A 105,810-nucleotide genomic window follows, 5' to 3' on the forward strand; every position below is an offset into this window, starting at 1 on the left:
CCCCGCTGGGGGGGGGGGGGGGGGGGCCGGGGGGGGGCGGGGGGGGGGGGGGGCGGGGGGGGGGGGGGGGGGGGGGGGGGGGGGGGGGGGGGGGGGGGGGGCTTAACCCCCCCCCCCCCCGGGGGGGGGGGGTGGGGGGGGGGGGGATGCGCGGCGGGACCTTTGGGGGAATCATGCGATGCGTCCCCCTCACCCCGACCCTCTCCCCGGGGGGGAGAGGGGGATACAGCCTTCCACCCCTCGACCAACCGCTTCCCCGCCTCCGTCTCCGGCGCATACAGCAGCGAACCCACCCCCTCCCGCGACAGGAATTCGCGCAGCACCGCCGGCCAATCGGCCTCGGTCGCGTCGAGGAACTCCGTATGCACGGCTTCCATCAGGCGGCGGATGCGGGGTAGGCGCTCCTCGGGCGGCCAGTGCTTCGCCTCGATCGGCGCGAAATCCGACGCGGGCGGGGTCAGCGGGTGGGCGTCGCGGGTGGCGCGCAGCTTCGTCAGGATCGAGTTGCGGGCGTCAGACATCGGGAATCCCCTTGGCGCGGGCCAGGTCGTGCAGGGTGCGGCCGGCGAAGCGCGGCTTGGTGCGGACGTTCGTCCACTCCTTCAGCATGGGCAGCGACGAGGGCGCCGCGTTGCCGAGCCTGCTCATCGCCGCGGTCGCGATGCGGTAGGCGGTGGGGGAGGCGTTCATCGCCGCCCAGCCGCTCCACACCATCGATTCCGTCCGGCTGGCCTTGGCGCCGCCGTCCTTCACCGCACCGCCGGGCTTCACCGCCTCGACCCGAAGACGCCCCATAATCTCGACGATGGGGATCTTCACCGGGCAGATCTCGACGCAGGCGTTGCACATGGTGCAGGCGTGGGGCATGGCGCCGCGCTTGGCCAACCCCTCGATCTGCGGCACCAGGATCTTGCCGATCGGGCCGGGATAGGGCGCCTCGTAGGCATGGCCGCCGACCTTGGTGTAGACCGGGCAATGGTTCATGCAGGCGCCGCAGCGGATGCAGCGCAGCGTGTCGCGCAGTTCCGGGTCGGCGTAGATGCCGGAGCGGCCATTGTCGAGGATGACCAGATGCACCTCGCGCGGGCCGTCCTTCTCGCCGTCCTTGCGCGGACCGGAGATCATGTTGACGTAGGTGGTGATCGGCTGGCCGGTGGCGGAGCGCGGCAGCAGGCTGATGACCGGCGGCACGTCCTCCAGCTTCTCCACCACCTTCTCAAGACCCATGAAGGCGATGTGGACCGGCGGCACCGTGGTGCACATGCGGCCGTTGCCCTCATTCTCGATCAGGCAGAGCGTGCCGGTCTCCGCCACCGCGGCGTTGACGCCGGACATGCCGACGTCGGCGGCCTGGAACTTGGCGCGCAGCACCCGGCGGGCGAGGTCGGTCAGATAGGCCGCATCCTCCCGGCTTTCGGCATCCTTGATCTTGCGCTTGAACAGATGGGCGATCTGTTTGGTGTTCAGGTGGATCGCCGGCATGATGATGTGCGACGGCATGGTGCCGTCCAGCTGCACGATGTATTCGCCGAGGTCGCTTTCCAGCACCTCGATACCGTCCTTTTCCAGAACGGCGTTCAGGTGCATCTCCTCCGTCACCATCGACTTGCCCTTGACCACCAGCTTGGCGTTTGCCTTGTGCAGGATGTCGAGCGCGATGGAGTTGGCTTCCTCCGTGGTGGCGGCCCAATGGACGGTGATGCCGTTGCGGGTGCAGTTCTCCTCCAGCTTTTCCAGCAGCTCCGGCAGCTTCGACAGGGCGCGCAGCCGGACGGAGGCGGCGAGCGCCCGCACGCCCTGCCATTCGCCGGCATCGGCGAACTGGGCGGCGCGCTTGGTCATCAGCCCGTCCATGGCGCGGCGGAAATTGCCGCGCAGCTGCGGGTCGGCCAGCGCCGCGCGGGAGGCGGCGGCGAAATCCGGTGCGTTACCGTCCATGGATGCGCTCCTTCAGGAACTGGGCGATGTGCTGGCCGCGTGCGGGCTTGGCGCCGGCCTCCAGCGCGCCGCCGATGTTCAGCAGGCAGCCGCAGTCGCCCGACACCACGCGGGCGCCGCCGGTGCCCTCGATGTCCGCCACCTTGTCGCCGACCATCGCGGCGGAAATCTCCGGATGGCGCACGGCGAAGGTGCCGCCGAAGCCGCAGCATTCCTTCTCCCGCTTCAGTTCCACCAGCTCGACATTGGCGAGCTGGCGCAGAAGCGATTTCGGCTCCACCACCACGCCCATCTCGCGCTGGGCATGGCAGGAGGCGTGCCAGGTGATGCGCACCGGTTCCCCCTTGTCGGTGAGGCGGACGTCCAGCACATGGACCAGGAACTGCGTCAGCTCCCAGACGCGGGACGCGACCTGCACCGCCTTGGCCTCGTCCGGTTCGCCGCGGAACAGGTCCGGCCAATGCTTCTTCATCATGCCGGCGCAGGAGCCCGATGGCACGACGATGGGATCGTCGCCGGGGAACAGGTCCAGCTGGGCGCGGGCGACCTTCAGCGCCTCGGCGCGATAGCCGGAATTGTAGGCGGGCTGGCCGCAGCAGCTTTGGCCCTGCGGGAAGACGACGGTCAGGCCCTGCGATTGCAACAGCTCGATCCCCGCCATCCCGGCGTCGGGGAAGAACAGGTCGACAAGGCACGTGCCGAAGTAATAGACGCGGGTGGGTTTGGGAGTGGAGGGCATTGGGGTTTCCTCGCTGGGCGTCTTCTTATGGCTGGGCTTCGGAGCTTTTACAGATCATCGCTCAAAAGGCCGTCTCCGCCACCCGCGCCGATTCCTCCACCTTCGCGGTGGCGCAGGCGTCGACCAGATAGACGATCGACCGGTAGGGCACACCCGCCTTGTCGGACAGCCCGATCTCACAGGTGCGGCTGGTGGAATAGCCGGACGCACAGCCTTCCGGCACCACAGCCGGCAGGTGGCGCAACGCATGGGCGTTCAGTTCCGGCGTGGTGAAGCCCTTGTCGCCGGCGAAGCCGCAGCAGCCGACGTCGGGCGGGATCACCACCGTTTCGGCACAGGCCTTCGCCACCGCGGTCAGCGCGCCGTCCAGCCCCATGCGGCGGGTGGAGCAGGTCAGGTGCAGCATCACCGGCTCCGCCGTCCTGGCGATATCGAGGCGGGGCAAGGCGAACTCGTTCAGGAACTCCGCCACATCGAGGATGCGCAGGCCCGCGTCGGTCAGTCGCTTCTTCAGGCGCAGGGCGCAGGGGCTGGTGTCCATCACCACCGGATAACGGCCGTCCCGGCTTGCTTTCGACAATGCGGCCAGCATGGCGTCGGCCTTGGCGTCAGCGGCCTCGGTCAGCCCCTTGCTCTCCAGCGGCATGCCACAGCATTGACCATCCGCCGCCTCCGGATAGAGGATGCGGAAGCCGGCCTTGCGCATCACTGATTCCACCACCTGCGGCAGCGGGCGCTGCTGCGGATCGGTTGCCGCGGGCCCCATGGTCCGGCTGACGCAGCTGGGGGCGTAGACCACGGTCGGCAGGTCTTCGCTGGTGAGAATGTCCGCCTTCGGCGAGAAGGTCGCCGCGGTCGGCATGTTGCGGGGCAGACCCGGCAGGCTGCCGCCGGTCAGAACACGGGCCGCCGCCTGGGTGACTCCGTGCCCGACCGTGCGGCGGGCGAAGTCGGCCAGACGCAGGCCGGTGCGGGCGAGACCCAGCGTGCCTTCCATATGGTCGGCGACCAGCGCCCCCGCCTTGCGGGCCATGGCGCCCCGCCGCTCGCCGCGCATGGACTTGATCAGAAGCCCGGTTTCGATTCCCACCGGGCAGGCCGTGGCGCACAGGCCGCAGGCCGCGCAGGTGTCGATACCCTGGTAGTCGTAGGCGGCGCTGATTTCCGCCAACCGCCCGGCATCGTCGCCGGCGGCGACCAGCCTTGCCATCTCGCGCCGGCCGACGATGCGCTGGCGCGGCGACAGGGTGAAGCGGTGGGACGGGCAGGTCGGTTCGCAGAATCCGCACTCGATGCAGGTGTCGACCAGCGGGTCGGCCGGCGGCAGCGGCTTCAGGTTCTTCAGATGGGCCTGCGGGTCGCCGTTCAGGATGACGCCGGGGTTCAAGAGGCCGTCGGGGTCGAACAGCTGCTTGATCTCCTTCATCAGGCCATAGGCCTGCGGTCCCCATTCCATCTCGACGAAGGGGGCCATGTTGCGGCCGGTTCCGTGCTCCGCCTTCAGCGAACCGTCATAACGGGTGACCACGAGCACGGCGACATCGTCCATGAAGCGGCGGTAGCGGTCGATCTCCTCCTGGCTGTCGAAGGCCTGGGTGAAGACGAAGTGCAGGTTTCCTTCCAGCGCGTGGCCGAAGATGATCGCCTCGTGATAGCCGTGGCGGAGGAACAGCGCCTGCAGCTCGCGCGTCGCCTCGGCCAGCCGGGGCAGGGGGAAGGCGACATCCTCGATGATGACGGTGGTGCCGGTCTGGCGGATGGCGCCGACCGCCGGGAACAGGCCCTTGCGGATCTTCCAGAAGCCCTCGCAGGCCTTGGCGTCGGTGGTGAAGCGGGTGTCGCCGATGGTGACGCAGTCGGCCAGCACCGCGGCGATCTCCGCCACGTTGGCCTCCAGCGCCGCCGCACTCTCGGCACGGGTCTCCACCAGCAACGCCGCCACCTCGGGGCCGAAGCCGCGGATCTGCGGCGGCATGCCCGGCTTGTCCTGGATGGAGCGGAGGGAGGCGCGATCCATCAGCTCCGCCGCATCGACGGGGGCGGCCTTCAGCAAGGACACCGCATGGCAGGCCTCGCCGATGTCGGGGAAGAACAGCAGGGCGCTGGCCTTGTGCGGATGCTCCGGCACGGTGCGCAGCGTGATGGCGGAGATGAAACCCAGCGTCCCCTCCGACCCGATCATCAGGTGCTGGAGAATGTCGACCGGGTCCTCATAGTCCACCAGCGCGTTCAGGCTGTAGCCGGTGGTGTTCTTGATGCGGAATTTGTCGCGGATGCGGCCGGCCAGCGCCTCGTCCGCCCGGGTGCGGGCGCCGAGATCGGCCAGCCGGCCGAGCAGCGCGCCGTGGCTGTCGCGGAAACGGCTGCGGCTGGCCGGATCTCCGGTATCCAGCACCGTCCCGTCGGCCAGAACCAGCCGCATCGACTCCAGCGTGCGGTAGCTGTTCTGCGCGGTGCCGCAGCACATGCCGCTGGCATTGTTGGCGGCGATGCCGCCGATCTTGGCGGTGGCGATGGAGGCCGGATCGGGGCCGATCTTGCGCCCCAGCGGGGCCAATCGCCGGTTCGCCTCCGCCCCGATCACGCCGGGCTGCAGCGTGACGGTGGCCGCCCCCGGACCGATGCTGCAGCCGCGCCAGCCGTCCCCCAGCACCACCAGCACGCTGTCGCTGACCGCCTGCCCCGAAAGGCTGGTGCCGGCAGCGCGGAAGGTCACCGGCACCTTGTGGCCGCGGGTGATGCGCAGCAACCGCACCACCTCCTCCTCCGTCTCCACCAGCGCGACGATCTTCGGGATCAGCCGGTAGAAGCTGGCGTCGGTGCCATAGGCCAGCGTGCGCAGCGGGTCGGTCACCAGCCGGGCGTCGGGAATGACGGCCTGAAGCTCGGCCAGCACGCGGTCGTAGGGGGCGGCCAGGGGGAGGGACGGCATCGGCAGCGGTTCCTGCTGGTGGTGGAGGAGGTGGCGGGAGGAGCCGGCCTTAGCGGCCGATCACCATCAGGGTAAAGGGCCACAGATAGGCCTGGGCCATGACCAGCAGGCCGACCAGCGCCGTCAGCGCCAGCGAGTGCCAGATGACGAAGCGCAGGATCTTGCCCTCATGCCCATGCCACTTGGTGGCGACGGCGGCGACGACGATGCTCTGGGCGTCGATCATCTTGCCCATCACGCCGCCCGAGCTGTTGGCGGCGGCCATCAGCGTCGGCGGCAGGCCGAGCTGTTCCGACGACACCTTCTGCAGGCTGCCGAACAGCACGTTGGACGCCGTGTCCGACCCGGTCAACGCCACGCCCAGCCAGCCCAGGAAGGTGCCGAAGAAGGGATAGAGGAAGCCGGAGTTGGCGAAGGCGAGGCCCAGCGTGGTGTCCAGGCCCGAATAACGGGTGGTGTAGCCCAGCGCCAGCATCGCCGAGATGGTCAGCAGCGAGTTGCGGATGGCGTAGAGGGTGCGGCCGTAGGTCTTTACCATCTCGACCGGCGAATAGCCCATCAGCAGGCCGGAGAGGACGGCGGCGATGAAGATGCCGGTGCCGGTGGCCGACAGCCAGTTCAGGGTGAAGACGGCCGCCTCCGGATGGGCCTTCGCCACCACCGGGGGAACGCGCATCACCATGTTGTGCAGGCCGTCGATCGGGAACTTGAAGATCGACACGCCGTCGAGGAAGGCCTTGACCTCCGGAATGCCCCACAGGAAGACCAGGATGCTGAGGATCGCCCAGGGCATCCAGGCACGGCGGACCTCCGCGGCGCTGTAGCCGTGGCTCCGGCGCGCCTCGCCCTCGACCACCGCGGCGCCGACACCCTGGGTCAGGGCGGACGCCCCGCCGGCGGTGTGCCAGATCGCCTTGGGATGCCAGACCTTCAGGAACAGGGTGACGCAGACCAGCGAGACGATGGCGGCGGCGACATCCACCAGCCAGGGGCCGTGATAGTTCGACACCAGATACTGCGGGACGGCGAAGGACACGCCGGCAACCAGGATGGCCGGCCAGATCTGGAGCATGCCGCGCCAGCCGGCGAAGGCGACGATCAGCCAGAAGGGCACCAGCACCGAGAAGAAGGGCAGCTGCCGGCCGATCATCGCCGACAGATCCAGCAGCGGCAGGCCGGTGACCGCCGCCAGCGCCAGCACCGGCGTGCCGAGCGCGCCATAGGCGACCGGGGCGGTGTTGGCGATCAGCGACAGGCCCGACGCTGCCAGCGGGGTGAAGCCCAGGCCGATCAGCATGGCGCCGGTCACGGCAACCGGCGTGCCGAAGCCGGCCGCTCCTTCGAAGAAGGCGCCGAAGCAGAAGGCGATCAGCAGAAGCTGGAGCCGGCGGTCGTTGGTGATGCCGGTGATGCTTTCCTGCAGGATCTTGAACTGCCCGCGCTGCTCGGTCAGGTGATAGAGGAAGATGATGTTGACGACGATCCAGCCGATCGGCAGCAGGCCGTAAGCCGCACCCAGCAGCGCGGTCTTTCCCGCCATCGCCACCGGCATGCCGAACACGGCGACGGCCACCGCCAGCGCGGTCGCCAAGCCTGCCAAGGCCGCGCGGTGCGCCTTCATGTGGAAGATGCCGAGACCGCCCAGCATCACCAGGACCGGCAGCGACGCGAACAGCGTCGACAGCCAGATATTGTTCATTGGGTCGTAGACTTGCGACCAGCTCATCCTCGGGGGTCTCCTTCTCGGGGAGTGATGTCGGTCCGAACGGTGTCCCGGGAGAAGGCTGGCCGCATTTGGCAGCACCCGGCCTGCCCACATCCCGAAGGGAGACGCGGGTGGAAGGCCGGACGTTCGGCAAAGCGGAAGCGTTCACCGCCGCCGGGGTCTTGCGGCCCCGATGCCTGCGGTGCGGATGCGCCCTTGTGGGGGCTGGTCCGTCCTGTCCCGGTCCCTTGTGGATGCACTTTCCGCCCTGACGTGCCTGAGGAAGACCTCTTGCCATCCAGGAAGCGGTGGACATCTCTTATCCATACGGTGGAGCTTGGATAAAATATTTTACCAGACTGTGCAATGGCTGAATCGTTTGCCAAGCGGCCCACTTTGGTAGGGGGGTGCGACGTTGGCGGTCAGCCACTGCTCTGGACGCCTGTTCCATCCATCGGTATTGAAGAGGATCAAGACGTGCAGGGAGAGGCCGCCCACCCAATGCAGGGGACGATCAAACCGGCCAAGCTGGCCGACGCCATTGCCGAGCATCTGGAACGGCTGATCCTGGAGGGCGCTCTGCGTCCGGGGGAAAAGCTGCTGGCCGAACGGGAACTGGCGGTGAAGCTGGACGTATCGCGCCCGTCGCTGCGCGACGCCATCGCCAAGCTGGAGGAGCGCGGCCTGCTGGTCACCGGGCGCAGCGGCACCCATGTCGCCAGTTTTCTGTCGCAGATCGCCGATCCGCTGATGACGCTGATGCGCAACAAGCCGGATGCGTCCTTCGACTATCTGGAGTTCCGCCGCTCCATCGAGGCGGCGGCGGCGGGCTTGGCCGCCCAGCGGGCGACCGACCTCGACCGCGACGGCATCCGCGCCATCGTCGCCCGGATGCAGGCCGCCCATGGCAAGGACGACAGCTCGGAGGAGGCGGACTCGGACGCCGACCTGCATCTGGCGATCTACGAGGCGGCGCACAACGTCGTCATGCTGCACATCATGCGGACGCTGTCGGACCTGCTGCGCAACGACGTGTTCTACAACCGCGCCGACCTCTATTCCCGGCCGGGGGTGCGCGACCTGCTGCTGCAGCAGCATCTCGCCATCGCCGATGCGGTGCTGGCCGGCGATGCGGATGCTGCGAGTGCTGCGGCCGATGCCCATGTCGAATTCACGTTGCAGACCCTGCGCGAAATCCGCGACCACAATGCCCGCGTCCAAGTCTCGTTGCGGCGGATCGGGCGGACCGACCTGATCGACAGCGGGGTATGAAAGGGGCGGCGCCCTCCTGCCGACGCTCTGCGTCAAAAGTCATATGCAGGTAGGCGCGGCCCGACTGGCGGCGGGAAATTGGTCGGGTTACACTGGGGCCGAGTTTCACTGTGCGGGCAGTCTTGCCCGATCGACGCCCCTTCACCGACCATCAGAGTGCCGCCCCGTGTCCTCTCCCAAGAAGCGCCGCATCCTGCTGATCGAGGATACGGTCCCGCTCGCCAAGCTCTACATCGAGTTCCTGCGCGCGGACGCCCATGAGGTCGTGCATTGCACCCGCGGGGGGGAGGCGCTGGACGCCGCGGCGGCATCGCCGCCCGATGCGGTGATCCTGGACCTGAAGCTGCCGGACATGGACGGTCTGGAGGTGCTGCAGGCGCTCCAGGCCCGCGACGCCAGCGTTTCGGTGGTCATCATCACCGCCCACGGCTCCATCGATCTGGCGGTGGAGGCGATGAAGCTCGGTGCCTTCGACTTCATCGTGAAGCCCTTCAACGCCGACCGCCTGAACCTGACCCTGCGCAACGCGCTGGAACGGCGGACGCTGGCGCGCATGGTGGAAGGATACCGCAAGGACCTGGACCGCGGGCGCTTCCATGGCTTCATCGGCAGCTCGCCGGAAATGCAGGCGGTCTACCGCACCATCGAAAGCGTGGCCGCCAGCCGCGCCAACGTCTTCATCACCGGAGAGAGCGGGACCGGCAAGGAGGTCGCGGCCCAGGCTATCCACCGCGCCAGCCCGCGGCGCGACGGCGCCTTCGTGGCGCTGAACTGCGCGGCCATCCCGAAGGATTTGCTCGAATCGGAGATTTTCGGTCATGTGAAGGGCGCCTTCACCGGGGCGGCGGGCGACCGGCCGGGGGCGGCGCTGCTGGCCGACGGCGGCACGCTGTTCCTGGACGAAATCTGCGAGATGCCGTTCGACCTGCAGAGCAAGCTCCTGCGTTTCGTCCAGACCGGCACGGTCAGCCCGGTCGGCAGCGGACGGGAGGAGCGGGTGGACGTGCGCTTCGTCGCCGCCACCAACCGCGATCCGCTGGCGGAGGTGCAGGCCGGCCGGTTCCGCGAGGACCTCTATTACCGTCTGCATGTCATCCCGCTGGCCTTGCCGCCGCTGCGCGACCGCGGTGACGACGTGATCGAGATCGCGCGCTCCTTCCTGATCGATTATGCGCGGGAGGAGGGCAAGGCGCTGTCGGCCTTCGCCCCGGAAGTGGAAGCGCGGCTGCGCGCCCATGACTGGCCCGGCAATGTGCGGCAATTGCAGAATGTCGTCCGCAACGTCGTGGTGCTGAACGACGGGCCGCAGGTCACCCTGGACATGCTGCCGCCGATGGGTGGTCCGGCGATCGGCAATCCTGACGCCGGCGCCTCCCCGTGCGCCGCCTGCGGTTCGCCGGCCGCCGATGCGGCGGAGGAGGATGGCGCCGTGCAGCCGCTGTGGCGGGTCGAGAAGGACATGATCCGCAAGGCGCTGCGGCTGACCGGCGACGATGTGCCGCGCGCCGCCCTGATGCTGGAGATCAGCCCGTCCACCATCTACCGCAAGCTTCAGCAATGGCGCGTCGCCGAGGCCCGCGGCGCCGGGGAGGGTGCCGCTTGAGCGCGGGGGCGGTGCCGGCTGCTCCGCCGCCTGACGAGAGCCGGCGGCAGGCCGTTCTGGATTCCTACTGCATCCTCGACACCGCGCCGGAACCGGGCTTCGACAACATCACCCGGCTGGCCCGGCATTTCTTCGGCACGCGCATCGCGCTGGTCTCGCTGATCGACCGCGAGCGCCAGTGGTTCAAGAGCCGGGTCGGGCTGGAGGCGACGGAGACCCACCGCGATCTGGCCTTCTGCGCCCACGCCATCCTGGACGATGGCGTGCTGGTCGTGCAGGACGCGACCAAGGACCCGCGCTTCGCCGGCAATCCGCTGGTCACCGGCGCGCCGAACATCCGCTTCTATGCCGGCGCGCCGCTGGTGGCGGATGGGCAGAAGCTGGGAACGCTCTGCGTCATCGACGACGTGCCCCGCACCGGTTTCGACGAGCGCGAGGCGGAGACGCTGGCCCAGCTCGCCCGGCTGGTGGTGGACGAGATGACGCTGCACCGCGAGGTGGCCCGGCGCGAGCGGGCGGAAGCGGAGTTGCGCGACCGTTCGCGCCTGCTGAATCTTGCCGAGGAGATCGGCCAGTTCGGCCATTGGTACATCGATTTCGTCACCGATGCCCGCCGCTGGTCGGACGAGGTCTACCGCATCCTGGGGCTGCCACCGCAGGGTCAAACGCCGACGGTCGAGCTGTCGCGTTCCTGCTACCACCCCGACGACCGGCCGCTTCTGGCCGATCTGGTCGAGCGGGCCCGCACCACTGGTGAAGGGTTCTCGGTCGAGGCGCGCGTCATCCGGCCGGATGGGTCGCTGCGCCATGTCTTCATTCGCGGCATGGCCGAATGCGGGGCCGACGGCCGGCCGGTCGGCCTGCTTGGCGTCGTCCAGGACATCACCGATGCCAAGCGGGAAGAGGCGGAGCTGCGGTCGAACCGCGAGCTTCTGGACCTGACCGTCCAGGCGACGCGGGACGGCATCTGGGACTGGAACCTGGAAAGCGGCGGGATCTGGTTCTCCCCAACCTGGAAGGAACAGCTCGGCTATGGCGACGGCGAGCTGGAGAACAGCCTGGACATGTGGGCCGGCCTGATCTTCGAGGAAGACCGGATCGCGGCGCTGGAGATGGTCCGCGCCTACAATGCCGGGTTGATCCCGAAATTCGAGGCGGTGCAGCGTTTCCGCCACAAGCAGGGGCACACCGTCTATATCCTCAGCCGCGCCATCCACATCCGCGATGCCGACGGCCGGGTCGTGCGCATGGTCGGCGCCCACACCGACATCACGCGCGAGAAGCTGACGGAAGAGGAACTGCGGCTTGCCAAGCAGACGCTGGACGACGCGATCGAGGCGGTGCCGGAGGGGCTGGCCTATTTCGACGCCGACGACCGGCTGATCCTTTGCAACGAGCGCTACCGCGAAGCCCATCCGCTGACGGCGCCGCTGCTGACCGCCGGCCGTCCGTTCGAGGACATCCTGCGCGCCGCCATCGCCAATGGCGAGTTCGCGGGCAACCCGGACGGCCCGAGCGACGAAGCCTGGATCCGGGCCGAGCTGGCCCAGCACCGCAACCCCGGCGCGCCGTTCGAGCGGGAGTTGCCCGACGGCCGCTGGATCGTGGTGGCGGAGAACCGGACCAGCAACGGCTCGCTGGTCTGCACCCGCACCGACATCACCGAACGCAAGCGCTTCGAGGCGGAATTGCAGCGTCAGGCCGCCGACATGTGCGCTCTGGCCGAAGGGCTCGACGCCGCCCGCGAGGAAGCCGATGCGCTCCGTGCCCGCGCCGAGGCGGCGACGCAGGCGAAGTCGGAATTCCTGGCGGCGATGAGCCACGAGATCCGCACGCCGATGAACGGCATCATGGGCATGACGGAACTGCTGTTCGACACCGCCCTGACCCCCGAGCAGCACCAGTTCGCCCAGGCCATCCGCAGCTCGTCCAACGCGCTGCTGACCATCATCAACGACATCCTCGACATTTCCAAGCTGGAGGCCGGCCGCGTCACCATCGAGACGCTGCCCTTCGACGCCGCCGATCTGGTGGAAGGGGTGGTGGAGCTGCTGACCCCGCGCGCGCACGAGAAGGGGATCGAGATCGGCTTCTACATCGATCCGTTGCTGCGCCGCACGCTGCTGGGCGATCCGACGCGCATCCGGCAGATTCTGGTCAATCTGGTCGGCAACGCGGTCAAATTCACCGACGAGGGGTCTGTCGCGGTTGAGATGGAGGCGCTGGACGCCACCGAGTCCCATCTGGTGCTGCGCATCACCGTGACCGACACCGGCATCGGCATCCCGGCCGAAGCGCTGCCAACCCTGTTCAACAAGTTCCAGCAGGTCGACGGGTCGATCACCCGCAAGTTCGGCGGTACCGGCCTGGGGCTGGCGATCTGCCGCCAGCTGTCGGAACTGATGGGCGGCAGCATCGCGGTGGAGAGCAGCCTGGGCACGGGCAGCCGCTTCCTGGTCGATCTGCCGCTGGCCCTGTCGGACGAGGCGCTGCCGCCGGCCGAACGGCCGCTGGCCGGGCGCCGCGCGCTGGTGGTGGACGATCTCGCGGTGAACCGCCGGGTGCTGGCTTCGATGCTCGACAGTCTGGGCGCCATGCCGGCCACGGTGGAAAACGGATCGGACGCGCTGGAGGCTTTGCGGCGCGCGGCGGCCGGCGGCCGGCCCTTCGACGTGGTGCTCGCCGATCAGACGATGCCCGGCATGGGCGGTGACGCGTTGCTGGCGGCGGTCGCCGGCGACCCGGCTCTGGCGGCGACGCGGCGCGTTCTGATCGTCACGCTGTCGCCGGCCGCGCGCTCCGACGGCGTGCCCCAGGGGCTGGCCCACGCCACGCTGAACCGGCCGCTGCGCCAGAGTTCGCTGGCCGGCTGCCTGACCGGACTGTTGGCGGCGACGGCCCCGGCATCCGTTCCCGCCGCTCTGGTCACGGATGCCGGGGTGGAGGAGGCGCCGCGCCGCGGTCGCATCCTGCTGGCGGAGGACAACCGCACCAACCAGCTGTTCGCCACCACCCTGCTGCGCAAGCTGGGCTATACGGTCGAGGTTGCGGAGGATGGGGAACAGGCGGTCGCGGCGGCCTGCCGCGGCGGCCTCGATCTGGTGCTGATGGACGTTCAGATGCCGGGGATGGACGGGCTGGAAGCGGCGCAGGCGATCCGGGCGCGCGGCGGCGCCCTGGCCAGCCTGCCGATCATCGCCCTGACCGCCGACGCCATGCCGGGCACGCGCGAACTTTGCCTGCGCGCGGGCATGAGCGATTATCTGACCAAGCCGATCAGCCGCGCCGGCCTGCTGGCTGCGCTGGATTGCTGGATCGGAGCGTCGGATACCCGGGCCGGATCCGCCGGAGTCCCGGCGGATCCGGGTGACGGGAGCGGCGACGACGAGGGTGGCGAGGCGTTGGACGAGGCGGTGCTGGCGGATCTGGTGGAGACGGTGGGCGCCGACAACCTGGCGCTGATCGTCGACAGCTTCCTCGACGACGTGTCGCGCCGGCTGGAACGGCTGTCGGCAATGGCGGAGTCCGTCCTGGCCGGCACCGCCGACCTGCGGGCACTGGCGGGGGAGGCGCACGACCTGTCCAGCCTCGCCGGCAGTTTCGGCGGGATGACGGTCATGCACCATGCCTGGCGCATGGAAGTCCTCTGCCGAAACGGCGACAGGGATCAGGCGGGCCGACTCCTGCCGGTGCTGCTGCACGAGTCCGCCCGGCTGGAGCGATCCTTGCGCGAGCGCACCGGCGTGCAGCGGCCGGCGGCCTGACCCTCCTTCGGACCGATGTCAGCCGGTGCCCGGCTGGGTCGAGCCGTCGGCGTCCTCCGCCCGTTCCCGCAGTTCTTTGGACGACAGGCCGGCCGGCGTGGCGTCCTGCAACGTGCCGTCGCCCGGCGTCTTGGTCATGTCCTCCCGCGGGGAACGTTCGCCGGCCGGTGACTGGTCGTGGGTGTCAGCGCCGGATTTCCGCGGCTGGGCCATTCCTTCGGAGGGGGTGCGTGTTTGAGGCGTGTCGGTCATGATGTCCTCTGCTATCTTCTGGAGGAGTCAACGACCAGGAAGGGTGGGGGTTCCGCTCCCGGCCCATCCTTGCGTCAGACCGGGAGAAGACGGCGCGGCGCCGCACGGGGCGAACGCGCGCGCGATAACAAGCGCGCCGCCCATGCGCGCCGAAGACGGGCCAACCACCAAGGTCCGGCAGCGGAGGCCGCGAGCCGCCGCCCGGCCGGCCAGCAAGGAGTGTGAGAAGGTCATGGAATCGAGCAAGCACACGCCGCACGGCGATGTGAACCAGGTCGGCACCGTCACGCTGACAGATGACGCCACCGGCAAGACCTTGAAGCTGCCGGTGCTCAGCGGGTCGACCGGTCCCAACGTGATCGACATCCGCAAGCTCTACGCCGAGACCGGCTATTTCACCTACGATCCGGGCTTCACCTCCACCGCCGCCTGCGATTCGGCCATCACCTACATCGACGGTGACGAGGGCGTCCTGCTGCACCGCGGCTATGCCATCGCCGATCTGGCCGAGAATTGCGATTTCCTGGAGGTCTGCCACCTGCTGCTGAACGGCGAACTGCCCGACCCGCAGCAGAAGGCCGATTTCGAGCGCACCATCACCTATCACACGATGGTGCACGAACAGTTGGCCAAGTTCTACAGCGGCTTCCGCCGTGACGCCCACCCGATGGCGATCATGTGCGGCGTCGTCGGCGCGCTGTCGGCCTTCTATCACGACTCCACCGACATCTTCGATCCGGTGCAGCGCAAGATCGCCGCGCACCGGCTGATCGCCAAGATGCCGACCATGGCCGCCATGGCCTACAAGTACACGGTCGGCGAACCCTTCATGTATCCGCGCAACGACCTGTCCTTCGCGGAAAACTTCCTCTACATGACCTTCGGCACGCCGTGCGAGGAATGGAAGGTCGATCCGGTCCTGTCCGAGGCGATGGAGAAGATCTTCATCCTGCATGCCGATCACGAGCAGAACGCCTCGACCTCCACCGTCCGCCTTGCCGGTTCGTCGCACGCCAACCCGTTCGCCTGCATCGCCTCGGGCATCGCTGCGCTGTGGGGTCCGGCCCATGGCGGCGCCAACGAAGCCGTGTTGAAGATGCTGGAGGAGATCGGCTCGGTGGATCGCATCCCCGAGTTCGTCCGCCGCGCCAAGGACAAGAACGACAGCTTCCGCCTGATGGGCTTCGGCCATCGGGTCTACAAGAATTACGACCCGCGCGCCAAGATCATGCGCGAGACCTGCTATCAGGTTCTCGACCGCCTTGGCATCCAGGACGAGCCGCATCTGGCCATCGCGATGGAGCTGGAGAAGATCGCCCTGTCGGACGAGTATTTCGTCGAGAAGAAGCTCTATCCGAACGTCGACTTCTATTCCGGCATCATCCTGAAGGCGATGGGCTTCCCGACCAGCATGTTCACCGTGCTGTTCGCCGTGGCCCGCACCGTCGGCTGGATCAGCCAGTGGAAGGAGATGATCGAGGACCCGGCCCAGAAGATCGGCCGCCCGCGTCAGCTCTTCACCGGCTACGCCGCCCGTCCCTTCGTCCCGCTGGACAAGCGTTGATCGGTCGAATTACGGCGTCCCCTCTCCAAAAGGAGAGGGGCGCCCCGTGACCCAGCCTCTCCAACTCGGCCTGTCGGTCGCCATCGTCGCGGTGACCGGCGGGACGCCGCGAGTCGTGACGGTGCGCAGCGGCTTTTCCGTGCCGGAAGACCACCGGCGCGGCGACGAGCCGCTGCCGCATCGCGACGCGCTGCCCGGCGCCCCCTTCGAACCCGATCGTTTCCGCACCCTGCAGGATGGCGTCCGCGCGGTGGCGGAGGGGCTTTCGGGACTGGCGCTGCGCTATGTCGAGCAGCTCTATACCTTCGGCGACCGCTATCGCGATCCGCACGAGCTGTTCGGCGGCCCGCGGTCCGTCGTTGTCGGCTATCTGGCGCTGGTCCGCGATGGCCCGCTGGGCGGCGACGCCTCGGCCGAATGGCGCGGCCTCTACGACCATTTCCCGTGGGAGGACTGGCGCGACCAGCGCCCGCCGCTGCTGGATGCCGTGATCGCCCCGGCGCTCGGCGGCTGGATCGCCTCGGCGCCCGACGAGGGCACCCGCCTGCGCCGGGCGGAGCGTGCCCAGATGGCCTTCGGTCTGGACGGCGCCGACTGGGACATGGAGCGCGTGCTGGAGCGGTTCGAACTGCTCTACGAGGCCGGGCTGGTGGTGGAGGCCTTCCGCGACCGCGACCTCGCCGCACGGGTCGACCCGTCGGTGCGGGCCGGCGGGCCGATGCCGCGGGCGCTCGGCCGGCCGATGGCGCGCGACGGGCGGCGCATTCTGGCGACCGCGCTGGAGCGGCTGCGCGGCAAGCTGCGCTACCGCCCCATCGTCTTCGAATTGCTGCCGCCCACCTTCACCCTGCATCAACTGCAACTGGTGGTCGAGGCGCTGTCCGGCGAGCGGGTGCACAAGCAGAATTTCCGCCGCCTTATGATCTCCGGCGGCTTCGTCGAGCCCACCGGCCAGTTTGAAAGCCAGACGGGTGGCCGGCCCGCCGAGTTGTACCGCTTCCGCCGCCAGGCCATCCACGAACGCACCAGTGCCGGTGCCATCCCATCCGCGGACGGGTAAGGGTAAAATCCATCGGAAACTTCGACGCGCGGCATTGGGCGCAGTTGTCAACGGGCGGCTGCAAGCCGATACTGGTGGAACGGTTTTAAACCCGGAATGTCCATAGCCGGAAAGTCTCAAGAAGGCCGATGTCGCACCGCATCCTGATCGCCGACGACCACCCGCTGATGCGCACCGCCTTGACCCAGACCATCGGTCAGGCGATCCCCGGCGCCGTGATCCTGGAAGCGTCGCGGTTCGACCACATCAAGCCGCTGCTCGACACCGGGGAACCGCCGGACATCATCCTGCTGGACCTGCACATGCCCGGCATGAGCGGCCTGATCGGCCTGATGATGCTGCGCTCCGAACATCCGGCGATCCCGGTGATCGTGGTGTCCGCATCGGAGGATCCGGTGACGATCCAGCGCTCCATCGACTATGGCGCCTCCGGCTTCGTCCCGAAATCGGCCCCCAACACCCAGATCGTCGAGGCGATCCACGCGGTGCTGGACGGCGAGCTTTGGCTGCCGGAGATCAACGGCGGCCCCGAAACCGACGCTCCCGACCCGGCCCAGCGCGCCGCCACCCTGACCCCGCAGCAGCTCCGCGTCTTGGCCGGCATCGCCGAAGGCAAGCTGAACAAGCAGATCGCCTACGAGATGAACGTCGCCGAGACGACGGTGAAGGCCCACGTCACCACGATCCTGCGCAAGCTGGGCGTGCTGACCCGCACCCAGGCCGCGGTGCTGGCGAGCCAGCTTGCACTGTCCTCGGCACCGCCGCCGCCGGTGGAGTAGAGACAGATATTGCCCCCTCCCCAACCGTCCCCCGCGTTCCGCGGGAGAGGGAGTAAGTACAAGAGCGGCGGCAGTCCCCTCTCCCACCAAAGGTGGGGGAGGGTTAGGGAGGGGGCACCGCGCGTCAGTCGCTTGCCATCCGCTGCCCTTCCGCGAGCAACTGCCCCAGCAGTGCACGCAGCGCACCCGGACGCACCGGCTTGTAGAGCAGCCGGCAGCCCGCCGCCTCGATGTCCTCGCGCACGGCGGCGTCGCGGTCGGCGGTGACGACCGCCGCGGGGATGTCGCTGCCCAACCGGGCGCGCAACGTCCGCAAGGCCTCCACGCCGGTCAGGCTGCGGTCGAGGTGGTAATCGGTCAGGATCACGTCGGGAGTCCGCCCTTCCAGCTTCTCCAGGGCAAGCTCGGGGGCGACCGCGGTGACGACGCGGCAGGACCAGCTTGACAGCAGATCCTCGGTGGCGCGGGCGATGGCCGGCTCGTTCTCCAGGCACAGCACCAGGACGCCGCGCAGGTCGCGACCGCGCGGACGGACCACCACGGCGCGGGCGGCGACCGGTTCGTCGGTCAGCGGCACCAGGACGGAGAAGGCGCTGCCCCGCCCGACCTTGGAGCGCACCTGGACGGTATGGCCGAGGATGCCGGCCAGACGTTCGACGATGGCGAGGCCGAGGCCCAGCCCCTTGCCGCGGTCGTCGCTGTCATTGTCGAGCTGCCGGAACTCCATGAAGATTTCCGGCACCTTGTGTTCGGGGATGCCCGGCCCGGTGTCCCACACCTCGATCGACAAGAAATTCCCACGCCTGCGGCAGCCCAGCAGGATGCGGCCGGTGCGGGTGTAGCGCACCGCGTTCGCCAGATAATTTTGCAGGATGCGCCGCAGAAGCGTCGGGTCGCTGCGCACCGTGGCCGAACAGTCGACCACCCGCAGCCCCAGCCCGTGGCGGCTGGCCAGCACCGTGAATTCCTCGCCCAGCGGCTTCAGCAGCTCTTCGATGCGCATCGGCACCGGGTTCGGTTTCACCACGCCGCTGTCGATCTTGGAAACGTCCAGCAGGTCGCCCAGGATCTGCTCCACCGACCGCAGCGAGGCGTCGATCTGGCGGATGGCGCTGTCGCCGTTGCGTTCCGACAGGGCCGACAGGAACAGCCGGGCGGCATGCAGCGGTTGCAGCAGGTCGTGGCTGGCGGCGGCCAGGAAGCGGGTCTTGCCGCGGTTGGCGCGCTCGGCCTCCGCCTTGGCTTCCGACAGGGCGTGTGTGCGCTCCTCGATGCGGCGTTCCAGCGTTTCGTTTGCTTCGCGCAGGGCGGCGGCTGCGCGGTGGCGTTCGGTGACGTCGGTGTAGACGGCGACGAAGCCGCCGCCGCCGGGCCTTTGACCCGGCATCGGGTTGGTGGCGATCTCCAGCACCGTGCCGTCGGGCCGCACGCGCTCATAGACGTCGGGCTTGTTGCGGCGGCGTGGGTCGGAACGGCGCTCCAGCAGGGTCTCGATCTCGCCGTTGCGGCCATATTCGCCGCGCCGCGCGATCAGCCCGACGATGTCCTGCAGCGAGGTGCCGACCTGGACGAAACCGTCCGGCAGTTCCAGCAGGACGACGAACTGGTTGTTCCAGGTGGCGACACGCCAGTCCTCGTCGAACACCGCGATGCCCTGGGGCACATTCTCCACGGTGGCGCGCAGAAGCTCGTGCTGCTTCAGAATGGCGCGCGACGCTTCATCGATGATCGACCGCGCGTCGGTGCGAGACAGCCGGCGGTCAGAGAGCAGCCCGGCCACCACCACGCGGGCCGACGCCGAACCGACGGCGCCGGCCAGCAGCCGCTCGGTCAGCTGGATCGCCTCCCCGTCGGTGCGGGTCAGCAAGGCGGTGCGCAGATCACCGTCCGCCACCCCGGTGAAACGGCGGAAGGCGGCATCGGCGCGCGGCTGGCCGACATAGCGCATGGCGAGGTCGTGCAGGTCGGCCAGCGTGGCGCCGCGCGGTCCGTGCGGCTCGCCGTCGGAGGCGCGGCGCAGGCTCATGAAACGGGCGGCCTGCTGGCGTTCCAGCGTCGATGGGCGGGTCAGCAGCGACACCACGACGAACAGCAGGATGTTCGGCCCCAGGCTCCACAGGGCGGCGTTGGTCAGCGGGTCGATGCCGGTGATGCCGGCCAGCGCCACCGGGCTGAGACCGGTCAGGCCGAACGGCCCCTCGCGCAGTGCGCTGGAGGCCAGCCATCCGGCATCGGCGAAGGACGGCAGCAGCATGGTGTAGGCCCAGCCCAGGAAGCCCGCGCAGATGCCGGCGAAGGCGCCGCTGCGGCTGGCCCGGCTCCAGACCAGTCCGCCCAGCAGGGCGGGGGCGAACTGCGCCACCGCGGTGAAGCTCATCATGCCGATGGTCGCCAGCGGGAAGGCCGGGCCGATCAGCCGGTAGCAGCCATAGGACAGCAGCACCAGCACGATCACCGCCGACCGGCGCACCAGCAGCAGGATCCCCGCCGGATCGTCGCGCAGCCGCCGGTCGTCGGGGCGCAGCGCCATCAGCAGCGGAACGGCGATGTCGTTGCAGATCATGGTGCTGAGCGCCACCATCTCCACCAGGATCATGCTGGTGGCGGCCGAGAGCCCGCCGATGAAGGCGGCGAGCGCCAGCCACGGCCAGCCCTGGCTCAAGGGGATGGACACCATGAAGGTGTCGGCGTTGGTGGTGCCGTCGGGGAACAGCATCAGCCCGGCCAGCGCCACCGGCAGGACGAACAGGTTGATGGCGACCAGATAGGCCGGGAACAGCTTCGCCGACGACCGCACGTCGCCGCCATGGGTGTTCTCCACCACCGCGACGTGGAACTGGCGCGGCAGGCAGAGGATCGCCAGTCCCGACAACAGGCAGGCCACCCACCAGTCTGTGCCGATGTTTTCCAGCCGGATCAGTTCCAGAAAGCCCGGATGGCGCACCGCGGCGTCGACGAAGGTCGCCGGATCGCCGAAGACGGAAAAGGCGATGGCCCCGCCCACGCCCAGCGCCGCCGCCAGCTTCACCACCGATTCGGCGGCGATGGCCATCATCAGCCCGCGGTGATGTTCGTTGGCCGACACGCTGCGCACGCCGAACAGGATGGCGAAGGCCGCCATCAGCAGCGCCGCCATCAGCGCCGTTCCGCCCGGCATCTGGCTGAGGTCGGTGCCCAGCGAGGCCCCCGCCAGGATTTCGAAGCTGACGCTGATCGCCTTCAGCTGCAGCGCGATGTAGGGCAGAAGCCCAATGACCGCGGCGATGGTGACCAGCGCCGCCAGGCTGCGGCTCTTGCCGTAGCGGGCCGACAGGAAGTCGGAGATGGAGACGACGTTCTCCGACTTCGCCACCCGGACGATGCGGGCCAGAATCGGCCAGCCCAGCCCGATCATCAGGATCGGCCCGATATAGATCGGCAGGAAATAGAAGCCGCCGGTCGCCGCCCGCCCGACCGCGCCGTAGAAGGTCCAGGAGGTGCAATAGACGCCGAAGCTCAGCGCATAGAGCCAAGGCGTGCGCCGGTCGCTGCCATGGTTGCCGGTGCGGTCGCCGTACCACGCGATGGCGAACAGCGACAACAGATAGGCCAGCGACGCGGCCAGGATGAACCAGCTTTCCATGGGGCTTTGCGCATCCCGTTCTTGATTTTCACTCCCTATGGGGCGGCAGCCTATCATAAAGGCGACATTGGTGCCGTGTCGATCAGGGGGGAGACGTTTAACATTTTAATCAACCCATGGCGTCATTTTTCCGCTCGATAAATCCTTTTTGAATGCTATATATATTATTAGGCAACCTTTAATATATTTTGGAGATTGTGTAATGAGAGGGGTTGAATGTTCTGAGAATGTCAGGTTCCTACGGCCGGCTTTCGAGGTTTTTCTGAACAACCTTGAAAGATTCGGGCATTCAATGGAATGGGGAACTCTGGCTTACCATTATAATGAGCGTGCTACGGTTTCGCTATTTTCAGCTGCTTGCTGGCAAACAGGAATGGTTGCATTGGAGGAGTATATTTCCTCAAAGAAGAATGGCGATGACCGGTATCATGGACGTGCCGATATGTGGGCATATTGTCCCGTTACGGGCCAGGATATCGCCATAGAGGCAAAGCAGGCATGGGTCGGTTTGGGAACGGGTCTCTCGACAATAACGAAAAAGATTGAAGAGGCCGACAGGGAGGCGGACAAGAACGAGGAAGCAAAAATATACGCAAGCCTGACGTTTCTGGTCCCGTCTCTCGATGCGGATATTTCCAGAAATGATGTAGTTGAACTTTTCAGAAGAATCCACGATCACGTATTGGAACTAAATATCGATGCTCTAGCATGGTGGCTTCCAGAAGAGGCGAGTGGGCATAGGAGTAGAAACAGGAAAAACGAGAAGATGACGATATGGCCGGGTGTTTTGGCTGTGATGAGAGTTGTCCGTATGCGCGGGCGTGGTAACAGGATTTCATCAAAGAAAAGGCTGCATGCGACCGCATGGTCGTTGGTGCCCAGCGACTGACTATCCCCCTGCGCCAGTCGATCGAGAGCGGCAAATGACGCAGCGGACGGAGGGAAATCCTCCGTCCGCCCGGTCAGCAAGGGGCGAGTGTGCGTTCAGTCGTGCTGGTAGATGTCCACGTCCTTGGTCTCGCGGACGAACAGCAGGCCGATCACCAGGGTCGCGGCGGCGATGACGATCGGGTACCAAAGGCCGGAATAGATGTCGCCGGTGGCCGCCACGATGGCGAAGGAGGTGGTCGGCAGGAAGCCGCCGAACCAGCCGTTGCCGATGTGGTAGGGCAGCGACATCGAGGTGTAGCGGATGCGGGTCGGGAACATCTCCACCAGCATGGCGGCGATCGGGCCGTAGACCATGGTCACATAGATGACCAGCACCGTCAGCAGGGCGACGACCATCACCGTGTCGATGCGGGCCGGGTCGGCCTTCGGCGGATAGTTGGCGGCCTTCAGCGCATCGCCCAGCCCCTTGTCGAAGGCGGCGCCAGCGGCCTTGGCGTCGGCCGGGGTGGCGGCGGTGGCCGGACCGTGGCTCAGCGACACGGTGGTGTTGGCCTGCGGCAGGGCTGAATAGCTGGGGATGACCGTGCTGCCGACCTTGATCGAGGCGACGGTGCCGGCCGGCGCCGCTTCGTTGGTGTAGGGGATGCCGCGCTTGACCAGCGCACTCTTGGCGATGTCGCAGGAGCTGGTGAACTGGCTGGTGCCGACCGGATTGAACTGGAACGAGCATTCGTTGGGATCGGCGACCACGACGACCGGCGCGGTCGCGATGGCTTCCTCCAGCGCCGGGTTGGCGTAGTGGGTGATGCCCTTGAACAGCGGGAAATAGGTCAGGCAGGCCAGCAGCAGCCCGGCCATGATGATCGGCTTGCGGCCGATCCTGTCGGCCAGCGAGCCGAAGATCACGAAGAAGGGCGTGCCGATCAGCAGGGCCGCCGCGATCATCAGGTTGGCCGCCTGGGCATCGACCTTCAGCGTCTGGGTCAGGAAGAACAGGGCATAGAATTGGCCGGTGTACCAGACCACCGCCTGACCGGCGACGAGGCCGAACAGGGCGAGCAGCACGATCTTCAGGTTCTTCCACTGGCCGAAGGACTCTGTCAGCGGCGCCTTCGAATGCTTGCCTTCGTCCTTCATCTTCTTGAAGGCGGGCGATTCGTTCAGCATCAGCCGGATCCACACCGAGATGCCGAGCAGCACGATGGAGATCAAGAACGGGATGCGCCAGCCCCAGGCGTTGAAGTCCTCCGGCGACATGGCGAGGCGGCAGCCCAGGATGACCAGCAGCGACAGGAACAGGCCGAGCGTCGCAGTGGTCTGGATCCAAGAGGTGTAGTTGCCGCGGCGGCCATGCGGCGCATGTTCGGCCACATAGGTGGCGGCACCGCCATACTCGCCACCCAGCGCCAGCCCTTGCAGCAGGCGCAGTCCGATCAGGATGATCGGGGCGGCGATGCCGATGGAGGCGTAGTTGGGCAGGATGCCGACGATGAAGGTCGACAGGCCCATGATGAGGATGGTGACCAGGAACGTGTATTTGCGGCCGATCATGTCGCCGAGACGGCCGAAGACCAGGGCACCGAAGGGCCGGACCGCGAAGCCCGCGGCGAACGCCATCAGGGCGAAGATGAAGGCCGCGGTCGGGTTCACGCCCGAAAAGAACTGTGCGGCGATGACCGCGCTGAGCGATCCGTAGAGATAGAAGTCGTACCACTCGAAAACGGTCCCGAGCGAGGACGCGAAGATGACCTTCTTCTCCTCGCCCGTCATCGGTCGGACGGCATCAGCCGTCGAAGCCGCATAGGCCATGGTCTTCACCCTCCCAAGTGAATAATCTAGAACTTTGGTTGGTTTTTGGCGAGCAGCGCATTGTGGTCATGCCGTTGAATGACCGAGCGTGCCTCTTGGTTGATTAAGAGATAGTTGCGTATACGAACTATCGGCGTCACCCCCGACCATGGTCGGGGGGCAACGGAGCGCGGTATTGGGTTACACTATCCTATTGTGCGAATTCAGCTGCTTGCCGGAACGCCCCTTACTGAAAAACCGGGGCGTAGAGCAGCCCGCCCAGCGTCCAGGGCCGGTTCATGCCGCGGTCCAGCTTGAAGGGGGAGCGGCTGCCGAGATTGCGGTCGAAGATCTCGCCGTAATTCCCGACCTGCACCACCGCCTGATAGGCCCAGTCAGGGCGCAGGCCCGCCTTCGCCGCCACCTCCGGCATGCCGGACAGCAGGCGCCGCATCTCGCTGCTGCCGGTGATGCGCTGGAAATTGGCGTTGGCGCCGGTAACGCCGGCATCGTCGGTCAGGAACAGCGCGAACATGACCCAGCGCACCGCCGCCATCCACATGCGGTCGCTGTTGGGCGTCAGCGGGGCCAGCGGCTCGCGGGAGGCAACGGGAGAGATCACGGGGGTGTCGGCGATTTCCAGCGCATCCTGCGGCGCGTCCAGCATATGCAGCGCCGTGGTCAGCAATGCCCGGTCGGCGCTGACCGCCGCGCAGTCACGGCTGAGGAAGGCCTCCAGCGCGTCGGGCCAACCCGGAAAGCTGCGGACTTTCCAAGGCCGCTTGCCGCCGGCGATCAGCGACTCCAGCTCGGCCTGGGTGGTGGTGCCGGCCGGGACGCAGACGGTCAGCTCGCCGTCCAGCGCCGACCGGCCATCGGGCAGCCGCCACGCGGCGATCCCCTGCACGTCGTAGAAGATCGGCGGCCCGAAATCGACGGCATAGGTCGCATCGCGGGTCAGCGTCCAAGAGGTCTGGGCGAAGGAGACGTCGACCTCGCCGGCGGCGACGGCGTCGAACTCCTGCAGCTTCGACAGCCGGCGGATCTCGATGGCGTCGGCCTTGCCCAGCACCGCGGCGGCCAGCGCCCGGCACAGATCGACCATGAAGCCGACCGGACGGCCGCCGTCGTCGTTGGCGGCGAAGCCGGGATTGAAGGACACCCCGCAGCGCACGACCCCACGCCGCTCGATCTCCGCCAGTACCGGCCGGTCGCCGTTGCGTGCGGCGGAAGCGTCCGGCTGCGCCGCGGCGGCACCGGCGAAGAGCTGAAGCGCCAGCAGCAGGCCGAACGCGACGGCAACAGGCTTCAACCCCATCCTTCTCCCCTTATCCGACGGATTGGCTATGATACGCTGCGTTCGTTCTCGCGCAAACGATGCGGGGCCAGGGAAGCAGGGACAGGAATGGCGGACGGCAGCGGGTCGGGGTCTGGCGGTTCTGAACCGGGCAAGGCCGGGATGGTCAGGATCGGCGTCGGGGCGCGGCTGTTCGGCGCGCTCGCCTTCAACGGGCTGGTCGCGTTCCTGATCGGGCTGGGCGCCTACATCGCCTTCGACGGGCTGCATGCCGGCATCACCAAGGTCACGTCGGAGCAGTTCCCGGCCGTCGTCGCCTCCGCCAAGCTGGAGCGCCAGCACCAGCGGATCATGCGGACCCTGGAACAATTGGCTCTCTCGGAAGAGAATTTCGGACGCGAAACGATCAAGCAGGGGCTGGCCGACCAGTTGGACGGCTATGACCGGCTGCTGGCGGAGTTGGATTCGGCCGACGGCCGGCAGGCCCAGCGGATCGCCGGGCTGAAGCTTCAGCGCGACGAGATCCTGCGGCTGCGCGACTCCATCGACCGCGGCGTCGCCGCCCGCATCACCGCCCGCCGCGCCCTGGCCGACCGCACCCGCGACGTGCGGCGGATGGCCGACGCCCTGGCCGAACCGGCTCTGCGCGGGGTGGAGGATGCCGGCGTGCAGCGCTGGCTGGCGATGGCGGAGCGGCTGCTGTTCCTGATCGCCTCGGTCCATCAGGCGGAGAACAGCTTCGCGCTTGCCCGGCTGGCCGACAGCGCGGCGGCGCAATTGGCGGCGCTGGACGGCTCGGTTCCGGCGGGGGACGTGTCGGAACGGCTTGCCCGGCTGGCCGAAGGCATGCGGTCGGTGGTGGAAGGCGACCGCTCCGTCTTCCGCCAGCGGCAGGCGGAATTGCAGGCGTCGGAGATGCTGAACGGCCTGGTCGACCGCGCCAATCAGGTGTCGCTGGTCAACACCGGGCTGAACACCGGCATCTTCGTGGAGCAGACCAAGGCGGCGGAGGAAAGCCGCCAGCAGATCATCGAGGTGTCGACCACCTACACCCGCCTGTTCTTCGCCTCGGTCGGTGTGGTCGTGTTGGGGATGGTGCTGTCGGTGCTGTATGTGCGGCGCAAGGTGCTGGCCCGGCTGTGGGCGGTCAGCGAGGCGATCCGCGACCGCACCGGCGGCGGCCGGGCCGAAGTGCCGGTGACCGGCGCCGACGAGATCGGCCAGCTTGCCCGCGCCTTGCGCTTCTACATCCAGGAGACGGAGGACAAGAGCGCGGCGCTCCGCCGCAACGAGCAGTGGCTGCGCACGGTGCTGGAGGCGGCACCCGTCCCGCTGGTGATCTCCGGCCGCGCCGACGGCCAGATCCGCTTCGTCAACCGCCGCGCCGCCGACCTGTTCGAAGTGGACGAGGCCGGCGACCTGCTGGGCCGTCCGGCCGCCAGCGTCTGGTACGTTCCGCAGGTGCGCGACGAGTTCGTCCGCGACGTCTTTTCCAGCGGCCTCGCGCTCGATGTGGAAACGGAACTGGTGACCCAGTCCGGTCGCCGGCTGTGGGGGCTGCTGTCCGGCATCGCCTTCGAATTCCAGGGCGAGGAGGTGCTGCTCAGTTCGGTTGTCGACATCACCCGCCGCCGCGAGGCGGAGGAGCTGTTGCGGCGGACCCAGGCCTTCCTGGATGCGGTGATCGACAATGTGCCGAGCGTCCTCTACGTGCTGGACGGCGACAGCGGTCGTGTCTTGCTGTGGAACCGGGCGGCGGAGGATTGTTTCGGCACCCGCCGCGCCGACATCGAGAACCGTACTCTCGCCGAGGTTCTGGGGCCGGAGACCGGCAGGGCGCTTGCCGGCGGCGATCCCGGTTCGATGCGCTCGCTGGGGGTGGAGGAGCTGGTGCTTCCCCGCAACGGCGAGAACGCCGTCTTCGCCCTGCAGCGCCATCCCTTCGAATGGTCGGGCGACGGACGCTGCCGGATCATCTGCGTCGCCAACGACATCACCGCCTCGCGCCGGGCGCGCGAGGAATTGCGGCAGGCCAAGGAACGGGCGGAGCGGGCCGACGCCGCCAAGACCGAATTCCTCGCCACCGTCAGCCACGAGATGCGTACGCCGCTGAACGGCATCCTCGGCCTGTGCCGGCTTCTGCTGACCGGGCAACTGCACGCCGGGGAACGGCGCTATGCCATGTCGATCATGCGCTGCGGCCATGGACTGCTCGATCAGGTCAACGACATCCTGGATCTGCGCAAGATCGAGGACGGCAAGCTGGACCTCGACCCGGCTCCCTGCGCCCTGCTGCCGGTGCTGGAGGAGGTCGTTGCGACGGTGGAAGGACTGGCCAACGAGAAGGGGATCGACCTCGACCTCGACATCGCGCCGGAGGTCCCGGAATTGGTGATTGTCGATCGCCAGCGGCTGCGCCAGATCCTGGTGAACCTCGTCGGCAACGCGGTGAAGTTCACCGAACGCGGCGGGGTGGACCTGCGCGTCGAAATCGAACCGGCGCCGGAACGTTCCGGGTCCGGAGAGATGCTGCGTCTGGCCGTGCGCGACACCGGCATCGGTGTGCCGGCGGACCGGCGCGCCGCTATTTTCGAAAAGCTGGAGCAGGCCGATCCCACCATTGCCCGGCGTTTCGGCGGCAGCGGGCTGGGACTGGCCATCGTCCGCCACTTGCTGGATGCCATGCAGGGCAGCATCCGCGTCGACAGCGCGGAGGGGCTGGGCAGCGTCTTCACCGTCACGATTCCATTGCAGCGGGTGATCGAGCCGGCGCTTCCCGCCCGGCCCGGCCGGCTTCTGCCGATCAGCCGGGTGCGCTCGCTGGCCCTGCTGCTGGTGGAGGACGACGCGATCAACCGCGAGGTGGCGCTGGGCCTGCTGTCCGACGCCGGCCACCGCATCACCGTTGCGGAGACCGGCGAAAAGGCGCTGGAATTGGCGACCCGGCGGCGCTTCGACGCCATCCTGCTGGACATTCGCCTGCCCGACATCGACGGGCCGGAGGTGGCGCGCCGCATCCGCGCCCTGGAGGACGCCGACCGCGCGGCGGTGCCGATCGTGGCGGTGACTGCCAACGTCTTTGCCGCCGACCGCGCCCGCTACATCGCCGCCGGCATCGATGCGGTGATCGAGAAGCCGATCTTCCCGGAACGGCTGATGCACCTGCTGTCGAACGCCGTCGCCGCGCGGTCCGACGATGACGAGGAACCGGCGATCGGGATGGATCCGGCCGAGCCGCCGCCCCGTCCGCCGGTGGTGGAGGACGATGTGAACGAGGAGATTCTGGAGCGCTACATCCGCTCCCTCGGCCCCGCTCGCTTCGCCACCATCCGCGGCCTGCTGCTGGAATCGGCGCAGGACGGGTTGCCGCGCCTGACCGCCGCCGACAGCTCCGACGACGAGATCGAGGACATCGCCCACCGGCTTGCCGGCGCCGCCAGCCATTTCGGCCTGACCGCTTTCGTCGGCCTGATGCGCGCGGTGGAGGACGGCATGCGCGAAGGCCGCCGGGCCGAGGCGCAGGAGTTGGCCGCCACCGCGGAGTCGGCGTTCAGCCGCGGCCTTGCGGCGATGGATGCGGTGCGGGGTGTGCTGGAGGGGGTTTGAGGCGGGAGTTTGGCGTCCCGCCTCAATCATGAATCCTCAGGCCCCCTTGGCGGCGCGATAGGCTTCCATCAACTGGCGTCCGGCGGCGAGGATCCCCTCGCGGTCACCGTTCTTGACCAGGGTTTCATCGACCAGCTTGCCGCCGGCGCCGACGCAGGCCACGCCGGCCGCGACATAGGACGCCACGGTGGTGGCGTCGATGCCGCCGGTGGGGACGAAGCGGACGCCGGGGAAAACCGACTTCAGCGCCTTGATGTGCGCCGGGCCGACGGTGGAGGCCGGGAAGATCTTGATGGCATCGGCACCGGCGGAAATCGCGGCATGCACCTCGGTCGGGGTCAGGGCGCCCATCAGGCAGGCCACGCCATGGTCGCGGCAGGCGGCGGCCACCTTCGGCACGACGCAGGGCGAGACCACGTACTTGGCGCCGGCCTTCACCACGTCGGCGACGGCGGCGGGGGTCAGGACGGTGCCGGCGCCGATCAGGGCGCCGCCCTCGGCCGACAGCTCCTCGATCAGGCCGACGGCGCCGGGGGTGGTCATGGTGATCTCGAAGGTGCCGTACCCGGCCTCGCGCAGCCAGGTGACGGCGGTGCGCGCCAGATCGGCGGAGCTGTTGCGGATGACCGGGACGACGCCGTAGGCGACGAGTTGGTCCAGGATTTCGACGGGGTTTTGAGTGGTGGACATCAGGATTCCTCGGATTTCTTCTGGATGATTTGGGATATGGGGTTTGACGGGGAAGCCGGCCGCTCCGGCACGCGGTGGTGCCCGGCCAGGACCGCCTTGATGCGGGCCAGACGGCGGTCGAGACCCGGCGGGGCCTGCAAGCCGACCGCGACGGTCAGCACGTCGATCAGCGCCAATTGCGCCAGCCGCGAGGCCATCGGGGTGTGGACGGCGGTATCCTCGTCGACGTCGACGGTCAGGCGGATGTCCGCGCGTTCGGCCAGCGGAGTCGCGGACGCGGTGATGGCGATCACCGTGGCGCCGCCGTCGCGGGCGATGGCGGCGACGTCGAAGATCTCGTCGCTGGTGCCGGTCTTTGAAATCGCCAGCAGGGCGTCGCCGGGGCCGAGAGTCGCCGCCGCCATCGCCTGAAGATGGGCGTCGGTGCTGGCGGTGACCTGCGGCAGCAGGCGGAACAGCTTGTGATGGGCGTCCAGCGCCACCGCGCCCGACGCGCCGACGCCGACGATCTGCACCCGCCGCGCCCGCGCCAGCACACCGGCCGCCTTTTCGAGCGCGATGCTGTCGAGCCGGCCGCGCAGACGGACCAGCGCGTCGATGGAGCGGTTCAGAACCTTTTCCGCCGCACTGGCGACGCTGTCTCCAGGGGTGAGGTCGCGCACCAGCGGGGTCGGTCGGTCGCCGACCTCCTCCCGCACGGCGGAGGCCGCCAGATGCTGGGCCAGCGAGATCTTGAATTCCTGGAAGCCGCCGAAGCCGGCGGAGCGGCAGAAGCGCAGGACCGACGGTTCGCTGACCCCCGCCTTCCCGGCCAGCTGTGCCAGACTGTCGCGGACCGCGGCCTCCGGATCGGCCAGAACGGTGCGGGCCACCGCGGCTTCCGCGCGGCGCAGGCTGTCGAGGGACGAGGCGATGGTGTCGAGCATGGGAGGGCCAGCGTGGCTGCCGAGAGACAAATGTAGTTTTACTACAGAAGCGCGGCTTTGTCGACCCGCCTGTGAAGCAACGCTACATTTTGTCCGCGCACCCAGCGCCGGAAGATGTCCCGGGAGGATGGGCGCGAAGCGTCCTCTCCCGGGGCTCTCTGCGGATTTTCGATTCGCCTTACGCCGACCGCACCTGACTGAGGAAGCGGTCGATCTGCTGCTGGAGACGGCCGGTCTGGGTCGAGACCTCCTGGGCGACCGACAGGACCTCCTGCGCCGACTGGCCGGTCTGGCCGGCGGCGGTGCGGACCTGACCGATGTTCTGGGAGGCCTGGGCGGTGCCGCCCGCCGCCTGCTGAACGTTGCGGGCGATCTCCGACGTGGCGGCGCCCTGCTCCTCCACCGCCGCGGCGATGCTGGCAGCGATGTCGTTCAGGCGGCCGATGGTCAGGCCGATGCTGCGGATGGCGTTCACCGCCTCGCCGGTCGCCTGCTGCATGGCGCCAATCTGGCCGGCGATCTGCTCGGTGGCCTTGGCCGTCTGGCTGGCCAACTGCTTGACCTCCTGCGCCACGACGGCGAAGCCCTTGCCGGCCTCGCCAGCCCGCGCCGCCTCGATGGTCGCGTTCAGCGCCAGCAGGTTGGTTTGGCCGGCGATGTCGGAGATCAGGTCGAGCACCGCGCCGATGCGGCTGGCGGCCTCGTTCAGTTCGCGCATGGTGCTGTCGGTGCGGTCGGCCTCGTTTGCCGCCTTGGCGGCGATGGTCGCCGATTCGGTCACCTGCCGGGCGATCTCGCTGATCGACTGCGACAGCTCATGCGCGGCCGACGCGGCGCCATCGACGTTGACCGACGCGGTCTCCGCCGCCTCGGCGGCGCTGCCGGCCTGACGGGAGGTGTCGTCGGCGGTCGCCACCATGCCGGCGGCGGTCTGATGCATCTGGGTCGCGGCGGCCGATACGGTTTCCACCACCGTCTTCACGCCGTTCTCGAACTGGTCGGCCAGCGACAGCATGGTCTGGCGGCGTTCACCGGCGGCCCGCTGGCGTTCGGCCTCGGCGGCGGCGCGGGTGGTCTCCACCTCGCGCGCGGTGTCGCGGAAGACGAGCAGCGCCGCCCCCATCTCCGCGATCTCGTCATGGCCGCTCAGCTTGATCTCGGCGTCCAGGTCGCCGGCGGCGATCCGGCCCATTCCGGTCTTCAGGTCCATCATCCGGCGGATGACGATGCGGCCGATGTAGAGCCAGACGACCAGGATCGACACCAGGATGCTGGCGACGGCGACGGCGATCTGCATCAGCCGGCTGTTGTCCAGCATCCGGGTGGTGGCGCCGCTGGCCTCGGCGATGCTGTGCTTCTGGCCCTCGACCAGGGTGGCGATCCCCTTGGACAGGGTGGTGGTCAGGGCGTGGTTGCTCTCCAGCAGCTGGACGAAATAGCCCTGGATCAGCAGTTCCTTCTGCCTGATGGTGACCAGCGAGTTCTCGCCGATCGAATAGCCGTTCAGCAGGTCCGCCTGCTTGGAGGCGACGGCGGCCAACCGCTCCGGCAGTCCCTGGGCACCGTTGGACAGGCCGGCGAGCGACACGCCGACCCGCGTCTCGATGATCGCCAGCCGCTGGTCGTCGCTGGTCGTCGCAGCTTCCATCAGCATGTTGCGGATGTTGGCCGCCTCCGTCGTGGCGGCCATCAACGGCTTTTTCTGGGCCGTGATCTTGGACAGGGTGGCCGCCGCTTCGCGCATCGCGGCAGCATCGGCATCCGGCTCCGCCAGGGTCGAGCGGGCCTGTTCCTCGTCATTGTTCAGGACGGAGGTCCAGGGGGCGGCGAATTTCTGGATCTCCGCTTCGGCCGCCATCACCTTCGGCAGCATCGCCGTACGCTCGGCGGCGAGCGCCACCCGTTCGGCCGCCGCCTGGTCGAGCTGCACGAGGTTGTTGAGCAGCCCCTGCGACGCCTCCTCGATGGCGGCGAGCTGGTCTCCGGCGGAGCCGGTGGCGCGCAGACGGGACAGCCGGGCGTTGAATTCCTCCTTCGCCGCGGCGATGCGGGCGGAGACCGCTTCCCGCGCGGAGGCGTCGGCGGCGGAGGTCAGGGCCGGGGCCAGCGCCACCAGCCGTTCGGCCTGCTGCGCCACCGCCATGCCCTCGGTCATCGCCGGCACCGCTTCGCCGACGATGGCGTCGATGGTGGTGCGCACGTTCGCATAGCCGATCAGCGCCACGGCGGCGGCGACCAGCGTGCCGGACAGCACCACGCCGATCGCGATCATCAGCTTGGCGCGCAGCCCGGAATACCACGCGCCGCCTTTCGCGGGCGTGCCCTGGAGCATCATGCTCCGGCTATCGTTCGACATACCGTCCTCCCCCCTCGGTGCTCTCGGGCACCAGCGCTCCACACGTCACTGCGGCCGGCCGTTCCGGCTCTCGCCGCATCACCGTTTCCTCCGTCCCCATCCAGCGACTGCCGGCGGCGATGTCACGGGAAAGGAACAATTGCAAATAATTTGACCGTTCCGTGACTAGGAAAGCGCCAAAATCGCTAAGAAAGAAATAAGGAGAATCCACGATTCTTCCGCATTTCGTTGCGGATCATGCCGCATCGCAATGGACGGCAAGCCGTGCCACACGAGGATTTCACCGAAAAGGAGCACACTCTGTCGGACGCAAGTCGGAATGGTGGCGTATGTCGCGGGAAATCACATCTGATTTAGGTGATATAACAGATTTACTCGCAACCACCGGACGCACCGGCAATGAGCGGGCGGACATCGGCCAAAAAAAGGGCCGGCCTTGGGAAAGGCCGGCTCCTGCAGTCGGAGGCACTGTTGTTCCGGTGCCGCGTCAGGCGAGCGCTTCCCGCGGACCGAAGAACTCGTGGACGATCGACGACTCCGGCAGACCAAGCGCGGTCAGCGCCTTGACCACCGCGGCCATGAAGGGCTTCGGGCCGACGACATAGGCGGCCACGCCCGGCTCCTTCGGCAGCAGGTTGGCCAGACGCTCCTGGTCGAGCAGGCCGACCATGTGCGGCTTGTCGCCCGGCTGCGGCTCCGCATAGCAATAGACCGGCTTCAGCGCCTCATGCAGGGCGGCCAGCTCGTCGATCTGCTGCCGGAAGGCGTGGACCGAGCCGTTGAGCGCGGCATGCACGTAGATGACCTTGCGGCCGGCCGCCAGCGCCTGTTCGGCCAGCGGCAGGGCGGGGGTCTGGCCGACGCCGCCGGTGATCAGCAGCAGCGGGCCGGCGCCCTCGCGCAGCACGAACTCGCCGGCCGGCGGATAGACGTCGATCTCGTCACCGACCTGCACGCGGTCATGCAGGAAGCCGGACACCAGACCCTGCGGCTCGCGCTTCACCGAGATGCGGTAGTCCCGGCCGTTCGGCGAGGCCGAGAGGCTGTAGTTGCGGTGGACGGTGTCGCCGTCGACGGTCAGGCGCAAGCCGAGATACTGGCCGGGATGGAAGTCCATCACCCGCCCGCCATCGACCGGAGCCAGCCGGAACGAGGTGATGACGGCGCTTTCCGGCGTCTTCTCGACGATCCGGAAGCGCCGGGCGCCGCGCCAGCCGCCGGTCAGCGCCGCCTTGCGGGCATATTCCGTCTCCTCCGCCGCGATCAGCAGGTCGGCCAACTGCCAGTAGGCCGCGCCCCAGGCGTCGGCGACCTCGGCCGTCACCGCGTCGCCCAGCACCTTGCCGATGGCCTCCATCAGGCAGGTGCCGACGATCTTGTACTGGTCGGGGGTGATGTTGAGCGAAACATGCTTCTGCACGATGGCCTCCACCGCCGGACCCAGAACCTCGAGCCGGTCGATGTTGGAGGCGTAGGCGATGATGGCGTTGGCCAGCGCTTCCGGCTGGGCACTGCTGCGCTGGTGGCTCTGGTTGAAGACGGCGCGCACCTCGGGGAAGCGTTCGAACATCAGCGGATAGAAGGTTCCGGTGATCTTGTTGGCGTTGGCGGCAACGACGGGGGCGGTGGCCTTGATGACGGCGATCTGGGCAGGCGTCAGCATGAAGAGGGCAATCCTTTTGCGCGTCACGATGTCGCAACGGAATGGCAAACCCTGTGCCAAAGCGACGCAGCCCGGGATTCCGCACCGCACAGAAGGTGCGTTGTCAAAGCGACCGCGCACGCTATGATGTCGAATGGACAACGGAGCGGTCATTTCGACAACATCTCTTCCCCTGGAGCAAGTCGGGGCGCTGCTGCTTGCGCTGGACGATCCGGCACGGCTGTGGCCCCTGCTGCTCGACCTGATGTCCCGCCATCTGCCCTGCGACGCCTGCGCGCTGCTGCGCCATGACGGCCGCTCCGATGGCGGTAGGGCGGGGGTGGGGCTGCTGGTTCCGCTCGCCACGCGCGGGCTCAGTCCGGACACGCTCGGCCGCCGTTTCGAACTGGGCGAGCATCCCCGCCTGCAGGCGATCGCCGAAGCCGATGGCGGGCCGCTGCGCTTCCCCGCCGGCTGCGAGTTGCCGGACCCCTATGACGGGCTGATCCCCGACCTTAGCCAGCGGCTGCACGTCCATGACTGCGTCGGGGCACCGTTGAGCGTCGACGGGCGGTCCTGGGGTGTGCTGACGCTGGACGCGCTGAACGAGGGGCGTTTCGACGGCTGGGACGGGGCGATTGCCGCCTGGGCGCAGCTGACGGCCGACCTCGCGACCGCGGTGGAGCGGCGGGCGGCAGAGGACGCGGCCATGGCAGCGGATGGCGGAACGGCCTTGCGAATCCTCGACGATCCGCCGCAGGGGCTCGATTTCGCTCCCGTCGGCAGCAGTCCGGCGATGGCGGCCCTGCTGGCGGAGGTCGACAGCGTGGCGGCCAGCGACCTCGTCGTGCTGGTGCTGGGCGAGACCGGGGTGGGAAAGGAGCTGGTGGCCCGCCGGCTGCACAGCCGCTCCCCCCGCGCCGCCGGGGCGCTCGTCCATGTCAACTGCGCCGCCCTGCCGGACGCGCTGGTGGAAAGCGAGCTGTTCGGCCATATGCGCGGCGCCTTCTCCGGTGCGGTCGCCGACCGGCGCGGCAAGTTCGAACTGGCCGACGGCGGCACCCTGTTCCTGGACGAGGTCGGCGAACTGCCGCTGGCGGCGCAGGCCAAGATGCTGCGGGCGCTGCAGAACGGCGAGATCCAGCGCGTCGGCTCCGATCGCCACATCACCGTCGACGTGCGGGTGATCGCCGCCACCAACCGCGACTTGGCTGCTGAGGTGCGGGAGGGCCGCTTCCGCGCCGACGTCTATCACCGGCTCAGCGTCTATCCGCTGCGGGTGCCGCCGCTGCGCGACCGCGGCACCGACATCCTGCGGCTGGCCGGCCTGTTCCTGGAGCGCAACCGGGCGCGGCTCGGCCTGCGCAACCTGCGCCTGTCGTCGGCGGCGGAACGGCGCATGCTGGCCTATCCCTGGCCCGGCAACGTGCGCGAGTTGGAGCACGCCATCGGCAGAGGCGCCATCCGCGCCCGCGTCGCCCGTCCGCCGGACGGCGGCGTGCTGACCCTGACACCGGCGGATCTCGGGCTGGAAGTGGGGGAGGGGAGTGCGGTAGCGACAACGGCGCAGCGGCCCCGCCCGCCGGAACCGCCGGACCTGCCCGAACTGCCGTTGCGCGATGCGGTGGAGGACCTCGAACGCCGGATGATCCGCGAGCATCTGGCCCGCCACGACGGAAACTGGGCGCAGGCGGCACGGTCGCTCGGGCTGGACCGCAGCAACCTGTTCCGTCTCGCCCGGCGGCTGGGGCTGCGCGAATGAGCGCGGAGGGGCTGTCCTGGCGGGCGGAGATCGACGCGCTGGTCTTCCGCCCGACCGGCCATGGCGGCTGGTGCGCCGTCCACCGTCTGGCCTTCCGCGCCCTGCTCGATAATCGGAACCCGGCGCCGGAGGACTGCCTCGCCTACGCAGGCGCAAACCGTAGAGCGTTCGAGGCCGCGGCGGCTGACAAGATCGCAAGGCGCGGCTACGACGCCGCGGCCAGCCTGCATCTGACCAGCCGCGATGTCGCCCGCTTCCTCTAGAACCCCATCTGCCGCGGCATCCACAGCGCCAGATCCGGCCACAGGATCACCGCCACCACCACCAGCAGCATGGTGACCAGCGGCCACATCACCCAACGCAGGGTGCTTTCCATCGAACAGCCGGTCATGCGGCAGGCCACCATCAGGTTGACCGCCATCGGCGGGGTGAATTGACCGACGGCGATCATCAGGGTCAGGATGACGCCGAACCAGGTCAGGTCCCACTTGTAGGCGGTGGCGATCGGGATCAGCAGCGGCAGCAGGATGATGAAGATCGAGATGCCGTCCAGGAAGGTGCCGATGATGGTCAGCATCACCACCAGCAGCGCCATCACGCCATATTCGCCAAGGCCCGAGTGGATGATGGCGTCGGCGATGGGGTCGATCACCGACAGGGTGCTCAGCGCCCAGCCGAACACGCTGGCCAGCGCGATCACCGTCAGGATGATGGCGGAGATCTCCGCCGCCTCCACCAGCATGGAATAGAGGTCGCGGAAACGGATGGTGCGGTAGACCACCATGCCGAGCAGCAGGCCGTAGGCCACCGCGATCACCGCCGCCTCGGTCGGGGTGAAGATGCCGAGCCGCAGGCCGCCCAGGATGATGACCTTGGCGAACAGGCCCAGCGATGCGTCCCACAGGCTGCGCCAGAAGGGCGGGCGCGGCTCGTGCGACAGCTTGGCGCCCAGGTTGTGTTTCCGCGCCAGCCAGAAGACCGGGATGATCAGGGCGAGGCCGGCCAGCGTGCCGGGGATGATGCCGGCGGCGAACATCGAGGTGGTCGGGGCGGCCGGCACCAGCACGCTGTAGATGATCAGCGCGACCGACGGCGGGATCAGGATGTCGGTGGCCGCCGCCGCGGCGATGACGCTGGCGATGTAGGGGCGGGGATAGCCGGCGCGGATCATGCTCGGCGCCATCACGCCGCACACCGCCGCGGCGATGGCCGGGCCGGATCCGGAGATGCCGCCCATCATCATCGCCACCACCACCGCGATGATCGCCAGCGCGCCCTTGCCCTGGCCGACGATGGCGGTGGCGAAGCGCACCAGCTTCTGCGCAACGCCCGAGCGGTCGAAGATGGTGCCGGCCAGGACGAACATCGGGATGGTCAGCAGCGGATATTTGGCGATGCCGGTATAGACGCTGGTGGGGACCGAGATGACGCCCAGATGGGCGAAGGCGATTGCGGCGGTGCCGGCCAGCCCCAGGGCGGCGGCGATCGGCACGCCCGCCAACATCATGACCAGGAAGGAGCCGAAGAGGAGGGTGGTGATCACGGCTCACCCTCCGGGATATGTCCGGTTTCCAGCGGTTCGGTGCCGCGATGGATGCGGATCATGCGGCCGATGGTGCGGGCCAGCACCACCAGCGACAGCACCGGCAGCCAGATCGTGTAGATCCATTGCGGCAGCCCCAGTGCCGGCGAAGTCACCTCGAACCGGTAGTCGTCCCAGGTCGTCCAGGTGCCGTAGACCACCAGCAGCCCGTACATCAGCGCGACGCAGGCCATGGCGAACTGCTCCGTCCGGCGGCGGTTGGTGGGCGACAGCTTGTCGGTGATGAAGGTGATGCGGATGTGCCGATCCTTCACCACCGCGGCCGACGCGCCGAGGAAGGTCAGGATAACCATCAGCGCGATCGAATATTCCTCGGTGAAGGCGAAGGAAACGTCGGTCAGATAGCGCACCACGACGTTGGCGAAGGTGATCAGCGCCACCACCCCCATGGTGATGGCGACCAGCACCTCTTCGATGCCCAGGGGGACGCGGGGTTTCGGCACCGGCCGGACGACGGTGGGGTCGTGATCGCTCATATTGCCAGGGTCCAGATGGAGGGAGCGGGATTATTCCCTTCACCTGTCAATCAATGCAAGAAACGATCTCTCCGACGGATTAATCCGCCGGCATGCCGGCCATCCGATCTTCGCAGGGCGTCTCTTCATACAGCGGGATCCGCAGGGTGAAGACGCTGCCCCCGCCCAGCCGGCTGTCCACTGTTACTGTTCCGCCGTGCAGGGCGGCGATGCGGCGGACCATGTTCAGCCCGACGCCGCTGCCCGCCGCCGTGCCTGTGTTGGACGCGCGGAAGAAGCGGTCGAACACCCGCTCCCGCTCGCTGTCCGGAATGCCGATGCCCTGGTCGGCCACGGACAACGCCAGATGCGATTGCGCCAGATGCGATTGCCCGTCCGGCCCTTGTTCGCTCCAGGCGCGCAGCCGGACCGGCGTGCCGGCAGGCGAATATTTCAGCGCGTTGTTCAGCAGGTTGTGGACGCAAAGCTCCAGCATCGGGCCGTCGCCGGTCATCCGCTCCGGACAGCCGTCCAGCTCCAGCTCGATCCGCCGGCCGGGCGCGGCGTCGCCCTGGGCCGAGGCGGCGGCGCGCAGCAGGGCCGGCAACTCCAGCGGATCGCGGCGGAGCGCGAAGGCGGGGTCGTTCAGCCGGTCGTCGGCAAGGCAGGTCTCCAGGATATTGACCTGCCGGCGCACGGCCCGGCGGATCTTCTCCAGCCGCGGCAGCATGCCGGGAGCCTTCACCTCCGCATCCATCAGCAGAAGCTGGGCGGCGCCGTCGATGATGGCGAGCGGGGTCTTGAACTCGTGCGCTGCCATCGACAGGAAGCCGTTCAGCGCCCGCTTGGCCTCCTGCTCCGCCATCAGCCGCTCCTCCGCCTCCAGCCGGGCGAGGTCGAGGCGCCGCACGGTGTCCTCCAGCCGCATCTCGGCCCGGCGGCGGTGGGTGACGTCGCGCAGCATCAGCAGGCAGCCGACCTTGCGCGCCGCAACCCGCCCGCCGGCGTTGCCGGAGGTGAGCGGGACGCGCGTCGCCTCGAAACTGCGCAGGGTGCCGTCGCTCTCCAGGGTCAGCGGCGCCGGCAGGGCGATGTCCCGCGGCGACAGCGCCGACAGGCCGGGGAGGTCGGCCAGCCGGCGGCCGATCGGCGTGCCGTCGGGCACCAGTGCCAGGGCGGCCGGGTTCGCCTCCACCACGGTGCCGTCGGCATCGAGCACCAGCACCGGATCGGGCACCGCATCCAGCAGGGCGTCGCGGGCGACCGGCAGCAGGACGAACAGGCGCCGCCGGGTGATCAGCCAGTAGAACACCGCGCCCATCAGCAGGAAGCTGAAGGGAGTGGGGTCGAAGTCGAACAGGGTCAGGTTGCCGGTGACATAGCCGACATTCGCCACCCACGGCACCGCCATAGCCACCAGGAAGCCCAGGTAATGGGTGCGGTAGGCCGGCGTGGCCCGGTGGATGCCGCTGGCGGTGACGACGATGCTCATCACCATGAAGGCATAGAGATAGATGGTGACGGCGAAGAACAGCAGGCCGTGGCTGTAGACCAGCGCGGCGCCCGGCGCCTCGCTGATCGGTTGGATCGCCGTATAGATCAGTCGATGGGCATCGTTGGTCAGCGCCGCCGCCCAGGTGAGCAGTCCCACCACGACCGGCACCAGCCGCCAGCGCGCCGCCAGCTCCTCCCGCGTGTACGACCACAGGAACAGCGCCCAGAAGCTGGGGGTGCAGACGATGCCGAACCAGGCCATCTCGGCCCAGAACAGCTTGTCCGTCGGGGCCGGGACGATGGTTTCGACGGCGGCGGCCGTCGCCCACCAGGAAGCGGACAGCTGCATCGCCACGAAGTTGAATCGTCCGGGAAAGGGCGGCAGAGCCCAGCTGCGCCACGCCGTCCACAGGGTCGCCAGCACCGCGGCAAGCAGGAGAAGGGCCGGCAGGGTCAGCATGGCTGAACGGAGGGGACGGGCAAGATGACTCCGGAAAGCGCTACGGGCCGCAGCATGGACCGGCCGGCTGCGACTCCGCAAGAGCCTGCGGCAACGTGATCGGCATTGTCCCAAGGGGCTCTCGGCCATTGCGGAATCCGGGCGCGGTCCCGATAACACGGGATGTGCGAGGATCAGGGGAGCGGCCAGGGTGACGGAACGGGCGGAAGGCGGCCGGCGAGGCGGAGCGGACATGGCGGCGGTTCCCCTGGAGGGCGACGCCTTCGCCGGGAACGCGGCGCTGCTGCGCAGCCGCGCCATCCCGTCGCTGTTCGAGGCGCTGGAAACCCAGTCCGAGGGCACGGTGGCGGTCGACCGCGACGCGCGGGTGGTGTGGATCAACGAGAAATACGCCCGCATGCTCGGCATCTCCGACCCCGCCGAGGCCATCGGCCGCGAAGTGGAGGAGATCATCCCCCATTCGCAGATGCGTCAGGTGCTGGCGACCGGCCAGCCGATCCTGCTCGACCTGATGCTGTTCGGCACCCAACGGCTGGTGGTGACGCGCTTCCCGCTGACCGACGACGCGGGCAAGGTGATCGGCGCCGTCGGCTTCGTCCTCTATGACAGCCTGCACCGGCTGAAACCTCTGCTGGCCGAGCTGTCGCGGCTGGAGGCCGAACTGGCGGCGACCCGGCGCCGGCTCGACGAGGGGCGGCAGCCGCGCTACACGCTGCAAAGCTATGTCGGCGACAGCCCGGTCTGCCTGGAGGTCAAACGCAAGGCCCGCCTCGCCGCCCGCACCGATGCGCCGATCCTGCTGCTGGGCGAGACCGGGACCGGCAAGGAGCTGATCGCCCAGGCCATCCATGGCCTGTCGGCGCGCAGCGGCCGGTCCTTCGTCGGCGTCAACGTGGCGGCGATCCCGGAAACGCTGCTGGAGGCGGAGTTCTTCGGCGCGGTGCCCGGCGCCTATACCGGGATGGACCGCCGGGGCCGGGAAGGCCGCTTCAAGACCGCCGACGGCGGCACCCTGTTCCTGGACGAAATCGGCGACATGCCGCTGGGGCTGCAGGCCAAGCTGCTGCGGGCATTGCAGGAGCAGGAGATCGAACCGCTGGGCTCCGACCGTCCGGTGAAGGTGGATGTCCGGGTGATCGCGGCGACGAACGTCGATCTGGAGCAGCGGATCCGCGACGGCCGTTTCCGCTCCGACCTTTATTATCGGCTGAACGTGCTGCCGATCCGCCTGCCGGCCCTGGCGGAGATGGGCGGCGGGCTGGAAGCCATCGCAGAATCTATTCTTCAAGAGATCGCCGCCCGCAGCGGCCTTTCCCTGCGCGGCCTGACCCCGGAAGCGGTGGAGGCGCTGGGCCGTCACCGCTGGCCCGGCAATGTGCGCGAACTGCGCAACGTGCTGGAGCGCACCTGTCTGCTGACCGACAACCGCCGCCTGACCGCTGCCGACCTCGCCGAGGCGCTGCCGGATCTTGGCGACGTCCAAACAGCAGAGGCGGCGCGTCCGGCGCCGGTCCGGGCGCTGGTTCATGCGACGCCGCAGCCCGTGCCGGGCTATGACGAGGCTTTCGACGAGTTCGAGCGCGGGCTTCTCGGCCGTGCGCTCGCGGCCAGCGGCGGCCGGGCGACGGAGGCGGCACGGGTGCTCGGCATCTCCCGCGCCGCCTTCTACAAGAAACTCGCCCGTTTGGGGATGCGGGGAGAAGGCAAAATCCCCCTCTCCCCCCCGGGGAGAGGGTCGGGGTGAGGGGGATGCACGGCGTGGCTTTCCCGAGAATCCTCGCGGTGCGCCCCCCTCACCCTAACCCTCTCCCCGCTTTCGGCGGACCAAAGGTCCGCCTGTCGCGTCAGCGCAAACGAAGTTTGCGCGTGAGCGGGGGGAGAGGGGATCTTGCCGACGTTGAAACGCGTCCGCCTCACATCGGCAGTTGCTTCACCGCCGCGACGGCGGTCATCACGCCGCGGATTTCCGCCAGACCGCGCAGGCGGCCGATCATCGGATAGCCGGGGTGGGTCGGCTTGCCCACATCGTCCAGCAGTTCGTGACCGTGGTCGGGGCGGAAGGGCAGGCGCCAGTTGTCGTTGCCGGCGTCCTGGCGGCGCTTCTGTTCCTCCAGCAGGGTGGTGACGACCGACACCATGTCGACGTCGCCGCCCAGATGGTCGGCTTCCTCGAAGGACCCGTCCGGCTCCTTGGCGACGTTGCGCAGATGGACGAAGTGGATGTCCTCGACGAAGCGCTTGGCCATCGCCGGCACGTCGTTGGTCTGGCCGGCGCCCAGCGAGCCGGTGCAGAAGGTCAGGCCGTTGTTCGGCGACTTCACCGCGTTGATCAGGTGGGCGAGGTCGTCCTCGGTGCTGACGATGCGGGGCAGGCCGAACAACGGGCGGGGCGGGTCGTCGGGATGGATCGCCATGCGGATGCCGACCTCCTCCGCAGTCGGAATGACCTCGCGCAGGAAGCGGGCCAGCGTCTCGCGCAGGCCGTCGGCGGTCATGCCGTTGAAGCGCGCGATCATCTTGCGCAGACCGGGAATGTCGTAGCGGTCATAGGCGCCCGGCAGGCCGGCCATGATGTTGGTCAGCAGCTTCGCCCGGTCGCTTTCGGAAGAGCGGTCGAACCACTCTTTGGCCTTGGCGAGAACCTCCGGCGCATGGTCCTCCTCGGCGCCCGGACGCTCCAGCATGTAGACATCGAAGGCGGCATGTTCATGGGCGTTGAAGCGCAGCGAGGTGCCGCCGCCCGGCAGCGCCGCCGCCAGCTCCGTCCGCGTCCAGTCCAGCACCGGCATGAAGTTGTAGCAGATGGTGGTCACGCCGCAGGCTGCGAGGTTGCGCATCGACTGGCGGTAGTTGTCGAACAGCTCGGTCAGGTCGCCCTCGCCGATCTTGATCGCCTCGTGCACCGGCAGGCTCTCGGTCACGGTCCAGCTGAGGCCGAGTTCCTTGTCGGACTCGATCATCGCCTTGCGCTTCTGGATTTCCTCAACCGACCAGACGACGCCGTAGGGGATGTGGTGCAGGGCGGTGACCACGCCGGTGGCGCCGGCTTGGCGGATGTGGTTCAGCTTGATCGCGTCTTCGGGACCGAACCAGCGCCAGGATTGTTCCATGGCTGCGAACTCCTTCGAAAGAGGGGGCTTTGGAATTTGGAAAATCAGCGGAAAAGCAGGCTCGGCAGCCACAGCGACAAGGCCGGGATGTAGGAGACCAGGAACAGGATCAGGATGTTGCAGAGCAGGAAGGGCCAGATTGCCTTGGTGATCGCACCCAGCGAGATCTTCGCGATGTTGGCCGCGACGAACAGGCAGACGCCGACCGGCGGTGTGGTCAGGCCGATCATCAGGTTCAGCACGGCGAAGGTGGCGAAATGGATCGGGTCGATGCCGACCTGGGTCGCCACCGCCAGCAGCGGCGGGAACAGGATGATCAGCGCGGCAATCGTCTCCATGAAGGTGCCGACGATCAGCAGCAGGATGTTGATCAGCAGAATGATCAGGTACTTGTTGGTGGTCAGCGCCAGCATCGAGGCGGCGATGGCCTGCGGGATCTGTTCGCTGGTCAGGATCCAGCCGAAGACGTTGGCGAGGCCCACCAGCAGGATCAGCCCGCCGGCTCCGATTGCGCTTTCCAGCAGGATCGCCGGCAGCTGGCGCAGTTTGAAGCCCTTGTAGACGAACAACCCGATGACGAAGGCATAGAGCGCCGCCACCACCGACGCCTCGGTCGGGGTGAAATAGCCGCCGACGATGCCGAACAGGATGATCGCCGTCATCAGCAGCGCCCAGAAGGCGCCGCGGCTGGCGCGCAGCAGTGCGCCGAAGCCCTGCCAGGGTTCCTTCGGATAGTTGCGCGCCCGCGCCAGGATCCAGACCGTCAACATCATGCCGATGCCCAGCAACAGGCCCGGAATGGCGCCGGCCATGAACATCTTGCCGACCGACAGACCGGTCAGGGTGCCGACGATGATCATCGGCACGCTGGGCGGGATGATCGGTCCGACGGTGGAGGCGGCGGCGGTGACGGCGGCGGCGAAGGGCGCGTCGTAGCCGGACTTGCGCATCGCCGGGATCATCACCGCGCCGATGGAGGCGGTCTCCGCCACCGCGGTGCCGGAGATGCCGGCGAACACCATCGACCCCGTCACGTTGGCAAGGCCGAGGCCGCCGCGGATATGGCCGACCAGCCGGTTGCTGAACAGCACGATCTGGTCGGTGATGCCGCCGCCGTTCATCAGATTGCCGGCCAGCACGAAGCCGGGGATGCAGAGCAGGACGAAGCTGTCCATGCCCGCATACATGAACTGCGGAACCACCGCGAGGTCGATGTCGCTGCCGACCAGATAGACCGCCGAGGCGCCGCCCAGCGCGATGCCGACCGGCGCGCCCAGGATCAGCAGGATGGCGAAGGTGAGGAACAGTGCGGTGACCATCAGACGGTTTCCCCATGGCTGGGCGGCGCGGAATCGCGCCCGAGCCCGGCCAGCCGGGCTATCGAGAAGAAGGCGAGCGACACCGGGATGATCAGCGTCACGACATAGACCCAGATCATCGGAACGTTGATGGAGCGCGCCCGCTCGCCGACGCTGCCGACGACATAGTCCCAGGCGCCGGGGATGATGGCGACGGCGAAGACCAGGATCGCCACATCGACCAGCCGGGCGACGGCCCATTGCAGCGGCCTGGGCAGCAGCAGGATGAACATGTCGACGTTCACCAGTTCGCCGCGCAGCAGGGCCAGCCCGCAGGAGAAGGCGACGAGATGGACAAGCGCGAAGCGGGCCACCTCTTCCGTCCAGGGCGGCGAGGGGAAACCGGGGACGCGGCCCAGCACCTGGATGGTCACGACGACGATGAGGACGCCGATGGCCGCCAGGGTTCCCCAGCGGCAAAGAGCGGATACAGCCGCCACCGCGGCGGAAAAGGCGTTGCGCATCGGACAGGCTCATGCGGTTGGGGGAGGGCGAACCCTAGATATCCCCCTCTCCCCCCTGGGGAGAGGGTCGGGGTGAGGGGGATGCATTGCGTGCCTTCCCAAGAGTCCTCGCCGCGCGACCCCCTCACCCTAACCCTCTCCCCGGGGGGGAGAGGGGATCTTCCCGGGACGGGAGAGGACTTCGGTTCCCGCTCACTTCACCGCGAGGATTTCGTCGTAGATCGGCTTGATCTCCGGCGACAGCGCCGCGACGACGGCCGGGCGGCCCTTCTCGGCGAAGGCGGCCTTGTCGACGGTGATGAACTCCATGCCCTTGGCCTTCAGGTCGGCCGCCAGCTTGGTCTCGTCCTCGATGAACAGCTTGCGCTCGGCGGCCTGGGCGGCCTTGGCGGCTTCCATGATGGCGGCGCGCTGTTCGGCCGGCATCTTGTTCAGCTTCTTCGAGCCGCCGACCAGATAGATCCAGCTGATGACGTGCTCCGTCAGGTTCACGTATTTCTGGACTTCGTAGAAGCTCGCCGACTTGATCAGGGCCAGCGGGTTCTCCTGCGCCTCGATGGTGTCGTTCTGCAGGCCGGTGAAGACCTCCGAGAAGGCCATCGGCGTCGGCTTGGCGCCCAGCCCCTGCCAGAAGGACACGAACAGCGGCACGTTCGGCACGCGCATCTTCAGGCCGTTCAGCTCGTCCGGCGACTTGATCGGGCGCTTGCTGGTCAGGTTGCGCGGGCCGCGGGCGAAGTAGGTCAGCGGGACCAGCTGGGTCTTCTGCTCGATGGCGTCCGCGATCTTCTTGCCCGGCTCGCCGGTGACGACCTTGTCGAGATGGTCGAGGTCGCGGATGGCGTAGGGAACCGCCAGCAACGCCGCGGCCGGCGCCCAGTTCTGCAGCGATTCACCGGTGATGGTGAAGTCGATGGTGCCGAGCTGGATACCCTTGATCAGGTCGGTTTCCTTGCCGAGCTGCTCGTTGGGGAACACCTTGACCTCGACCGCGCCGTTGGTGCGCTTGGCAACTTCCTCGGCGAAGACCAGCGAGGCCTTGTGCCAGACATTGTCCTCGTTGGCGAGGTGGCCGAGCTTCAGCGTCGTCTTGGCCTGGGCGCGGACGATGGCCGGCGCGGTGATGCCGCCCAGCAGCGTCGCACCGGCGGCGATGCCGGCGCCGAGACCGATGGTCTTGGCCAGCGTGCGGCGCGAGATCGGGGTCTTGCTGTTCATCCTGGTGTCCCTCCGTTATGGGCGGATCAGGTCCGCCATTGTTTGACGTGTGGCTGCGGTTCGGCGGTCAGAGGTATTGGGCCTTGCGGCCCTTCCGTCGGGCGTCATCCCCGCGAAGGCGGGGATCCAGGCTTCGCCGGCAGAGCCGCCTTTCGGAAGGTCTGGATTCCCGCCTTCGCGGGAATGACGGCCGAGAAAAGCTCACGAACTCTCAGCCTTCGAAGTCGAGCTGGACCTTGATGGTGCTGGACGGGTCGTTTTCGATCAGGGCGAAGGCGCTCGCCGCATCGGCGATCGGGAAGACCTGGGTGATCATCGCCGCAGGATTCAGCTTGCCGCTCTCCAGCCAGTCGATGACCTGCGGCAGCAGGCGGCGGTTCAGGCGGGAACCGACCAGGGTCAGCTCCTTCTTCACGATCTCCTGCTGGCTGATGTTGCAGGGGGCGGGGGAGAAGCCCAGCAGGCCGATGCGCGCCGCCGGGCTGGCGAGGCGGCAGGCCTCCTCCAGCAGGGCCGGCACGCCGGCGCCGTCGATCACCACCGTCGGACCCAGCCCGTCATTCTCGTCGCGCACCGCGTCGGGCACCGACACGCGCGCGGAGTTGAGGACGACATCGGCGCCGAACTCCTTCGCCCGTTCCAGCCGTTTGTCGTCCAGGTCGGCGACGATGCAGCGGGCGCCGTGCAGCTTGGCGACCTGCACCACCGTCAGCCCGACCGTCCCGGCGCCATAGACCAGCACCGTGTCGTCGGGCCCGATGCCTGTGCGCGACAGCACGTTGGCGGCGATCGACAGCGGCTCCGCCAGTGCGGCAAGCGAGATGGGCAGGTCGGAGCGCACCTTGATGGCGTTGGCCGCCGGCACCACGACATGGTTGCGGAAGCCGCCGTCGCGATGGACGCCGAACACCTCCAGATTGGCGCAGACATTGGTGCGCCCGGCGCGGCAGGCATAGCAGCGGCCGCAAGACACCACCGGATCGACCACGACATGGTCGCCGACCGCGACGTTGCCCACGCTGTCGCCGACCGCCTCGACCGTGCCGGCGAACTCGTGGCCGATGACTCGGGGATAGACCGCGAAGGGGTTGGAGCCGTGGTAGATGTGCAGGTCCGACCCGCAGATCCCGGCGCGCTGGACGCGGACCAGCACCTCGCCGGCCTTGACCGGCCCGGAGTCGGGGGCGCTTTCGGGGCGGAGCGCCAGCACATGCGGCTTTTCGACGGTCAGGGCAACCACGGGAACACTCCCTATAGAAGATGATGCTGTGAAGCGGGATCAGGCGGTCGCGGCGACCACGGCGCGGGCGCCCTCGGCGAACAGACGCTTGAGCGCGGCGGTGACCGGTTCGGTGAAGCGCGGGTCGCGCGGCAGGTCGTCACCGAACACCGCTGACAGGCCGAACAGCGCCTCGGCCAGCCGGTCGGGGTTGCCGGCGGTTGATGCGGCGATCTCCGCCAGTTTGGCGGCCATCGGGTCGCGCACGTCGATGGGCTTACCCGCCTCGTCGGTGCCGGCGACGTAGCGCATCCAGGCGGCGACGGCCAGGACCAGCCGGTCGATGGTTTCGCCGGCGGCCAGCCGGTCGCGGATCGGGTTCAGCAGACGCTGCGGCAGCTTCTGCGTGCCATCCATGGCGATCTGCCAGGTGCGGTGGCGAAGCGCCGGATTGCGGAAGCGGGCGATCAGCGCGTCCTTGTACTGCTCCAGATCGGCACCGGGCGGCATGTGCAGCGTCGGCCCGGTCTCGCGGTCCATCAGGTTGCGGACCAGCGTGGCGAAGGCGGGATCGGCCATCGTGTCCGACACCGTCTCGTAGCCCGCCAGATATCCCAGATAGGCAATGGTGGAATGGCTGCCGTTCAGCAGCCGCAGCTTCATCGTCTCATAGGGATGGACGTCGGCGACCAGTTCCACCCCCACCGTCTCCCAGGCCGGGCGGCCGGCGGGGAAGCGGTCCTCGACCACCCATTGCGTGAAGGGCTCCGTCACCACCGGCCAGGCATCCTGCACGCCGAGCGACTGGGATACGCGGGCGCGGTCGGCCTCGGTGGTGGCGGGGACGATGCGGTCGACCATGCTGTTGGGGCAGGCGACCGTCTCCGCCACCCAGGCGCCGAAATCGGCACCGCGCAATTCGGCGAAGCGGCGCAGGATGCGGGCGACTGTGTCGCCGTTGCTCGGCAGGTTGTCGCAGCTCAGCACGGTGAAGGGCGGCAACCCGGCGGCGCGGCGGCGGGCCAGCGCCTCGATCAGGAAGCCGATGGCGGTGCGCGGCTTGGCGGGGTTGTCCAGGTCGTGGCGGATGTCGGGATGGCCCTCGTTCAGCGCGCCGGTCGCCGGATCGTGGCAATAGCCCTTCTCCGTCACCGTCAGGGTGACGATGCGCACCGACGGGCGGCACATCCGCTCCAGCACCGCTTCCGGATCCTCATGCGCCACCAGCAGTTCCAGCAGGCAGCCGATCACCCGCAGCCGCTCCCCCTCCGCGTCGCGCACGGCGACGGTGTAGAGCCCGTCCTGCGGTTCCAGGGCGTCGCGGGTGTCGGGGCTGCGCAGGCTGACCCCGGCGATGCCCCACGCCCCGAACTGCGTCTCCAGCAGCGCGTCGGTGTAGGCCGCCTGATGGGCGCGCTGGAAGGCGCCGACGCCGAGATGGACGATGCCGATCTCCAGATCCCTGCGGTCATAACCGGGCCGCGCGACCGCCGCCGGCAGGGTCGACAGGACGGAATCGCCAAGGCGCCGGGACGGGGTGCCGGAAGGGGAAGAGGACGATGCGGGCGTTTGCATGGGAGCGGTTTCCTTCCTGGCGAGCCGCAAGCTCACATTCTTGTATGGTAGTATGTCACGAGTATCGGAGAAGGGCAACCCGGATTGTTCCCTGGACGAACTGATCTCTCCGACCATGCCGTCGATGGAGGCTGATGAACCACGCCGGACCGTCCCTCACCGTCCCCCTGAAAGCTGTGCCGCTCAGCGCGCTCCGGCAACCCTCGCGCGGCCCGCATTTCGGGAGGTCGCCCTCTGGGGCGGCGGAGGGGCGGCGTCATCGAGGGTGAACAGGTCGGGGAATTTGCTCTCCAACTCGGGCAGGGAGGTCAGGATCTCGCGCAGGTGCAGGCCCATCGCCGCCTCCGCCTTCACGGGGTCGCGGGCGACGATGGCCTCGACCACCGCCTGATGCTGCGAGATCAGCCGGCGGATCGGCGTGGCGTACGGGACGCTGAGATAGCGGACGCGGTCCATCTGGGCCTTCGTCTCCTCGACGATACGCCATGCATAGTCGCACTCCGCCCCGATGGCGATGGTCCGGTGGAAGGCCTCGTCCAGCTCCAGGAAACGCACCGGGACCGCCTCGTCGGCGATGTCCCACTGGGCCTTGAGGTTGTCGCGCAGTTCGGCGATGCCGGCCGGCGTGATGGTTTCGCAGGCCTTGCGCACCACGGCGGTCTCCACCGCCTCGCGCACGAAGCGGGCGTCGAGCACCTGCTTGACCGAGATCTTGACGACGAAAGTCCCACGCTGCGGCCGGATGGTCAGCAGTCCCGACTCGCTCAGCTTGATGAAGGCTTCGCGCACCGGCTGGCGGCTGACGCCGAGCTGGTCGGCGATCTCCTGCTCGGACAGGGCTTGACCTGGGCGGAACTGCATCGTCACGATGGCTTGGCGAAGCACCCGGTACACGCGCCGCGCGATCGGCTCGCTGGAGTCCACGTCGATCTTGCTCAGCATCGCTTTTCCACCCCTAAGCCCGCCCGATCCGGTCGAGGGACCATCGGCTGGCGGCAACAACAATTCAAGGATACTACCATACTAGTTAACAAGCAAGCCCCTCGGTTCCGAAGGGCCCTATGCGACGTCGCATTTCTCAGCGCTGCGAATTATGGAAATCATTTCGCACCAGCACACGGACGGTTGAAACTTCTGACAGAATGGGCATGCTGTCGCCGATGGTCTGACCACTTCGCGTGCAGGGGGATTCTCCTGCCCGGACTTTGATCATCCCCATTCAGTATCCGGCGTTCGCGCATCGACCCGTATCCGTCCATCCTCGACCAGGAAACCGTCGCCCATGTCCGCCATCCTGCTGCAGGAAAGTTCCGAGACGAAGGACCAGCCGCTCCGCGAAGACATCCGCCTGCTGGGGCGCATCCTGGGCGACACCGTCCGCAGCCAGGAGGGGGAGGCGGTGTTCGACATCGTCGAGCGGATCCGCCAGACCTCCATCCGCTTCCACCGCGAAGAGGACCAGGGCGCCCGCAAGGAGCTGGAGGCGATCCTGAACAGCCTGTCGCCACCGCAGACGGCGCGGGTGGTGCGGGCCTACAGCTTCTTCTCGCACCTCGCCAACATCGCCGAGGACCAGCACCACATCCGCCGCACCCGTGCCCATGCGCTCGCCGGGTCGGCCCCGCGCGAGGGCACCATGGCCCATGCGCTGGACGAGGCGGCGAAGGCCGGCGTCACCACCCAGCAGCTGAAGGAGTTCTTCGACGGCGCGCTGGTCAGCCCGGTGCTGACCGCCCACCCGACCGAGGTGCAGCGCAAGAGCATCCTGACCGTGCAGATGGCGGTCGCCAAGCTGCTGGCCGAGCGCGACCACGGGCCGATGACGCCGGAGGAGGAGGACACCAACCTCGAATCGCTCCAGCGCGCCGTGCTGACGCTGTGGCAGACCGCGATCCTGCGCGCCACCAAGCTGGCGGTGACGGACGAGGTGGCGAACGGCCTGACCTTCTACGACTACACCTTCCTGCGCGAGATGCCGCGCTTCTACGCCCAGCTTGAAGACCATCTGCGCAAGACCGACCCGTCCTGGGCGACGACGGAGCTGCCGTCCTTCCTACGCATGGGCAGCTGGATCGGCGGCGACCGCGACGGCAACCCCTTCGTCACCGCGCCGGTGCTGCGCCAGGCGATGCGGATGCAGAGCACCCGTGCCCTGCAGTTCTACCTGGACGAACTGCACACGCTGGGGTCGGAGCTTTCGCTGAGCACCCGCGTCATCGACGTGTCGGAGCCGTTGCGCCAGCTGGCCGAACGCTCGCCCGATCCTTCGCCGCACCGCAAGATGGAACCGTACCGCCGCGCCATCTCCGGCCTCTATGCGCGGGTCGCCGCGACGCTGCGGACGCTGGACGGGCTGGAGGCGCCGCGCCACGCCGTGGGCGAAGCGCCGCCCTACCTGTCCCCGGCGGAATTCGGCGCCGACCTCGACATCATCGACCGTTCGCTGACCGTCAACGGCTCGGCGGCACTTGCCAAGGGCCGGCTGCGCCACCTGCGGCGCGCCGTCGACCTGTTCGGCTTCCATCTGGCCAGCATCGACCTGCGCCAGAACTCCGACGTGCATGAGCGCACGGTGGCGGAGCTGCTGTCCTTCGCCGACGCCGACGTCGATTACAAGGCGCTGTCGGAGGACGAGCGGATCGAACTGCTGGTCCGCGAACTGGAGACCAACCGCCCGCTGGCCTCGCGCTACGCCGATTATTCGGAAGAGACGAACTCCGAACTGGACATCCTGCGCACCGCCGCCGATGCCCGCGCCCGTTTCGGCGCCGATGCGGTGGTGAACTGCGTCATCTCCAAGACCGACGGCGTGTCGGACATCCTGGAGGTCGCCGTCCTGCTGAAGGAAGCCGGGCTGCTGCGGCCGAAGGAAAAGGCGCTGGACCTGAACATCGCGCCGCTGTTCGAGACCATCGGCGACCTGCGCAACTGTGCGGCCACCATGGACCGGCTGCTGTCGATCCCGACCTACCGGCGCTTCCTGGAAAGCCGCGGCAACCTGCAGGAGGTGATGCTCGGCTATTCGGACAGCAACAAGGACGGCGGCTTCCTCACCTCCGGCTGGGAACTGTACAAGGCCGAAATCGCGCTGGTCGAGGTGTTCGCCAAGCATGGCGTGCGTCTGCGGCTGTTCCACGGCCGCGGCGGCTCGGTCGGCCGCGGCGGCGGCCCCAGCTATCAGGCGATCCTGGCCCAGCCGGCCGGCGCCGTGCAGGGCGCCATCCGCATCACCGAACAGGGCGAGGTCATCGCCGGCAAATATTCCAACCCGGAAGTCGGCCGCCGAAACCTGGAAACGCTGGCGGCGGCGACGCTGGAAGCCACGCTGCTGCACCCGGAATCGGCGGCTCCGTGCACCGATCTGTTCCTCCAGACCATGGAAGAGCTGTCGGAGCATGCCTTCAAGGCCTATCGCGGGCTGGTCTACGAGACCGAGGGCTTCGAGAAGTATTTCTGGGAATCGACGGTGATCGGCGAGATCGCCAACCTCAACATCGGCAGCCGGCCGGCCTCGCGCAAGAAGTCGACCAGCATCGAGGATCTGCGCGCCATTCCCTGGGTGTTCAGCTGGGCGCAATGCCGCCTGATGCTGCCGGGCTGGTATGGCTTCGGGTCGGCAGTAAAGGCGTATCTGGCCCAGCATCCCGACGGGATGGAACGGCTGCGCGCCATGCACCGCGACTGGGGCTTCTTCAGCACGCTGCTGTCCAACATGGACATGGTGCTGTCCAAGTCGAACATCGCCATCGCGTCGCGTTATGCCGGGCTGGTGTCGGATCCGGCGCTGCGCGATGCCATCTTCTCCCGCATCCGGGCGGAGTGGCAGGACAGCATCGACGCGCTGTTGGCGATCACCGAGCAGTCGGCCCTGCTGGAGAACAACCCGCTGCTGGCACGGTCGATCCGCAACCGCTTCCCCTATCTCGACCCGCTAAACCATGTCCAGGTCGAGTTGCTGAAGCGCCACCGCACCAGCGACAGCGGCGAGCAGATCGCCCGCGGCATCCATCTGACCATCAACGGCATCGCCGCTGGTCTGCGCAACAGCGGCTGACCGCTTTACCGCACTGCACCACCGCGCGGCTTTCCGCCGCACCGATGCCAGCAAATGCGCCCTTCCTCCACCGTGGGGAAGGGCGCATTTTGTTTGCGGACGAAGGGCTTGGTCCGTCTTGCTCTCTTCTTGTGCGATGCACGATCAATTCTTCGGCATCGCAAAACAAACGTCGGCCGCCGCGCTCGCAGCCAAAATAAATCACAAGATATCGGCCGAAAATCCCAGTTGATCGTCTCTGAGTATTTTGATACCTCATGCCTCCCCGAGAGGAGAAATGGTATGACCACTCAGTCCCAACAGCAGCAGATGGCCCAGCAGCAACAGGCGCGGGCGACCACCGGAACACAGGGCGGCACGTCCCCCAGCACCCAGGACGGCGCCACCGACACACATGAGGAATTCTGCGGCGGCGCCTGCGGCGCCGGTGCCGGCGCCGCGGTGATCTGGCGGCCGGTCACGGTCGAGCCGCGTCGCCGCTGACCGACCGTCCTGGCATAAGAAAAGCCCCTTTCCCTTGAAGGAAGAGGGGCTTTTTTGTTGCCTGTCGCTCCTGCGGACCGGTCAGCCGGCCCGCATGCGGTTGACGAGGCCGTCGACCTGGGACCCCAGCGACCGCACCTCGTCGGCGACGGTGGAGGAGGCGGTCAGCACGCGGGTGGCGGATTCGCCGGACTCCGCGGCGGCGCGGGCGACGGAGTCGATGTTGCGCCGGACATGCTGGGTGCCGTCGGCGGCCTCGCCCACGTTGCGGGCGATCTCGCGGGTGGCGGCACTCTGCTGCTCGACCGCCGCGGCGACGGTGGCGGCGATCTCGTTGATCTCGCGGATGGTGCCGGCGATGGAGCGGATGGCGTCCACCGCATCCTGCGTCACCGACTGCATCGCCTGGATCTGGCTGGAGATCTCCTCCGTCGCCTTGCCGGTCTGGTTGGCGAGGCTCTTGACCTCCGACGCCACCACGGCGAAGCCCTTGCCGGCCTCGCCGGCGCGGGCGGCCTCGATGGTCGCGTTCAGCGCCAGCAGGTTGGTCTGGCTGGCGATGTCGTTGATGAGTTGCACCACCTCGCCGATCTTGTTGGCGGACTGCGACAGCCCCTCCACCGTGCGGTCGGTGCGTTCGGCCTCGGTCGCCGCCTTGCGGGCGATCTGGCTGGAGGCGTGGACCTGACTGCCGATCTCCTGGATCGAGGCAGACAGCTCCTCCGTCGCGGCGGCCACCGCCTTGACGCTGCCTTCGGCCTGCTGCGAGGTGCTGGCCGCGGTGGCGGCCTCGCCGGTGGTGGCCTCGGCATTGCGGCTCATGCGCTGGGCCATGTCCTGCATTTCGCCGGCGGCACGGGCAACGCGGTCGAGCACGCCGCGCACGCTGCTCTCGAAATTCTCGGCCATCTCGACCATGGCGCGGCGGCGCTCGCCGGCGGCACGGCTGCGTTCGGCTTCGGCGCGGGCGTTGGCGGCGCTCGCCTCGTTGGCGGTATCGCGGAAGACCATCAGGGCGCGGGTCATGTCGCCGATCTCGTCGGAACCGGCAGCGGGAATCGGCGCGTTCAGGTTTCCGGCGGCGATCGCCCGCATGGCATCGGACAGCTGGCTGATGCGCGCGACGATGTTGCGGCCTACGACGAACCACGCCAGGGCGGCGGCACCGATCAGGCTGGCGACCGCGAACAGGATCAGCATCTTGCGGCCGGCCGACAGCGCATCGGTCGCCCCGGCGGCGGCGGTGTCCGCCTCCTGCTTCATCGCGGAGATCTGGTCGTCGACCATGCCGGCGAACTGCCGGGCGATCTGGCGGTTCTCCGTCAGGACCTTCTCGTTCTCTTCGGCAGCGGCGAGTTCGGAGCGGCGCAGCTTGAACAGGCTGTTGTCGCCCTTGCCGAAGCCGGCCAGGACCTCGGCGCTCTTGACCAGCTTCGGCAGCCCGTCGTCACCGGCGGACTGCAGCGCCTTCAGCCGCTCCTCCATCGCCTTGGCGGCAGTGGTGAAGCGGGTTTCCAGCATCGTCAGCCGTTCGGCATTGGGCGCCTGCGTCGCCTCGTTCAGCGCGCCGACGGTGGCGGCAGCGTAGGTCGACAGTTCCAGATAGGTCCGGAAGCGGGCCAATCCGTCGCCCAGCAGATCCTGCATGGAATCGCGAGTCTGCGAGCGGACGTTGACGCTCGACAGCTTGATTTCCGCCTTCAGCCGCATCAACGGCGATTCCATCTGCTCCAGCAGGGAAGCCTGCCGGCGTGCGGCGTCGGCCAGGACATCCGCCGTCTTCTGGCGCAGTGCTTCGCGTTCGGCGCTGCCGACCGGCAGTTCGAGGGCCTTGCGACGCATGTCGAAGACGCCGGTGGCGCCGTCGCCCAGCTGGAAGAAGGCGTCCAGCCCGTCGGAAGCCTCCTTGCTCAGGCGGCTGCCGATCTGCGCGGTGGCGCTGACGATGCGGGCGGCCGCTTCCAGATAGCTCTGCTGGTGCTGGGTGACGGCGAAGGCGGTCTCCGCGCCCCCGGCGCGGGTCAGGGACTCCGACGCCACGCCCAGGTCGCCGCGCACCTCATACATGGTGATCAGGGAGCGGACGGCGTCGCCCAGCGCGTTCATGTCGCGCTCGGTGCTGTTGTCCAGCGTCTCGCCCTTGCTGCGCAGGGTGGCCCCGGCCCGCTCGGTCAGCGGGGCAAGATTTGCAAGGAAGGCGTCGTAGGACTTCGCCAGATCGACGGCCATCGCCTCGCGCGTGCCGCGGACGGACAGGCGCTGGTTGGCCGCGGCGTTGCCGTGCTCCAGCGTGGCGATCAGGCCTTCGGTCTTGCTGCGCAGCTCGCCGATCCGGGGATCGCCGGAACGGTGGGAGGCCAATTCCTCCACCAGGGCGCCCAGCGCCTTGCCGTTGCCCATGATCTCGCCATAGACGCGCTCGCGCTCGCTCTGGCTTTCCGCGGCGGCCAGCACCGGGGCGGCGGCGGCGATGCCGCTGCTTTCGCCGGACAGGCGCTTCGCCAACTCCATCTCCGGCAGGCCGGTGCCGACGATCTGCGTCAACGGCCGTTCAACCGCCGAGAAGGACGTCAGCCCGACGATGCTGGCGGCGACCGTCATGCCGGCCATACCGGCGAAGGCGAGCAGAAGCTTGCCGCGTACGCCCATCCGTCTGCTGCGTGGGGTGCCGTCCTGGCGGTCCGGCATCATGGTGTCGTCGCGCGCGTCCATCGTCATATGCGTCCTGCTCCCCGGAAAATGCGTCAGGTCGGGCTTTTGCCCGTTTTGTTCGTTCCTGCCGGCCGCGGACCGCTCCCCCACTCCCGGGGATTGATTCCGATCCGCACTGCTTGGCAGACCAACCATACCGCAGTGTGGTTGACAGATCCTTACGGGGGAACTCTCATTTTCCGCCACTCCGGGTTATACCCAATTCGAATTATGGCCATCCGATCCCGGATGCTGCGTGCGTCATTATGACCATCCGCCACCCCCGAACGTTATAGGGCCTCTTCCCGACTCCGACCGCGTGGTAGTCTTTCCCCGGAAATTATCGGCGATGGGGAGAGGCATGCGGGTCTGGCAGGCGGCGTTCGCACCTCCGGCGGCGGAGCTGGCTCCGCAGCCGGCCGATCTCGCCCTGGTCTTCGGTTCCGTCGACGTCTTCGACGGTCCGGACCTCGCCGCCCGGCTGGCCTCCGCATTCCCCGGCGCCGTGATCGCCGGATGCAGCACGGCGGGCGAGATCGCCGGCGACGCCGTGCTCGACGGGTCCTGCACCGTCACCGCCATCCGTTTCGAGCGCGGCGGAGACGCGGTCGCGGTCGAAGCCGACATCGCCTCCACCGACGACAGCCAGCGGGCGGGGGAAGCGCTGGGAGAGGCGCTCGCCGCCCGGCCCGGCCTGTCGGGGGTCCTGCTGTTCGCCCGCGGCGTCGGCGTGAACGGCAGCGCGCTGATCGACGGGCTGTCCTCGCGCCTGCCGGCGGGCATTCCGGTGTCGGGCGGGCTGGCCGGCGACGGCGGCGCCTTCGTCCGCACGGTGGTGCTGGGGCCGTCCGGCGTGTCCGACAGCCGGGCGGTGGCGGTCGGGCTTTACGGCGGGAGCCTGCATCTCGGCCTCGGCTCCGTCGGCGGGTGGGAACCGTTCGGGCCGGCGCGCAAGGTGACGAAGGCCGTCGGCAACCTGCTGCTCCAGCTGGACGGCGAGCCGGCGCTGAACGTCTACAAGCGCTATCTCGGCGACTATGCCCGCGATCTGCCGGCGTCGGGCCTGCTGTTTCCGTTCGAACTGCTGAACGGCAACCATGATTCGGTCGGGCTGATCCGCACCATCCTCGGCATCGACGAGGCGGCCGGCGGCCTGATCCTAGCCGGCACGGTTGAGGAGGGCTTCTACCTGCGGCTTATGCACGCCAGCACCGACGGGCTGGTCGACGGGGCGGAGCAGGCCGGCGCCATCGCCGCCGCTGGAGCGGGTGAAGCGGCGGGCGACCGGCTCGCCCTTCTGGTCAGCTGCGTCGGCCGCAAGCTGGTGATGGGCGACCGGGTGGAGGAAGAGGTGCAGGCGGTGGCGGACCGGATGGGGCCGGGCGCGGTGCTGGCCGGCTTCTATTCTTATGGGGAGATCGGACCGATGCGCGATCTGGTCGATTGCCGGCTGCACAACCAGACGATGACGGTCGCCCTGCTGACGGAACACTGACCGCATGCACCGCCTGCTGCAAAGCCAGTTCAAGCGGGTGCTGGGCCTGCCGACCGCCGAAGCGGCGGACTCCGTCCTGGCGGAGTTGAAGGCGCTCGCCGGCACCCCCGGCCTGTCGGCCGACGCGGTGCGGATGCTGGACTCGCTGCCGGCACTGTTCGCCCGCATCGGCCAGAGCTACGAACAGGCCGACCGCGACCTGACGCTCAGGGCACGCAGCCTGCAGCTGAGTTCGGAGGAGTTGGCCGACACCAACGAGCGGCTGCGGCGCGAGGCGGCGGCGCAGGCCCATGCCATCCGCCGGCTGCGCGGCATCGCCAACAGCCTGCTGCGGGCGGACGGCCGCCCCGAATTGCCGGATTCCGCCGACAGCGGCCCGACCGACAGCCTGGAACGGCTGAGCCAACTGATGGCCGGACTGGTAGAGGAACGCTCGGCGGCGCAACGGGCGCTGGAGCAGCAGAAATTCGCGCTCGACCAGCACGCCATCGTCAGCATCACCGACCACCGCGGCATCATCACCTACGCCAACGACAAGTTCTGCCAGATCAGCGGCTATTCCCGCGAAGAACTGCTGGGCCGGTCGCACCGCATCGTCAATTCGGGGCGCCATCCCTCCGGCTTCTTCGCGGAGATGTGGCACACCGTCATGGACGGGCAGGTCTGGCACGGCGAGATCTGCAACCGCACCAAGGCGGGCGAGGAATATTGGGTGGCGGCGACCATCGTCCCACTGCTCACCACCGACGGCCAGCCGCACCAGTACATCGCCATCCGCACCGACATCACCGAACGCAAGCGGATGGAAGCGGAGCTTGAGGACAGCCGCCGCTTCCTGCAGAGCATCACCGACAGCATGGGCGAGGGCGTCTTCTCGCTGGACCGCAACGGCTTCTGCACCTTCCTGAACCCGGAGGCGGAACGCCTGCTCGGCTGGTCGCTGGCGGATCTGCGCGGCATCACCCTGCATGACGCCGTGCATTACAAGGACGGCCAGGGGCGCACGGTCGCCGGCGCGGACTGCGCGGTGCTGAACACCGTCCGCCGCGGCGAGATCCATCGTTCGGAAACCGACCATTTCGTCCGGCGCGACGGCACCATCTTCCCCATCGCCATCACCGCGGTGCCGCTGCGCGAGGATGGCCGCATCGTCGGCTCCGTCACCGTCTTCCAGGACATCACCGAACGCCAGCGCATGCTGACCGCCCTGCAGGAAAGCGAGGAGCGGCTGACGGTGGCGCTCGACGCCTCCAACACCGGGCTGTGGGACTGGAACCCGGTGACGGACCACGCCTATTTCTCCGACCGCTGGCTCGGAATGCTGGGCTATGCCCCCGGCGAGCTTCCCGGCAACGGCTCCACCTGGCTGGGGCTGCTTCACGAGAGCGACCGGGAGCGGGTGCTGGCGACGCTGGAGGACCATGTGGCCGGCCGCGCCCCGGTCTACGAGGTCGAGTTCCGCATGCGCCACAAGTCGGGCGCCTGGGTCTGGATCCTGTCGGCCGGCAAGGTGACGGAGCGCGACGCGGACGGCCTGCCCACCCGCATCACCGGCATTCACAAGGACGTGACCGACCGCAAGCGGACCGAGGACGAACTGGCCCGCGCCAAAGAGGAGGCCGACCGCGCCAACCGCCAGAAGAGCGACTTCCTGGCCAACATGAGCCACGAGATCCGCACGCCGATGAACGCGGTGATCGGGCTGAGCCACCTGATGATGAAGACGGAGCTGTCGCCGCGCCAGCGCGATTACCTGGACAAGATCCATGCCTCTTCGCGCAGCCTGCTCGGCATCATCAACGACATCCTCGACTTCTCCAAGGTCGAGGCCGGCAAGCTGACGATCGAGGCGATCCCCTTCCACATCGGCGACGTGCTGCAGGAGGTGGCGACGGTCGTCCTGCCCAAGGTGCGGGAAAAGGGGCTGGAGCTGATCGTCGACCTGCATGGCGGCGTGCCGGGCACGCTGGTCGGCGACCCGCTGCGGCTGGGGCAGGTGATCCTCAACCTCGTTTCCAACGCCGTGAAGTTCACGGAACGGGGCGAGGTGGTGGTGACTGTGGGCGGGCGCATCGGCACCGGCGACGATTACCGGCTGGAGGTGGAGGTCTGCGACACCGGCATCGGCATGTCGCCCGAACAGGCGGCGTCGCTGTTCCGCCCCTTCACCCAGGCCGACAGCTCCACCACGCGGCGCTTCGGCGGCACCGGGCTGGGGCTGGCGATCTGCCGGCAGCTGGTGGAACTGATGGGTGGCGGCGTGTCGGTGGAAAGCCGGCCGGGGGAGGGCAGCATCTTCCGCTTCTCCATCCGCTGCCGGGTCGCGGCCGGCGACACCGCCGACGACCGGCTGCCGCGCGACCTGATGGAACGCCGGGTTCTGGTGGTGGACGACAGCGACGCCGTGCGCTCCATCCTGACCGACATGCTGGAGCGCTTCGGCCTGACCGTGGAATCGGTGGGCGACGGCTGGTCGGCGCTGCGCCGGCTGGAAGAGGGGCAGGCCGGGGCGAAACCGCCGGTGGAGCTGGTGGTGTTGGACTGGCGCATGCCGGACCTCGACGGGGTGGAGACCCTGCGCCGCCTGCGCGCGCTGCCCGGCGCCCAGCCGCCGGTGGTGATGACCACCGCCTATGGCGCCGATGGGGTGCAAGGGGCACTCGATGGGGCGCTGGGAGAAACGGCCGGTCCTGCCGGGCCGGTCACCGCGGTGCTGGAAAAGCCGGTGACACCGTCGGCCATGTTCGATTCGGTGATGACGGCGCTGGGCGGCGCGGCCCGGCCCGCCGATACCGCACGCCGGGTGAACGATCCCGCCCAGTCGACCGAGCTTTCGGCGCTGGTCGGGCGCAGCGTTCTGCTGGTGGAGGACAACCCGGTCAACCAGCAGGTCGCCTGCGGCCTTCTGGAGCTGGTCGGCATCGAGGCGACGGTGGTCGGCAGCGGCGAGGAGGCTTTGCAATGCCTGCGCGAGGTGAAGTTCGACCTCGTGCTGATGGACGTGCAGATGCCGGGGCTCGACGGCTATGAGACGACGCGGCTGATCCGGCGCGAGCTGGAGCTGTCCAACCTGCCGATCATCGCCATGACCGCCCACGCCATGGCCGGCGACCGCGAACGCTGCCTCGATTCCGGCATGAACGACCATGTCTCCAAGCCGATCGATCCGGACACGCTGTATGCGGCGCTCGCCCGCTGGCTGAGGCCGGTGCGTGGAATCGGGGCTGCCGCAGCCGGAACGGCGGCGTTGCCGGCCGCCGCCGTATCGTCCGCCCCGGCGCTGCCCGACAGCCTGCCGGCGCTCGACCTTGCCGTCGCCCGGCGCAACGTGAACGGCAACCTCGCCTTGCTGCGACGGATCCTGATCGATTTCGCCGCCACCCACGAGGGGGAGGCCGTGCGCCTGGCCGCCGCAGTGCGGGAGGAGCGCTGGAAGGACGTGCTGCGGCTGTCCCACACGCTGAAGGGCACCGCGGCCACGGTCGGCGCCATGGACCTGTCCGCCCTGGCGGGGCGGATCGAAGCCGGCGCGATGACGGTGCCGCCGGATCTGGAGGAGGGGGTGCTCGACCGGTTGGCCGACGCGCTCGCACTGGTGGTGGAGGGGATCGGCACCCTCGGGCGGCCGGCGGCGGACAGCGTCCCGGCGGCGGCGGCGGTTGCGCCGCCATCCTCGGCAGCCGGGCTTCCGCGCGACCTGCTGCGGGCCGCCCTGCCGCTGGCCGACCGGCTGGGCGGTCTGCTGATCGCCGGCGACCCGGAGGCGGGCGATCTGGCCGATGCGCTTGCCCGCCTACTGACCGGCAGCCCGGTGGCGTACATGGCGGAGCGGGTGAACCGCCATGCCGGCGCCTTCGATTTCGATGACGCGGCCACCGCCCTGACCGAACTGCGCGACCGCCTGCGTGACTGGAGAGAGACCGCGACATGAGCCTGCCGAACCCGGTTGCCCTGCCGAACGGCGAGAAGCCGCGCATCCTGGTCGTCGACGACGAGCCGATCAACCTGAAGGTCATGGCCGACCTGCTGCGCGACAGCTATGGCCTGATCGTGGCGAAGGACGGGCCGCAGGCGCTCGCCCGTCTGGCCGGCGACCCGCTGCCCGACCTGATCCTGCTGGACGTGATGATGCCGGGCATGGACGGGGTGGAGGTCTGCCGGAAACTGAAGGAGGATGCCCGCACCCGCGAAGTCCCGGTGATCTTCATCACCGCCATGGGACAGGTCCATGACGAGACCCGCGGGTTCGAGGTCGGGGCCGTCGACTACATCACCAAGCCGATCTCGCCGCCGGTGGTGCTGGCCCGCGTCCGCACCCACATCGCGCTCCGCGAGGCGCGGCGCGCGCTCACCGACCAGAACCGCCAGCTGGAGGACCGGGTGGCGGAGCGCACGCGCGACCTGTTGCGCGCCCAGGACGCCACCATCCGCGCCATGGCCTCGCTGGCGGAAACCCGCGACAACGAGACGGGCAACCACATCCGCCGGACCCAGAACTATGTACTTGCGCTCGCCCTGCATCTCAGCCGCGATCCGCGCTATGCCGGCCGGCTCGACGAGGAAACCATCGAGCTGCTCTACAAATCGGCGCCGTTGCACGATGTCGGCAAGGTCGGCATCCCGGATTCGATCCTGCTGAAGCCGGGCAAGCTCAGCGACGACGAATTCCATGTGATGAAGACCCACGCGGCGCTGGGCCACGACGCGATCTTCGCCGCCGAAGGGCAGGCGGAGATCGCGTTGGCCGGCGAAAGCTCCTTCCTGCGCATCGCGCGGGAGATCGCGCACGGCCATCACGAGCGCTGGGACGGCACCGGCTATCCCCAGGGACTGGCGGAGGAGGCGATTCCGCTGTCGGCCCGGCTGATGGCGGTCGCCGACGTGTACGACGCGCTGATCAGCCGCCGCTGCTACAAGCCGCCCTTCCCGCACGAGAAGGCGGCGGCGATCATCCGCGAAGGCAGCGGCAGCCATTTCGACCCCGCCGTCGTCGCCGCCTTCACCGCGTTGGAGGACGAGTTCAAGGACATCGCCAGCCGCTACAGCGACGAGGAGTGAGCGCGCGGTCCCAACGTGAAAAGTTGTGGGACTCTTGCTGGGATATTTCACTACATATTAAATCGCGTTAGGGATTCCCGTCTTTTTCCCGAATTTGCACACAGCACCTTTTTGTTTCTTTTGCACCTATAAAGAAAAATATGAGCATAAGACCAAAACTACAAGTGAAAATGATAAATAGTATTGCTCTTGAGAGGACCTCTGACAAAAGTATCGAGCCGACGGCTACCTGCGCAGCCGAGAATATCGCAAATGCGATCTGGATTGCTACATATGGAAGAATGATGAACCCGTCCTTCCCATTTTCTCCCTTCTTTCGGAGCCAACCCTCAAGTAGCAAAATATCATCCTGCACAATAATATTTCTGATTATGGATTCAGCCTCCCAGCAATATTTTGATGATCTAGTTATCTTTAAAAATTCCCCAGCCCAATATGTAAACAAGATCGCCGTCAGCACTCCTGCTACAATCAAAAGCATTCCGGAGGTCGTATAATATTTTTCTTTATAAGTTGAAACACTTGCCGACGCTGAAACACCTATTATTACAGCTGCGCAATTTATGCTCCACCTTTGCGCTCGCAATGCCTCCAGAAGCTCATCATGAGCCATTTCTATAAATCGAACCTGAAGATCAACTTTATCTTTCGTTTCCAATTTTAGACTCCAAATGATTTTTCCAAAATTTTTCTGATACTACCAAATTTGCTATGTCTTAGAATAGAAAATTTATTGAACATGCAATTGTGTGCAATCGAGCAAGCAAAAAATGCTTTGTATGCACATGCTGTTTAGAAGCAGGTTTACGTAACCTATTTATGAGCGCTCACGCTTGTGCGAGACTTATGCATGAAAAGGCAAAATCCTTGCACGCTCAAGCCCCGCAAAAGCAGAAGTAAATATCTCGCTGACACTCAAATCCAGGAATCGTCCCCACCGCCGCTGCCGCCATCGTCGAAGGACGAGTCGTCATAGGACACATCATCGGTCGGCGGCGGATCGGGGTCGTGGGACGCGTCCTGTGCCGCATCGGGCGCCGCGTCGCCCTGCGGCCCCTGGTCGTCGCCGTAGTAATTGTTGGTGATGACGGTCTCGTTGATCGTCTCGCCGCCCAGGGGCTGGGCCATCGCCGTGCCGAAGGGGCCGGGCGAATGGTGCAGCAGGGACGAGATGGCGCTTGCCGCCAGCATGCCGCCGGCCACCCCCGCCGCGGTCTGCGCCGCTCCGGCGAAGAACCCGCCACCGCGCGGGGCCATGCCCTGCTGCGGGAAGGGGGGCGGGCTGTATTGCTGCGGCGGATAGGCGGCGCCCGGCGCGGCATCCCAGGGGCTGCGGCCGGCGACTGGCCGTCCTTGCCCCGGCTGGCCTTGCGGCGGCTGGGAATAGGACGGGGCAGGGGGAGGTTCGGCACCGCGGCCCCAGGGGCTGCGGCCGATGCCGAGCGCGTTCGACAGGAAGCTGCCGCCGGATTGCGCCGGCTGGGCCGGGCGGTCGCGCAGTTGCCGCTCCAATTCCTCGATCCGGGTCTGGGCTGCGGTCAGCGCCTGTTGCTGCACCAGCACCGTCTGCGCCATGTAATAGGACGACAGCGGCTGGTCCTGGACCGACCGGCGGATGAAGTCCTCCGCTTCGGCGTCGCGTGGCTGGGATTGCTGCTGCGTTTCCACCTCGCGCAGGCGGCGGAACAGGTCGGACAGAAGCGTGCGTTCCTCGGGGGTCATCGACGTCTCCTAACATGGCGCCCGTCGCAAGGGGTGCCACCCCTTGATGTGGAGTCACCATCCCCCAGCGGACAAGTCCCCAATTGGGCGGCCCCGCTCCCGGAGGCCATTCTGCCGCCCGACAGGACGCCGGTCATTTCATTTCAGGATATCCGAAATATTACGCAATCGCGCCGGCAACTTGCCGAACATTCCGAATACGGTTCTTTGGATGGTGAACTGTTGGCCTGACCATTGTGGGAATAGAGGCGGCTATATCGGCTATGGCGTCGAAGGCTTAACATATGACATTGACGGGGGTGCCTTTTTCCGGATCGATAGGCCACATTTGTGATGCGACCGCCCGGCGGCGCCGGTTGTGAAGCCGAGACCAAGAATGAACAGGCGCCGAGCGATGGTGGAACTGACCGACCTGGAGCGCGATGCGCTGACCGAGTTGGTGAACATGGGGGTCGGTCGCGCCGCCACCCATCTCAGCCGCATGGTCAACGATCAGGTCCTGCTGTCCGTGCCGACCGTGGACATCGTCAGCCGGAAGGAGGCGTCGGATTTCCTGACCGCGCGCGAACGCCACGGGCTTGTGGCGGTGGAGCAGCAGTTCCAGGGCTCCTTCGACGGCCGCGCCATGCTGATCTTTCCGGAGGCCAACAGCCTGGAACTGGCCCGTGCGGTTCTCGGCGGCGAGCTGACCCTGGCGGAGATCGTGGATCTGGAGCAGGACGCCCTGGCCGAGATCGGCAACATCATCCTGAACGGCTGCCTCGTGGTGGTCGCCAACGCGCTGAGGGACCGGCTGACCATCTCGCTGCCGGCGGTGCTGCGCGGCGACGGCGCCAACATCCTGACCGACAAGGCCGGAGGCGCGGACGAGCTTGTGCTGTTCCTCTACATCGATTTCACCATCCGCAGCCGCAGCATCCGCGGCTACATCGCCCTGCTGATGGGTGTATCGTCCCTGCAGTCGCTGAAACAGCTGATCCACGCCTTCATCGAAGGCATCGCGTCCGAAGAACCCTCATCCGCCGGAACGTCGCATGGCTCCCAGATTGCCTGAACAACCCACCTGGGCCCTCGATGTCCTGGGCGCGCTGGATGCCGGCATCCTGCTTCTCGACCGCCATTGCCGTGTCCTCTACTGGAACAGCTGGATGGAGCAGGCCTCCACCCTGACGGCCAGGGAGATTCTGGGGCACGACCTGTTCGACGCCCTGCCGAACCTGCGCGAATCGCGCCTGCACATCGCCGTGCGCGACACGCTGGCCACCGGCGCGCCCGGCGTGCTGTCGCACACCCTGAACCCGATGCTGTTCCCGCTACGCCTGGCCGACGGGCGGCGGATGGTCCACAATGTGGTGATCCGGCCGCTGCCGTCGAATGCGCAATCCTCCCATTCACCGGTGGCCGGCAGCGAGGCGCGCTGCCTGATCCAGGTGACCGACGTGACCGCGTCGGTGAACCGCGAACGGGTGCTGCGCGAACAGCGCGATGCCCGTTACCGCGCCATCGTCGACACCGCCCCCGACGCCATCATCACCACCGACACCCGCGGCATGGTGCAGTGGATGAACGGCACCGCCACCCGCCAGTTCGACTACCGCCCGGACGAGCTGATCGGCCAGAGCGTCACCGTGCTGCTGGGCGACGACGCACCCGACTGGATCGCCATGGCGGAGCGCAGCGGACCGGGCGCCGCCGGCATGGACGCCGCCACCCAGCCGGTGGAACTGTCCGGCCGCCGCCGCGACGGCAGCCACATCGACCTGGAATTGTCGATGGCGCGCTGGGAATCGGAAGGGCGCAGCTTCATCACCGGGATCCTGCGCGACATCACGGAGCGCCGCCGCACCCGGGAGGAACTGCGGGCCAGCGCGCTCGCCATGCGCCAGCTTGCCGAACAGACCAAGGCGACGCTGGACGCGCTGCCGGCCTTCATCGCCGTGCTCGACCGCTCCGGCCATATCGTGTCGGTCAACCGGGCCTGGGCGGAAGCCGGGCCGGAGACCAGCTTCCTCGGCGAGGGCTGCATCGTCGGTGACGATTACCTCGATCATTGCGGGCGGGGGGAGACGGCCGACCCACGCGCCGACAGCGTGATGGAGGGCTTGCGCACGCTGCTGAACGAGGGCGGACCGCCGGTATCGGCCGAATACGTCACCAACACCCAGCACTGGTTCCGCTGCCTCGCCGCGCCGATGCCGGCCGGCCCCTTCGGCGGCACCGTCCTGATGCACATCGACGTGACGGAGATCAAGTCGATGGAGGCGGCGCTGCGCAAGCTGGTCGGCCAGAAATCGACCCTGCTGCGCGAGGTCAACCACCGCGTCAAGAACAGCCTGCAGCTGGTCTCCAGCCTGCTCACGCTCCAGACGCTGAGCCTGCCCGACGAAGCGGTGCGGGTGCATTTCCAGGACGCCCGCAGCCGCATCGAGGCGATCGCCCGCGTCCACAACCGCCTTTATCAGGCCGACCAGTTCCAGACTATCGAGTTCGGCACCTACCTGAACGAGCTGTGCGAGGATCTGGCGCGTGCGTCGGGCGGCGACAGCATGTGCGACATCGTCGTGCGGTCCGACGTGATCGACCTGCCGATCGACCATGCCGCGCCGCTCGGCCTGATCGCGAACGAACTGATCACCAACGCGGTCAAGCATCGCGGGGGCGAGCCGGCGCGGGTGACGGTGACCTTCATACGCGAGGGTGACGACCTTGCCCTGACCGTTTCCGACCGCGGCCCCGGACTGCCGTCCAACTTCGATATCCGCAAGAGCCGCAGCTTGGGTATGCGCCTGATCTCCAGTCTGGCCGGCCAGATCCGGGCCTGCGTCGGCATCGACACCACGCCGCAGGGCAGCACCTTCCGCATCGAGCTGCCGGTGCCGGACGAGGTGCCGCTTCTCGAGGCGACGTCCACCGAGGAGATCGGGGGATGAAGATCCTGCTGGTGGAAGACGAGGTGCTGATCGCGCTGGAACAGCAGCTCTATCTGGAGAATGTCGGCCACAGCATCATCGGCCCGGCGATCACCGCGACGGAGGCGATTGAGATCGCCACGGCCGACAAGCCCGATCTGGCGCTGGTCGACGTGCATCTGGGCATGGGCACCAACGGCATCGACGCCGCGCGCGGGCTGACGAAGTTGGGCGTGCCCTGCCTGTTCATCACCTCGTTCCGCGACGAGCTGAAGAAGGACGGCCCGCTGACCGGCATCGGCTGCCTGCCCAAGCCCTTCACCGAAAGCGGCCTGATCGCCGCCGTCGACGCCGCCCGCGCCATATTGGCGGGGGAGACGCCGCGCAACGTGCCGCAGACGATGGAACTCTTCGTTTAAGGGGTGGGGACGATCCCCTCCCTCAACCGCCGGTTCGGCGGATCGGCTCCGGCGCCGACTGCTGTTCGAACAGGCGGCGGTAGAGCCCGCCAGCCCGATGGAGCAGGGCGGCATGGCTGCCGTCCTCCACCACCCGGCCCTGGTTGAAGACCAGGATGCGGTCCAGCGTGCGGACGGTGGACAGGCGGTGGGCGATGATGATGGCGGTGCGACCCTGCATCAGCCGTTCGATCGCCTCCTGGATCAGCGCCTCCGATTCCGAATCCAGGCTGGAGGTCGCCTCGTCCAGGATCAGGATCGGCGCGTCGGCCAGGAAGGCGCGGGCCAGCGCCACCCGTTGACGTTCGCCGCCCGACAGCTTGACGCCGCGCTCGCCGACCAGCGTCGCATAGCCCTTCGGCAGGCGGGCGATGAAGTCGTGGGCGTTGGCGAGCCTGGCCGCCCGCTCGATCTCCGCCATCGACGCGCCGGGGCGGCCATAGGCGATGTTCTCCGCCAGGGTGCGGTGGAACAGGATCGGCTCCTGCGGGACGATGGCGATCTGCGAGCGCAGGGAGTGCTGGGTCGCCCCCGCGACCTCCTGCCCGTCGATCAGCACGCGGCCGTCGGTAACGTCGTAAAGGCGCTGGATCAGCTTGACGAAGGTGGTCTTGCCCGACCCCGACGGGCCGACCAGACCAACCCGCTCCCCCGCCCTGATGGTCAGCGACAGGTCGCGGTAGAGCGGCGTGGTGTGGCCGCCATATTGGAAGGTGACGCGGTCGAAGCGCACCTCGCCCGCCCCGATGCGGATCGGCGAGGCGTCCGGCCGGTCCTCCACCCCCAGCGGTTCGGCGTGGATCGCCACCAGCTCCTCCATCTCGTTGACGGAGCGCTGGAGGTGGTTGATGTGCATGCCGATGTCGCGCAGATAGCCGTGCACGACGAAATAGGTGGTCAGCACATATGCCACGTCGCCCGGCGTCGCCTGCCCGCGCCACCACAGCCACAGCGCTGTCGCCACCACGCTGCTGCGGATCAGCAGCAGAACCACCAGCTGCACGGTGCTGTGTCGGGTGTGGCGGGTCCAGGTGCGATGGGTGCGACGGCTCCATTTGTCGACGACGCCAGCCAGCCGCTCGTCCTCGCGCGGCTCGGCGCCGAAGGCCTTGACCACGGCGTTGCAGCCGATTGCGTCGGCCAGCGTCCCGCCCAGTTTCGTATCCCATGCGTTCGACAGCCGGGCCGCCGGCGCGATGTAGAGGGTGGAGAACATCACCGTCATCGCGATGTAGACGGCGGTGCCGAGCGCGATGACCAGCCCCATCGCCGGCCAATGCAGCCCCAACGTCACCATCGTGCCGATCAGCACGACCAGCGACGGCCACAGCGCCAGCAGGAGCGTGTCGTCCAGGGTGTCGAGCGCCCACATCCCGCGGGTGATCTTGCGCACCACCGACCCGGCGAAGCTGTTGGCGTGCCAGTCGGTGGAAAAGCGCTGGATGCGGTGAAAGCTGTCCTGGCCGACATCGGCCATGATGCGCAGGGTGAAAGGGATGACGCCGCTCCAGGCGATGTGGCGCATCACCACCATGCCGACGCCCAGCGCGACCATGGCGCCGAAGGCGGTCAGCGCCGCATGCAGCGCAGCGTCGCGGTCGCCCGGCAGCAGGGTCAGCGCGTCGACCAGCCGACCGGCGAACAGCGGCATGAAGACGTCGGCCAGCGTCGACAGGGCGATGGCCCCGGCGATGCCGACGGCCAGCGGGGTCTGACGGCGCCAGTGACGGAAGGTGAAGGCCAGAACGCTGCGGATGGCGTTCGGGCGGGGGGTGCGTTTCGACAGAGCCATGGGAATCCAACCGGGGCAGGGCCGGCCGTACAGGCGGCGGCCCCGCCAAAGGAACCATTGGGTAATGCGCCAATAATCGCCCTCTCTCCCCCGGGGAGAGGGAGGGGCCCCACGCCGGAGGCGTGGGGAGGGTGAGGGGGATGCGTGGCAGGACGTTGCGAAAATCCCCGCCGTGCATCCCCCCCACCCTGACCCTCTCCCCGCATTCGGCGGACCGGAGGTCCGCCTGTCGCGTCAGCGCAAACGGAGTTTGCGCGTGAGCGGGGGGAGAGGGGAATGGGGCGTGCGCCCTTTACCGTCACCGACCCTTCAAATTCGTCTGGCGCGGCTTCATGCCGGAAGGCTTGCCTCCAGCCCCAGCCGGCTTCGCCCCAGGTGGTTTGCCCACCGGCGGCACCACGCGGCGGCCCTGGCCGGCCTGCTGGGTGAGGAAGGTCTTGCCTTTCGGCCCCTTCTCCCGCGGCTTGGCGGTGGCGCCGACCGGCTGCCAGGCGGGGATGAGATGCTCCTCGCCCGGTCCGATCAGGTCCTCGCGGCCCATGCGCTTCAACGCCTCGCGCAGGATCGGCCAATTCTCCGGATCGTGGTAGCGCAGGAAGGCCTTGTGCAGGCGGCGCTGCTTCAGCCCCTTCGCCGACGACACCATCTCCGAGCCGACGCGGCGCACCGGACGCAGCGGATTGCGCTCGCTGTGGTACATAGCGGTTGCCAGCGACATCGGCGACGGCAGGAAGGTCTGCACCTGATCCGCCTTGAAGCCGTTCCGCTTCAGCCACAGCGCGAGGTTCATCATGTCCTCGTCCGTCGTGCCCGGATGGGCGGCGATGAAGTAGGGGATCAGGTAGAGCTTCTTCCCCGCCTCCTTCGCCGCCTTGTCGAACATCCGCTTGAACTCGTCATAGGCGCCCATGCCGGGCTTCATCATCTTCGCCAGCGGACCCGGCTCGGTGTGTTCCGGCGCGATCTTCAGGTAGCCGCCGACATGGTGGGTCACCAGTTCCTTCACATACTCCGGATTGCGCACGGCGAGGTCGTAGCGCAGCCCCGACGCGATGTGGATCTTCTTAACCCCCGGCACCGCGCGGGCCTTGCGGTAGAGCTGAACCAGCGACGAATGGTCGGTGTTCAGGTTCTTGCAGATGTCCGGGAAGACGCAGGACGGACGCCGGCAAACCGATTCCGTCTCCTTGTCCTTGCAGGCAAGGCGATACATGTTGGCGGTCGGCCCGCCCATGTCGGAGATGACGCCGGTGAAGCCCTTTGTCTTGTCGCGGATATGCTCGATCTCGCGCAGGATGGAGCCTTCCGACCGGCTCTGGATGATGCGCCCCTCATGCTCGGTGATCGAGCAGAAGGAGCAGCCGCCGAAGCATCCCCGCATGATGTTGACCGAAAAGCGGATCATCTCCCACGCCGGGATGCGCGCATCGCCATAGGACGGGTGCGGCGCCCGCGCATAGGGCAGGTCGTAGACGCCGTCCATCTCGTTGGTTTCCAGCGGAATCGGCGGCGGGTTCAGCCAGACGTCGCGGTCGCCATGGCGCTGCACCAGCGCGCGGGCGTTGCCGGGGTTGCTCTCCTGGTGCAGCACGCGGCTGGCATGGGCGTAGAGCACCTTGTCGGCCGTCACCTGCTCGAAACTGGGCAGGCGCACCACCATGCGGTCGGCACCCTCGGCGCGCGGCGACACCGGCGCCGACGGATCGTCGATGGAGCTGCTGTCGACCACCGTCCAGCCTTCCGGCAGGGTCGAGCGCATGATGGCGGTGCCGCGGATATCGGTCATCGCCTTGGGCGATTCCCCCTTCAGCGCGCGCTGGGCGATCTCGATGATCGCGCGTTCGGCGTTGCCGTAGACCAGCATGTCCGCCTTGGAATCGACCAGGACGGAGCGGCGGATCTTCTCGCTCCAATGATCGTACTGGGCGATGCGGCGCAGGGATGCCTCGATGCCGCCCAGCACGATGGGAACGTCCTTGAAGGCTTCGCGGCAGCGCTGGGAATAGACAATGACGGCGCGGTCCGGCCGCTTGCCGCCCTCGTCGTTGGGCGTGTAGCTGTCATTGTGGCGCAGGCGACGGTCGGCCGTGTAGTGGTTGACCATCGAATCCATGTTGCCGCCGGTCACGCCCCAGAACAGCCGCGGCTTGCCCAGGATCTTGAACGGCTCCGCACTGCTCCAGTCCGGCTGGGCGATGATGCCGACACGCAGCCCCTGCGCTTCCAGCAGCCGGCCGATGATCGCCATGCCGAAGCTGGGATGGTCGATATAGGCGTCGCCGGTGACGACGATGACGTCGCACTGGTCCCAGCCCAGCCGGTCCATTTCCGCACGCGACATCGGCAGGAAGGGCGCCGCCTTGGGGCGCACGCTCCGATCCGGGCGGTGGGCGAACAGGTTGGGGGCCGCGAGCATCGCGTTCTCCGGGTCTCTTATCGACAATGCGGGTGGATAAGCCGACAGTCTTACCTTGTCGGCCGGCAAAATCCCACCGCTGATAACGCAGCGGAGCAATGGGACATTGTGCGGCGTGGCGCGACAGCTATGTGGGACGCCCCACAGCCGGTGCAAGGCCCGGCCATGAGCGAGGGTCGGGAGGGCAGGGGGTACCCGTTCAAGCGGCGACGCCGTCCGCCCCCACCGCTCGTCCGTTGCGGCGCGCCACCACCCAGCCGATCAACGCGCCGGCCAGCAGCACCAGCGCCGCGATCAGGAAGGCTGCACCCGGAAGGGGGAAAAGCGCTTCGCTGCCCACCGACGCGGAATAGACCGCCCCGAAGAAGACAGGCGACAGGATGCCGGCGACGCTGGCCACGCTCATGTTGGCGCCCTGCAGTTGACCCTGCTCCGACGGGCTGACCCGCTGGGTCATCAGCGACTGGATGGTCGGCATCGCCAGCCCCCACAGCGCGTTCGGCAGGATGGCGAGCGCGAACCAGCCGCCAGTCGGCGCCAGCCCCATGCAGGCCAGCCCGGCGGCCCCGCCGAACAGGCCGACGACCATCGTGCCGCGGTCACCCAACCATTTCACCATGCGCGACACCAACAGCCCCTGCATGACCATGTCGAGCGCGCCGATCACCGCCAGCAGAAGCCCGACATCCCAGGCGCTCCAGCCATAGCGGTGCGCTGCATAGAGCACGAAGACGGCGGGGAAAACCTGGTGGGAGACGTGAAGCATGAAATTGACCAGCGCCAGACCCGACAGCTCCGGGTGCGAACGCAGCAGGCGCAGCGCCCCGAACGGGTTGGCCCGCCGCCAGGAAAAAGCCATGCGGCTTTCCGGCGGCAGCGATTCCGGCAGCACCACCAGACCATAGAGGAACGCCAGCCCGCTGAGCAGGCCCGCCCCCCAGAAGGGTGCCCGCGGCGAGATTTCGCCCAGCAGACCGCCCAGCAGCGGCCCGGCGATGAAGCCGGCGCTGAACGCGGCGCCGATCAGGCCATAGGCGCGCGCCCGCTGCTCCGGCGGCGTCACGTCGGCCATATAGGCGAAGACGGTGGTGAAGCTGGAAGAGGTGATGCCGGCGACCGCCCGCCCGACCACCAGCCACCACAGGTTCGGCGCCACCGCCATCAGCACATAATCCGCAGCCAGCCCCAGCGCCGACAGCAGGATCACCGGCCGCCGCCCGAAGCGGTCGGACAGCGACCCGATCACCGGGGAGCAGAAGAACTGCATCAGCGCCCACAGCGCGATCAGCGCGCCATTGATGGTGCCGGCCTGGGCGTCGGCTCCGGCGAACTGCTCGATCAACGCCGGCAGCACCGGAATGACGATGCCCATCGCGACGATGTCGAGCGCCGCGGTGACGAGAATGAAGACCGTCGCGGCTTTGCGCGGACGAAGAACGGGTGACATGGGAAAGCCTTCAGGAACAACGAGGTTTATGGCGCCCGAAAAGGGCGCGGGCGCGCCGCGGCCGGAGAGGGCAGGCCGGGCGGCATCGCACAATGAAGCGTCATCATAGGCTGCGTGCAGCCGGTTGTGAAGTGAAATATTTCCGATAGCGGATATATTTCGCCGACGCACTCGCTGAGATGGGCTGGCTCGCCACCTCCATCGGCAGATCATGCATGCGCTGATCGCGTCCTCACCCCTCCAGCGTGCGTTCGATCCGGCGGTCCGGCACCAGCCACAACAGAATCACCAGGACATACAGCAGGACGGACAGCCATTGCAGGATGAACGCCGCCGGAATGGCCAACACATAGATGGCTATGCTGATTTTCCCCTTCAGATCGGACCCGACGGCACGCGCCACCGCCGACTCCCGGCCGCCGCAAGCGATGATCGCATGTTCGGTCAGGCTGTAGCCGACCGCCGCCATGCCGAGGACGACGCCATAGGCCGCCGTCGCCACCGGGGAGAAGGAACTGTCGTCGAGCCAGCGGATGACGAAGGGAACCAGCGACAGCCAGAACAGCAGAAAAAGATTCGCCCACAGAACCCGCCCGTCGATCCGCGTGGTCGCCTGCAACAGATGATGATGGTTGTTCCAGTACAGTCCGACATTGATGAAGGACAGCACATAGGCCAGCAGAATGGGAACACGCTCCGCCAGCGCGGCGAGACTGCCGTCGGCCGGCACCTTCAACTCAAGCACCATGATGGTGATGACGATCGCCACCACCCCATCGGTGAACGCCTCCATCCGGCCGGCCTTCATGATCGATCTCCAGAACGTCAGGCCGCTGCCGGCGCTGCAGCGACCGGGTGAAGCGCGCAGACCGCGGTGCCGGCCAGCACCAGGGCGCCGACGACGACCAAGGGAAGCACCAATCCGCTCTGCATCACCATGACGGCGCCGATGGCGGCTCCGAGGAAGATCGCCGCCACGCTGGCCAGCCGCCTGGCGAAGTTGAGGTTCGCCCCGCCGGCGAGGCTGGAATCGGCGGCCAAGCCGGTCAGGGTCAGGGTCAGAACCGTCGTGGTCAGGTCGGGAACCTTCAATTGCCGGACGGTTCCGTTGCGGAAGCCCATGGCAAAGCCGGTCAGGGCGATGATCGCATGGATGCCCGACGCCCTAAATTGTTCACCGGCATTCGGGCCCGCATCGAAGCCGGCAGCGACGACCGCCGCGATCCAGAACAGCGAGGTTTCGAACAGCGCCGAGGCCAGCAGCCAGTGCCGCATCGGCCGTCCCGCCAGCGTCCTGCCGACCCGGCCGGCGATCAGGGCGCCGGCAAGGAAGGAGACCAGCGCCGTCACCGCCGGCAGGACCAGAAAGCCCGGCGTTCCCATCGCCGCGAACCCGAGAAAGACGATGTTGCCGGTCATGTTGGCGGTGAAGACCTTGCCCAACCCGAGAACGCTGATGGCGTCGACCAGCCCCGTCGTCACCGACAGGAGAATCAGAAGCCAAGGCAGGGGAGAAGTGCCACTCGCAGCCGGTGCGGACATTGCCGTCGCCTTCCCAATGTTTCAGATGGGTGGAGCGACAAAGTCTTTCATCGACGCGACGCCGGTCTTCTCGGTTCGAGGCCGGTTTGGAAAATTCTGCACATCCTGCCGAAGCGGCAGAATTATTCCGCAGCAGCATCGGCACATTGGCATCGCAAAGCTGACGGAAGACTGACAGTTCCATGTTGCGAGGGACTGACAGTTTAGCTTTGCGCTTACACACACCAAAAACACATAAGTTCGATTATGGAAATCTTATCGCATGCGTCTATGCCGACGCCCATCTTACAGCGCTACAGTCGTGAATAGGCAGCGGCGTACAGTAAGGGACGCCGGGCAGCCTTCGGGTCCGTGGGGCGTGTTTTCCTCCCCAGCCGTTGCCGACTTCTCAAGCACCTGAAAGGCAAAATGCCGCCGATCCTTGCCACAGCGGGCAGGACCGGCGGCGCAAAAAATCAGCCGAAGCGGCCGGTGATGTATTCGGAGGTCTTTTCCTTGGTCGGGTTGGTGAAGATCTCTTCCGTGTTCCCGAACTCGATCAGCTCGCCCAGATACATGAAGGCGGTGAAGTTGGAGATGCGGGCCGCCTGCTGCATGTTGTGGGTGACGATGGCGATGCAGTAGTCGGAGCGCAGCTCGTCGATCAGCTCCTCGCACTTGGCGGTGGAGATGGGGTCGAGTGCCGAGGTCGGCTCGTCCAGCAGCAGGACCGACGGCTTGACCGCGATGGCGCGGGCGATGCACAGGCGCTGCTGCTGGCCGCCGGACAGGCTCATGCCGTTCTGGCGCAGCTTGTCCTTCACCTCGTCCCACAGCGCGGCGCGGCGCAGCGAGAACTCGACCCGCTCGTCCATGTCGGCGCGGGACAGCTTCTCGTACAGCTTCACGCCGAAGGCGATGTTGTCGTAGATCGACATCGGGAAGGGCGTCGGCTTCTGGAACACCATGCCGACGCGGGCGCGCAGCAGGTTCAGGTCCTGCTTCGGCGACAGGATGTTGACGCCATCCAGCATCACCTCGCCGGTGGCGACCTGCTTGGGATAGAGGTCGTACATCCGGTTCAGAATGCGCAGCAGGGTCGACTTGCCGCAGCCCGACGGCCCGATGAAGGCGGTGACCTGACGGTCGTACAGCGGCAGCGAGATGCTCTTCAGCGCCCGGTAGCCGTCATAGAAGAAGTCCAGGTTGCGGACGCTGATCTTCTCGGGCAGGCCGGCGCCGGCGATGGCGCGCTCGGCGCCGGTCGCGGCCATCATGCCGGCGGGGAACTTGCTGCTGCCGTGGGCGGGGCTGTTGGCGTCCATGTGGGTCATCGTCATGGTTACTTTCTCGTCGTGCCGAGACCGGCCAGCAGCCGGGCGCCGATGTTGAGGAGCAGGATGGCGACCGTGATCAGCAACGCGCCGCCCCAGGCCAGCTGGCGCCAATCCTCATAGGGCGACATCGCGTACTGGAAGATGACCACCGGCAGGTTGGCCATCGGCGCGTTCATGTCCGCGCTCCAGAACTGGTTGTTCAAGGCGGTGAACAGCAGCGGCGCGGTTTCGCCGCTGATGCGGGCGATGGCCAGCAGGACGCCGGTGATCATGCCGTTGCGGGCGGCGCGGTAGGCCACCATGGTGATGACCTTCCACTGCGGCGCCCCCAGGGCGGCGGCGGCCTCGCGCAGGCTGTTGGGCACCAGCTTCAGCATGTCCTCGGTCGTGCGGACGACGACCGGGATGACCAGCACCGCCAGCGCCATGGCGCCGGCCCAGGCCGAGAAATGGCCCATGCGGACGACCAGAACTTCGTAGACGAACAGGCCGACCATGATCGACGGCGCACTCAGCAGCACGTCGTTGATGAAACGCACCACCTCGGCCAGCTTGGTGTTGCGGCCGAACTCCGCCAGATAGGTGCCGGCCATCACGCCGACCGGCGTGCCGACCAGCGTGGCGACCGTGGTCATGATGACGCTGCCGAAGATGGCGTTCAGCAGACCGCCCTCCCCGCCCGGCGGCGGCGTGTTCTCGGTGAACAGGCTGAGGTTGATGGCCGACAGCCCGTTGTAGAGCAGCGTCCACAGGATGGCGACCAGCCAGAACAGGCCGAAGCAGGCGGCGCCCAGCGCCAGGGTCAACGCCAGCTTGTTGGCAATGCGCCGGCGGTGATACAGCCCCCCGATGGGGGTCGCCAGCGTCGCGGAATTGGACATCGTCATGGGCCTCAGACTCCGGCCTTGCGCTGCAGGCGCAGCAGCATCAGCTTGGCGATCGACAGCACGGTGAAGGTGATCAGGAACAGGATCAGGCCAAGTGCCACCAGCGAAGCGGTGTAGACGTCGCCGACCGCCTCGGTGAATTCGTTGGCGATGGAGGCCGAAATCGTCGTGCCCGGCGCCATGATCGAGGAGCTGATGCGGTGCGCGTTGCCGATGACGAAGGTCACCGCCATCGTCTCGCCCAGCGCACGGCCGAGGCCCAGCATGACGCCGCCGACCACGCCGGTGCGGGTATAGGGCAGCACCACGTTCCACACCACCTCCCAGGTGGTGGCGCCCAGCCCGTAGGCGGACTCGCGCACCATCGGCGGCACCGTCTCGAAGACGTCGCGGGTGATGGAGGTGATGAAGGGCAGCACCATGATGCCCAGGATCAGGCCGGCGGTCAGGATGCCGATGCCGTAGGGCGGACCCATGAACAGGTTGCCGATACCGGGGATCTGGCCCAGCGTGGCGATCAGGAAGGGCTGGATGGTCGACTGCATGAAGGGGGCGAAGACGAACAGGCCCCAGATGCCGTAGATGATGCTGGGAATGCCGGCGAGCAGTTCGATGGCGACGCCGAGCGGGCGCTTCAGCCAGGCCGGGCACATCTCGGTGATGAAGAGCGCGATGCCGAAGCTGACGGGAATGCCGACGGCCATGGCGATGATGGAGGTGACCAGCGTGCCGTAAATCGGGGCGAGCGCGCCGAATTGTTCGGTCACCGGGTTCCAGACTTCGGTGGCGACGAAGCCGAAGCCGAACGTGCGCAGTGCCGGAAGCGCGCCGTCGATCAGGGAAACCGTGACGCCGCCCAGGATCAGCAGGACGAGCAGCGCGAATGCGAGGGTGGCGTTGCGGAAGGCCGCATCCTGCAGGCGCTGGCGGCGGGCCCGTCGGGCGGTGGAGGCGTGTGCGTCGGTCAAGGTCAGCGCGATCTCGGTCATGGCCGCTCCGTGAGGCGTGCGGTGGGAACGGCGCAATTTCCGTTCCCACCGGCGATCATGCCCTCGGGCGAACCGGCCGGCGGCCCGCCCGAGGTCGGTTGGCCGTGGTTACTTGGCCGACGCGGTCCAGATCGGCTTGCCGTCGGCCTGGATGGTCTGCGACCAGGTCTTCTGGACCAGCGACACCACTGAGTCCGGCATCGGGACATAGTCCAGCTCGGTCGCCATCTTGGAGCCGTTCTTATAGGCCCAGTCGAAGAACTTCAGCGCTTCGGCGGAAGCCGAGGCGTCCTGCGGGTTCTTGTACATCAGGATGAAGCTGGCGCCGGTGATCGGCCAGCTCTCCGCACCCGGCTCGTCCGTCAGCAGGACGTAATAGCCCTTGGAATTGGCCCAGTCGGCGTTGGCGGCGGCAGCCTGGAAGGCCTCGATCTTCGGAGCGACGGTCTTGCCGTCCTTGTTCTGCAGGTCGAGGTGGGTGATGTTGTTCTGCTTGGCGTAGGCGTATTCGACGTAGCCGATCGAGCCGTCCGTCTGCTTCACCATGTTGGCCACGCCTTCGTTGCCCTTGGCGCCGATGCCGGCCGGCCACTGGACGGAGGTGTTGGCGCCGATCTGGGTCTTGAACTTCGGGCTGGTCTTCGACAGGTAGTCGGTGAACAGGAAGTTGGTGCCCGACCCGTCAGAGCGGTAGACCGGGGCGATGGCGGTGTTCGGCAGGTTGACGTTCGGGTTCAGTTCCTTGATCTGCGGGTCGTTCCACTTGGTGATCTCGCCCATGTAGATGTTGGCGAGAACGGTGCCCGACAGCTTGACCTCGCCGGCCTTGATGCCCTTCAGGTTCACGACCGGAACCACGCCGCCCATGATCATCGGGAACTGGATCAGACCGGCCTGCTCCAGCTCTTCCGGCTTCAGCGGCATGTCCGACGCGCCGAAGGTGACCGTCTTGGCCTTGATCTGCTTGATGCCGCCGCCCGAACCGATCGACTGGTAGTTCAGGCCCGTGCCCGTCTCCTTCTTGTAGGCGTCGGCCCACTTGGCATAGATCGGATACGGGAAGGTGGCACCGGCACCGGAGATGTCGGCGGCCGAGGCGACCGACAGCGGGGCGACCGACACGGACAGAGCGGCCAGGGCACCGAAGGCGGCGCAGCGAACGAACGCCGAAGTCATGGTTTTCACGGCAAAACTCCCGATAGGTTTGGACGGTGTCGTTGGGTTGGAGAAATGCCCGGCCTCGGCCGGACGTCGTAACCCGCCTTCTTCGTCGCGGTGACCATAGCCGCCGCCAGTGACGGGTTTGTTTTGTTTACGTGTCAGTTTTATGAAACCGACCCGCTCTTGCCCAAAGCCGCACGCTCATCGCGCGGCCCGGATTTCCTGAAGGAACAGATGCACGGCGGAACCGAGGCTGGTCGCCTCGTGCGACAGGCTTTCCGCCACCTGCAGCACGTCGCCGGCCTGGGTGCGCACCTTGGCCGCCGCCTCCGACAGGCCGGCGACGTGGTCCGAGGCCGCCTGGGTGCCGACCGCGACGCGGTGGGAACTGTCGACGATGCTCGACGTGATCATCGCCTGCTCCTCCACCGCTGCGGCGATGGCCGAGGCGTTGGATTCGATGCGCTGGACGCTGCCGGTCATGGTCGCCACCACCTCCGCCGTTTCGCGGCTGGCCGCCTGGGTCGCGGCGATCTGGCGGGCGATCTCGGCGGTGGCCTGGGCGGTCTGGCCGGCAAGGGCCTTCACCTCCCCCGCCACCACCGCGAAACCGCGGCCCATCTCCCCCGCCCTCGCCGCCTCGATGGTGGCGTTCAGCGCCAGCAGGTTGGTCTGGCCGGCGATCTCGTCGATCAGCCCGACGACGGTGCCGATCTCGCCCGCCGTGCTCGACAGGTCGGCGACGGTCGCCTTCACCTGCTCCGCCCCGGCGGCGGTGTCGCCGATGATGCGGGCCGATTCCCCGGTGCGCTTGCTGATCTCGGCGATGGACTGCGAGATTTCCGAGGCGGCGGTCGCCACCTGCTGGATCCCCGCCGCCATCTCGCCGGACAGCTGCATGGCGGCCTCGGCGCGGTCGTTGGCGTTGGCGGCGATGTCGGTCAGCGAACGGGCCCGGGAGGCCATGACGCGGGCGGCCTCGGCCAGGGTCTCGACGCTGCTCAGCACGTTGCGTTCGAACTGGTCGGCGATCTCCAGCATGCTTGTCCGGCGGGCCGACGCGGCGTTGCGGCGCTCGATCTCCACCTTCTCGTGCGCCTCTTCCATGGCGCGGGCATTGGCGATGAAGACGAACAGCGCGCGGGCCATGTCGGTGATCTCGTCGTTGCCGTCGGCCTTCTGCTCCACCGTCAGGTCGCCGTCGGCGACCCGGCGCATGGCGTCGGCCAACGCCTCCATCCGGCCGACGACGCGGCGTCCGACATAGAGCGAGACGATCAGCCCGGCCAGCAGCACGCCGGCGGTCGCCAGCAGGAACTGGATCTCGTTGGTGCGCTCCAGCGCGTCATGGGCGGCGGCGGCCCCGTCGGCGGCCGCCCGCTCCGCCGATTGGACCAGCCCGTCGACCATTGCGGTCAGGGCGGCGCCGGTGCGGCGGTTGCTGTCGATCAGCGTGGCGTTCTCGGCATAGGCCGCCAGTTCGCCGGCGCGCAGAGCCAGGATGCCGTCGTCGCCGAAGCCCAGGGCCAGCAGCCGCTCCGCCAGCCGGCGGGTCTCCGCGCCCAGATCGTCGCCCGAGTCCGTCAAGGTGCCGCGGATCGTCGCCGCCAGTGGATCGAGCGTCCGGCGTGCGGCGGTCAGCCGGGCCGGCGTTTCCGCATTGCCGGCCTCGGCCAGCTTGCCGGCCAGCAGGTTGGCGTCGGCCATCAGGCCGCTCAGCACGGTGTAGCGGTGCTGGGCCGCCGGCACGACATTGGTCGACAGGTCCTGCATCCGCTCGGCGATGGCGCTGCCGGCCTCGGCGATGCGTCCGCGCGAATTCAGCATCAGCGGCAGCATGCGGGCGTTGGCGTCGCGGTCCAGCCGGACGATGTCGTCGACGCCGGCCGCCAGCGACTCGGCCAGCGTGCGCGCCTCCGCCTCTGGAATGCCTGGGTTGAGCTGGCGGACGCGGCGGGTATAGACGCTCTTGTCGCCATCGCCATACGCAGCCAGTTCGTTGATCGCCGCCACCACCGGGGCTGCCGCCTCGCTCTTCGCCAGCGGACGCAACGCGCCCTGCAGGTCGGACAGCGCGGAGTCGAAGTCGGTGGACAGCGACATCACCTTCGACCGGTCGGTCTCGAACGCGCCGATCAGCAGCGATTTCGCCAGGGCGGCCTCCGCTCCACGCAGCTGGAAAAGCGGGATGACCGTCTGCCCAAGCTCCGCGCCGATCACCGCGGAGGATTGCGAAGTCGCCTCGACCATCGCGGCGATCGCCTGGGCCAACTGCCCGCGCGAGGCCTGCATGTCCGGCTTCAGCGCGGCGAGCAGCTTGGCGTGAATGTCGCTCAGTTCCGCCAGCCGGCCGCTGCGCTGTTCCTGCAGGGTGAGCCGCCGGCCGGTCGCCGTCCCCAGCGCATCGATGGTGCCGAGCAGCGAACGGGCGGTGCCGGTCAGTTCCGCGACGCGGTCGGCATCGCCCCCCGTATGACTATACCCGCCGGCCAGCCGGGCGAGCTGCCCGTCCAACGCCCCGCGCTGCGCCTCGACGGCGCTGCGCAGCCGGGCCAGATCCTCTTCGGAGGTTGCGGCGTCGATCAACGGTCCCAGTGCCAGCACCCGTGCCGTCGTGGTGGCGAGGCCATGGGCGGCGCTGAGCACCGGCACCTGCGTGCCGGTGATGTCGGCGACATGGCCGCGGACGGCGCCATAGGACATCCAGCCCACCACCGCGGCGATGCAGGGAAGTGCCGCCACGGTGCCGAAGGCGATCAGCATCTTCGACTTGATGCCGGACCGCCGGCGCTGGTCGACTGGCTTTGCCATATGGGCCACCCGTGGCTTGGAGGTTGTCCGTGCCGCGCCGCGGTTCTCCGCAGACCGGCCGGCGCCATGGGTAGCCCTTCTGATTGGATGAATCGGTGACGGTTGGATGAAGTTTTCGCGACGCACAATCGAAACATTGCCGGACGCGGGAAATCATCCGTCGCGCAGCCGATCATGGTGAATCGAACGTAAACGGCGGCGAATAGAAAAGCGGCGCCCGATCCCGCCGGACGCCGCTCTATTGCACGTATTCCGCGTAGAAGCTTGGCCCAGCGGCCCGCGTTACACCGGCGGCGCCGTCCGCCGCAGGCTGTCGCGGTTGGAGGCCTTGGCGAACCACGCGGTCAGCGCCGGCCGACCCTCGCGCCAATCCTCATCTCCGAAGCGGAAGTCGAGGTAGCCGAGCGCAACCAGCACCGCCAGCGTGCCGATTGTGGCCTCGCCGTCCAGCGACGCGGCCTCGGCCTCCAGCAGATCGAGCGAGCGGGCGACCGCCTTGCGCTGGCGCTCCATCCAGTTGGCGGATTTCTCGCCGTCCGGGCGCATGGATTCCAGCCGGCGCAGGATGGCGGCGTCGCAGACGCCGTCGGCGATGGCCTGCAGCCGCAGCGCCGCCCAACGAGCCGGGCCGGCGGGCGGAAGCAGCGGCGCCCGGTCGCCCAGCGAATCGAGATACTCGACGATCACCGGGCTGTCGAACAGGGTGGTGCCGTCCTCCAGCGTCAATGCCGGCACCTTGCCCAGCGGGTTGTCCTTGCCAAGGTCGGTGACGGCCGACCATGGATCGGTCGTCACCCGCTCCACCCGGTCCTCCAGCCCGCGTTCGATCACGACCATCATCACCTTGCGCACATAAGGCGAGGTGGCGCTCCAGCGCAGCTTCAACATGGACGCTCCTTCCATTTCGGGATCGATTGAAGACAGGCTAGCGGCAGGCCGGATCGCCGGTCCACCGCCGGGCTGGCAACCCTCATCCCCGGAAATGATCCTTGCGCCGGCGCAGTTCGGCGAACACCTCCACCGACGGGGCGCCGGACATGCCGATGGCGGACTGGACGCCGGGATCGTCGGCGCGCAGGAAGGGGTTGGTGCGGCGTTCCATCCCGATGGTGGTGGGAATCGTCGGCTGGTTCCGCTCGCGCAGAGCCGCCACCTCCTCCATCCGCTGATGCAGGGCGGCATTGTCCGGATCGACCGTCAGGGCGAAGCGGCCATTCGACTGGGTGTATTCGTGGCCGCAATAGACGCGGGTCTGGTCGGTCAGCGCCCGCAGGTTCTGCAGCGAGTCCCACATCTGGGCCGGCGTGCCTTCGAACAGCCGGCCGCAGCCGAGCGAGAACAGCGTGTCGCCGCTGAACAGGGTCTCCGCCGCTTCGAACCAGAAGGCGATATGACCGCTGGTGTGACCGGGCACCGTGAAGACGCGGGCGGTCTGCTCGCCGAACACCGTGCGGTCGCCGTCGCCGAGCATCACGTCTAGGCAGGGAATGCGGTGGGCATCGGCGCGGGCGCCGACCACGCTGGCGCGATAGCGGGCCTTCAGCTCCTCGGCGCCGCCGATATGGTCGTCATGGTGATGGGTCAGGAAAATGTGGGTGAGGGACCAGCCCCGCCGCTCCAATTCGGCCTGCACCGGGGCGGCGTCGCCGGGATCGACCACGCCGACCTTGCCGGATGCCGCGTCGCGCAGCACATAGATATAGTTGTCGGCGAAAGCCGGAACGAGAATGACCTCCACGGCAGCGGACTCCCTGCTGTTGCGATACGAAACCCGTGTTACGCTTGGGATACCATGTACACAGATATCGTCGATCTGAGGGAGTTCTACGAGTCCGGATTGGGGCGCACCGCCCAGCGGATGATCCGGCGGCGCATCCGCACCATCTGGCCGGACGTGCGCAACCAGATCGTGCTCGGCGTCGGCTATACCACGCCGTACCTGCGTCCCTTCATGGGCGAGGCCGACCGGGTGGTGGCGGTGATGCCCGCCAGCCAGGGCGTCAGCTTCTGGCCGGCGGAAGGGCCGGGCATGGTGGCGCTGGGCGACGAGGCCGACCTGCCCTTCGGCGACAACACCATCGACCGTGTGCTTCTGGTCCATGGACTGGAAGGCACCGAACAGCTGCGGCCGATGATGCGCGAGATCTGGCGGGTGCTGGCCGGCGGCGGCCGGGTGCTGGCGGTGGTGCCGAACCGCCGCGGCCTGTGGGCGCGCGCCGACTGGACGCCCTTCGGTCACGGATTTCCCTATTCCGCCTCGCAGCTGAAGCAGGTGCTGCGCGACACCATGTTCGTGCCGGAACGCACGCGCCATGCCCTGTTCATGCCGCCGTTGCGCTCGCATTTCCTGCAAAAGACCGCGCCGGCCTGGGAAGAGGTCGGCGGGCGCTGGTTCAAGGCCTTCGCCGGGGTGACGATGATCGAGGCGTCGAAGCAGATCTTCGCCGGCGTGTCGCGCCGCGCGGCGCAGCAGCCGGTGAAGCGCCGGCTGATCGTGCCGCTGCCGGGTGGTGCGGCCCCCGCCGCCCGCAGCGGCAGCGCCCGCACCACCATCGCCGGAGCCACCATCCCCGGCGGCGACTCCGTCGACTGCCAGCAGCCCTATCCCCGGACCTGACTAGTTGCGCACCTGACGCAGCACGTCGGCGATCCGGCCGCCGATGCCGCTGCCCAGGCCGCCGGCCCGCTCCGCGATGGTCCGGCCCAGCGTCGACAGTTCCTCCAACTGGCGGGTCACGCCGCCCAACGTCTGTTCGGCATCGCCGATCCGCTGCTCCGCCGCCATGGCGTCCTGGCGCGACTGGTCGAGCGAGCGTGCGACATCCGAAGTCAGGGCCGCCTGTTCGTCGATGGCCGCGGCGACCGTGCCGTTGATCGTCTGGATCGAGCCGATGGTGGAGTGGATGCGGCCCAGCGCCTCGTCCACCGCGGCGGTCTCCTTCTGCAGATTGGCGACCTGATCGGCGATCTGCTTGGTGGCGTCGGCGGTCTGGCGCGACAGCGCCTTCACCTCGTTGGCGACGACGGCGAAGCCGCGCCCGGCCTCACCCGCCCGCGCCGCCTCGATGGTGGCGTTCAGCGCCAGCAGGTTGGTCTGGCTGGCGATGGCGTTGATCAGCTTCACCACGCTGGCGATCTGTTCGGCGGCCGATCGCAGCGAGTTCATCACCGTGGTGGCGCGGTCGCTGTCCGACGCCGCGGCCAGACTGATCTCCCGCGCCTTGCTGGTGTCGCCGGAGATCTGGTCGGAGGTGGAGGCCAGCCGGTCCAGCATGCCGGCGATGGCGCTGACCGAACCATCGACGGCGCGGGCCGCACCGGCGGCATCGGCGGCCTGCCGCAGCCCCTCCGTCCCGGCGGAGCGGACGGCGGCCACCGCCGATTCCAGCTTGCGTCCGGCCTCCGCCAGTTCGGCGGCGACTCCGCCGACCTCGCGCTCCACCCGCTCGGACAGGTCGCGCGTCAGGGCAAGGCGGCGCGTCTCCGCCGTTTCGGCCCGCAGGGTCGCCGCCACCCAATGGCGGGCGAGGCGGGCGAAACGGCGCGCCTGCTCCGTCGGGCCGGCGACGGCGAGCGCGCCGACCCGGTCGCCGTCCAGATCGATGGCGACGGCATAGCCTTCCCGCATGGCGCCGCCGGACTTGGCCGCCTCATCCCGGCTGACGGCGCGCTCGTCGAGGCGGCGGGCCATGATGTCGGCGCCGGCCGGATGGGTGGTGCCGATCCGCTCGCGCGCGGTGGAGGCGACGACGCTGCCGCCCTTACCGACGAAGGACACGACGGAATCCAGTTCCCGCCCGATGGACTCGCAGAGTTCCTGTGCGATGGTGGCGCTGATGTCCAAGACGCTTCTCCCCTTCTTCCCGTTTATGGTTTTCCGTCATCATTGCCTGACGACGCCCGATGCCCCGCAAGATGACCCGCCCGATGCTCCACCCACGGCCCCGCTTACGGCGCCGCTCAGGACATCGGGGAATGCCGATCCACCTCGTGGAGAGAATTCTCCGATTCGCAGGTAACCTTCCGACACTACACGCAACATTTACGAACGAAGAGTTGAAAGAATGACGCAGCCGACCATTCTGGTGCTTCCCGGCCTGGGCAACTCCGGTCCCGACCACTGGCAGACATGGCTGGAGGGCCGGCTGCCGGCGCTGACCCGCGTCGATCTGGGCGATTGGGACGCTCCGGAGCCCGACCGGTGGGTGGAGCGGCTCGACCATGCGGTCCGCTCGGCACCCGGTCCGGTGGTGCTGGTCGCGCACAGCCTGTCCTGCATCCTGGTGGCACGCTGGGCGGCGGACGGCGATGCCGCTGCCAAGGTCGCCGCCGCCCTGCTGGTCGCCCCGCCCGACGTCGAGTCGCCCGGAACGGTGCCGGCCGAGGCCTGCCGCTTCGCCCCGGTGCCGGCCGATCCCCTGCCCTTCCCGGCAGTGGTGGTCGGCAGCCGCAGCGATCCCTACTGCAGCGCCGCCCGCGCCTGCGGCTTCGCCGCGCTGTGGGGTGCCGACTTCATCGATGCCGGCGAGGCCGGCCATATCAACAGTGCAAGCGGCCACGGTCCCTGGCCGATGGGCGAGACGCTGCTGAAGGACCTGCTTGCCCAGATCTGAATAAAGCCCCTGAACCACACCCTTGCCGCTGCGGGCGAAAGGGTGCGACACAGGGGATGTCGTCGCGCGCCCGCCAGCGGATTTGGAGCTTATGACCGGCACTTCCATCGTCGAGGCCGCCCCGGCCAAGTTGAACCTCTACCTGCATGTCACCGGCCGGCGCGCCGACGGCTATCACGAGTTGGACAGCCTCGTCGCCTTCGCCGAGTTCGGCGACAGCATCGCCCTGACGCCGGCCGCCGCACGCGTGGCGCTGCGCGGAGCCGACCTGCCGCCGGCCGGTCCGCGTCTGGCCATCGCCGGTCCCTTCGGCCCGGCCCTGATGGGCGAAAACCCGGCGAACAATCTGGTGATGCGTGCCGCCCACGCGCTGGCTGTCCGGCTGGGCCGCGAGGCCGACGTAATGATCGCGCTGACCAAGGCGCTGCCGGTCGCATCGGGGATCGGTGGCGGATCGGCAGACGCCGCCGCCTGCCTGCGGGCGCTCGCCCGGCTGTGGGGAGTGCCGCCCGACGACCCGGCGCTGTTCGCGGTCGCCGCCGGGCTGGGCGCCGACGTGCCGGTCTGCGTCGCCGGGCGCAGCTGCTATTTCGGCGGCATCGGCGACATTCTGGACGAGGCGCCGGACCTGCCGGAAACCCATGCCGTGCTGGTCAATCCGAACGTGCCGGTGCCGACCCCGGCGGTATTCAAGGCGATGGCCGCCGCCCGCGCCGAGAGCGGTGCCGCCTTTTCAGCCCCTGCCCGCTTCACCCGCAAGCCGGCCGACGCGGCCGACCTCGCGGCGCTGCTGCTGGAGCGCACCAACGACCTGACCGCCCCGGCCCTGACGGCGGCGCCGGTGATCGCCGACGTTCTGGCGGCGCTGGAGCGCAGCGCCGGTTGCCTGCTGCCCCGCCTGTCCGGCAGCGGCGCCACCTGCTTCGGCCTCTACGCCACGGCGGCGGCGGCGGAAGCGGCGGCCAAGACCATCGCGGCGGCGTCACCCGGCTGGTGGGTGAAGCCGACCCGCCTGCGTCCCACCCCGCCCGATGCCCCGGCCCTGCCGCGCGGCATCGTCGCCGATCCTGTCGCCGCCCAACCCGCCTGCGTCCCTCCACCGTCCGCGCCGTTCCCCGACACCGGCGGCTGGGGTGTCGGCTGAGACAGGCTCACGCCCGCATATAGCCCCAGCCGTCCGCCTGCGCCTCGGCGATGTCGAGGACGCCGGCGGCGACCACCGTCAGCCCCTCGGCGGTCCGGCCGGTCTTCGCCAGCGTGTTGCCGCAGACGCGCAGATGCCGGTCGGTCTCCGCATCCGGGCTGTCGAGCGCCGCGGCGACGGCGCCCGCATTGACGACGATGCGCACCTCCGCATCGGGCCGCGCCTTCAGCAGATTGCGGGCATTGTTCCGCGCCCGCTCCAGCGCGGCCGGCGTCGGCGCGTGGATGACCAGACGCAGCGGAGATGCCGGGGCGGAGGTCATGGCGGTCACTTTCCCATCGCCGCATCATGGAAGGAGAAGTCGAACAGCGTGTCGACATCCACCGGTTCGGTGATCTGGTCCAGCGACTGCTGGAAAGCCTGCATCTTCTTGGTGGAGTCCAGGATCACCCGCGGGTCGTCGACGAAGGTCGTCGCGTCGGAGGTCAGCGCCGCCCGCATGACGTCGCGTTCGACCAGACCCTTGCCGATGATGTCCGTCACCAGTTCCGCCGTGCGGTCGGGGTTGGACTTGGCGAAGGCGGTCGCGCGGATGTGCAGCTTGACCAGTTCGGCCACCGCGTCGCGGTTCTTGGCGATGGCGTCTTCGGTCACCGCCAGCACGGCGCCCGGTTGCTTGGGGAACATGGTGCCCGCCTTGGCGATGATGGCGGCATCCTGCAGGCGCGACTTCACCAGCGTCAGGATCGGTTCCAGGATCGAGGCGCCGTCGATGGCCCCGGTCAGCAGCGCCTGCTGCAAGGGCTGCTCGCCCATGCCGACGATCTCGACATCGTCGGGGGCGATGTGCGCGACCTCCGCCATCCAATAGCGCAGGACGGTGTCCGGCACCGATCCGGCCGGCAGCGAGCCGATCTTCGGCCGCCGGCCGTTGGCGGCGCGGAAGGCCTTGACCCCCTCGGCCGGGTTGGCGGCGCCGGCCATCGCCTTGGCCAGCGGACCGCGGCCGATCAGCGCCACCTGATCGATGACGTTGGCGGCGACGACCTTCAGCTTCACCCCCTTCGACCGGGCGATCAGCGCCGGGCCGATGCCGACATAGGCGACGTCCAGCGTACCCGAGGCGAGCGCCTGGATCATCGCCGGCCCCGACTGGAAGCTGGTGGTCTGCAGGGTCAACCCGGCATCCTTGGTCCATCCCTCGCCCGTGATCACGTAAAGCTGGGTCATCGGGATGATCGGGATGTAGCCGACACGCAGCGTCGTCGCGGCCAAGGCAGGCAACGGCAGCGACGCGGCGGCGGCGGCAATGCCCAGCGCCGCGGCCCCCACCAACAGGTCGCGGCGGGCCACGGGACGGGCCACGGGACGGGCGGAGTTGGAACGCGGCTTCGGCGGCGGGGTCTGCGGCATGTCGGGTCTCCTTTTGCCGCTCAAGCCTAGTGCGCCCGGCCGCGAAATTCAATTCACGTCAGGTCCGGCCGGACACTCTTCACAATCAACAAACCGATTTTGTCTTTATGCGCCGGCCGGCAGCCGGCGCCGGAACGGGCGGATCAGCCACAGGTTCAGCGCCAGACCGACCAGGGCACCTCCCCCGATCACCCCCGCCATCGGCAGGGCGGTGCCGTCGGCCATCAGCCCGACCGCCCAGCCCGAAACCGCGCCGCTGCTGAACTGCAGCATGCCGGCGAGCGCCGATGCGGTGCCTGCCATCTGCGGAAAGGACTGCAGCGCACCCGCCATGGAATTGGCGAAGCAGAAGCCGGTCAGCGACATGAACAGGAACAGGCAGCCGACCAGCCCCCACAATCCGCCCCAGCCGCCGAGCACGCAGGCGACCAGCAGGATGCCGCTGGCGGCCGACAGCCAGACGCCGATCCGCAGCATCATGTCGGAGCCGAAGCGCATGACCGCGCGGCTGTTCAACGTGTTGACGATGATCATGCCGACGATGTTCAGCCCGAACAGGAAACCGTAATTCTCCGGCCGGACGCCGAACAGCTCGATATAGACAAAGGGCGAGCCGGAGATGAAGGCGAACATCCCCGCATAGATGAAGGACGAACCGATCGCATAACCCAGATACCGGCGGTCGGTCAGCAGCTTGCGGTAGGATTCGGCCAGCACCATCGGGCGCAGGCTGGTGCGGCGCGACTCCGGATGGGTTTCCGGCAGGCTGGCGAGCGCCAGCATCGCGACGGCGCCGAAGGCCGCCTGGGCTCCGAAGATCCAGCGCCAGTTGGCCCAGATCAGGATCTGGCCGCCGATCAGCGGGGCGATGATCGGGGCGGCGCCCATCACCAGCATCATCATCGACAGGACGCTGGCCGCGCGGTCGCGCTCGAACACGTCGCGGATCATGGCCCGGACCAGCACCGGCCCGGCACAGGCCCCCACCGCCTGCACGAAGCGCCACGCCGCCAGATGGCCGACATCGACGGTCAGCGAACAGCCGACGCAGCCGACGGCATAGAGCAGGATGCCGGTCGCCACCGGAATCCGCCGGCCGAAGCGGTCGCTCAGCGCCCCCCACAGCAATTGCCCGACGCCGAAGCCCAGGAAGAAGGCCGACAGGGTCCATTGCACCTGATCCTGCGCCGCATGCAGCTCGCGGCCGATCGCCGGCATGCCGGGCAGATACATGTCGGTGCCCATCGGCCCGAACGACATCAGCACGCCCAGCGCCGCAATGAAGAACGGGCTTTCGGCAGGCGAACGGGAACGAACGGCGGCAAGGCGCGCGAACATCGGCAAATCCAAATGCGACAGGGAGGGAAATCGGCCGGACGGAGTCCGCAGCTTTTAAGCTGCGCCGTCCCCTGTCCGACGCAAAGTCCCGTCTCGGCATGGCTGCCTTGAGTAACCTGCGATGGAATGCCGCCGCGACAATCCGCGCCTTGGCCGCGCCTTGTCCTCGCATTGACCGGTTGTTGCCGACTTTGCCGGACGCCTTCCTGCCATGATTGGCTGCAGCGCAATAAAATTCTGGTTCCGACCGCAAATCCATGCCTAAAATTGAATCCGGATGAAGGGCTTCCACCCTGCCAGAGGCCGCGCCATGCCGCACCCCACCCGCCGGTCGATCCTCTCCCTCGGTGCCGCCGGAACCGCTCTGGCGCTGCTTCCGCAAGCCGCCCATGCGGCGGCGATCCAGCCCGGACTGGTCTATGCGGCGGGGCAGAAATTCGACAAGAGCTTCAACGAGGGGGCATTCGCCGGGGCGGAGCGGTTCAGGTCGGCCACGGGCATTCCCGTCCTCGAATATCTGCCCTCCACCCCCGCCCAATTCGATCAGGCCGCGGCATCGCTGCTGCGGCGCGGGGTGACCGATCTGGTCGCCATCGGCTTCTATTACGCGACGCCGCTGGCCCGGCTGGCCCCGGCGCACCCGGCGGTGCGCTTCACGCTGATCGATGCGGTGGCGGAGGGGCCGAACATCCGCAGCGTCATCTTCAAGGAGCAGGAGGGATCCTTCCTGGTCGGCGTGCTGGCGGCGCTGGCGTCGAAAAGCGGGACCATTGGCTTCATCGGCGCGCTCGACATCCCCCTGATCCGCAAATTCATCGCCGGCTTCGAACAGGGCGCCCGCCATGCCCGCGGCGACGTCAGGGTGCTGGTGAATTTCGTCGGCACCACGCCGGCCGCCTTCAACGATCCCGCCAGCGGGGCGGAGGTGGCGCGCAGCCAGTTCCAGCGCGGGGCCGACGTGGTGTTCGCCGGGGCCGGGGTTTCGAACTTCGGCATCTTCGCCGCGGCGAGCGAAGGCAAGCGGCTGGCCATCGGCGTCGACAGCAACCAGAACTACCTCTATCCCGGCACCATCCTGACCTCGATGCTGAAGCGGGTCGATCTGGCGGTGCACTCCAGCCTTGAGGCGGCACGCCAGGGCACTTGGAACGCCGGCACGGTGGCGTTGGGGCTTGCCGAGGGTGCGGTCGATTACGCGGTGGACGAAAACAACCGCGACCTCATCACCCCGGCGATGGTGGAGGCGGCGGAAGCCGCCCGCCGTGCCATCGTCGCCGGACGCATCCCCGTCGCAGACGGAAGCTGAACCGCTTTTACGCCGGCGCCCCTATGCCGGTGCCTCGAATGGCTGCCAGCCGCGGGCGGCGGACAGGTCGGCGCCCTTCAGCGTGGCGAAGCTGGTCTTGATCGCCGTCAGGTCGGTGCCGCGCAGCACCACCCCGGCAAGGCTGGCGTCGCGCAGGTCGGCGCCGTTCAAACGGGCCTTGGCGAAGCTGGTCGGCCACAGCCGGCTGCCGTCGCCGCTGAGATCGACCTTGCGGAACTTGGCCCGCCACAGCTTGGCCCCGGCCAGATTGGCGCCCTCCAGGTTGCAGCCGGACAGATCCGCGCTGGTGAAGTCGGCATCGCGCAGATCGCTGTAGGACAGGTCCGCCATCATCAGCTTGGCGCCGGAGAAATCCGCCCCGCGCAGACCGCAGAAGCGCATCACCGCCCCGCACAGCAGCTGGTTGGCGAAGTTGTAGCCGCGCAGGTCGACCCGCTGCAACTGGATGCGGTCGCCCCCCTTCCCCAGCTTGTCGACCCAGATCTGGTGCTCGGCGATCAGCTCGCTCATCCGGGCCGCGGTGGTGGTCAAGCCGGTGCCATCCACGTCGACGCCGTGCCGCTCCAGCGCAGTGCGCAGTTCGTCGTTCAGCCGGGCGCCGCACATCAGCACGCCGTCCAGCGTCGTCTTGCGCATGGTCGCGCCGGTCAGGTCCGCCCCGATCAGGATGGCGCCGCTGAGGTCGCTGCCGCTGAAATCGACGCCGGACAGGTCGCTGCCGCTGAAATCGCACTGGGCCATCCGGCAATCGGTCAGGATCGCCTTGGACAGGCTGCAGCCGACGAAGGTGGTGGTGCCGTCGCTGTTGCCGGCCGCCCGGAATTCGCCGGCATCCAGCACCATGCCGCGGCGCAGGTCCGCACCCTGCAGATTGGCGTTCTGCAGCCTCGCGCCGTCCACCCTGGCCCCGCGCAGGTCGGCGCCCTGCAGCTGCGCGCCGGTCAGGTCGGCCCTCGACAGGTCGGCACCGTAGAGATCCGCCTTCGACAGCAGCGTGCCGACCAGACGCGCCCTTGCAAGGCTGGCCCCGGTCAGCTTGGCGCCCGACAGGTTGACGCGGTTCAGCCCCAGTCCGCCCAGTTCATAGAAGCTGAGATTGGCGCGACGCCCCTTCCCTGCCGGGTCGCGCAGCAGCCACTGCTGGTGCCGCACCAGCGCATCGCGAACCGCCCGGAGATAGCGTTCATCCATCATGCGGCGCGTCGTTGCCCCGGCATTGCCGTCCCGGACACGCTGTCCCGGACTGTTCGCGTCCAGGATGTTACCGAAACCGATTCAATTTCGGAAGATGCCAGCCATCGAACCTTCGCCCGATCGGCAAGATTCTTTTGTCGCAGACGCAATTCCGGTCCGATATAGGCCGCCCCTCCGGTCACGTCCGCGTGATGGCCGCGTGATGACCGCCCTGCCCGGCTTGGGCAGGCGGGATCGCGGCCCAATATAGGTGGCTCAGGACACCGACCACCAACATGGGAGACCGGCGGCATGCCCGAATCGGACAAGACGCAATCGGCAAAAAACGAGCAGGCCAGAAGCGAACAGGAGTGGAAGCGGGACCTGTCGCCCAACCAGTACAAGGTGCTGCGCGAACACGCGACGGAATATCCCGGAACCAGCCCGCTGAACGACGAGAAGCGCCACGGCGTCTATCGCTGCGCCGGCTGCGGCCAGCCGCTCTATGCCAGCGACACGAAGTATGAGAGCGGGTCGGGCTGGCCCAGCTTCTGGGAGCCGCTGCCCGGCGCGGTCGAGACCTCCACCGACCACAAGCTGGCCTATCCGCGCACCGAGGTTCATTGCGCCGCCTGCAAGGGCCATCTGGGCCATGTCTTCGACGACGGACCACGGCCGACCGGCAAGCGCTACTGCATGAACGGCGTCGCCATGAGCTTCGAGCCGTCGGAAAAACCTGACTGACCGGCAGGACTATGACCGGGTGCCGGGCTTACCCCGCCGGTTCGGCAGCCGGTCATAAACCCTCCCAAAAAAGGCGGGTTTGCCCTTATTTCGGCTAAAAATGACAACCTCGACATGGAGCGCGATGGTATGATCCGCCCCGTGCGGCGCGTTGTCGCGAGGGCATCGCGGCCCTTCGCCCACCGTGGCACGATGCGTCGGTACACCGGCGCAGGCATTCGGTGCGGCTGGCGGAGGGTGAATGGTCATTTCGGCCGAATTCCTGGGGATGCTGCTTCTGATTGCCAGCGCCGCCGCGCTCGGACTGTCCATCGTCGTCGATGTCGGCCGCGTCAGCGCGGAGAAAACGCGCGAGGCGATGAACCAGCGCCAGTACGACAAGAAGCGCGCCGCGCTCGCCGAATGGCGCCAGAAGACGGAACGCAAGCGCGTCGACCTGACCACGCTGCAGGCCCGTCAGACCGAATTCAACGGCCGGCGCCAGAAGGCGCTGACGGAATTGCGGGCGCTGGAATATTCGAAGATCGAGCTTGTCCATGAACTGGGCGACCAGGACGGTGACGGCGACGTCTACTGGTCGCAGCTGGCCGCGGGACCCAATTTCAACGAGTTGGACCGCAAGGACATCGTCTTCTCCCGCCAGATCTGGGAATACCGCAACGTCGCCCACATCACCGCCCCGTCCGCAGAACAGGCCCACGGGACGGTCCGGACCAGCTTTTCCCAGCGCAACGGCGTGATCTGCTCGCCGGTGGTTCCGCTGGCGCTCGCCCCCGACCCCGAGGCGGAGGCTTCGGCGGCATGAGGCGGGGCGGCATGAGGGGGGCAGCATGAAGGGGACGGCCGCATGACCGGCATGATGCTGTATTTCGCGCTGGGCCTGATGGTGCTGACCGTCCTGTCCAACCGCTACTGGCGCCGCCAGCTGGTGGTGACGCGGATCGCCATGTCGAAGCTGAAGGAGAAGGTGGACGACGTGACCAAGGAGGTCGCCGACGTCGCTTCCGACTACGCCCAGCTGGCGCATCACCATGCGGAGATGGAAAAGCGCGTGCAGAAGGCGGAGATCGACATGCAGGCCGCCATCCTGGAGCTTGACCAGAAGAAGTCGTCGGCGATGCAGCGTTATTTCGTCTTCGACCGCAACGAGCCGCGTCCCGGCCGCTTCTGGGAGGTCGCGGTCCGCTGCCACCCCACCGGCGTCAGCCTGTCCGACCAGCGCGGCTATCGCGGCTGGACGGGGATCCGCCGTTATCTGCTGATCGCCGACGGCGACCGCGAGGCGCGCGAACGGGTCGCCGCCCGCTATCCCCGCAAGGCCGGTTTCGAAATCGTCGAGGTCGCCGGCTGCCGCCTGAACGGCCTGACCGTCAACCGCATCTCCGAACTCAGCACCTTCCGCAAGCCCGGAAAGCCGGAGGAGGACGGCGCGGCCGCCCGCCCGCAGCGCCGGGCCACATCCGCGCAATCCTGACCCCCACGCAGTCCTGACCGCTGCCTAATCCACCGCCGCCTGGAACATGTATCCCATGCCGTGCACGGTGACGATGCGGCTGGGATCGGCCGGATCGGGCTCCACCACCCGGCGCAGGCGGCGGACGAGCCGGTCGATGGAGCGGTCGTAGGGCACCGAATCGCCGCGCAGGGTGAGGTCGAGCAGATCGTCCCGGCTCAGCACCCGCCCCGGATTCTCGACGAAGGCGGCGAGCAGTTCGAATTCCGCGGAGGTCAGGCGAGCATCCTCGCCATGGGGATCGCGCAGGCGGCGTTTGTCCAGATGCAGTTCCCACCCGTCGAACCGCTTCACCCGCCCGCCCGCCGGTCGCGTCGGCCGGACGATGCGGCGCAGCAGGCTGCGGGTGCGGGCGAGGATTTCGCGCGGCTCGAACGGCTTGGTGATGTAGTCGTCGGCGCCCAGTTCCAGCCCGATCAGCCGGTCCATCCGGTCGGACCGTCCGGTGATCAGGATGATGCCGATGTTGGAGGTCGCCCGCAGTTCCCGCGTCACCGCCAGACCGTCCTTGCCGGGCAGACGGATGTCCAGCAGCAGCAGGTCGATCCTTCCGCGCGCCAGCAGCGCCGACAGCTGGTCGCCGTCCCGCGCCAGCATGACCCGATAGCCCTCCCCTTCCAGGTAGGCCTTCAGGGTCTCGCGGGTGATGGGATCGTCGTCGACCACCGCGATGGTGTGCATTGTCCCCCGTGCCGCACTGCGATGGGTGGCGGATTGTCTGCCACGCCCCATACCGAAGCTATCGGTTCCTCAAACGTGATACAAGATGGAGCGTAACGGACTTGCGCAAGGCGTTTCCGGATTGTTCGGTTGCTTCCTGCCTTGCCGACGGGGACAATCGCGCGGACCTTGCCAGCGGGTCGGGACAATGCCACATTTGTCCTCATGACAAATTGGACCCCTAACCTGGAGGGCCGTCCCGGCCCGCTCTATCGTGTCATCGCCGATGCGCTGGCCGACGACATCTCCGACGGCGTGCTGCCGGTCGGCTCCAGGCTGCCGACCCACCGCGACCTCGCCTTCCGCCTGGGCGTGACGGTCGGCACGGTGACGCGCGCCTATACCGAGGCGGAAAAGCGCGGACTGATCGGCGGCGAGGTCGGGCGCGGCACCTTCGTCCAGGGCCAGCGGGCGCCCGCCACCCCCCTGCCGCTCGGCTGGCCGCCCGCCGGCGAGACCTCCGCCGGCCCGGCCATCGTCAACATGACGACGGTCCATCCCGAACATGCGGTCGCCGTGCAGACATTCGGTCAGACGCTGACGGCTATCGCCGCCTCCGGTCATGCCGCGGCGCTGATCGGCTACGGTCCCCATGCCGGCCTGCCCGACCACCGCGCCGCCGCCGCGTCCTGGCTGGAACGCCAGCACCGCGTGAAGGCGACCGCCGACTCGGTGCTGCTGACCACCGGCGCGCAGAACGCGCTGGCCGTGGCGCTGGCCGCCGTCGCCCGCCCCGGCGACGTCATCCTGGCTGAACGGCTGACCAATATCGGCACCAAGGCGTTGGCCGCCACCCAGGGCTATCACCTGGAAGGTGTGGCCATCGACGAACACGGGCTGGTGCCCGACGCCTTCGACAGCGCCTGCCGCCGGCTGGGGCCGAAGGCGGTCTATCTGGTGCCGACCCTGCAGAATCCGACGGCGGTCGTCATGCCCGCCGCCCGCCGCCGCGAGATCGTGGAGATCGCCCGCCGCTATGGCGTGATCGTGATCGAGGACGACGTGTTCGGCTTCATGGTGCCGGATGCCGTGCCGATGCAGACCATGGCGCCGGACATCACCCTCTATGTGTCCAGCGTGTCGAAAAGCCTCGCCGCCGGGCTGCGGCTGGGCTTCGTCGTCGCGCCGCCGGAACTGCGCTCCCGCGTCGAGACCGCCATCCGCGCCCTGCAATATTCCGCCCCCGCCCTGCCGGCGGAGGTCGCGACGCGCTGGATCCAGGACGGCACCGCCGACCGCATCGTCGCGACCCAGCGGGAGGAGGACCTGGCCCGCCAGCGGCTCGCCCGCTCCATCCTGCCGGCCGAAACGGTCTATGGCCATCCGGCGGCCCAGCACCTGTGGCTGGTCCTGCCCGAACCCTGGCGGCGCGAGGACTTCATCGGCGAGGCCCGCCGCCGCGGGGTGATCGTCACCGGCGCCGATGCCTTCGCCGTCGGCCGCGCCAGTGCCCCCCATGCGGCGCGCGTCGGCCTGTGCATGCCGCGCAGCCGCGACGAGGCCGCCCGCGGCCTGCGCGCGCTGGCCGATGCGATCGACGCGCCGGCAGCGGCGATGCTGTCCATCGTGTAGAGGGGAGCCGGGGCGGCCGACCCTGCCGCCCCGATGGGAAAATCCTGCCGCCCCACGGGACCGGAATTGCCGCCCGTCATGGCGGCCGCAGCCTAACTTCATTCTTTATCAAGCACTTGGCTCTGGCCCGCATCCTGCAACCCCTTCGTCCATCATTCCTTTCCGGGAATGCGGGAAGAGGGAGCGCACCATGGTCAGCCTGTCCAGTTACGCCGATATCGGCGGCATGGCCCAGAGCCTGCAGCAGTCGATCGACGCCGCGGTCAAGCGCGTGCAGCAGCAGGCGGCGGGCAATGGCGGCGCGACCGGCAAGGTCCAGGAATACGAGCAGACCGTCAACAAGTCGGCGATGAACGCCGCTCCCTTCGCGACGAACATCGGAACGCTGGTCAAGGACAGCAGCCGCCTGAACGTCTTCAGCTCGCTGACCTCAAATGATCCCGCCGATTTCTACAAGTTCAACGTCACCACCTCCGGCGCCGCGACGCTCGGCACGGTGGGCGATGCCGGGGTCCGGCTGCAGCTGATGGACCGCGGCGGCAAGATCATCGCCGACAGCAACAAGGATTCCGGTGCCGGCTATGACGCTTTCCAGAAGCTGAAATCGGGACAGCTCACCCTCGACAAGGGCGACTACACACTGCGCATCGCCCGCGACAAGGACGTGCCGGTCAAGGACGCCAAGAGCTATGGCGTCCAGCTGCGCATGGGCAATTACAGCAAGGATTACGACACCATCGCCAAGCAGCCGGCCAAGGGCGACAACCCCTTCGGCGGCAACACCAAGCTGCAGGGTCTGGCCTCGATCCTCGGCGCCGGCAGCGCCTCGCCCAACCCCGCTTCGATGCTGCTCGGCGGCTCCGGCTCCAGCTATGGCGGCCGCGGATCGCTGCTGAACGCCATCCTGTAGCGCGGGTCAGACCAGCCGGTCGCGCCCCGATTCCTTGACCAGCAGCACCGCCTGGGTGCGGCTGCCGACGCCCAGCGCCTTCAGGACGCCGGTGACGTGGGTCTTCACGGTGGACAGGTTCAGCCCCAGCCGTTCGCCGATCTCCTGGTTTGACAGTCCCTGGGCCAGCAGGTCCAGCACCTCCAACTGCCGGCGGGTCAGCCCGTCGAAGATGCTGGGTGCCGCGCCGCGCGCGGTCGCCGCGGCAGCCGGAACCTGCGCCCCCGGCATGCCCAGCACCGGCGGCACATAGGATCCGCCGGCCATCACCAGCCGCAGGATGTTCACCACCAACACGTCGTCGGTCGATTTCGGAATGAAGGCACGGACGCCGCGCGACAGCACGGCGCGCATCTCGTCCGGCGACTCGATCATCGAGAAGATGGCGACCGGCACCGGTGCCACCCGTTTGACCAGCGCCTCGACATCGTCGAGCCCGCCCAAGCCCGGCATGCGCAAATCCATGACGATCAGGTCGAACGCGCTCCCCCCGTCCTGCATCGACGTGTCGAGGATGGCGTTCAACTGGCTGAAGCTGGTGGCGGCCACCACGGTGGCCTGCTCGTCCAGTTCACCCACCAAATGGGTCAAGCCGCTGCGGACGATGGAATGATCGTCGGCGATCAGAACCTGCATGTAACGTCTCGGACCGAAGATGCCTGGAGTACCGCACCGTCATACGCTGACGCAACGGTCCGCGCTACCTCCTTCGCACGTCCGGCGGCAGCAATCCCGCAAGGATCACGGCCGCTCGCCGGGGGAGAGGCGCCGGCCCCTCCCCCAGTCCACCGGTCAGGAGATCTTGATCATGATCTGGGCCCGGCGGTTCGACGGCTCGCGCACGTTCGGACCGGTGGGGACCATCAGCTGGTTTTCGCCGACACCTTCGATCGTGATGATGTTGGCCGGCGTGCCGTGCCTGATCAGCGACTGACGCACCGCCTCGGCCCGGCGCATCGAGAGCTTCTGATTGTAGGACGGCGAACCCGAGGTGTCGGTGTGGCCGATCACCTGGATGCGGACGGCGCGGGCACGGCTGGCGCCCTCTGCCGCATCGGCGATGATCTTGTCGGAATTCGGCGTGATCGCCGACTTGTCCCAATCGAAGAACACCTGATACTCGCTCTGCGGCTGGGCCGCCATCGGCGGCGCGGCCGGGGCCGGGGCGGCGACCGGCGTCGCCCGCGATGGACCGCCGAAGGTGTAACGCAGGCCGGCCAGGATGGTGTGGTTGCGGTACTCGCCCTTGGAGGTCACCGGACCCAGCTCGAACTCCGGATCGACGGTGGCGAAGTAACGGTAGTCCAGCGTCAGCGCCACATTGTCGTTGATCGCATAGGACGCGCCGACGATGCCCTGATAGGCGAAGACCCAATCGCGGTCGCTGGCGCCGTTCAGCGACTGCTTCACGCCGGCGATACCGGCACCTGCACCGATATAGGGGGTGATCGGCAGACCGATGTCGATGTCGTACAGAAGGTTGCCCATGAAGGCGACCGAACTCATCCTGCCGCCCAGACCGTTCAGGCCGGGGGTGGCGCTGCTGGTGCTGTCGATGCTGTTGCGCCACCGCCAGGCGGCCTCCAGCTCGGCGCGCAGGCCCATCGCGGTGGCGTAGCCGACCGACAGGTCGCCGATGCCGCCGATCTTGAATTCCTCCTTCAGGCCCAGGCCCGGAGCCGGATAGCTCCCAAGGTCGGCATCCTCGGTCCAGTTCACGCCGGCCCCCGCGCCGACATAAAAGCCTTCCGTACCGGCAAAGGCGGCGGTCGGGACGGCCAGTGAAGGAATGGCGGCGGCCAGTGCCGTGCCCAGCAAAATCCCACGCATCGTCATGTTCTTGTTCCCATCGTTGACGGCGTTGGCGGATCGGGACGTCCCGGCCTGCGGCGAAGTGCGTGACAGAACGGGCTCCGGCTCCGACAATGGAATCGTCCGGCCCGCCTTCCAATCCCGGCCCAGCAAGCCCATCTTTGCTGTTGCAGATTTGCCTCAGCGGAAATAGGGGCATTTTCTCTTTTGATAACAACGGTTTGGACAGACAGCGCAATGACTTCTACCCCGGACGGATCAGTCGATTACCCCCTCTGCGCCACCCCAGATCCCGGCGGATGGCAGGAGGTGGTGCCGGGCGTGCTGTGGATCCGGCTGTCCCTGCCCTTCCAGCTCGACCACATCAATGTCTGGGCGCTGGACGGCGGGGCGGCCGGCTGGACGCTGGTCGACTGCGGTCTGGGCGATCCGCGCAGCCGCGCGGTGTGGGAGGGTCTGCTGCGCGATGCGCTGGGCGGGCGTCCGGTGGAGCGGGTGGTGGCGACGCATTTCCATCCCGACCACATCGGCGCCGCCGCCTGGCTGGTGGAGCGGACCGGCGCCGGCTTCGCCACCTCGTTGACCGAGTGGCTGTTCGCCCGCACCCTGTCGGCAGGCAACGATGCCGCCGCCGACGCGGTGGTCGAGCGTTTCTACCGCCGCTGCGGGCTTGATGAGGAGGTGATGGCATCCCTGCTCGCCCGCAAGGGGGCCTACAGCCGCGGGGTGCCGGCGGTGCCGGCGACGCTGACCCGCCTGCGGGCCGGCGACCGGCTGCGGGTGGGCGACCGCGATTGGACGGTGATCGGCGGCAGCGGCCACACGGCGGAGCCGGTCAGCCTGCACCGCCCGGCCGATGCGGCCGGTCCGGACCTGTTGATTTCCGGCGACCAGATCCTGCCGCGGATCAGTCCGAACATCAGCGTCTGGCCGTCGGAGCCGGACGCCGATCCGCTCGCCGATTATCTCGCCAGCCTGGAAGGGTGGAGCGCCCTGCCGGCGGACACGCTGGTCCTGCCCTCGCATGGGCGCCCATTCCACGGCCTGCACCGGCGCGCCGGGGATCTGGCCCGGCACCATGCGGAGCGTCTGGCCGAGATCGAAACGCTGTGTGCGGAACCGCAGACCGCGGCCGCGGTGACGCGGGCGCTGTTCCCGCGTCCGCTCGACCCGCAGCAGATGCTCTTCGCCGTGGGCGAGGCGGTGGGGCACCTCAACCACCTGATCGGCCAGGGGCGGCTGGAGCGGGTGGCCGGACGGCATGTCGGAATGCCGGCCGCCGACCTTTACCGCCGGCCGGATGTCACGGGTCCGGCCTGACGGCGATCACTTGGTACGGCGATCACTCGGTTACGATCTCGAACTCGTGGGGATCGAGCAGGGTCGCCACCGACAGGGTCTTCAGCGTCTTCGGGTCGTCGGTGCGTTTCATCTGGGCATGCTGGGTGCCCATGCCGTCCTTGCGGATGGCGATCACTTCCCAATAGCCGCCGCTGGGGGACAGCTTGCGATAAATCTGTCCCTCAACCACCTCGCGCTTCCTGCGCATCTTCGTTCTCCAAAACCCGTCCCATACCGGCGGCCGTCACGGTCGCCGCGAAGGGCGCCATTGAAGCACAAAACCCCCCTGTCGTGGCGAGTGTCCGTTCGGTGACCCTTTGCCGATGCTGCATATGCGCTGTCGCAGTGCCGCACGACGGTGGCACCCCCGATGACCCTTTGCCGCAGTGCGGTTTCAAGGTGGAACAAAATCTGCGGCTGTGGGTTCATATGCGTCATGAACACCGATCTCGACGTGCTTGTCTTCGCGACCCGCCTGGTTGATGAACTGGGCGAGACCGCGATTCGAATGAGCCGCGTTCGTCTTGTCGAACTCACGGCCGCCAATCACACCCGCGCCGCCGCCTTTTGGCGGGAGGTGATGCGCACCTCCGAGCGGCTGCTCAGCGAGCAGACGGGCGGGCGTGTGGCGACCGGGCTCTCCTCCCCGGCCATCGCCGCGGCGCAACCGGCCGTGGCCCAGCACCACGTCGCGCATGTTCCCCGACCTATTCCCTGACCCGTATCCAGGCAAGGCCGCGGTGCCGCCGCGGCATTGTCGGTCGGACAGCAAAACCTCCCATCGATTTCCAAAGAAAAAGGGCCGGCACGAAGTGCCGACCCCTTTCCACGGAACGCTGATGCGTTTCGCTTACTTCACTTCGGCGTACTGGCCGTTGTGCCACTTGTACCAGACATAGGCCGGGCTGGTGACGTCGCCCTTGGCATCGAAGCCGATCTTGCCGATGACGGTGTCGTAGTTGCCCTTGCGCATGACTTCGGCAACCTTGGCCGCATCGGTCGACTTCGCCTGCTTCACCGCGTCCGCCCAGATCTGGAGAGCGGCATAGGTGTACAGGGTGTAGCCTTCCGGCTCGTAACCGGCCTTGCGGAACGTCTCCACGACGGCCTTGGCGGTCGGCTTCTCGCGCGGATCCGGACCGAAGGTCATCATGGTGTCCTCGCCGGCGTCGCCGGTGATGGCCCAGTACTCGTTGGTCACCAGCGCGTCACCCGACACGATGGTGGCCTTCAGGCCCTGGTCCTTCATCTGGCGGGCGATCAGACCGGCCTCGGTGTGATAGCCACCGATGTAGACGGCGTCGACGTTCGCCTGCTTCAGCTTCGACACCAGAGCGGAATAGTCCTTCTCACCGGCCGTATAGGCTTCGTAGATGGCTTCCTTCTGGCCGCCGGCGTTCAGCGCCTTCTGCGTCTCGTCGGCCAGACCCTTACCGTAGGCCGACTTGTCGTGCAGGATGGCGACGTTCTTGCCCTTGAACTTCTCCAGCAGATACTTGCCGGCGATCAGGCCCTGCTGGTCGTCACGGCCGCAGACGCGGAAGACGTTCTTCAGGCCCTGCTCGGTCAGCTTCGGGTTCGTCGAAGCCGGGGAGATCTGCAGCATCCCTTCTTCGGCGTACACCTGGCTGGCCGGGATCGACGAGCCCGAGCAGAAGTGGCCGGCCACGAACTTCACACCGGCCTTGGCCAGCTGGTTGGCGACGGCGACGGCCTGCTTCGGATCGCAGGCGTCGTCACCGACTTCCAGCTTCAGCTTCTGGCCCAGGACACCGCCGGCGGCATTGATGTCCGCGACGGCCTGCTCCATGCCCTTCTTCATCTGCTCGCCGAAGGTGGCGTACTGGCCGGTGATCGGGCCGGCGGTGGCCACCGCGATGTCGGCCTTGGCGGCCGTGGCGGAGAGCGCGGTCGCCGCGATCGCGGCGAGAAGGGACAGCTTGAATTTCATGGGTGTGCTTGCTCCCTGTTCTATGAAGTGGTCCCTGTTGCAACATACCCCCGGCCCTTTCGGGCCTTGCCGCCGGGTCCCCTCCGGCGGGTCTCAGAATACCATACCCCAAGTGGCGCACGGTGCGACAGTTTCGCGGGCACCAATCAGCCGTACGGTCTATTTCTGTTGTCTTATTCTCCGGCACCGATGCCAGTCCGGTCGCGCCAGCCGAAGGGTCCGGCGCGCTCATAGAGCCACGGATACTGGTTGACCATGCGCCTTGCGATGGCGATGCGATGCGCCGTCAGCGTGATGATGCCGAGCACGACCGTGTGGACGATGAAGCCCCACGGCGACAGCAACTGCTCGCCGAACAGGCCCCAGGCCAGGAAGCGGTCGCCCACCCCCAGCAGCAGCGAGTAGGCCAGGACGTTCGACACCGGCTTCCAGCCCTCCGCCAGCGTCTGCCCGGTCAGCACGCCGCAGCCGCCGAACACCAGAAGCGTCAGGAACACGAAGACCGGAACCGACGAACCCAGGATCGTCTCCATCTCAGTGACCCCCTTCCAGATAGGCCGACCGCACCTCCGGGTCGGCCAGAAGCTGCGCCCCCGTCCCCGTCATCGTGATCTTCCCCGTTACCATCACATAGGCCCGGTGCGCCAGCTTCAGCGCGTGGAAGGCGTTCTGTTCCACCATGAACACCGTCATCTTCTGTTCCCGGTTGATCTCCTGGATCACCTGGAAGATCTGCTTCACGATCAGCGGCGCCAGACCAAGGCTCGGCTCGTCCAGCAGCAGCAGGCGCGGCTGGCTCATCAGCGCCCGCCCGATCGCCAGCATCTGCTGCTCGCCGCCCGACATCGTGCCGGCGCGCTGGTTGATGCGCTCCTTCAGCCGCGGGAACAGCGTCAGCACCCGCTCCAGCTCGCGCTCGAAGCTGCCGGGCTGGGCGACGATCGAGCCCATCTGCAGGTTCTCAAGCACCGTCATCCGCGGGAAGATGCGACGGCCTTCCGGGCTTTGCGCGATGCCGCGCCGCACGATCTCGTGGGTGGGGAGGTCGGTGATGTCCTCGCCCTCGAAGAACACCCGGCCCTGGCGCGCCCGCGGGCTGCCGCAGATCGTCATCAGCAGCGTCGACTTGCCCGCCCCGTTCGCGCCGATCAGCGAGACGATCTCGCCGGCGCCGATCTCGATGTCGATGCCCTTCAGCGCCTCGATGGCGCCGTAAAACGTATGGACGCCCGATACCTTCAACATGGCTCAGGCCCCCTTCTGTGCGAGGTTCAGGTCGGCCGCGATCTCCGGCGGCAGGGCTTCGTCCTCGTCCTCGCCCAGATAGGCGCGGATCACCGCCGGGTCGTTCTTCACATGCTCCGGATCGCCGTCGGAAATCTTCCGGCCATAGTCCAACACCACAACATGGTCGGAAATGCGCATCACCACGCTCATGTCATGCTCGATCAGCAGAACGCCGGTCTGGTGCCCCTGCGGCGTCCGGACGTCGCGGATGAAGGTCAGGATCTCGGCCAGCTCGCCCGACTCGCGCGGGTTCAGGCCGGCCGCCGGCTCGTCCAGGCAGAGCAGGACCGGCTCCGTGCACATCGCCCGCGCGATCTCCAGCCGGCGCTGGGCGCCATAGGGCAGGTTGCCGGCCTCCCAGTCGGCGAACTCGGTCAGGCGCACCCGGTCCAGCCAGTATTTCGCCAGCTCCACCGCCTCATGCTCGGCCTTGCGGAAGCCCGGCAGGCCCAACAGGCCGGCGATGGCGAAGCCCGACGCCCGCATCAGCTTGTTGTGCTGGGCGACGATCAGGTTCTCCAGAACGCTCATGCCGCTG

General features: G+C 67.9%; 79 protein-coding genes. 30 read left to right on the top strand and 49 right to left on the bottom strand.

The features are described 5' to 3' along the window. Positions 1-513: 513 nt before the first annotated feature. The 4 genes from FZ029_RS21650 to FZ029_RS21665 all read right to left on the bottom strand — a co-directional run bounded on the left by FZ029_RS21650 (position 514) and on the right by FZ029_RS21665 (position 7,335). Complete coding sequence (locus tag FZ029_RS21650) at positions 514-1,938, bottom strand: LutB/LldF family L-lactate oxidation iron-sulfur protein (protein WP_149271867.1); 1,425 nt, start codon at positions 1,936-1,938, stop codon at positions 514-516. Beyond that, complete coding sequence (locus FZ029_RS21655; RefSeq protein WP_149271868.1) at positions 1,928-2,677, bottom strand: (Fe-S)-binding protein; 750 nt, start codon at positions 2,675-2,677, stop codon at positions 1,928-1,930. The genes FZ029_RS21650 and FZ029_RS21655 overlap by 11 nt, the downstream gene beginning before the upstream one ends. 61 nt (positions 2,678-2,738) lie before the next feature. Beyond that, the gene (locus FZ029_RS21660) at positions 2,739-5,609 is read right to left on the bottom strand and encodes an FAD-binding and (Fe-S)-binding domain-containing protein (RefSeq protein ID WP_149271869.1); all 2,871 of its coding nucleotides are present in this window, start codon (positions 5,607-5,609) and stop codon (positions 2,739-2,741) included. Between the two features lie 49 nt (positions 5,610-5,658). Next, on the bottom strand, positions 5,659-7,335 hold the full coding sequence (locus tag FZ029_RS21665; protein WP_149271870.1) for an L-lactate permease: 1,677 nt from the start codon (positions 7,333-7,335) through the stop codon (positions 5,659-5,661). 480 nt (positions 7,336-7,815) lie between these two features. Between FZ029_RS21665 and FZ029_RS21670 the strand changes: the two genes are divergently transcribed. From FZ029_RS21670 to FZ029_RS21700, 6 genes are all read left to right on the top strand, one after another. Further along, positions 7,816-8,586, top strand: a complete 771-nt coding sequence (locus FZ029_RS21670; protein WP_149271871.1) for an FCD domain-containing protein — start codon at positions 7,816-7,818, stop codon at positions 8,584-8,586. 166 nt (positions 8,587-8,752) lie between these two features. Beyond that, the gene (locus FZ029_RS21675) at positions 8,753-10,189 is read left to right on the top strand and encodes a sigma-54 dependent transcriptional regulator (RefSeq protein ID WP_149271872.1); all 1,437 of its coding nucleotides are present in this window, start codon (positions 8,753-8,755) and stop codon (positions 10,187-10,189) included. Then, positions 10,186-13,953 carry a response regulator gene (locus tag FZ029_RS21680; protein ID WP_247892432.1) on the top strand — a complete coding sequence of 1,256 codons (3,768 nt, stop codon included), beginning with the start codon at positions 10,186-10,188 and terminating at the stop codon, positions 13,951-13,953. Before FZ029_RS21675 ends, FZ029_RS21680 begins: the two co-directional genes overlap by 4 nt. Positions 13,954-14,437: 484 nt before the next feature. After that, positions 14,438-15,769, top strand: a complete 1,332-nt coding sequence (gene gltA / locus FZ029_RS21690) for a citrate synthase (protein ID WP_149200546.1) — start codon at positions 14,438-14,440, stop codon at positions 15,767-15,769. Positions 15,770-15,815: 46 nt separating this feature from the next. Further along, positions 15,816-16,829 (top strand): hypothetical protein, encoded by a 1,014-nt coding sequence (locus FZ029_RS21695; RefSeq protein ID WP_149271875.1) that lies wholly within the window; start codon positions 15,816-15,818, stop codon positions 16,827-16,829. Between the two features lie 128 nt (positions 16,830-16,957). Further along, the gene (locus FZ029_RS21700) at positions 16,958-17,608 is read left to right on the top strand and encodes a response regulator transcription factor (RefSeq protein ID WP_149200544.1); all 651 of its coding nucleotides are present in this window, start codon (positions 16,958-16,960) and stop codon (positions 17,606-17,608) included. Between the two features lie 124 nt (positions 17,609-17,732). Here FZ029_RS21700 and FZ029_RS21705 read toward each other — a convergent pair whose 3' ends face one another. Further along, positions 17,733-21,230 carry a NahK/ErcS family hybrid sensor histidine kinase/response regulator gene (locus tag FZ029_RS21705; RefSeq protein ID WP_149271876.1) on the bottom strand — a complete coding sequence of 1,166 codons (3,498 nt, stop codon included), beginning with the start codon at positions 21,228-21,230 and terminating at the stop codon, positions 17,733-17,735. 202 nt (positions 21,231-21,432) lie between these two features. Here FZ029_RS21705 and FZ029_RS21710 point away from each other — a divergent pair, with 202 nt between their 5' ends. Beyond that, a complete protein-coding gene (locus FZ029_RS21710; RefSeq protein ID WP_149271877.1) occupies positions 21,433-22,119 on the top strand; it encodes a hypothetical protein in 687 nt (228 codons plus the stop codon). A 95-nt stretch (positions 22,120-22,214) separates the two neighbouring features. On the opposite strand, the gene FZ029_RS21715 is transcribed toward FZ029_RS21710, so the two are convergent. Further along, positions 22,215-23,930: an MFS transporter gene (locus FZ029_RS21715; RefSeq protein ID WP_149271878.1), complete on the bottom strand. Its 1,716-nt coding sequence runs from the start codon at positions 23,928-23,930 to the stop codon at positions 22,215-22,217. A gap of 226 nt (positions 23,931-24,156) precedes the next feature. Then, the gene (locus FZ029_RS21720; RefSeq protein ID WP_149271879.1) at positions 24,157-25,227 is read right to left on the bottom strand and encodes a transporter substrate-binding domain-containing protein; all 1,071 of its coding nucleotides are present in this window, start codon (positions 25,225-25,227) and stop codon (positions 24,157-24,159) included. Positions 25,228-25,314: 87 nt separating this feature from the next. On the opposite strand from FZ029_RS21720, the gene FZ029_RS21725 reads away from it, so the two are divergent. Further along, positions 25,315-28,812 (top strand): ATP-binding protein, encoded by a 3,498-nt coding sequence (locus FZ029_RS21725; protein WP_149271880.1) that lies wholly within the window; start codon positions 25,315-25,317, stop codon positions 28,810-28,812. 36 nt (positions 28,813-28,848) lie between these two features. On the opposite strand, the gene FZ029_RS21730 is transcribed toward FZ029_RS21725, so the two are convergent. From FZ029_RS21730 to hmpA, 4 genes are all read right to left on the bottom strand, one after another. Then, positions 28,849-29,502 (bottom strand): bifunctional 4-hydroxy-2-oxoglutarate aldolase/2-dehydro-3-deoxy-phosphogluconate aldolase, encoded by a 654-nt coding sequence (locus FZ029_RS21730; RefSeq protein WP_149271881.1) that lies wholly within the window; start codon positions 29,500-29,502, stop codon positions 28,849-28,851. Next, positions 29,502-30,428, bottom strand: a complete 927-nt coding sequence (locus FZ029_RS21735; RefSeq protein ID WP_149271882.1) for an SIS domain-containing protein — start codon at positions 30,426-30,428, stop codon at positions 29,502-29,504. Before FZ029_RS21735 ends, FZ029_RS21730 begins: the two co-directional genes overlap by 1 nt. Positions 30,429-30,606: 178 nt before the next feature. Beyond that, the gene (locus FZ029_RS21740) at positions 30,607-32,784 is read right to left on the bottom strand and encodes a methyl-accepting chemotaxis protein (protein WP_247892433.1); all 2,178 of its coding nucleotides are present in this window, start codon (positions 32,782-32,784) and stop codon (positions 30,607-30,609) included. A 487-nt stretch (positions 32,785-33,271) separates the two neighbouring features. Then, positions 33,272-34,447, bottom strand: a complete 1,176-nt coding sequence (gene hmpA, locus FZ029_RS21745) for an NO-inducible flavohemoprotein (protein WP_149271883.1) — start codon at positions 34,445-34,447, stop codon at positions 33,272-33,274. A 133-nt stretch (positions 34,448-34,580) separates the two neighbouring features. Here hmpA and norR point away from each other — a divergent pair, with 133 nt between their 5' ends. Both norR and FZ029_RS21755 read left to right on the top strand, forming a co-directional pair. Continuing rightward, positions 34,581-36,188 (top strand): nitric oxide reductase transcriptional regulator NorR, encoded by a 1,608-nt coding sequence (gene norR, locus FZ029_RS21750; protein ID WP_149271884.1) that lies wholly within the window; start codon positions 34,581-34,583, stop codon positions 36,186-36,188. Further along, positions 36,185-36,451, top strand: coding sequence for a DUF1488 domain-containing protein (locus FZ029_RS21755; protein ID WP_149271885.1), 267 nt, complete (start codon positions 36,185-36,187; stop codon positions 36,449-36,451). The genes norR and FZ029_RS21755 overlap by 4 nt, the downstream gene beginning before the upstream one ends. Here the strand turns inward: FZ029_RS21755 and FZ029_RS21760 are convergent. The 3 genes from FZ029_RS21760 to FZ029_RS21770 all read right to left on the bottom strand — a co-directional run bounded on the left by FZ029_RS21760 (position 36,448) and on the right by FZ029_RS21770 (position 40,200). Continuing rightward, positions 36,448-37,731 carry a TRAP transporter large permease gene (locus tag FZ029_RS21760; RefSeq protein WP_149271886.1) on the bottom strand — a complete coding sequence of 428 codons (1,284 nt, stop codon included), beginning with the start codon at positions 37,729-37,731 and terminating at the stop codon, positions 36,448-36,450. The genes FZ029_RS21755 and FZ029_RS21760 overlap by 4 nt on opposite strands. Continuing rightward, the gene (locus FZ029_RS21765) at positions 37,728-38,267 is read right to left on the bottom strand and encodes a TRAP transporter small permease (protein ID WP_149271887.1); all 540 of its coding nucleotides are present in this window, start codon (positions 38,265-38,267) and stop codon (positions 37,728-37,730) included. The genes FZ029_RS21760 and FZ029_RS21765 overlap by 4 nt, the downstream gene beginning before the upstream one ends. 79 nt (positions 38,268-38,346) lie before the next feature. Further along, positions 38,347-40,200: a histidine kinase N-terminal 7TM domain-containing protein gene (locus FZ029_RS21770; protein WP_149271888.1), complete on the bottom strand. Its 1,854-nt coding sequence runs from the start codon at positions 40,198-40,200 to the stop codon at positions 38,347-38,349. Positions 40,201-40,432: 232 nt separating this feature from the next. Here FZ029_RS21770 and FZ029_RS21775 point away from each other — a divergent pair, with 232 nt between their 5' ends. Further along, on the top strand, positions 40,433-41,944 hold the full coding sequence (locus FZ029_RS21775; protein WP_149271889.1) for a sigma 54-interacting transcriptional regulator: 1,512 nt from the start codon (positions 40,433-40,435) through the stop codon (positions 41,942-41,944). 169 nt (positions 41,945-42,113) lie between these two features. On the opposite strand, the gene uxuA is transcribed toward FZ029_RS21775, so the two are convergent. The 7 genes from uxuA to FZ029_RS21820 all read right to left on the bottom strand — a co-directional run bounded on the left by uxuA (position 42,114) and on the right by FZ029_RS21820 (position 50,086). Next, the gene (gene uxuA / locus FZ029_RS21785) at positions 42,114-43,310 is read right to left on the bottom strand and encodes a mannonate dehydratase (RefSeq protein WP_149271890.1); all 1,197 of its coding nucleotides are present in this window, start codon (positions 43,308-43,310) and stop codon (positions 42,114-42,116) included. Positions 43,311-43,354: 44 nt separating this feature from the next. Next, a complete protein-coding gene (locus FZ029_RS21790) occupies positions 43,355-44,629 on the bottom strand; it encodes a TRAP transporter large permease (RefSeq protein ID WP_149271891.1) in 1,275 nt (424 codons plus the stop codon). Continuing rightward, complete coding sequence (locus FZ029_RS21795) at positions 44,629-45,132, bottom strand: TRAP transporter small permease subunit (RefSeq protein ID WP_149271892.1); 504 nt, start codon at positions 45,130-45,132, stop codon at positions 44,629-44,631. The genes FZ029_RS21790 and FZ029_RS21795 overlap by 1 nt, the downstream gene beginning before the upstream one ends. 192 nt (positions 45,133-45,324) lie before the next feature. Continuing rightward, positions 45,325-46,350 (bottom strand): TRAP transporter substrate-binding protein, encoded by a 1,026-nt coding sequence (locus FZ029_RS21805; protein ID WP_149271893.1) that lies wholly within the window; start codon positions 46,348-46,350, stop codon positions 45,325-45,327. 211 nt (positions 46,351-46,561) lie between these two features. Continuing rightward, positions 46,562-47,590 (bottom strand): Zn-dependent oxidoreductase, encoded by a 1,029-nt coding sequence (locus FZ029_RS21810; RefSeq protein ID WP_149271894.1) that lies wholly within the window; start codon positions 47,588-47,590, stop codon positions 46,562-46,564. A gap of 39 nt (positions 47,591-47,629) precedes the next feature. Next, positions 47,630-49,144: a mannitol dehydrogenase family protein gene (locus FZ029_RS21815; protein ID WP_149271895.1), complete on the bottom strand. Its 1,515-nt coding sequence runs from the start codon at positions 49,142-49,144 to the stop codon at positions 47,630-47,632. Positions 49,145-49,327: 183 nt separating this feature from the next. Next, on the bottom strand, positions 49,328-50,086 hold the full coding sequence (locus tag FZ029_RS21820; RefSeq protein ID WP_149271896.1) for a GntR family transcriptional regulator: 759 nt from the start codon (positions 50,084-50,086) through the stop codon (positions 49,328-49,330). A 340-nt stretch (positions 50,087-50,426) separates the two neighbouring features. Here FZ029_RS21820 and ppc point away from each other — a divergent pair, with 340 nt between their 5' ends. Both ppc and FZ029_RS21830 read left to right on the top strand, forming a co-directional pair. Beyond that, entirely contained in the window at positions 50,427-53,198 is a 2,772-nt protein-coding gene (ppc, locus tag FZ029_RS21825; RefSeq protein ID WP_149271897.1) for a phosphoenolpyruvate carboxylase, read from the top strand. A 282-nt stretch (positions 53,199-53,480) separates the two neighbouring features. Continuing rightward, the gene (locus FZ029_RS21830) at positions 53,481-53,681 is read left to right on the top strand and encodes a hypothetical protein (RefSeq protein WP_149271898.1); all 201 of its coding nucleotides are present in this window, start codon (positions 53,481-53,483) and stop codon (positions 53,679-53,681) included. An 81-nt stretch (positions 53,682-53,762) separates the two neighbouring features. Here the strand turns inward: FZ029_RS21830 and FZ029_RS21835 are convergent, their stop codons facing one another. Further along, positions 53,763-56,399: a methyl-accepting chemotaxis protein gene (locus FZ029_RS21835; protein WP_149271899.1), complete on the bottom strand. Its 2,637-nt coding sequence runs from the start codon at positions 56,397-56,399 to the stop codon at positions 53,763-53,765. 334 nt (positions 56,400-56,733) lie between these two features. On the opposite strand from FZ029_RS21835, the gene FZ029_RS21840 reads away from it, so the two are divergent. Genes FZ029_RS21840 through FZ029_RS21850 form a run of 3 tightly spaced genes read left to right on the top strand, consistent with a single transcriptional unit; the run spans position 56,734 to position 62,925 of the window. Then, entirely contained in the window at positions 56,734-57,867 is a 1,134-nt protein-coding gene (locus FZ029_RS21840; protein WP_149271900.1) for an FIST N-terminal domain-containing protein, read from the top strand. Positions 57,868-57,871: 4 nt separating this feature from the next. Further along, the gene (locus tag FZ029_RS21845) at positions 57,872-61,798 is read left to right on the top strand and encodes a PAS domain S-box protein (RefSeq protein ID WP_149271901.1); all 3,927 of its coding nucleotides are present in this window, start codon (positions 57,872-57,874) and stop codon (positions 61,796-61,798) included. Beyond that, positions 61,795-62,925, top strand: coding sequence for a two-component system response regulator (locus FZ029_RS21850; RefSeq protein WP_149271902.1), 1,131 nt, complete (start codon positions 61,795-61,797; stop codon positions 62,923-62,925). Before FZ029_RS21845 ends, FZ029_RS21850 begins: the two co-directional genes overlap by 4 nt. Positions 62,926-62,992: 67 nt before the next feature. On the opposite strand, the gene FZ029_RS21855 is transcribed toward FZ029_RS21850, so the two are convergent. Both FZ029_RS21855 and FZ029_RS21860 read right to left on the bottom strand, forming a co-directional pair. After that, a complete protein-coding gene (locus FZ029_RS21855) occupies positions 62,993-63,583 on the bottom strand; it encodes a hypothetical protein (RefSeq protein WP_149271903.1) in 591 nt (196 codons plus the stop codon). Between the two features lie 257 nt (positions 63,584-63,840). Continuing rightward, positions 63,841-64,647 carry a DUF2076 domain-containing protein gene (locus FZ029_RS21860; protein ID WP_149271904.1) on the bottom strand — a complete coding sequence of 269 codons (807 nt, stop codon included), beginning with the start codon at positions 64,645-64,647 and terminating at the stop codon, positions 63,841-63,843. Positions 64,648-65,023: 376 nt separating this feature from the next. Between FZ029_RS21860 and FZ029_RS21865 the strand changes: the two genes are divergently transcribed. Genes FZ029_RS21865 through FZ029_RS21875 form a run of 3 tightly spaced genes read left to right on the top strand, consistent with a single transcriptional unit; the run spans position 65,024 to position 67,975 of the window. Continuing rightward, complete coding sequence (locus FZ029_RS21865) at positions 65,024-65,701, top strand: chemotaxis protein CheX (protein WP_247892434.1); 678 nt, start codon at positions 65,024-65,026, stop codon at positions 65,699-65,701. Further along, positions 65,682-67,577 carry a PAS domain S-box protein gene (locus FZ029_RS21870; protein WP_149271905.1) on the top strand — a complete coding sequence of 632 codons (1,896 nt, stop codon included), beginning with the start codon at positions 65,682-65,684 and terminating at the stop codon, positions 67,575-67,577. Before FZ029_RS21865 ends, FZ029_RS21870 begins: the two co-directional genes overlap by 20 nt. After that, complete coding sequence (locus tag FZ029_RS21875; protein ID WP_149271906.1) at positions 67,574-67,975, top strand: response regulator; 402 nt, start codon at positions 67,574-67,576, stop codon at positions 67,973-67,975. The genes FZ029_RS21870 and FZ029_RS21875 overlap by 4 nt, the downstream gene beginning before the upstream one ends. Before the next feature lie 22 nt (positions 67,976-67,997). Here the strand turns inward: FZ029_RS21875 and FZ029_RS21880 are convergent, their stop codons facing one another. From FZ029_RS21880 to gloB, 12 genes are all read right to left on the bottom strand, one after another. Beyond that, positions 67,998-69,806, bottom strand: coding sequence for an ABC transporter ATP-binding protein (locus FZ029_RS21880; RefSeq protein ID WP_149271907.1), 1,809 nt, complete (start codon positions 69,804-69,806; stop codon positions 67,998-68,000). A 298-nt stretch (positions 69,807-70,104) separates the two neighbouring features. Next, positions 70,105-72,222, bottom strand: coding sequence for a YgiQ family radical SAM protein (locus FZ029_RS21890; RefSeq protein WP_149271908.1), 2,118 nt, complete (start codon positions 72,220-72,222; stop codon positions 70,105-70,107). A gap of 199 nt (positions 72,223-72,421) precedes the next feature. Beyond that, positions 72,422-73,669 carry a TCR/Tet family MFS transporter gene (locus FZ029_RS21895; RefSeq protein ID WP_149271909.1) on the bottom strand — a complete coding sequence of 416 codons (1,248 nt, stop codon included), beginning with the start codon at positions 73,667-73,669 and terminating at the stop codon, positions 72,422-72,424. A 232-nt stretch (positions 73,670-73,901) separates the two neighbouring features. After that, positions 73,902-74,477: a TMEM175 family protein gene (locus tag FZ029_RS21900; protein WP_149200508.1), complete on the bottom strand. Its 576-nt coding sequence runs from the start codon at positions 74,475-74,477 to the stop codon at positions 73,902-73,904. Positions 74,478-74,494: 17 nt separating this feature from the next. Beyond that, entirely contained in the window at positions 74,495-75,211 is a 717-nt protein-coding gene (locus FZ029_RS21905) for a YoaK family protein (protein ID WP_149271910.1), read from the bottom strand. Between the two features lie 455 nt (positions 75,212-75,666). Continuing rightward, entirely contained in the window at positions 75,667-76,467 is an 801-nt protein-coding gene (gene pstB / locus FZ029_RS21910) for a phosphate ABC transporter ATP-binding protein PstB (protein ID WP_149200697.1), read from the bottom strand. Positions 76,468-76,532: 65 nt separating this feature from the next. Then, the gene (gene pstA / locus FZ029_RS21915) at positions 76,533-77,414 is read right to left on the bottom strand and encodes a phosphate ABC transporter permease PstA (protein ID WP_149200506.1); all 882 of its coding nucleotides are present in this window, start codon (positions 77,412-77,414) and stop codon (positions 76,533-76,535) included. A gap of 5 nt (positions 77,415-77,419) precedes the next feature. Then, positions 77,420-78,403 carry a phosphate ABC transporter permease subunit PstC gene (gene pstC / locus FZ029_RS21920; protein WP_149200505.1) on the bottom strand — a complete coding sequence of 328 codons (984 nt, stop codon included), beginning with the start codon at positions 78,401-78,403 and terminating at the stop codon, positions 77,420-77,422. 108 nt (positions 78,404-78,511) lie between these two features. Beyond that, on the bottom strand, positions 78,512-79,579 hold the full coding sequence (gene pstS / locus FZ029_RS21925) for a phosphate ABC transporter substrate-binding protein PstS (RefSeq protein WP_149200696.1): 1,068 nt from the start codon (positions 79,577-79,579) through the stop codon (positions 78,512-78,514). Between the two features lie 186 nt (positions 79,580-79,765). Further along, complete coding sequence (locus FZ029_RS21930) at positions 79,766-82,375, bottom strand: methyl-accepting chemotaxis protein (protein ID WP_149271911.1); 2,610 nt, start codon at positions 82,373-82,375, stop codon at positions 79,766-79,768. Positions 82,376-82,657: 282 nt separating this feature from the next. Further along, the gene (locus tag FZ029_RS21935) at positions 82,658-83,263 is read right to left on the bottom strand and encodes a glutathione S-transferase N-terminal domain-containing protein (RefSeq protein ID WP_188052015.1); all 606 of its coding nucleotides are present in this window, start codon (positions 83,261-83,263) and stop codon (positions 82,658-82,660) included. A gap of 82 nt (positions 83,264-83,345) precedes the next feature. After that, positions 83,346-84,113 (bottom strand): hydroxyacylglutathione hydrolase, encoded by a 768-nt coding sequence (gene gloB, locus FZ029_RS21940; protein WP_149271912.1) that lies wholly within the window; start codon positions 84,111-84,113, stop codon positions 83,346-83,348. A gap of 54 nt (positions 84,114-84,167) precedes the next feature. Here gloB and FZ029_RS21945 point away from each other — a divergent pair, with 54 nt between their 5' ends. Then, positions 84,168-84,992, top strand: a complete 825-nt coding sequence (locus FZ029_RS21945) for a methyltransferase domain-containing protein (RefSeq protein ID WP_109075041.1) — start codon at positions 84,168-84,170, stop codon at positions 84,990-84,992. Here the strand turns inward: FZ029_RS21945 and FZ029_RS21950 are convergent, their stop codons facing one another. Further along, complete coding sequence (locus FZ029_RS21950; RefSeq protein WP_149271913.1) at positions 84,993-86,219, bottom strand: methyl-accepting chemotaxis protein; 1,227 nt, start codon at positions 86,217-86,219, stop codon at positions 84,993-84,995. It abuts the gene before it with no gap. Positions 86,220-86,439: 220 nt separating this feature from the next. On the opposite strand from FZ029_RS21950, the gene FZ029_RS21955 reads away from it, so the two are divergent. Further along, on the top strand, positions 86,440-86,988 hold the full coding sequence (locus tag FZ029_RS21955; RefSeq protein ID WP_149271914.1) for an alpha/beta hydrolase: 549 nt from the start codon (positions 86,440-86,442) through the stop codon (positions 86,986-86,988). A gap of 91 nt (positions 86,989-87,079) precedes the next feature. Continuing rightward, a complete protein-coding gene (locus FZ029_RS21960) occupies positions 87,080-88,132 on the top strand; it encodes a 4-(cytidine 5'-diphospho)-2-C-methyl-D-erythritol kinase (RefSeq protein WP_149271915.1) in 1,053 nt (350 codons plus the stop codon). A 7-nt stretch (positions 88,133-88,139) separates the two neighbouring features. Here FZ029_RS21960 and FZ029_RS21965 read toward each other — a convergent pair whose 3' ends face one another. The 3 genes from FZ029_RS21965 to FZ029_RS21975 form a co-directional block, all read right to left on the bottom strand. Then, complete coding sequence (locus FZ029_RS21965) at positions 88,140-88,454, bottom strand: hypothetical protein (RefSeq protein WP_149200498.1); 315 nt, start codon at positions 88,452-88,454, stop codon at positions 88,140-88,142. Between the two features lie 5 nt (positions 88,455-88,459). Beyond that, positions 88,460-89,545 carry an ABC transporter substrate-binding protein gene (locus FZ029_RS21970; protein ID WP_149271916.1) on the bottom strand — a complete coding sequence of 362 codons (1,086 nt, stop codon included), beginning with the start codon at positions 89,543-89,545 and terminating at the stop codon, positions 88,460-88,462. 105 nt (positions 89,546-89,650) lie between these two features. Then, positions 89,651-90,883, bottom strand: a complete 1,233-nt coding sequence (locus tag FZ029_RS21975; RefSeq protein WP_149271917.1) for a Bcr/CflA family multidrug efflux MFS transporter — start codon at positions 90,881-90,883, stop codon at positions 89,651-89,653. A gap of 310 nt (positions 90,884-91,193) precedes the next feature. On the opposite strand from FZ029_RS21975, the gene FZ029_RS21980 reads away from it, so the two are divergent. After that, the gene (locus FZ029_RS21980; protein ID WP_149271918.1) at positions 91,194-92,189 is read left to right on the top strand and encodes a BMP family ABC transporter substrate-binding protein; all 996 of its coding nucleotides are present in this window, start codon (positions 91,194-91,196) and stop codon (positions 92,187-92,189) included. 21 nt (positions 92,190-92,210) lie between these two features. Here the strand turns inward: FZ029_RS21980 and FZ029_RS21985 are convergent, their stop codons facing one another. Then, positions 92,211-93,404: a pentapeptide repeat-containing protein gene (locus FZ029_RS21985; protein WP_149271919.1), complete on the bottom strand. Its 1,194-nt coding sequence runs from the start codon at positions 93,402-93,404 to the stop codon at positions 92,211-92,213. A gap of 291 nt (positions 93,405-93,695) precedes the next feature. Between FZ029_RS21985 and msrB the strand changes: the two genes are divergently transcribed. The 3 genes from msrB (at position 93,696) to FZ029_RS22000 (ending at position 95,601) form a co-directional block, all read left to right on the top strand. Further along, complete coding sequence (gene msrB, locus FZ029_RS21990; protein ID WP_149271920.1) at positions 93,696-94,127, top strand: peptide-methionine (R)-S-oxide reductase MsrB; 432 nt, start codon at positions 93,696-93,698, stop codon at positions 94,125-94,127. A gap of 241 nt (positions 94,128-94,368) precedes the next feature. Continuing rightward, the gene (locus FZ029_RS21995) at positions 94,369-94,932 is read left to right on the top strand and encodes a hypothetical protein (RefSeq protein WP_149271921.1); all 564 of its coding nucleotides are present in this window, start codon (positions 94,369-94,371) and stop codon (positions 94,930-94,932) included. 42 nt (positions 94,933-94,974) lie between these two features. Beyond that, entirely contained in the window at positions 94,975-95,601 is a 627-nt protein-coding gene (locus FZ029_RS22000) for a hypothetical protein (RefSeq protein ID WP_149271922.1), read from the top strand. 24 nt (positions 95,602-95,625) lie between these two features. Here FZ029_RS22000 and FZ029_RS22005 read toward each other — a convergent pair whose 3' ends face one another. Next, positions 95,626-96,321 carry a response regulator gene (locus tag FZ029_RS22005; RefSeq protein WP_149271923.1) on the bottom strand — a complete coding sequence of 232 codons (696 nt, stop codon included), beginning with the start codon at positions 96,319-96,321 and terminating at the stop codon, positions 95,626-95,628. A 204-nt stretch (positions 96,322-96,525) separates the two neighbouring features. On the opposite strand from FZ029_RS22005, the gene FZ029_RS22010 reads away from it, so the two are divergent. After that, entirely contained in the window at positions 96,526-97,932 is a 1,407-nt protein-coding gene (locus tag FZ029_RS22010; protein ID WP_149271924.1) for a PLP-dependent aminotransferase family protein, read from the top strand. A 190-nt stretch (positions 97,933-98,122) separates the two neighbouring features. Then, the gene (locus FZ029_RS22015; RefSeq protein ID WP_149271925.1) at positions 98,123-98,842 is read left to right on the top strand and encodes a hypothetical protein; all 720 of its coding nucleotides are present in this window, start codon (positions 98,123-98,125) and stop codon (positions 98,840-98,842) included. A 6-nt stretch (positions 98,843-98,848) separates the two neighbouring features. Here the strand turns inward: FZ029_RS22015 and FZ029_RS22020 are convergent, their stop codons facing one another. Together FZ029_RS22020 and FZ029_RS22025 are read right to left on the bottom strand one after the other, a co-directional pair. Then, positions 98,849-99,517: a response regulator transcription factor gene (locus tag FZ029_RS22020; protein ID WP_149271926.1), complete on the bottom strand. Its 669-nt coding sequence runs from the start codon at positions 99,515-99,517 to the stop codon at positions 98,849-98,851. A gap of 156 nt (positions 99,518-99,673) precedes the next feature. Beyond that, positions 99,674-100,717 carry an OmpA family protein gene (locus FZ029_RS22025; protein ID WP_149271927.1) on the bottom strand — a complete coding sequence of 348 codons (1,044 nt, stop codon included), beginning with the start codon at positions 100,715-100,717 and terminating at the stop codon, positions 99,674-99,676. A 213-nt stretch (positions 100,718-100,930) separates the two neighbouring features. On the opposite strand from FZ029_RS22025, the gene FZ029_RS22030 reads away from it, so the two are divergent. Further along, complete coding sequence (locus tag FZ029_RS22030; RefSeq protein ID WP_149271928.1) at positions 100,931-102,013, top strand: MBL fold metallo-hydrolase; 1,083 nt, start codon at positions 100,931-100,933, stop codon at positions 102,011-102,013. A gap of 22 nt (positions 102,014-102,035) precedes the next feature. On the opposite strand, the gene FZ029_RS22035 is transcribed toward FZ029_RS22030, so the two are convergent. Beyond that, a complete protein-coding gene (locus FZ029_RS22035; RefSeq protein WP_042696427.1) occupies positions 102,036-102,242 on the bottom strand; it encodes a hypothetical protein in 207 nt (68 codons plus the stop codon). Positions 102,243-102,470: 228 nt separating this feature from the next. Here FZ029_RS22035 and FZ029_RS22040 point away from each other — a divergent pair, with 228 nt between their 5' ends. After that, positions 102,471-102,752: a hypothetical protein gene (locus tag FZ029_RS22040; RefSeq protein ID WP_149271929.1), complete on the top strand. Its 282-nt coding sequence runs from the start codon at positions 102,471-102,473 to the stop codon at positions 102,750-102,752. A 132-nt stretch (positions 102,753-102,884) separates the two neighbouring features. Here the strand turns inward: FZ029_RS22040 and FZ029_RS22045 are convergent, their stop codons facing one another. The 4 genes from FZ029_RS22045 to FZ029_RS22060 all read right to left on the bottom strand — a co-directional run. Beyond that, positions 102,885-103,985, bottom strand: a complete 1,101-nt coding sequence (locus FZ029_RS22045; protein ID WP_149271930.1) for a branched-chain amino acid ABC transporter substrate-binding protein — start codon at positions 103,983-103,985, stop codon at positions 102,885-102,887. A gap of 173 nt (positions 103,986-104,158) precedes the next feature. Next, complete coding sequence (locus FZ029_RS22050) at positions 104,159-104,518, bottom strand: DUF6867 family protein (RefSeq protein ID WP_149271931.1); 360 nt, start codon at positions 104,516-104,518, stop codon at positions 104,159-104,161. Between the two features lies 1 nt (position 104,519). Continuing rightward, on the bottom strand, positions 104,520-105,230 hold the full coding sequence (locus FZ029_RS22055; protein WP_012978041.1) for an ABC transporter ATP-binding protein: 711 nt from the start codon (positions 105,228-105,230) through the stop codon (positions 104,520-104,522). 3 nt (positions 105,231-105,233) lie between these two features. Next, positions 105,234-105,810 (bottom strand): ATP-binding cassette domain-containing protein (locus FZ029_RS22060; protein ID WP_149271932.1); only part of this gene is annotated, 577 nt, incomplete at its 5' end.

This window comes from Azospirillum sp. Sh1, from assembly GCF_008365135.1.
GTDB classification, from domain to species: domain Bacteria; phylum Pseudomonadota; class Alphaproteobacteria; order Azospirillales; family Azospirillaceae; genus Azospirillum; species Azospirillum oryzae.

What these genes read in the sequence shown, in the direction of transcription:
- FZ029_RS21650 (WP_149271867.1), bottom strand. Translation starts at nt 1,938, where the DNA reads ATGGACGGTAACGCACCGGATTTCGCCGCCGCCTCCCGCGCGGCGCTG.
- FZ029_RS21655 (WP_149271868.1), bottom strand. Translation starts at nt 2,677, where the DNA reads ATGCCCTCCACTCCCAAACCCACCCGCGTCTATTACTTCGGCACGTGC.
- FZ029_RS21660 (WP_149271869.1), bottom strand. Translation starts at nt 5,609, where the DNA reads ATGCCGTCCCTCCCCCTGGCCGCCCCCTACGACCGCGTGCTGGCCGAG.
- FZ029_RS21665 (WP_149271870.1), bottom strand. Translation starts at nt 7,335, where the DNA reads ATGAGCTGGTCGCAAGTCTACGACCCAATGAACAATATCTGGCTGTCG.
- FZ029_RS21670 (WP_149271871.1), top strand. Translation starts at nt 7,816, where the DNA reads ATGCAGGGGACGATCAAACCGGCCAAGCTGGCCGACGCCATTGCCGAG.
- gltA (WP_149200546.1), top strand. Translation starts at nt 14,438, where the DNA reads ATGGAATCGAGCAAGCACACGCCGCACGGCGATGTGAACCAGGTCGGC.
- FZ029_RS21700 (WP_149200544.1), top strand. Translation starts at nt 16,958, where the DNA reads ATGTCGCACCGCATCCTGATCGCCGACGACCACCCGCTGATGCGCACC.
- FZ029_RS21705 (WP_149271876.1), bottom strand. Translation starts at nt 21,230, where the DNA reads ATGGAAAGCTGGTTCATCCTGGCCGCGTCGCTGGCCTATCTGTTGTCG.
- FZ029_RS21710 (WP_149271877.1), top strand. Translation starts at nt 21,433, where the DNA reads ATGAGAGGGGTTGAATGTTCTGAGAATGTCAGGTTCCTACGGCCGGCT.
- FZ029_RS21715 (WP_149271878.1), bottom strand. Translation starts at nt 23,930, where the DNA reads ATGGCCTATGCGGCTTCGACGGCTGATGCCGTCCGACCGATGACGGGC.
- FZ029_RS21720 (WP_149271879.1), bottom strand. Translation starts at nt 25,227, where the DNA reads ATGGGGTTGAAGCCTGTTGCCGTCGCGTTCGGCCTGCTGCTGGCGCTT.
- FZ029_RS21725 (WP_149271880.1), top strand. Translation starts at nt 25,315, where the DNA reads ATGGCGGACGGCAGCGGGTCGGGGTCTGGCGGTTCTGAACCGGGCAAG.
- FZ029_RS21730 (WP_149271881.1), bottom strand. Translation starts at nt 29,502, where the DNA reads ATGTCCACCACTCAAAACCCCGTCGAAATCCTGGACCAACTCGTCGCC.
- FZ029_RS21735 (WP_149271882.1), bottom strand. Translation starts at nt 30,428, where the DNA reads ATGCTCGACACCATCGCCTCGTCCCTCGACAGCCTGCGCCGCGCGGAA.
- FZ029_RS21740 (WP_247892433.1), bottom strand. Translation starts at nt 32,784, where the DNA reads ATGTCGAACGATAGCCGGAGCATGATGCTCCAGGGCACGCCCGCGAAA.
- hmpA (WP_149271883.1), bottom strand. Translation starts at nt 34,447, where the DNA reads ATGCTGACGCCTGCCCAGATCGCCGTCATCAAGGCCACCGCCCCCGTC.
- norR (WP_149271884.1), top strand. Translation starts at nt 34,581, where the DNA reads ATGGACAACGGAGCGGTCATTTCGACAACATCTCTTCCCCTGGAGCAA.
- FZ029_RS21755 (WP_149271885.1), top strand. Translation starts at nt 36,185, where the DNA reads ATGAGCGCGGAGGGGCTGTCCTGGCGGGCGGAGATCGACGCGCTGGTC.
- FZ029_RS21765 (WP_149271887.1), bottom strand. Translation starts at nt 38,267, where the DNA reads ATGAGCGATCACGACCCCACCGTCGTCCGGCCGGTGCCGAAACCCCGC.
- FZ029_RS21770 (WP_149271888.1), bottom strand. Translation starts at nt 40,200, where the DNA reads ATGCTGACCCTGCCGGCCCTTCTCCTGCTTGCCGCGGTGCTGGCGACC.
- FZ029_RS21775 (WP_149271889.1), top strand. Translation starts at nt 40,433, where the DNA reads ATGGCGGCGGTTCCCCTGGAGGGCGACGCCTTCGCCGGGAACGCGGCG.
- uxuA (WP_149271890.1), bottom strand. Translation starts at nt 43,310, where the DNA reads ATGGAACAATCCTGGCGCTGGTTCGGTCCCGAAGACGCGATCAAGCTG.
- FZ029_RS21790 (WP_149271891.1), bottom strand. Translation starts at nt 44,629, where the DNA reads ATGGTCACCGCACTGTTCCTCACCTTCGCCATCCTGCTGATCCTGGGC.
- FZ029_RS21795 (WP_149271892.1), bottom strand. Translation starts at nt 45,132, where the DNA reads ATGCGCAACGCCTTTTCCGCCGCGGTGGCGGCTGTATCCGCTCTTTGC.
- FZ029_RS21805 (WP_149271893.1), bottom strand. Translation starts at nt 46,350, where the DNA reads ATGAACAGCAAGACCCCGATCTCGCGCCGCACGCTGGCCAAGACCATC.
- FZ029_RS21815 (WP_149271895.1), bottom strand. Translation starts at nt 49,144, where the DNA reads ATGCAAACGCCCGCATCGTCCTCTTCCCCTTCCGGCACCCCGTCCCGG.
- FZ029_RS21820 (WP_149271896.1), bottom strand. Translation starts at nt 50,086, where the DNA reads ATGCTGAGCAAGATCGACGTGGACTCCAGCGAGCCGATCGCGCGGCGC.
- ppc (WP_149271897.1), top strand. Translation starts at nt 50,427, where the DNA reads ATGTCCGCCATCCTGCTGCAGGAAAGTTCCGAGACGAAGGACCAGCCG.
- FZ029_RS21830 (WP_149271898.1), top strand. Translation starts at nt 53,481, where the DNA reads ATGACCACTCAGTCCCAACAGCAGCAGATGGCCCAGCAGCAACAGGCG.
- FZ029_RS21835 (WP_149271899.1), bottom strand. Translation starts at nt 56,399, where the DNA reads ATGACGATGGACGCGCGCGACGACACCATGATGCCGGACCGCCAGGAC.
- FZ029_RS21840 (WP_149271900.1), top strand. Translation starts at nt 56,734, where the DNA reads ATGCGGGTCTGGCAGGCGGCGTTCGCACCTCCGGCGGCGGAGCTGGCT.
- FZ029_RS21845 (WP_149271901.1), top strand. Translation starts at nt 57,872, where the DNA reads ATGCACCGCCTGCTGCAAAGCCAGTTCAAGCGGGTGCTGGGCCTGCCG.
- FZ029_RS21850 (WP_149271902.1), top strand. Translation starts at nt 61,795, where the DNA reads ATGAGCCTGCCGAACCCGGTTGCCCTGCCGAACGGCGAGAAGCCGCGC.
- FZ029_RS21860 (WP_149271904.1), bottom strand. Translation starts at nt 64,647, where the DNA reads ATGACCCCCGAGGAACGCACGCTTCTGTCCGACCTGTTCCGCCGCCTG.
- FZ029_RS21865 (WP_247892434.1), top strand. Translation starts at nt 65,024, where the DNA reads ATGAACAGGCGCCGAGCGATGGTGGAACTGACCGACCTGGAGCGCGAT.
- FZ029_RS21870 (WP_149271905.1), top strand. Translation starts at nt 65,682, where the DNA reads ATGGCTCCCAGATTGCCTGAACAACCCACCTGGGCCCTCGATGTCCTG.
- FZ029_RS21875 (WP_149271906.1), top strand. Translation starts at nt 67,574, where the DNA reads ATGAAGATCCTGCTGGTGGAAGACGAGGTGCTGATCGCGCTGGAACAG.
- FZ029_RS21880 (WP_149271907.1), bottom strand. Translation starts at nt 69,806, where the DNA reads ATGGCTCTGTCGAAACGCACCCCCCGCCCGAACGCCATCCGCAGCGTT.
- FZ029_RS21890 (WP_149271908.1), bottom strand. Translation starts at nt 72,222, where the DNA reads ATGCTCGCGGCCCCCAACCTGTTCGCCCACCGCCCGGATCGGAGCGTG.
- FZ029_RS21895 (WP_149271909.1), bottom strand. Translation starts at nt 73,669, where the DNA reads ATGTCACCCGTTCTTCGTCCGCGCAAAGCCGCGACGGTCTTCATTCTC.
- FZ029_RS21900 (WP_149200508.1), bottom strand. Translation starts at nt 74,477, where the DNA reads ATGAAGGCCGGCCGGATGGAGGCGTTCACCGATGGGGTGGTGGCGATC.
- FZ029_RS21905 (WP_149271910.1), bottom strand. Translation starts at nt 75,211, where the DNA reads ATGTCCGCACCGGCTGCGAGTGGCACTTCTCCCCTGCCTTGGCTTCTG.
- pstB (WP_149200697.1), bottom strand. Translation starts at nt 76,467, where the DNA reads ATGATGGCCGCGACCGGCGCCGAGCGCGCCATCGCCGGCGCCGGCCTG.
- pstA (WP_149200506.1), bottom strand. Translation starts at nt 77,414, where the DNA reads ATGACGATGTCCAATTCCGCGACGCTGGCGACCCCCATCGGGGGGCTG.
- pstC (WP_149200505.1), bottom strand. Translation starts at nt 78,403, where the DNA reads ATGACCGAGATCGCGCTGACCTTGACCGACGCACACGCCTCCACCGCC.
- pstS (WP_149200696.1), bottom strand. Translation starts at nt 79,579, where the DNA reads ATGACTTCGGCGTTCGTTCGCTGCGCCGCCTTCGGTGCCCTGGCCGCT.
- FZ029_RS21930 (WP_149271911.1), bottom strand. Translation starts at nt 82,375, where the DNA reads ATGGCAAAGCCAGTCGACCAGCGCCGGCGGTCCGGCATCAAGTCGAAG.
- FZ029_RS21935 (WP_188052015.1), bottom strand. Translation starts at nt 83,263, where the DNA reads ATGTTGAAGCTGCGCTGGAGCGCCACCTCGCCTTATGTGCGCAAGGTG.
- FZ029_RS21945 (WP_109075041.1), top strand. Translation starts at nt 84,168, where the DNA reads ATGTACACAGATATCGTCGATCTGAGGGAGTTCTACGAGTCCGGATTG.
- FZ029_RS21955 (WP_149271914.1), top strand. Translation starts at nt 86,440, where the DNA reads ATGACGCAGCCGACCATTCTGGTGCTTCCCGGCCTGGGCAACTCCGGT.
- FZ029_RS21960 (WP_149271915.1), top strand. Translation starts at nt 87,080, where the DNA reads ATGACCGGCACTTCCATCGTCGAGGCCGCCCCGGCCAAGTTGAACCTC.
- FZ029_RS21965 (WP_149200498.1), bottom strand. Translation starts at nt 88,454, where the DNA reads ATGACCTCCGCCCCGGCATCTCCGCTGCGTCTGGTCATCCACGCGCCG.
- FZ029_RS21970 (WP_149271916.1), bottom strand. Translation starts at nt 89,545, where the DNA reads ATGCCGCAGACCCCGCCGCCGAAGCCGCGTTCCAACTCCGCCCGTCCC.
- FZ029_RS21975 (WP_149271917.1), bottom strand. Translation starts at nt 90,883, where the DNA reads ATGTTCGCGCGCCTTGCCGCCGTTCGTTCCCGTTCGCCTGCCGAAAGC.
- FZ029_RS21980 (WP_149271918.1), top strand. Translation starts at nt 91,194, where the DNA reads ATGCCGCACCCCACCCGCCGGTCGATCCTCTCCCTCGGTGCCGCCGGA.
- FZ029_RS21985 (WP_149271919.1), bottom strand. Translation starts at nt 93,404, where the DNA reads ATGATGGATGAACGCTATCTCCGGGCGGTTCGCGATGCGCTGGTGCGG.
- msrB (WP_149271920.1), top strand. Translation starts at nt 93,696, where the DNA reads ATGCCCGAATCGGACAAGACGCAATCGGCAAAAAACGAGCAGGCCAGA.
- FZ029_RS21995 (WP_149271921.1), top strand. Translation starts at nt 94,369, where the DNA reads ATGGTCATTTCGGCCGAATTCCTGGGGATGCTGCTTCTGATTGCCAGC.
- FZ029_RS22000 (WP_149271922.1), top strand. Translation starts at nt 94,975, where the DNA reads ATGACCGGCATGATGCTGTATTTCGCGCTGGGCCTGATGGTGCTGACC.
- FZ029_RS22005 (WP_149271923.1), bottom strand. Translation starts at nt 96,321, where the DNA reads ATGCACACCATCGCGGTGGTCGACGACGATCCCATCACCCGCGAGACC.
- FZ029_RS22010 (WP_149271924.1), top strand. Translation starts at nt 96,526, where the DNA reads ATGACAAATTGGACCCCTAACCTGGAGGGCCGTCCCGGCCCGCTCTAT.
- FZ029_RS22015 (WP_149271925.1), top strand. Translation starts at nt 98,123, where the DNA reads ATGGTCAGCCTGTCCAGTTACGCCGATATCGGCGGCATGGCCCAGAGC.
- FZ029_RS22020 (WP_149271926.1), bottom strand. Translation starts at nt 99,517, where the DNA reads ATGCAGGTTCTGATCGCCGACGATCATTCCATCGTCCGCAGCGGCTTG.
- FZ029_RS22025 (WP_149271927.1), bottom strand. Translation starts at nt 100,717, where the DNA reads ATGACGATGCGTGGGATTTTGCTGGGCACGGCACTGGCCGCCGCCATT.
- FZ029_RS22030 (WP_149271928.1), top strand. Translation starts at nt 100,931, where the DNA reads ATGACTTCTACCCCGGACGGATCAGTCGATTACCCCCTCTGCGCCACC.
- FZ029_RS22035 (WP_042696427.1), bottom strand. Translation starts at nt 102,242, where the DNA reads ATGCGCAGGAAGCGCGAGGTGGTTGAGGGACAGATTTATCGCAAGCTG.
- FZ029_RS22040 (WP_149271929.1), top strand. Translation starts at nt 102,471, where the DNA reads ATGAACACCGATCTCGACGTGCTTGTCTTCGCGACCCGCCTGGTTGAT.
- FZ029_RS22045 (WP_149271930.1), bottom strand. Translation starts at nt 103,985, where the DNA reads ATGAAATTCAAGCTGTCCCTTCTCGCCGCGATCGCGGCGACCGCGCTC.
- FZ029_RS22050 (WP_149271931.1), bottom strand. Translation starts at nt 104,518, where the DNA reads ATGGAGACGATCCTGGGTTCGTCGGTTCCGGTCTTCGTGTTCCTGACG.
- FZ029_RS22055 (WP_012978041.1), bottom strand. Translation starts at nt 105,230, where the DNA reads ATGTTGAAGGTATCGGGCGTCCATACGTTTTACGGCGCCATCGAGGCG.